This is a genomic window from Streptococcus pantholopis (assembly GCF_001642085.1).
Classification (GTDB): domain Bacteria; phylum Bacillota; class Bacilli; order Lactobacillales; family Streptococcaceae; genus Streptococcus; species Streptococcus pantholopis.
Genome location: NZ_CP014699.1, coordinates 1037841 through 1153183 on the forward strand (window position 1 = coordinate 1037841; position 115343 = coordinate 1153183).

At 41.2% G+C, this 115343-nt stretch carries 106 protein-coding genes, 3 tRNA genes, 1 other RNA gene, 1 pseudogene and 2 riboswitches (1 of these 113 only partly in view); of the genes and pseudogenes, 16 read left to right on the forward strand and 95 right to left on the reverse strand.

The window, feature by feature from the left end; genetic code table 11:
• Positions 1-279: 279 nt before the first annotated feature.
• The 18 genes from A0O21_RS04825 to pcrA form a co-directional block, all read right to left on the reverse strand.
• Positions 280-591, reverse strand: a complete 312-nt coding sequence (locus A0O21_RS04825) for a hypothetical protein (protein WP_067062127.1) — start codon at positions 589-591, stop codon at positions 280-282.
• Positions 572-964, reverse strand: coding sequence for a hypothetical protein (locus tag A0O21_RS04830; protein ID WP_067062130.1), 393 nt, complete (start codon positions 962-964; stop codon positions 572-574). The genes A0O21_RS04825 and A0O21_RS04830 overlap by 20 nt, the downstream gene beginning before the upstream one ends.
• Entirely contained in the window at positions 934-2211 is a 1278-nt protein-coding gene (locus A0O21_RS04835; RefSeq protein WP_067062132.1) for an alpha/beta hydrolase family protein, read from the reverse strand. The genes A0O21_RS04830 and A0O21_RS04835 overlap by 31 nt, the downstream gene beginning before the upstream one ends.
• A gap of 5 nt (positions 2212-2216) precedes the next feature.
• A complete protein-coding gene (locus A0O21_RS04840; protein ID WP_067062135.1) occupies positions 2217-2624 on the reverse strand; it encodes a hypothetical protein in 408 nt (135 codons plus the stop codon).
• A gap of 40 nt (positions 2625-2664) precedes the next feature.
• Complete coding sequence (locus tag A0O21_RS04845) at positions 2665-2952, reverse strand: hypothetical protein (protein ID WP_067062138.1); 288 nt, start codon at positions 2950-2952, stop codon at positions 2665-2667.
• The gene (locus A0O21_RS04850; protein ID WP_067062141.1) at positions 2946-3350 is read right to left on the reverse strand and encodes a hypothetical protein; all 405 of its coding nucleotides are present in this window, start codon (positions 3348-3350) and stop codon (positions 2946-2948) included. The genes A0O21_RS04845 and A0O21_RS04850 overlap by 7 nt, the downstream gene beginning before the upstream one ends.
• Positions 3351-3424: 74 nt before the next feature.
• On the reverse strand, positions 3425-3703 hold the full coding sequence (locus tag A0O21_RS04855) for a hypothetical protein (RefSeq protein WP_067062143.1): 279 nt from the start codon (positions 3701-3703) through the stop codon (positions 3425-3427).
• 2 nt (positions 3704-3705) lie between these two features.
• Entirely contained in the window at positions 3706-4098 is a 393-nt protein-coding gene (locus tag A0O21_RS04860) for a hypothetical protein (protein ID WP_227806889.1), read from the reverse strand.
• A 269-nt stretch (positions 4099-4367) separates the two neighbouring features.
• Positions 4368-5702, reverse strand: coding sequence for a DUF438 domain-containing protein (locus tag A0O21_RS04865; RefSeq protein WP_067062146.1), 1335 nt, complete (start codon positions 5700-5702; stop codon positions 4368-4370).
• Positions 5702-5935 (reverse strand): DUF1858 domain-containing protein, encoded by a 234-nt coding sequence (locus A0O21_RS04870; protein WP_067065145.1) that lies wholly within the window; start codon positions 5933-5935, stop codon positions 5702-5704. The genes A0O21_RS04865 and A0O21_RS04870 overlap by 1 nt, the downstream gene beginning before the upstream one ends.
• 243 nt (positions 5936-6178) lie before the next feature.
• On the reverse strand, positions 6179-6937 hold the full coding sequence (locus tag A0O21_RS04875) for an alpha/beta hydrolase (RefSeq protein WP_067062149.1): 759 nt from the start codon (positions 6935-6937) through the stop codon (positions 6179-6181).
• Positions 6938-7007: 70 nt separating this feature from the next.
• A complete protein-coding gene (locus A0O21_RS04880) occupies positions 7008-7607 on the reverse strand; it encodes an MptD family putative ECF transporter S component (RefSeq protein WP_227806890.1) in 600 nt (199 codons plus the stop codon).
• Between the two features lie 33 nt (positions 7608-7640).
• On the reverse strand, positions 7641-8591 hold the full coding sequence (locus tag A0O21_RS04885; protein WP_067062154.1) for an aromatic acid exporter family protein: 951 nt from the start codon (positions 8589-8591) through the stop codon (positions 7641-7643).
• Position 8592: 1 nt separating this feature from the next.
• Positions 8593-9186 (reverse strand): restriction endonuclease subunit S, encoded by a 594-nt coding sequence (locus A0O21_RS04890; protein WP_067062157.1) that lies wholly within the window; start codon positions 9184-9186, stop codon positions 8593-8595.
• 84 nt (positions 9187-9270) lie between these two features.
• A complete protein-coding gene (locus A0O21_RS04895; protein WP_067062160.1) occupies positions 9271-10173 on the reverse strand; it encodes a cation diffusion facilitator family transporter in 903 nt (300 codons plus the stop codon).
• Positions 10174-10889: 716 nt separating this feature from the next.
• A complete protein-coding gene (locus A0O21_RS04900) occupies positions 10890-11642 on the reverse strand; it encodes a cyclase family protein (RefSeq protein ID WP_067062162.1) in 753 nt (250 codons plus the stop codon).
• A gap of 683 nt (positions 11643-12325) precedes the next feature.
• On the reverse strand, positions 12326-13606 hold the full coding sequence (locus A0O21_RS04910) for an O-acetylhomoserine aminocarboxypropyltransferase/cysteine synthase family protein (RefSeq protein WP_067062168.1): 1281 nt from the start codon (positions 13604-13606) through the stop codon (positions 12326-12328).
• Between the two features lie 257 nt (positions 13607-13863).
• Positions 13864-16146: a DNA helicase PcrA gene (pcrA, locus tag A0O21_RS04915; protein WP_067062171.1), complete on the reverse strand. Its 2283-nt coding sequence runs from the start codon at positions 16144-16146 to the stop codon at positions 13864-13866.
• 295 nt (positions 16147-16441) lie between these two features.
• On the opposite strand from pcrA, the gene A0O21_RS04920 reads away from it, so the two are divergent.
• On the forward strand, positions 16442-17707 hold the full coding sequence (locus A0O21_RS04920) for an ISL3 family transposase (protein ID WP_067062174.1): 1266 nt from the start codon (positions 16442-16444) through the stop codon (positions 17705-17707).
• Between the two features lie 73 nt (positions 17708-17780).
• On the opposite strand, the gene A0O21_RS04925 is transcribed toward A0O21_RS04920, so the two are convergent.
• Positions 17781-19097, reverse strand: a complete 1317-nt coding sequence (locus A0O21_RS04925; protein ID WP_067062176.1) for an FAD-containing oxidoreductase — start codon at positions 19095-19097, stop codon at positions 17781-17783.
• Positions 19098-19499: 402 nt separating this feature from the next.
• Positions 19500-19578: riboswitch (glycine riboswitch) on the forward strand.
• Positions 19579-19589: 11 nt separating this feature from the next.
• Positions 19590-19677: riboswitch (glycine riboswitch) on the forward strand.
• Positions 19678-20108: 431 nt separating this feature from the next.
• On the opposite strand from A0O21_RS04925, the gene A0O21_RS04930 reads away from it, so the two are divergent.
• Both A0O21_RS04930 and A0O21_RS04935 read left to right on the forward strand, forming a co-directional pair.
• The gene (locus A0O21_RS04930; RefSeq protein ID WP_067062179.1) at positions 20109-21440 is read left to right on the forward strand and encodes an alanine/glycine:cation symporter family protein; all 1332 of its coding nucleotides are present in this window, start codon (positions 20109-20111) and stop codon (positions 21438-21440) included.
• 147 nt (positions 21441-21587) lie between these two features.
• The gene (locus A0O21_RS04935) at positions 21588-22796 is read left to right on the forward strand and encodes a cation diffusion facilitator family transporter (protein ID WP_067065146.1); all 1209 of its coding nucleotides are present in this window, start codon (positions 21588-21590) and stop codon (positions 22794-22796) included.
• Between the two features lie 141 nt (positions 22797-22937).
• Here A0O21_RS04935 and A0O21_RS04940 read toward each other — a convergent pair whose 3' ends face one another.
• The 12 genes from A0O21_RS04940 to A0O21_RS05000 all read right to left on the reverse strand — a co-directional run bounded on the left by A0O21_RS04940 (position 22938) and on the right by A0O21_RS05000 (position 40328).
• Positions 22938-23774, reverse strand: coding sequence for an amino acid ABC transporter substrate-binding protein (locus tag A0O21_RS04940; protein ID WP_067065148.1), 837 nt, complete (start codon positions 23772-23774; stop codon positions 22938-22940).
• Positions 23775-23796: 22 nt separating this feature from the next.
• Positions 23797-24426 (reverse strand): amino acid ABC transporter ATP-binding protein, encoded by a 630-nt coding sequence (locus tag A0O21_RS04945; RefSeq protein ID WP_067062182.1) that lies wholly within the window; start codon positions 24424-24426, stop codon positions 23797-23799.
• Between the two features lie 9 nt (positions 24427-24435).
• Positions 24436-25077: an amino acid ABC transporter permease gene (locus A0O21_RS04950; protein ID WP_067062185.1), complete on the reverse strand. Its 642-nt coding sequence runs from the start codon at positions 25075-25077 to the stop codon at positions 24436-24438.
• A 178-nt stretch (positions 25078-25255) separates the two neighbouring features.
• Positions 25256-26404, reverse strand: coding sequence for a mannitol-1-phosphate 5-dehydrogenase (locus A0O21_RS04955; RefSeq protein ID WP_067062188.1), 1149 nt, complete (start codon positions 26402-26404; stop codon positions 25256-25258).
• An 844-nt stretch (positions 26405-27248) separates the two neighbouring features.
• Complete coding sequence (locus A0O21_RS04960) at positions 27249-27686, reverse strand: PTS mannitol transporter subunit IIA (RefSeq protein WP_067062191.1); 438 nt, start codon at positions 27684-27686, stop codon at positions 27249-27251.
• A gap of 1 nt (position 27687) precedes the next feature.
• The gene (locus tag A0O21_RS04965) at positions 27688-29643 is read right to left on the reverse strand and encodes a BglG family transcription antiterminator (RefSeq protein WP_067062194.1); all 1956 of its coding nucleotides are present in this window, start codon (positions 29641-29643) and stop codon (positions 27688-27690) included.
• A gap of 23 nt (positions 29644-29666) precedes the next feature.
• The gene (locus A0O21_RS04970) at positions 29667-31433 is read right to left on the reverse strand and encodes a PTS mannitol transporter subunit IIBC (RefSeq protein WP_067062198.1); all 1767 of its coding nucleotides are present in this window, start codon (positions 31431-31433) and stop codon (positions 29667-29669) included.
• A gap of 429 nt (positions 31434-31862) precedes the next feature.
• Positions 31863-33677 (reverse strand): glutamine--fructose-6-phosphate transaminase (isomerizing), encoded by a 1815-nt coding sequence (gene glmS / locus A0O21_RS04980; protein WP_067062205.1) that lies wholly within the window; start codon positions 33675-33677, stop codon positions 31863-31865.
• 208 nt (positions 33678-33885) lie between these two features.
• Positions 33886-34446 carry a signal peptidase I gene (gene lepB / locus A0O21_RS04985; protein ID WP_067062207.1) on the reverse strand — a complete coding sequence of 187 codons (561 nt, stop codon included), beginning with the start codon at positions 34444-34446 and terminating at the stop codon, positions 33886-33888.
• Positions 34447-34554: 108 nt separating this feature from the next.
• Positions 34555-36057: a pyruvate kinase gene (pyk, locus tag A0O21_RS04990; protein WP_067062211.1), complete on the reverse strand. Its 1503-nt coding sequence runs from the start codon at positions 36055-36057 to the stop codon at positions 34555-34557.
• Between the two features lie 72 nt (positions 36058-36129).
• Positions 36130-37143, reverse strand: coding sequence for a 6-phosphofructokinase (pfkA, locus tag A0O21_RS04995; RefSeq protein WP_067062215.1), 1014 nt, complete (start codon positions 37141-37143; stop codon positions 36130-36132).
• Positions 37144-37223: 80 nt separating this feature from the next.
• Positions 37224-40328: a DNA polymerase III subunit alpha gene (locus tag A0O21_RS05000; protein ID WP_067062218.1), complete on the reverse strand. Its 3105-nt coding sequence runs from the start codon at positions 40326-40328 to the stop codon at positions 37224-37226.
• 396 nt (positions 40329-40724) lie between these two features.
• On the opposite strand from A0O21_RS05000, the gene A0O21_RS05005 reads away from it, so the two are divergent.
• The 3 genes from A0O21_RS05005 to A0O21_RS05015 are packed head-to-tail and all read left to right on the forward strand — an operon-like array spanning position 40725 to position 42570.
• A complete protein-coding gene (locus tag A0O21_RS05005) occupies positions 40725-41093 on the forward strand; it encodes a GntR family transcriptional regulator (protein WP_067062221.1) in 369 nt (122 codons plus the stop codon).
• A 1-nt stretch (position 41094) separates the two neighbouring features.
• Entirely contained in the window at positions 41095-41793 is a 699-nt protein-coding gene (locus tag A0O21_RS05010) for an ABC transporter ATP-binding protein (RefSeq protein ID WP_067062224.1), read from the forward strand.
• A gap of 12 nt (positions 41794-41805) precedes the next feature.
• Positions 41806-42570 (forward strand): hypothetical protein, encoded by a 765-nt coding sequence (locus A0O21_RS05015; protein ID WP_067062227.1) that lies wholly within the window; start codon positions 41806-41808, stop codon positions 42568-42570.
• A gap of 42 nt (positions 42571-42612) precedes the next feature.
• Here A0O21_RS05015 and A0O21_RS05020 read toward each other — a convergent pair whose 3' ends face one another.
• A complete protein-coding gene (locus tag A0O21_RS05020) occupies positions 42613-43224 on the reverse strand; it encodes a TVP38/TMEM64 family protein (protein ID WP_162492844.1) in 612 nt (203 codons plus the stop codon).
• Positions 43225-43311: 87 nt separating this feature from the next.
• On the opposite strand from A0O21_RS05020, the gene ssrA reads away from it, so the two are divergent.
• Positions 43312-43661, forward strand: a transfer-messenger RNA (tmRNA) gene (gene ssrA / locus A0O21_RS05025).
• 329 nt (positions 43662-43990) lie between these two features.
• Here the strand turns inward: ssrA and A0O21_RS05030 are convergent.
• From A0O21_RS05030 to parE, 10 genes are all read right to left on the reverse strand, one after another.
• On the reverse strand, positions 43991-45622 hold the full coding sequence (locus A0O21_RS05030) for a MucBP domain-containing protein (RefSeq protein WP_158511690.1): 1632 nt from the start codon (positions 45620-45622) through the stop codon (positions 43991-43993).
• Positions 45623-46082: 460 nt separating this feature from the next.
• Positions 46083-46154 (reverse strand) — tRNA-Arg (locus tag A0O21_RS05035).
• 99 nt (positions 46155-46253) lie between these two features.
• Positions 46254-47462: a 30S ribosomal protein S1 gene (gene rpsA, locus A0O21_RS05040; RefSeq protein WP_067062235.1), complete on the reverse strand. Its 1209-nt coding sequence runs from the start codon at positions 47460-47462 to the stop codon at positions 46254-46256.
• A gap of 128 nt (positions 47463-47590) precedes the next feature.
• Positions 47591-47662 (reverse strand) — tRNA-Gln (locus A0O21_RS05045).
• Positions 47663-47766: 104 nt separating this feature from the next.
• Positions 47767-47847, reverse strand: a tRNA-Tyr gene (locus A0O21_RS05050).
• Between the two features lie 231 nt (positions 47848-48078).
• Positions 48079-48309, reverse strand: coding sequence for a DUF2969 domain-containing protein (locus tag A0O21_RS05055; protein ID WP_067062248.1), 231 nt, complete (start codon positions 48307-48309; stop codon positions 48079-48081).
• A 161-nt stretch (positions 48310-48470) separates the two neighbouring features.
• On the reverse strand, positions 48471-49493 hold the full coding sequence (locus A0O21_RS05060) for a branched-chain amino acid aminotransferase (RefSeq protein WP_067062251.1): 1023 nt from the start codon (positions 49491-49493) through the stop codon (positions 48471-48473).
• A 232-nt stretch (positions 49494-49725) separates the two neighbouring features.
• Complete coding sequence (gene parC / locus A0O21_RS05065) at positions 49726-52179, reverse strand: DNA topoisomerase IV subunit A (RefSeq protein WP_067062254.1); 2454 nt, start codon at positions 52177-52179, stop codon at positions 49726-49728.
• Between the two features lie 368 nt (positions 52180-52547).
• Positions 52548-53048: a GNAT family N-acetyltransferase gene (locus A0O21_RS05070; protein ID WP_067062257.1), complete on the reverse strand. Its 501-nt coding sequence runs from the start codon at positions 53046-53048 to the stop codon at positions 52548-52550.
• 15 nt (positions 53049-53063) lie between these two features.
• Complete coding sequence (gene parE / locus A0O21_RS05075) at positions 53064-55016, reverse strand: DNA topoisomerase IV subunit B (RefSeq protein ID WP_067062259.1); 1953 nt, start codon at positions 55014-55016, stop codon at positions 53064-53066.
• A 123-nt stretch (positions 55017-55139) separates the two neighbouring features.
• Between parE and plsY the strand changes: the two genes are divergently transcribed.
• Positions 55140-55781 (forward strand): glycerol-3-phosphate 1-O-acyltransferase PlsY, encoded by a 642-nt coding sequence (gene plsY / locus A0O21_RS05080; protein WP_067062261.1) that lies wholly within the window; start codon positions 55140-55142, stop codon positions 55779-55781.
• A 121-nt stretch (positions 55782-55902) separates the two neighbouring features.
• On the opposite strand, the gene A0O21_RS05085 is transcribed toward plsY, so the two are convergent.
• The 27 genes from A0O21_RS05085 to cpsA all read right to left on the reverse strand — a co-directional run bounded on the left by A0O21_RS05085 (position 55903) and on the right by cpsA (position 84008).
• Positions 55903-58098, reverse strand: a complete 2196-nt coding sequence (locus A0O21_RS05085; RefSeq protein WP_067062264.1) for a 5'-nucleotidase C-terminal domain-containing protein — start codon at positions 58096-58098, stop codon at positions 55903-55905.
• A gap of 145 nt (positions 58099-58243) precedes the next feature.
• Positions 58244-59515, reverse strand: coding sequence for a dihydroorotase (locus A0O21_RS05090; RefSeq protein WP_067062267.1), 1272 nt, complete (start codon positions 59513-59515; stop codon positions 58244-58246).
• Positions 59516-59524: 9 nt separating this feature from the next.
• On the reverse strand, positions 59525-60178 hold the full coding sequence (locus A0O21_RS10930; protein WP_067062270.1) for a uracil-DNA glycosylase: 654 nt from the start codon (positions 60176-60178) through the stop codon (positions 59525-59527).
• Between the two features lie 20 nt (positions 60179-60198).
• Positions 60199-60597: a GNAT family N-acetyltransferase gene (locus A0O21_RS05100; protein ID WP_067062274.1), complete on the reverse strand. Its 399-nt coding sequence runs from the start codon at positions 60595-60597 to the stop codon at positions 60199-60201.
• 115 nt (positions 60598-60712) lie between these two features.
• Positions 60713-61423 (reverse strand): GNAT family N-acetyltransferase, encoded by a 711-nt coding sequence (locus A0O21_RS05105; RefSeq protein WP_158511691.1) that lies wholly within the window; start codon positions 61421-61423, stop codon positions 60713-60715.
• Between the two features lie 25 nt (positions 61424-61448).
• Entirely contained in the window at positions 61449-61949 is a 501-nt protein-coding gene (locus tag A0O21_RS05110; RefSeq protein WP_067062279.1) for a YbhB/YbcL family Raf kinase inhibitor-like protein, read from the reverse strand.
• Positions 61950-62435: 486 nt separating this feature from the next.
• On the reverse strand, positions 62436-62846 hold the full coding sequence (locus A0O21_RS05115) for a DUF3021 family protein (RefSeq protein WP_067062284.1): 411 nt from the start codon (positions 62844-62846) through the stop codon (positions 62436-62438).
• Between the two features lie 235 nt (positions 62847-63081).
• Positions 63082-63711 carry an orotate phosphoribosyltransferase gene (gene pyrE, locus A0O21_RS05120; protein ID WP_067062286.1) on the reverse strand — a complete coding sequence of 210 codons (630 nt, stop codon included), beginning with the start codon at positions 63709-63711 and terminating at the stop codon, positions 63082-63084.
• 89 nt (positions 63712-63800) lie between these two features.
• On the reverse strand, positions 63801-64493 hold the full coding sequence (pyrF, locus tag A0O21_RS05125) for an orotidine-5'-phosphate decarboxylase (protein ID WP_067062287.1): 693 nt from the start codon (positions 64491-64493) through the stop codon (positions 63801-63803).
• A gap of 258 nt (positions 64494-64751) precedes the next feature.
• On the reverse strand, positions 64752-65696 hold the full coding sequence (locus A0O21_RS05130; protein WP_067065151.1) for a dihydroorotate dehydrogenase: 945 nt from the start codon (positions 65694-65696) through the stop codon (positions 64752-64754).
• Between the two features lie 90 nt (positions 65697-65786).
• Complete coding sequence (locus tag A0O21_RS05135) at positions 65787-66587, reverse strand: dihydroorotate dehydrogenase electron transfer subunit (RefSeq protein WP_067062289.1); 801 nt, start codon at positions 66585-66587, stop codon at positions 65787-65789.
• A gap of 800 nt (positions 66588-67387) precedes the next feature.
• The gene (locus A0O21_RS05145; RefSeq protein WP_227806891.1) at positions 67388-67900 is read right to left on the reverse strand and encodes a hypothetical protein; all 513 of its coding nucleotides are present in this window, start codon (positions 67898-67900) and stop codon (positions 67388-67390) included.
• A gap of 206 nt (positions 67901-68106) precedes the next feature.
• A complete protein-coding gene (locus A0O21_RS05150) occupies positions 68107-68763 on the reverse strand; it encodes an ATP-binding cassette domain-containing protein (RefSeq protein WP_067062291.1) in 657 nt (218 codons plus the stop codon).
• Position 68764: 1 nt separating this feature from the next.
• Positions 68765-69496: a hypothetical protein gene (locus tag A0O21_RS05155; protein ID WP_067062295.1), complete on the reverse strand. Its 732-nt coding sequence runs from the start codon at positions 69494-69496 to the stop codon at positions 68765-68767.
• 349 nt (positions 69497-69845) lie between these two features.
• On the reverse strand, positions 69846-70895 hold the full coding sequence (locus A0O21_RS05160; RefSeq protein WP_067062297.1) for a glycosyltransferase: 1050 nt from the start codon (positions 70893-70895) through the stop codon (positions 69846-69848).
• Positions 70888-72024: a glycosyltransferase family 1 protein gene (locus tag A0O21_RS05165; RefSeq protein WP_067062298.1), complete on the reverse strand. Its 1137-nt coding sequence runs from the start codon at positions 72022-72024 to the stop codon at positions 70888-70890. The genes A0O21_RS05160 and A0O21_RS05165 overlap by 8 nt, the downstream gene beginning before the upstream one ends.
• A 75-nt stretch (positions 72025-72099) precedes the next feature.
• Positions 72100-73086, reverse strand: a complete 987-nt coding sequence (locus A0O21_RS05170; RefSeq protein ID WP_067062300.1) for a stealth conserved region 3 domain-containing protein — start codon at positions 73084-73086, stop codon at positions 72100-72102.
• A gap of 158 nt (positions 73087-73244) precedes the next feature.
• The gene (locus A0O21_RS10865; protein ID WP_158511692.1) at positions 73245-73409 is read right to left on the reverse strand and encodes a hypothetical protein; all 165 of its coding nucleotides are present in this window, start codon (positions 73407-73409) and stop codon (positions 73245-73247) included.
• A gap of 214 nt (positions 73410-73623) precedes the next feature.
• Entirely contained in the window at positions 73624-74652 is a 1029-nt protein-coding gene (locus A0O21_RS05175; RefSeq protein ID WP_067062302.1) for a glycosyltransferase family 2 protein, read from the reverse strand.
• Between the two features lie 13 nt (positions 74653-74665).
• Complete coding sequence (locus A0O21_RS05180; protein ID WP_067062316.1) at positions 74666-75838, reverse strand: hypothetical protein; 1173 nt, start codon at positions 75836-75838, stop codon at positions 74666-74668.
• Between the two features lie 205 nt (positions 75839-76043).
• Positions 76044-76835, reverse strand: a complete 792-nt coding sequence (locus A0O21_RS05185; protein WP_067062319.1) for a DUF4422 domain-containing protein — start codon at positions 76833-76835, stop codon at positions 76044-76046.
• An 11-nt stretch (positions 76836-76846) separates the two neighbouring features.
• Positions 76847-77956 carry a UDP-galactopyranose mutase gene (gene glf, locus A0O21_RS05190; RefSeq protein WP_067062322.1) on the reverse strand — a complete coding sequence of 370 codons (1110 nt, stop codon included), beginning with the start codon at positions 77954-77956 and terminating at the stop codon, positions 76847-76849.
• Between the two features lie 108 nt (positions 77957-78064).
• A complete protein-coding gene (locus tag A0O21_RS05195) occupies positions 78065-79513 on the reverse strand; it encodes a flippase (RefSeq protein WP_067062325.1) in 1449 nt (482 codons plus the stop codon).
• A gap of 46 nt (positions 79514-79559) precedes the next feature.
• Positions 79560-80942, reverse strand: coding sequence for a sugar transferase (locus A0O21_RS05200; RefSeq protein ID WP_067062335.1), 1383 nt, complete (start codon positions 80940-80942; stop codon positions 79560-79562).
• Between the two features lie 19 nt (positions 80943-80961).
• Entirely contained in the window at positions 80962-81678 is a 717-nt protein-coding gene (locus tag A0O21_RS05205) for a polysaccharide biosynthesis tyrosine autokinase (protein ID WP_067062341.1), read from the reverse strand.
• A 68-nt stretch (positions 81679-81746) separates the two neighbouring features.
• Positions 81747-82436 (reverse strand): Wzz/FepE/Etk N-terminal domain-containing protein, encoded by a 690-nt coding sequence (locus tag A0O21_RS05210; protein WP_067062344.1) that lies wholly within the window; start codon positions 82434-82436, stop codon positions 81747-81749.
• A 99-nt stretch (positions 82437-82535) separates the two neighbouring features.
• Complete coding sequence (gene cpsA, locus A0O21_RS05215; protein ID WP_067062347.1) at positions 82536-84008, reverse strand: LCP family glycopolymer transferase CpsA; 1473 nt, start codon at positions 84006-84008, stop codon at positions 82536-82538.
• A 235-nt stretch (positions 84009-84243) separates the two neighbouring features.
• Here cpsA and A0O21_RS05220 point away from each other — a divergent pair, with 235 nt between their 5' ends.
• Together A0O21_RS05220 and A0O21_RS10995 are read left to right on the forward strand one after the other, a co-directional pair.
• A complete protein-coding gene (locus tag A0O21_RS05220; protein ID WP_067062348.1) occupies positions 84244-85185 on the forward strand; it encodes a LysR family transcriptional regulator in 942 nt (313 codons plus the stop codon).
• A gap of 395 nt (positions 85186-85580) precedes the next feature.
• Positions 85581-85871: pseudogene (locus A0O21_RS10995) on the forward strand (transposase); the annotation flags it as partial.
• 147 nt (positions 85872-86018) lie between these two features.
• On the opposite strand, the gene deoD reads toward A0O21_RS10995, so the two are convergent.
• From deoD to rpiA, 4 genes are all read right to left on the reverse strand, one after another.
• Positions 86019-86738: a purine-nucleoside phosphorylase gene (gene deoD, locus A0O21_RS05230; protein WP_067062355.1), complete on the reverse strand. Its 720-nt coding sequence runs from the start codon at positions 86736-86738 to the stop codon at positions 86019-86021.
• Between the two features lie 14 nt (positions 86739-86752).
• Positions 86753-87562 carry a purine-nucleoside phosphorylase gene (locus tag A0O21_RS05235; RefSeq protein ID WP_067062360.1) on the reverse strand — a complete coding sequence of 270 codons (810 nt, stop codon included), beginning with the start codon at positions 87560-87562 and terminating at the stop codon, positions 86753-86755.
• 345 nt (positions 87563-87907) lie between these two features.
• Positions 87908-89119: a phosphopentomutase gene (locus tag A0O21_RS05240; protein WP_067062362.1), complete on the reverse strand. Its 1212-nt coding sequence runs from the start codon at positions 89117-89119 to the stop codon at positions 87908-87910.
• Between the two features lie 20 nt (positions 89120-89139).
• Positions 89140-89820, reverse strand: coding sequence for a ribose-5-phosphate isomerase RpiA (gene rpiA / locus A0O21_RS05245; RefSeq protein WP_067062364.1), 681 nt, complete (start codon positions 89818-89820; stop codon positions 89140-89142).
• Positions 89821-90325: 505 nt separating this feature from the next.
• Here rpiA and mnmE point away from each other — a divergent pair.
• Positions 90326-91702, forward strand: coding sequence for a tRNA uridine-5-carboxymethylaminomethyl(34) synthesis GTPase MnmE (gene mnmE / locus A0O21_RS05250; RefSeq protein ID WP_067065157.1), 1377 nt, complete (start codon positions 90326-90328; stop codon positions 91700-91702).
• A 105-nt stretch (positions 91703-91807) separates the two neighbouring features.
• On the opposite strand, the gene A0O21_RS05255 is transcribed toward mnmE, so the two are convergent.
• From A0O21_RS05255 to A0O21_RS05330, 16 genes are all read right to left on the reverse strand, one after another.
• A complete protein-coding gene (locus A0O21_RS05255) occupies positions 91808-93208 on the reverse strand; it encodes a VWA domain-containing protein (protein WP_082854415.1) in 1401 nt (466 codons plus the stop codon).
• A 347-nt stretch (positions 93209-93555) separates the two neighbouring features.
• Positions 93556-94965, reverse strand: a complete 1410-nt coding sequence (gene pepV / locus A0O21_RS05260) for a dipeptidase PepV (protein WP_067062367.1) — start codon at positions 94963-94965, stop codon at positions 93556-93558.
• A gap of 17 nt (positions 94966-94982) precedes the next feature.
• On the reverse strand, positions 94983-95585 hold the full coding sequence (locus tag A0O21_RS05265) for a nitroreductase family protein (protein WP_067062369.1): 603 nt from the start codon (positions 95583-95585) through the stop codon (positions 94983-94985).
• A gap of 183 nt (positions 95586-95768) precedes the next feature.
• Positions 95769-96080 carry a hypothetical protein gene (locus A0O21_RS05270; RefSeq protein ID WP_067062127.1) on the reverse strand — a complete coding sequence of 104 codons (312 nt, stop codon included), beginning with the start codon at positions 96078-96080 and terminating at the stop codon, positions 95769-95771.
• A complete protein-coding gene (locus tag A0O21_RS05275; RefSeq protein WP_067062130.1) occupies positions 96061-96453 on the reverse strand; it encodes a hypothetical protein in 393 nt (130 codons plus the stop codon). The genes A0O21_RS05270 and A0O21_RS05275 overlap by 20 nt, the downstream gene beginning before the upstream one ends.
• Positions 96423-97682: an alpha/beta hydrolase family protein gene (locus A0O21_RS05280; RefSeq protein ID WP_067062372.1), complete on the reverse strand. Its 1260-nt coding sequence runs from the start codon at positions 97680-97682 to the stop codon at positions 96423-96425. Before A0O21_RS05280 ends, A0O21_RS05275 begins: the two co-directional genes overlap by 31 nt.
• A gap of 1 nt (position 97683) precedes the next feature.
• Entirely contained in the window at positions 97684-98082 is a 399-nt protein-coding gene (locus A0O21_RS05285; protein ID WP_067062373.1) for a hypothetical protein, read from the reverse strand.
• A 319-nt stretch (positions 98083-98401) separates the two neighbouring features.
• Positions 98402-98797, reverse strand: a complete 396-nt coding sequence (locus A0O21_RS05290) for a hypothetical protein (RefSeq protein ID WP_158511693.1) — start codon at positions 98795-98797, stop codon at positions 98402-98404.
• A gap of 36 nt (positions 98798-98833) precedes the next feature.
• Positions 98834-99103, reverse strand: coding sequence for a hypothetical protein (locus A0O21_RS05295; RefSeq protein ID WP_067062375.1), 270 nt, complete (start codon positions 99101-99103; stop codon positions 98834-98836).
• Positions 99104-99496: a hypothetical protein gene (locus tag A0O21_RS05300; RefSeq protein ID WP_067062378.1), complete on the reverse strand. Its 393-nt coding sequence runs from the start codon at positions 99494-99496 to the stop codon at positions 99104-99106. It lies immediately after the preceding gene.
• 232 nt (positions 99497-99728) lie between these two features.
• Complete coding sequence (uvrC, locus tag A0O21_RS05305; RefSeq protein ID WP_067062385.1) at positions 99729-101513, reverse strand: excinuclease ABC subunit UvrC; 1785 nt, start codon at positions 101511-101513, stop codon at positions 99729-99731.
• A gap of 148 nt (positions 101514-101661) precedes the next feature.
• Positions 101662-103038, reverse strand: coding sequence for an NAD-dependent succinate-semialdehyde dehydrogenase (locus A0O21_RS05310; protein ID WP_067062388.1), 1377 nt, complete (start codon positions 103036-103038; stop codon positions 101662-101664).
• Between the two features lie 209 nt (positions 103039-103247).
• Positions 103248-104195, reverse strand: a complete 948-nt coding sequence (locus A0O21_RS05315) for an NAD(P)H-binding protein (RefSeq protein WP_067062392.1) — start codon at positions 104193-104195, stop codon at positions 103248-103250.
• Positions 104196-104204: 9 nt separating this feature from the next.
• Complete coding sequence (locus A0O21_RS05320) at positions 104205-105149, reverse strand: NmrA family NAD(P)-binding protein (RefSeq protein WP_067062395.1); 945 nt, start codon at positions 105147-105149, stop codon at positions 104205-104207.
• A gap of 76 nt (positions 105150-105225) precedes the next feature.
• Positions 105226-105858 (reverse strand): MBL fold metallo-hydrolase, encoded by a 633-nt coding sequence (locus A0O21_RS05325; protein ID WP_067062406.1) that lies wholly within the window; start codon positions 105856-105858, stop codon positions 105226-105228.
• 22 nt (positions 105859-105880) lie between these two features.
• Positions 105881-106582: a DsbA family oxidoreductase gene (locus A0O21_RS05330; protein WP_067062408.1), complete on the reverse strand. Its 702-nt coding sequence runs from the start codon at positions 106580-106582 to the stop codon at positions 105881-105883.
• 102 nt (positions 106583-106684) lie between these two features.
• Here A0O21_RS05330 and A0O21_RS05335 point away from each other — a divergent pair, with 102 nt between their 5' ends.
• The gene (locus A0O21_RS05335; protein ID WP_067062411.1) at positions 106685-107296 is read left to right on the forward strand and encodes a TetR/AcrR family transcriptional regulator; all 612 of its coding nucleotides are present in this window, start codon (positions 106685-106687) and stop codon (positions 107294-107296) included.
• Here the strand turns inward: A0O21_RS05335 and A0O21_RS05340 are convergent.
• Positions 107263-107619: a winged helix-turn-helix transcriptional regulator gene (locus A0O21_RS05340; RefSeq protein WP_067062415.1), complete on the reverse strand. Its 357-nt coding sequence runs from the start codon at positions 107617-107619 to the stop codon at positions 107263-107265. The two genes, A0O21_RS05335 and A0O21_RS05340, sit on opposite strands and share 34 nt — an antisense overlap.
• Positions 107620-107720: 101 nt before the next feature.
• Here A0O21_RS05340 and A0O21_RS11115 point away from each other — a divergent pair, with 101 nt between their 5' ends.
• The 3 genes from A0O21_RS11115 to A0O21_RS05350 are packed head-to-tail and all read left to right on the forward strand — an operon-like array spanning position 107721 to position 109141.
• On the forward strand, positions 107721-107894 hold the full coding sequence (locus tag A0O21_RS11115) for an oxidoreductase (RefSeq protein WP_335740063.1): 174 nt from the start codon (positions 107721-107723) through the stop codon (positions 107892-107894).
• Positions 107888-108907: an NADH-dependent flavin oxidoreductase gene (locus A0O21_RS05345; protein ID WP_335740064.1), complete on the forward strand. Its 1020-nt coding sequence runs from the start codon at positions 107888-107890 to the stop codon at positions 108905-108907. Before A0O21_RS11115 ends, A0O21_RS05345 begins: the two co-directional genes overlap by 7 nt.
• Positions 108908-108919: 12 nt before the next feature.
• A complete protein-coding gene (locus A0O21_RS05350) occupies positions 108920-109141 on the forward strand; it encodes a DUF4649 family protein (RefSeq protein WP_067062419.1) in 222 nt (73 codons plus the stop codon).
• Between the two features lie 407 nt (positions 109142-109548).
• On the opposite strand, the gene A0O21_RS11125 is transcribed toward A0O21_RS05350, so the two are convergent.
• Complete coding sequence (locus A0O21_RS11125; protein ID WP_082854418.1) at positions 109549-109908, reverse strand: ACT domain-containing protein; 360 nt, start codon at positions 109906-109908, stop codon at positions 109549-109551.
• Positions 109790-110845, reverse strand: a complete 1056-nt coding sequence (locus A0O21_RS05360; protein WP_067062425.1) for an AraC family transcriptional regulator — start codon at positions 110843-110845, stop codon at positions 109790-109792. Before A0O21_RS05360 ends, A0O21_RS11125 begins: the two co-directional genes overlap by 119 nt.
• Positions 110846-111186: 341 nt before the next feature.
• Between A0O21_RS05360 and A0O21_RS05365 the strand changes: the two genes are divergently transcribed.
• The gene (locus A0O21_RS05365) at positions 111187-114195 is read left to right on the forward strand and encodes a glycosyl hydrolase (RefSeq protein ID WP_067062427.1); all 3009 of its coding nucleotides are present in this window, start codon (positions 111187-111189) and stop codon (positions 114193-114195) included.
• Positions 114196-114335: 140 nt separating this feature from the next.
• On the opposite strand, the gene A0O21_RS10875 is transcribed toward A0O21_RS05365, so the two are convergent.
• From A0O21_RS10875 to trxB, 3 genes are all read right to left on the reverse strand, one after another.
• A complete protein-coding gene (locus A0O21_RS10875) occupies positions 114336-114473 on the reverse strand; it encodes a hypothetical protein (RefSeq protein ID WP_158511694.1) in 138 nt (45 codons plus the stop codon).
• Positions 114474-114485: 12 nt separating this feature from the next.
• Positions 114486-115133, reverse strand: coding sequence for a DsbA family oxidoreductase (locus A0O21_RS05370; protein WP_067062430.1), 648 nt, complete (start codon positions 115131-115133; stop codon positions 114486-114488).
• A gap of 119 nt (positions 115134-115252) precedes the next feature.
• Positions 115253-115343, reverse strand: the 3' end of a protein-coding gene (trxB, locus tag A0O21_RS05375) for a thioredoxin-disulfide reductase (RefSeq protein WP_067062440.1). The gene runs 830 nt beyond the window's last position; 91 of the gene's 921 nt are visible here — the last part of the coding sequence; its start codon lies off the right edge, out of view; its stop codon occupies positions 115253-115255.

The following is a 115343-nucleotide window of genomic DNA, read 5'->3' on the forward strand; positions in this document are numbered from 1 at the left end:
TTTAATTGGATTACATTATTTTGCATTTTTATTTCGCTCTAGACCTTTCGCTTTATGACATTTGAAGGCCCAATGGCTGCTCGAAAAAGAAAACAGGCGAACTTAAAATAACTATCTTATTGTTCTATTTAGCTTCATTTAGCTTCCTCCTTTATTTTGACAAAAAGAAAACAGTGAAAAAAGTTCTATTAAATCTTTCTTCACTGCTAATTCAATTAGTCTTTATATAGGGATATGCTTTATACATTTCTAAAAAGCCTGCGCAAAAAGCAGGGACTTTTACGAATCAGCTGCGAGGGCATCAAATTTGTCAGCCTCCTGACTGACCGCCTCCTTGACCTTTTTGGACCAAGCACCTGTCATAGCACTGTCCATCGTATCGATTAAACCGCTGATCGTTGACTTAGCTGCAGCCGCTGCTTCTGCTACCAAACCTTCATGGCTGCTGACCAGAGCCTCCTGCTGCTGCTTAATCGTGGGAGCCAAAAATAACTGGATATGATTCTTCTCCATCTGTTTCATCAAGGCCGCTATACCGTCTTGCTCACTCTCTTCTTTACTGGCAAAAACATTAGGCAGTGCTGTCTTCATCTAAGGCTCTCCTTATTAAAGAAATCTTCTCTTCCTGCTGGCTTTTGGCTTTCTGATAAGCCGCTCTTTCTTCCTCTGACTGTCGCTCCAGCTGTCGCATCTCCGACTTGTATTGGGCAAAGGTCTGCTGACTGTATGAAGTATAGGTCTGATTTAACTGCTGAATAAGGGTGCCATCCGCCTCAAAATGTCTCAGCAGCTGGCTCATCCTCTCATGAGAATGCAGCAGCTCTCCCTCTAAACGACGCTGTATCTGAAACAGCCTGTTCTGTGCCCTTTCTATTGCTTGCCGGCTGGACCGGTAGGCCTCCTCCAACGCCTCTAAAGACTCTTCCTGAGCCTTCAACTGCTCTGCGAAAGCTGTGTCTGCCATTGGCTGAACCTCCCTGCTAATTCACTGTCACTGGCCAACTTAGATGCGATTCCCTTATTGATCTCACTGTTAATCTGAGCAAAAGACTCTGCTAAAGTCCCCGCCTCTGTTTCGATGGCTTCAAACACTGTCTTCGTGGCTCCTACTATTGTCTCTTCTGTTACCCCGCCTAAACTCAAGGCTTCTTTAACCTCAGCCTCTGTCAGTGTGCTGCTGGCTGCCAATGCCTGCTGGACAGCGTCCTGCCAGAGCTGTTCCGCCTGACTGATGGCCTCCTGACAGGTCTTCTTGATGCTCTCTGCACAAGTCTGAGCCGCTGCGGCTATCTGACTCCCTATCAGCTGGGCCTGGCTGCTGTCCAGAAAAATCCTTTCACTGCTGGTATAACCACCGGAAGAAAAGCTATCTTTCAGCCCCCTGAGCGTGGCCATCTGCAGAGTGACGGAGGTCTTTATCTCGGCAAACTCAGACATAGCTGTTCCTGTACTGATGCGGCCGTCCGCATAAATTAAACGGCCGTCCTCTGTGAACTGCCAGACTGTCAGGCTATGATTGCTCAAAATATCCTGAACCCCCATATAGCCTTTCTTCCCAGCCGCATAGATGGCCGTCTTCGTTTTATTGCCGGTAATGCCGCCGATAATGTCACTGGAATTGCGGAAATTGCGAAACTCTTCCGGGTGGGTCTGCATATAGAGAAGCTCTTTATCACTGATGAGGTTGGCAATATCCGGACCGTTGTAGCCGACATTGCTCCAGCCGTTTTTGAGGGCCACATACATAGCAATCGCTTCCCCCAGAGAATGGCCGGTGGAGGTAATATGCGCTTCAGGATAAGCCTTAGCGATCTGATCGGCGAAATCTAAGGCGGTGACAAACTGAGAGTCAGAGAAGACAAGATTTTCAGCCGATAAGTCTGAACCATTCCCTAACTTATTGCTGCCCAAGCCCAGAGACTGGATATCGGTGCTAAGGTCCTTAGAATCAAGAGGATTAGTCCCAGCATAGGCAATGACAATCTGAGAGGTATCGGGCTCTCCGTCTACTATCGGCGCTACCGCCATAGCTTGCATACCGTTGTCAAGATTGTCCTTGGCCTTGAGAACTTGAAATTGGCCGAGAGACTCATCTTTATCGTTATAATAATAATTCTCCCCTTCTTCTGGATGATATTGAACGTCATTTCTGTTTTCTTCAATCCAGTATACCTTATCTGCTAACCATCGGTTTTGTTCTTCTGTTACCATATTTATTACTTACCTCCTAAATAATCCTTTTTTATATTACTAATATCTATTTGCTGATAATCTTCGAGTCTGTCTTCTCTTTTCATAAATTCAAATCGGCTAACAGGACTTAGTCCTAATGTTCCGTATTCTTCATCGAAATCCTTTAAATCATTAATTGCTATTGTAGTTACTAAATTATTATTATTATTTAATTTTATAGATAGTAAGTAAGTGCCTGTCTTCTTATCCTGACTAAATTTTGTAAATTCAACCTTATTAATTGGATAATAACTTCTAGCTATCCATCTCACTACATTATCCTGCTGCCTCTTCGTCAACGTTTCCTTTGTTAACATACGGTATCCTCCTATAATCCCTCCTATACAAACGATGATTCCCAACAACAGTAAGTATTTCTTTTTACCCTTCATCGCCACCTCCTTTATGTTACAGTATAAAGATTAATCCTAATTACCTTATAGTATAGCATAAACAAGTGCTGTTTAAAAGTGAATTTTTCCTATTGAAATGGAGCCCAGCATAGGCAATGACAATCTGGGAGGTATCCGGCTCTCCATCTACTATCGGAGCTACCGCCATAGCTTGCATACCGTTGTCAAAATTGTCAACAGGGTCAGTGATGACTTGATATTGTTTACCCGCAACTAAGTCACCTTTCTTGATAGGGGCATCTACCCTTTCAGAATCGACATCATATACATCATCTGCAATTTCTTTGTAATTTTTTTCAGTTACCATATAAACTCCTTATCATAGTAAATCACCTTAATATCAGACAAATACTTATTACCACCTGTATTTCCCTGTAGTTTAAATTCATTAGGAGAGTAATTGGAAGTTCTAATTTCTTCTCCTATCTTATCCTCTTTAAATGAAATCTTATATCTATTATTAATTATAGCCGTAGTACGCCAAGATCCAGTCATATTATTTTTTTGAAATTCAATAAATTCTATCTTTTCAATGGAATGGCCATCAGCCAATTCATAGTGTTCAACAAGATACTTTGCTACTCTATCCTGCTCAGCTCTATACTTTTCTTCTTTACTCTTTAATGAGTTAAACAATATAAGGCCTCCTATCACACAAACAGCTGCTATTCCTAAACAAACAAAATACTTTCTTTTACTCTTCATCGCCACCTCCTTTATGTTACAGTATAAACCAATTAATCCTAATTACCTTATAGTATAACACAAACAAGCACCGGTTAAAAGTGAATCACTCTTATTAGAAGTGTTCCAGCATAAGCAATGACAATCTGGGGGGTATCCGGCTCTCCGTCTACTATCGGCGCTACCGCCATAGCTTGCATGCCGTTGTCAGTGTCATCTTTGACTTTGAGGACTTTGAATTGACCGAGCTCTTCTTTGTCTCGGCTAAAGAAATATGTTTTGTCTTCTTTAGGATGGTAGTCAACATCATCTCTAGCTTCTTCAACCCAATACACTTTATCTACCAACCATCTGGTTTGTTCTTCTGTAATCATAACTATTCTCCTAGATATTTGATATAAATACTATCAATATTTACGTTATTATCAATTGATGATTTCTTTAATTCTGCAAAAGTTTCTACTGGATCTAATCCTATATTATCTGTTGAATTATCAAATCGACTTAATTTTGAGACAGATAAACCGGTTTGTAATTTATCATCTCCATTAATTTTAAATTTTAGATGGTAAGTTCCTGTCATTGGATCTTGTCTAAAATTTAAGAATTCAATAGACTCGATATCATAACTTTTAGCTATCCTTTTAACCACATTATCCTGCTGCCTCTTCGTCAGCGTTTCCTTTGTTAACATACGGTATCCTCCTATAATCCCTCCTATACAAACGATGATTCCCAACAACAGTAAGTATTTCTTTTTACCCTTCATCGCCACCTCCTTTATGCCACAGTATAAAGCAATTAATCTTAATTACTTTATAGTATAGCATAAACAAGTGCCGGTTAAAAGTGAATTCCCGCCACAAATAAAAAGTGTAAGTCTGTAGTAGGACTTACACTTAAAGAATAAGGGGAGATATATTTTATGTTAAAAAGCAAAAATCATATAAAAGAAATAAAAAATAATAGTAGAATGCAGCAATTCTTTGATTAAAATTTTAATCGCAGTGTAATTGTCTAATTCAATTTTTAGACTAATTAAAGATCACGGTTATAGTCGCTGTCCAGTTCAAAGAAGGGCTGGATATCCTGAACGTATTCAAGTACCCCTTGAAACTCACCGTTTTTGTCGCGGACAGCAGCGTAAGTCACATAGACAAATTTGTCCAGGCGTTCTGATTTGAACCACATCTCAACTTTATCCCGCTGACCGCTCCTCAGCAGCTTGAAAATCTGCTTTACCTTGTCTAACACTTTTGGCGGATGGCACAGTTCAACATGGCGGCCGATCTGACTTGGTGTGCGTTTAAAAATCATGTCCTCAGCCGGCACACTGTCATTGTAATACTGAAAAATATCCTCTTTATTGACAAAAGTTATTTCAAAAGGAAGATGGTTGAGCAAGAGATCAGCCTGCTCCAGAGACAGATAGCCGTTGCCGAAAGGCTGGGGCTTCGTCCGGTCAGCTGCTGCCTCTTCTTCTTTTGGTGTAAAACTGACTGTAATCTGCCCAGCTGGTGTTTCAATGACCTGAGTATTGTCAGATCCTAATTCTGTCTGCAGCTGACTGGTCATTTCACTTTGATTTTTGTCTGAAAAAGACTGGCGCTTAGGCTGCCATTTCTCAGACGGTTTAACAATAGCATAGCCGTAGGCATCGCTTTCTCTTGCAACAGCCAGCCAGTCGTCCTGAGTGAAAATTTCTAAGAGAATCATCAAAAGAATAGATTCTTCCTTAAAAATCATTTCTTCAAATTCTTTGGCAAAGGCCTCAAATTTTTCTGACAGCTCAGCTATGTCTGCCTGCGGAAGCTTCTGAACAAGGTCAGAGGCGGCAGCAAAGAGCTCCCGAATCTCGTCATCAACACCCCACATGACTTTGGGCGGAGCATCGTGGCCGTAGCTTTCCATAATCGGGAAAAACAGCTTTTCCTTACGGTCATAATGATTTTCAAACTGACCCAAAAGCTGGAACTGGTGCCGGAGGCCTTTGATAATTTCTGTCTGATAACTTTTATTTTCAGGATCAGTGTAGTTGCTTATAATACGGCGGATGCGCAGCAGAGCCGCACGCAAAGCCAGATTTTCATCCTTAAATACTTTGACCGGATGGCCTTCCTGATCACTGTCCGGGACCTCCACACCGGAAATTGCCCCTTTAAAAAGGTTGGCATGGACATTGCAAAGGCTCATAACATCTTCAAACGTAATTCCTGTATCAGATGACATCAATTCATGTTCCATCAGAGAGATTTCCAAAGCCGATACACCGGAAAAATGCTGATTAAACTGTTCCTGAACTGATTCCGGACTGGCCCCGTGATGCAAATCCAAAAGAATATCTTTTAAAATTTCAATACGTTCAGCAGCCATCAGTCATCTCCTATTACATCATAACCATGAAAGGATAAGGTCCTTTTAATCGTTTCTAAAGGAATCTTAGTCATCTTGGAGCCGTTTTTAAGGCTGGTAGCCTGACCTAATGTTTTGAGCATCAGAGGATTGCCCAAGGGTTTAAAACCCAAATCAATCAAAATCTCCTTAACTTCCGGATGTTCCCTAATCGTTTCTGCGACAGGTTTTCTTAAATCTATTGTGTTGTGCATCATATCACCTCGTTTCTATTCCTTATTATAACCTAAGAAAAGGAAGTCTGTCTAATGCCGCTGTTGGATTAATAGCAAGAGATGACCTAAGTTTTTCACTCTAAAAAAAGTCTGATTGAAATAGTTAATGTTACTGATTAAACAAACTAAAAAAGCCTGTTTCTCATAAGTATTGAAAAACAAGCCAGCATTTGAATATCGGTATACCTGCAGCCAAAAAACTCTTCTCTTTGCCGAGCTCCTTTATTTTGATTCTCTTAAAAAAGAGTCAATCAGTTCTTTTACTGTCCGGCGCTGATTATTTTCACCGGATAAATTGTGACCTGCTCCTTCAAGCAAATAGTAACGTTTGTTTTTGTAGACAGCATTGTAGCGCTCTGAGGCAAGGGGAGGAACTACCTTGTCTAGAGCTCCATGTATGAGCAGAACAGGCCCCCAATAATTTTCAGCCACCTCGTAAATCGGCAGTGTCTGAGCTGTTCTGAAATAGTCACCGCCAACCGTAAAACCATCAATTACAACAGTGTCTGGAATATGATTGGGATCATAAACGACTCCCTGACATTCACCCTTAAGGGCATCATCTTTCAGAGTCGCAGCCGGTGCCAGTAAAATCAGCTTATCAATAACATCTGGCAAATAGCCGGCCAGCATACTGGCTACTACGCCGCCTTGGGAATGGCCGATTAAATAAATTTTTTGTGCTTTTATAACATGACGGACATAGTCAATAATCTTCAGGCCATCTAAAATCTCACTTAAAACAGTCATATCCCGAAACCGTCCCCCGCTCTTGCCGCAACCGTTAAAATCAAAACGAATGGTTGCTATACCGGCAGCATTCAGCGCCTGAACAAGTTCATCAAGCAGGGCCCCTTTGCGGTAGCCTAAATCGCCTTTAAAACCATGCATTAAAACAGCAATTTCTTTATTTTCGATTCTATCGGTCCCTTCAAGTAGACCAAATAAGGTTAATCCATCTCTCTGAATTGTAATTTCCATTGTGTTCTTTCCAATTGCATTGTCTGACTAAACTGAAGCTAAATCTGAATATGACCCATAAAAACTGTTTTTACTTTTTACGGTGTTTTAAAAACCAACTGCCAATCAAACCTCCGGCTAACCCTGCAATAATGACACTGCCTAAAAGGGCCGCGCCGTTACTGATAGTGAAATCCAACATCACCCGGTTAACATAGGCCATGTCCTTCCCTTTATTTAAAAGATAGGCAATATATCCCTGTCTAGATACCCACATTGCCAGTAAGGGCGCAGTATTTCCCAAAGAAAAGATCAGATATGACAGCAGATTGAGGGGCTGTGACTGATACATTTTCGAGCGAGCAAGAAGGTCCGCCAAAAAAGCAAACAGAAGATTGGGAAAAGCAGCCAAAATATAATGTCTGGATAAGAGGAAGAAAAGTGAAATAAAAAATCCTATCAAGGTAATCGGACCAAATTTAGGCAGCTGTTCAAGCAGGTGAAAGTAAACCCAGCCGGCCAGCAAAGCAGTCATAGCCGGAGCATAGAACATATTGGGACTGCGAAAGAGCAAAATACTGATTGCAGTCCCCGCACCGACACATAAAAAATAGAGCAGCGCGTGTATCATTACAATTTTCCCGTCTTCTTTAGTTAAGTTAATCATTTTAACCCCTTTTTCATTATTCATATAAACAGTCTCAGGCAAAGACTCTGCATCAGTTTAAGATATTTCCCGATAGAAATCAACCTTGATTTGGATAAAGCGCTCCATGTCCTGCAGAAGCTGAAAAAGTGTCGCCCGCCTTTCAAACTCCTGACGTGTCTGCGGCAGTTCGGCCTGTCGAAAAATAAGCAGAAGCTTTTCAATTTCTTCTATGAGGCCAAGCCCTGTATTGTCCTCGCTCAACTGGAGAGCTGTTTCCTGAAAAAGCTGAGCCAGCTGCTGGCTTTCCCGACCTTTTAAGTGACAGTGGCTGATGTGATCTGCCATTTGTCTTAAGAGTTTAGTCTGCTGTCGGCGCATTTCAAAATAGTGGACATGGTAGTTTGTCTGCTGAAAAAGCTGATTATGGTGTTCTAGATAAACAAGACGCAAAGCTTGCTCCAGTGTTTCATCCAGCTCGTTAAGGTGCTCCGCTTTATTTTCCCAGCTGCCTTTTAGTAAAAGCTCTTCAAAACGGTAAAGGACATCCTTCATCTGTGCTTCAACACGATGGTAAAAGTCCTGAATTTCCTTCTCCTTAGTCGGCATATAGACATTGAGCAGCATGGCTAGACCTGCTCCAATGACAAATAAAGATAATTCTTTAAAAATCAAGTCAGGTTCTAAACTCTTCTCAGCTAACAAATGCATAACCAAAACGGTGCTGGGAGCGATACCGGCCTCAAGCCCAAGCCGGTAAGCGACAAAAACATAAATGAAGAGATAGACTGCCAAGGCATAGAGATGAAAACCTAAAAGAAGATAAGCACAGACAGCCAAAAGAAAAGCCAGCAAAACAGACTGCAGCCGCTGAAAAGCTATCGTCAGCGTTGATTTCCTAGTTTCTAAAACACTTAATATAGCAATAATGCCGGCAGAAGACGCATTAGGAAGTCTCAGACTATCAGCCAGCCATATGGCAAAGATTGCCGCTAAAACAGTCTTTATAGTTCTTTCAAATGGATTCATATTAAAATAGATTTTTTTCGAGATCGCTTTTTAGATAGCGCCATTCCTGAACTGCTCGGGCCAATTTTCGCTGATAAGCCTGCAGACCTTCTTCATAGCGTCGGGTTAAATACAATTGTTTAATCAAAGGTATACGAGGTATTTCAATACTAAGCAGTTTTTCGCGGCTGATATTCATGACTTGCTTGCCAGTATCAGCTTCGTCAAGCAGAGCCTGCCCGACAGCCGAATCCAAAAAGATTTTAATATACAAGCCCAAAATGTTATCTTTAGGACGCAGTACAGTAATATTAGCAGTCGCAATGACCGGCCTGTTCTGGTCAGTAAAAACTGCGGTCTTTTTTACAGTTCCCTTAGTAGCAACCAAAACATCGCCCTCTTTCAGTAAGTAACGGGAAAGTAAGTGCGGCTCTGCCTTAATTGTTTTTAAATTGTGATAGTCCAGGTCCTCTTCATTTAAATCGCGCAGATTAATCACAGCTATATTTCCATCATTTTCAGATGCTGAAACTGCCTTGCCTTTGAAGCACTCTGCTGCTTCTTTTAAAGTGATTTTACTGATTGTTTTTTGTCTGTATGCTTCAAGAATTTCCAAGCTCGTGCTCCTTTCTTTTAGTATTATAATACTAAAAGAGATAGTAGGCAATCCATATTATTATTTTCCCCCCCGCTCAGCAGCTTAAAAGCTCCTTCGGTCATATGGGCTGTGATGCAGATGCTGAAAAGTAGAATGATCACACTCAACAGCTGATTCTATGATATTGTAAGCGTGAAAAATGTGATGCACTTGATCTTTAATCAGTTGCTCATTGCAGTCTGAAGTCACTAATAAGTGAACCATAGCAATGTTTCTGCGCCCATCCAGCGACCAAACATTGAGCTGATTAATGGCCCTTACTGAGTCTAATTTAAGAATGTCTTTTTCAATTTGCCTAATATCAAAATTTGCCGGAGAACGTTCCAAAAAAACAGACAAATTTTTAATAAATTTCGGCAGGGCCTGACTTAAAATATAGCCTGAAATGATAATGGACAAGAGAGGATCGAGGAAGTACCAGTCCGTAAAGTGCAAAACAAGGGAAACAATAATAACAGCAAGCCAGCCTAAAATATCTTCCAAAAAGTGCAGGCTTAAAACTGATTCATGTTCAGAAGCATCGCTGTTTAGCACACGGCTGGCGATAACATTTACAACAATCGCTATTAGACCAAGAATGAACATGCCGCGGTAATTGACAGGTTCTGGATTAAAAAGCTTGGGAACATTCTCCACAAGAACGAATACAGAACCCAAAATCAAAATAACAGCTGTCATTAAGGCCCCCAGAAGGCTGAAACGCAAATATCCCAATGTGTATTTGTAATCGCTCCTGCGCTTAGATAGCCGTTCAAAATAATAGGAAGTCCCGATAGCCAAAGCATCACCAAAGTCATGAACAGCATCAGCCAAAATAGCGCTGGAATTAAAAAGCCTGCCAAAAACCATTTCAATAAGAGCAAAGCAAAAATTTGCTAAAAAAGCTATAAAAATCCGGCTGCTGGACTGATTACGAAAATCAAAATGATGATCATGCTCCTCCATAACAACCCCTTTCACCAAGATACAAAGCCCTTTTAAAGAGCAAAGCAAAAATAGGAGCCTGACCGATGAGTCACTAAAGACTCAAGGGAGGGCTGTCTTTTTTGCACAGCTCTTAGGGCGTGTTCAGTTCAATAAGATACAAAGCCCTTTTAAAGAGCAAAGCAAAAATAGGAGCCTGACCGATGAGTCGCTAAAGACTCAAGGGAGGGCTGTCTTTTTTGCACAGCTCTTAGGGCGTGTTCAGTTCAATAAGATACAAAGTCCGTTAAAAACGCAAAAGGAAAATGGCGGTAAGTCCGAAATCTATGATTTCGCAGACGCACCCCTGCCAGAACGACTAGAAGGGTGCGGTCGATTATTAAGGCGACAAAGCCTTCAGGCGTTTACGGCTGGCGGTAAGTCCGAAATCTATGATTTCGCAGACGCACCCCTGCCAGAACGACTAGGGAGTGTGACAGAATCCCAGACCACAAAGTTCCTTGTCCCACCCCGCAAAGCCTAGTAGGCTATTTAAAGCTTTGAAAAAGCGAATAAAGTGCCACTAGACGACTAGCGTCTTACACATAAGACTATAACAAACATTAAGGCCTTTTTTAAAATCGCCTTTCAGACATCTGCTGCTGGCGGTAAGTCTGAAGTAATTGCCCTGCGGTCAAAACACAAGGTACCATCTAAGTCAAATACAAACTTCATATATTACCTTTCCAAAATACAGCTTATTTTCGACTTGAATCAGGAACATAGGCCAGAGCACGAACAGGTGATCCAGTTGCCTCTTTCCAGTGCGGAAAGGCAATAAAGATGACACTACCTGTTGCTGGCACTTGATCGAGATGGGCCAGTACCTCCAGCTGAAAAATACCTTGCTCTAATAAATAATACTCTTGGCGCAAAACACCGCCAGCTTCTGCAGCAGCTTTGCCGCTGTCTGTATCAAGAGTCTCATGGCCTAACGCTTTAATATGGCGTTCATGAATCAAAAAATCTATAGCCTCGCGCGACCAGCCCGGAGACTGCTGGGCACCATTATCGTCAAGATTTGTCATCAATTCCTGAGATGGCCAGCGTTTCGACCAGTCACTGCGAAAAGCCACAAAACTTCCCTCTGCAATTCGCCCGTATTCTGCTTCAAAATCAAGCACATCTTGCTTGGTCAGCTCATAGTTGGGATTTTTTTCAACAGCAGCTGATTTATCAATAACATACAAGGGCAGTAAAAAATCTTCCAAAGGAATTTGCTCCAGCCACTTGCCGCCTTCAACAAAATGAATCGGCGCATCAATATGTGTTCCGTACTGACCAACAACAGAAAATTGCTGAACATGAAAACCATCTTTCAGTGTAAAAATATCCTTCTTTGCCAGCGCCGGCAGCGGCGGAAAATGCGGACTGTCCTCATCGATTTGATGGGTCAGATCCACCAGTCTTGCAGTCTTAAATACTTTAAGTGCTTCTTGCAAATTTATCATGTCCTGTACTCCTTTACCAAGATACAAAGGCCGTTTAAAAATCCGTATGAAAATAGGGGATGGCAAGTGATGCTGGCATCACGATGACAGACATCTTTTTCACTAGGATTTTAGGCCGAGTTCAGTTCAGCAAGATACCAAGCCCGTTTAAAGAGCAAAGCAAAAATGGCGGTAAGTCCGAAATCTCTGATTTCGCAGACGCACCCCTGCCAGAACGACTAGAAAGGTGCGGTCGACTGTTAAGGCGACAAAGCTTTCAGTCGTTTACGGCTGGCGGTAAGTCCGAAATCTCTGATTTCGCAGACGCACCCCTGCCAGAACGACTAGAAAGGTGCGGTCGACTGCTAAGGCGACAAAGCCTTCAGACGTCTACGGCTAGCTAACTTGAAATCAATTCTAAACTTAAGCATTTCTTTTTCCCGCAGCGTTTAGGGCGTGTTCAGTTCATCAAGATACAAAGCCCGTTTAAAGAGCAAAGCAAAAATGGCGGTAAGTCCGAAATCTCTGATTTCGCAGACGCACCCCTGCCAGAACGACTAGAAGGGTGCGATCGACTGTTAAGGCGACAAAGCCTTCAGACGGCTACGGCTAGCTAACTTGAAATCAATTCTAAACTTAAGCATTTCTTTTTCCCGCAGCGTTTAGGGCGTGTTCAGTTCTTTCTATTTCCAACATTTTTGGCTTTAAATTTTTTCAAGCGCCAGACGCAGGTCTTCAATGAGGTCGTTCACATTTTCTAAGCCGATTGACAAACGGATTTGCTCCGGCTCAATACCGCAGGCCAGCAAGTCTTCCTCAGACATCTGACCGTGTGTGGTTGTTGCAGGATGAACAACCAAAGACTTGGCATCAGCAACATTAGCAAGGTTTGAGAAAATATCCAGACTGTCAATAACTTTGCGAGCAGCTTCCGCCCCTCCTGCGACATTGAAGGTAAAGATGGAACTCGCTCCTTTTGGCAGATACTTCTGCGCTAAGTCATAATAGGGGCTGGACGGAAGACTGGCATAGTTAACCTTGGTAACCTTGGGATGTTTTTCAAGATAGTCAGCGATTTGTTTGGCGTTTTCCACATGGCGCTCGACACGAAGGGAAAGGGTCTCAAGCCCTTGCGTTAAAAGAAAAGCATTAAAAGGAGACAGACAAGCCCCGGTATCACGAAGCAATTGGGTTCGTACTGCAGTGATAAAAGCCGCTGCACCAATATCCCGTGTATAGCTGATATCATGGTAAGACGAATCTGGCTCAACAAACTGCGGAAACTTACCGGATTTTTCCCAGTCAAACTGGCCTGAATCAACGATAACACCGCCGATTGATGTCCCATGACCACCGATGAATTTAGTAGCAGAATGGATTGAAATATCAACACCATAAGAAAAAACATTAATTAAATAAGGCGTTGCAAATGTATTGTCAATCACCAGTGGGATTCGGTGGTTATGAGCGATTTCCGCTAATTTCTCTAAATCAGCTACATTCCCCAGAGGATTTCCCAAAGTTTCAGCGATGATGAACTTAGTATTTTCTTGAATGGCTCCCTCAACAGCTTCAAAATCTGCTACATCGACAAAACTTGTCGTAATCCCATAACGCGGCAGGGTTTCTTTTAGTAAGTTGAATGTCCCGCCGTAAACGGTTGTAGCAGATACAATATGATCTCCGGCATGAGCCAAGGCCAGAGCAGTATAGGTCACAGCGGCCATACCCGAAGCAGTCGCCAGAGCACCGACACCTCCTTCCAAAGCAGTCATTCTTTCTTCAAAAACTGCAGTTGTAGGATTGGTAATCCGTGTATAGATATTATCTGGCTGGCGCAGGGCAAAAATATCTTCAGCTGCCTGCGCGCTGTCAAAGACATAAGAGGTAGTCTGATAAATTGGGACCGCCCGAGATTTCGTTGCCGAATCAACAGTTTGGCCGGCATGGAGCTGTAAGGTTTCAAAACTAAGTTCTCTTGTCATAAATTACTCCAATCTTATAAATTATCCAAATGTTCCTTTATTTTACCGCATTTTACCATCTTTGCCTAATATTTATCAAAAAGAAGGGGTTATAGCCAGAAACTATAGCAACAACACTAAAAAGACAAAAAATTGAAGAAAAACACCGCCTTGAGAACGGTCTTTTCTTCAATTTAAAACATAGGTAAAATGACGGAAGTCCGGCTCTGCCTGCTACAAATCTCTGCAGGCTCTATTTTTCTTAACTGTCCTTATATCTATTTCTTCTCAATAGGTGCAACGCTTGCCAGCAGTTTTTTGAGCCCAAGATCAGGGAAATTGACTTTTAGCTCTTGACCTTGACCGCTTCCCGTAACTTCAAGAACTGTACCTTCCCCCCATTTTCTATGCTCAAGGCGGTCACCAATATGCCAGTCTGCCTGTGATTTTTCAGTCTTTGTACCGGAAACTGTTTGAGCAGAGAGCGGCTGGGCCTGAGCTTTTCGAATTTGAAGAGCCTGCTGCAGACTCATTCCCTGCCCAAATATTTTAGAAGTTCCCTGCTGCTGATTACTGTAAGTGACCGCAAAAGCGCTGTTGGCCGGACGGGCTGTCCCCCGATAATCGATTAAATCGCTCGATATTTCCCGCAAAAAACGGCTGGGCGGATTATAGTTTGTTTTACCAAACAGTGTACGTACAGAAGCATTTGTCAGATAGAGTTTTTCCTCAGCTCGTGTAATGCCGACATAAGCCAAGCGGCGTTCTTCTTCCAGCTCATCTTGCTCTTGCATAGCACGCGCCAATGGGAAAACCCCTTCTTCCATACCGATAAGAAAGACAACCGGAAACTCCAAGCCTTTAGCTGCATGCAGGGTCATTAAGGTCACTTCTGCAGTATTATTATCTGCTTCATCACTGTCAGCAATTAAAGCTAAATCATTCAGAAAACGACTGAGTCTCTCACGGCCAGATTCATCTTCTGCTACATCTTCCTGGGCCTCATCAAAATTTTTAGTAACAGTCAGAAACTCTTCAATATTTTCGATGCGGGCTTGGCTCTCGAGTGTGTTTTGCAGTTGGAGAGCCTCTAAATAACCTGTTTTATCAAGAATGCTTTCTGTCAGCTCTGTCAAAGTCAAATCATTAAGCTGCCGCTGTAAATCCAGCAGTCTATCCGCCAATGCCTTAACAGTCTGTGCTGCTTTTCCTTTTACATTACCGGAAAGAATAATTTCAGCGCTGGCATCGAGCAAACTTAAATTTTGTCCGGCTGCAAAAAGACGAAGCTTCTCCAATGTACCGGGGCCGATACCGCGTTTTGGTTCATTGATAATGCGTTCGTAGCTGATATTATCAGCCCTATTGGCAATCACATTCAGATAGGCAATGACATCGCGGATCTCTTTGCGACTGTAAAATTTTGTCCCCCCAATCATGGTATAAGGGATATTTGACTTGAGCAGAGCTTCTTCAATTGCCCGTGATTGCGCATTGGTTCTGTAAAGGACTGTAAAATCTTTAAAATTTTTCCCGTCTTCACGAACTATTTGATCAATAGCCGATGCAACAAAAACAGCTTCATCGCGTTCATCACCTGCTTGGTAATAAACAAGCTGATCCCCTTTAGGATTCTGAGTCCAGAGATTTTTTGGCCGTCTATGACGGTTATTTTGAATGACATCATTAGCAGCCTGTAAAATTGTCTGCGTTGAACGGTAATTTTCTTCTAAAAGGACAACCTTAGCTTCAGGATAATCTTTCTCAAAATCGAGAATATTCTGCATATCAGCCCCGCGCCAGCCATAAATAGACTGATCTGCATCGCCTACTACACAAATATTATGAAAGCGGCTGGCCAAAAGCTTAACCAGCTGATACTGTGCATGGTTGGTATCCTGATATTCATCCACATGAATATACTGATAGCGCTTCTGATAATAAGCCAAAACATCAGCGTTCTTTTCAAAAAGCCTTAAAGTCAGCATAATCAAATCATCAAAATCCATAGCTTCACTTTGACGCAGCTCAGCCTGATAAGCTTTATAACACTTAGCGACAATCTGCGTATAAAGGTCGCCTGCTTCACTTTCATAGGCAGCCTCATCCAGCAGTTCATTTTTCGCATTGGATATAGTGGCTAAAATAGTCCGCTCACTCCATTTTTTGGGGTCAAGATTGAGGTTTTTTAAAATCCTCTTCATCAGTGTGCGCTGTTCACCGGGATCAATAATGGTAAAATTGCGGTTATAACCGATCCGATCAGCTTCACGTCGCAAAATGCGCACACACATAGAGTGAAAAGTAGCAATTAACGTATCCTGTGTCGCAGGATTAAGCTGCATAGCCCGCTCTCTCATCTCCCGGGCCGCTTTGTTGGTAAAAGTAATAGCCAGAATATTCCAAGGATTGACAAATTTCTCATCAATCAAGTAAGCGATACGATGGGTTAAAACACGGGTCTTCCCAGATCCGGCTCCGGCCATAATTAAAAGAGGGCCTTCCGTTGTTTCAACAGCCTCTTTTTGTCTATCGTTCATTTTACTTAGCAAAGGATTCATAACTTATAAATAATCAAAGAGCAGATCAGCATGACAAAAACAGCTAAACAGTTCAAAAACTGTTTGGCCATTTGCCGCTCTCTTCATTTCCTTTCTTTGTTTTCACAACTCTTTCTTTTATTGTATCATTTTTAAGTTAAAAAGAAAAAGGGGCGCTGCCCCTAAAAAATCGGCTCTATAATATCTGTAGTGGGTAACTCCACTGCGGAAATTATGGCGCTTTTTTTGCTATACAAAAAAAGTCCCATATGACTTATAATGAAAAGCGACCAAACATCTCATTAGAAAGACTCATATGGAACATCTTAAGCATACCACAGAATTAATCGGAATGAAAGACCCAAATATCATCATAGAGAGTGCTGGTAAAGACGATAGGCATATTGTCATTAAAGCTAAGCTGGATTATCCACCAAAACCATGTCCTCTTTGTAACGAAGCCATGATCAAATATGATTTCCAAAAACCATCAACCATTCCACTCCTAGACATCCAAGAGATCCAAGGCATGCCATCCCTCCTCAAACTCAAAAAGAGACGCTTCCAATGCAAATCCTGCCGTAAAGTCAGGGTCGCTCAAACGAGTCTGGTTAAGAAGAATCACCAAATCTCGCAGCCTGTCTGGCATAAACTGACCCAGCTCTTAACCCAAAACAGATCCAACACAGACATCGCAAAAACCCTACACATCTCTGTCTCTACTGTTCAAAGAAAGCTAACACAGTTCACCTTCAGGGAGGATTATTCAAGGCTCCCAGAGGTCTTGAGTTGGGATGAATTTTCTCGAAATAAGGGGAAACTCGCCTTTATAGCACAAGACTTTCAAACCAGAAAGATTATGGCCATTCTTGAAAACAACCGGCAAACTACCATCAAAAACCACTTTTACAAGTATCCAAGAAAAGTGCGGGAAACTGTTAAAGTGGTGACTGTGGACCTGTCAGGCAGCTATATCCCTATCATCAAACAGCTTTCCCAAAATGCCAAGATTGTCCTTGACCGATTTCATATTATCCAGAACTTAGGACGCGCTATGATGACCTCTAGAATAGCCTGTATGAAGACTTTTGACAAAGCCTCTTTGCCTTACCGTGCACTCAAAAATCACTGGAGACTGTTCCAGAAAGACAGCCGAAAACTCTCTGACAAAGCCTTTTACTCCCCTACCTTTAGGCAAACCCTGACACCCAGAGAAGTTGTGGAGAAAGTCCTGTCATTCTCTGACGAGCTGCGTTATGATTATGACCTCTATCAGCTCTTGCTGTTCCATTTTCAGGAAAGGAGAGTGAACGCCTTCTTTGGACTCATTGAAGAGCACATCAAGCGAGTCAATCCTGCTTTCAGATCTGTTTTCAAGACCTTCTTGAAATACAAACCTTATATTATCAACGCGCTTGAACTTCCCTATTCCAATGCCAAACTAGAGGCTAGCAATAAGCTTATCAAGGACATTAAGCGAAATGCCTTTGGTTTTAGGAATTTCAAGAACTTTAAAAACAAAATACTCATCGCTTTGAACATTCAAAAAGAGAGAACCAACCTGATTCTCTCTCGTGCTTAAATATAAGTCACCCACTACAGTTGACAAAGAGCCAAAAAATCACTGTCAGAATAAGCTCTAAACAAGGACATTTTTAAAAATTAAAAACATCATTTAAGTTTTCTGCCATACTAGGATGAGTGAAGACTTGATTTTTGATATAAGTGTAAGGAATCTTATTGTCCATAGCCATTTTAATAAGGTTAATATTTTCATGAGAGGCCGCACCAAACAGTGTTGCACCTAGAATCTCTTTGCTCTTTGGATCAATTAAAACGCTGTAAAGTCCGCGTAAATCATTATTAACATGCCCCCGCGGCATGCTGGCAACAGGCAGTTTTTTAATTTGATAAGACAAATGAGCAGCCTGTGCTTCTTTTTCTGTCAGTCCGACTTGTGATAAAGGCGGATTGATGAACATGCTTGTAGGAACGTTGCGGCGTTCTTTAAGGCTGTAGCTGCTGTTTCCTGTTAATTTCCCAAATACTATTCTAAAATCATCTAAAGAAGTATAGGTAAACTGCAAACCGCCATTAACATCGCCGACAGCATAGATGCCCTTGACCGTAGTTTCACAGAATTCATCTACTTGTACAGCTCCACGATCGGTTAGTTGAATGGCAGTATTTTCCAGACCGAGATGAGCAACTGCTGGTTTTCGGCCAGTTGCATAAAGAAGAGCATCAAAATGATAATCTTTTCCCGCTGCTGTTACCGTTACTCCCTGGCCTTTATTAGAGACAAGCTCAACAGCGGCTGACAGTTCAAAGTGAATACCGTCTTCTTCAAGATAGGTTTTTGCCAAATCTGCAATGTCACTGTCAAAACGGCTGAGCAGCTGTGGGGAGTATTCAAAAACAGTCACTCGACTGCCAAGTCTGGCATAAAGACTGGCAAATTCAAGGCCAATATTGCCCCCACCAATGATTCCCAAGCTCTCCGGCTGTTCGGATAAGGACTGAATACCCGTGCTGTCATAGACATAGCGGCTTTCTGTCAAACCTGGTATCGGTAAAACATTAGCAACGGATCCGGTGTTAATAACAATAGTTTCAGCTGTCAGCTGGTCAACATCACTTCCAGCTGCTATCTCAACAACCTTATCAGATACAAAACGAGCTGCAGCATGATACAAGTCAACCCCCGACCCAGTTAAGGTTTGTTCATTCTTATGACGCAGACGGGCTGTCACTGTATCTTTTAAGTGCATTGCCTGAGTAAAACTCAAATTTTTCTCAGCTGCCTGAATGAGTGTTTTTGTCGGAATGCAAGCGACATTGATACAGGTACCGCCATACATTTCGCTGTCCTTTTCCACAAGAGCAACACGCTTCCCAAGGCTGCTCATCTTAGCAGCCAAAGTTTTGCCTGCTTTGCCAAAACCAATAACCAACAAGTCATATTTCATCATACGAGAATTCCTCCATAAAGATACAAAGCCCATGAAAAACGCAAAAGGAAAATAGGGGACTGACTGACGAATCGCCAGATTTTAAGTCAGGACATCTTTTTCCCGCAGCGTTTAGGGCGTGTTCAATTACACAAGATACAAAGCCCGTCAAAAGAGCAGAAGACTTAAAATATATTAGGGATATCTTCATTTTAGCAAGTAAATTATAATTTGTCAGAATTTGACTACGTATTTTAATGCTGCATAAACCTTAGTTTTAAAAACAAAGGAGAGGGTAAAAAGAATGGAGTTGAGCTCATTGATAAGCTGGCCATATCCATAACCTTATCTGATCTGATTAAATTAACCTTGACAGGACCAAACTTTTGTTATACTATTAACTTATTCATTTTTTAAACCGATTGACGTTTTTCAGGAGAGAAAAGATAGACCATCTTTCACCGAAGGAGTTGCACTCTCAGGTGTCATAAGAGAATGACAGGACTGATTAACTGACGGACTTCTGGAGAGACCTTTTTAGGCGCCGAAGGGGCAAGGCAAATGTGCTCAATCTCTCAGGCAAAAGGACAGAAAAAGCGAAGATAAAATTTAAAGATTTTTAAGCTTTTTTATCGTACTTACAGAAGTTGTTTGCAGACAGCTTCTTTTTCTTTTGGTGTGGAACAGACTCCTTGTCCGTCGTCCCACACCCACAAGACCTGGCAGTTATTCTAAAGATGTGAAAAAACAACTAAAGTGCCATGGAAGCTTAAATTTTTTGTCACTTCCTTCCAGTCGTCCTGATTGAACAGCATCAATGAATCCGAAGGCTTTGTCACCTTGACAGCCGACCGCACCCTTCTAGTCTAGTCGTTTTGGCAGAGGGCGCAGATAAAATCACAGAAGCTGACCTGCAAATGAGGTGGCTGCTCGGTGAGTATGGCCTGTCTCAGTAGAATCTGGTAATTGGTCAGTCCCTAATTTTCTTTTATGCTTTATACAGCCATTGAATCTTGCTAAGGAGACGCTTTTATGTTGGAATTTTTTACAGCTGTTGATGATATTGTGTGGGGTGCTCCCCTGCTTGTTCTTTTAGTCGGAACGGGTATTTATCTCACTATTCGTCTTGGCTTGCTGCAAGTTTTTAAACTCCCAAAAGCTTTTGCGCTTATTTTTGCTGAAGATCAGGGAGACGGTGATATTTCCAGTTTTGCTGCATTAACGACTGCCTTGGCAGCTACCGTAGGAACCGGAAACATTGTTGGAGTTGCTACTGCTATCAAGTCCGGAGGACCAGGAGCTCTGTTTTGGATGTGGGTAGCTGCTTTTTTTGGTATGGCAACCAAATATGCTGAAGGCCTTCTTGCCATCAAGTACCGGACTAAAGACGCTAATGGTGAAGTTGCCGGAGGACCGATGCACTACATTATCAATGGTATGGGAAACAGATGGAAACCTTTAGCAGTCTTTTTTGCTTTATCAGGAGTTCTTGTTGCTTGGCTGGGACTGGGAACTTTCTCACAGGTTAACTCCATCACTTCATCATTTGAAAATACCTTTTCTTTTTCCCCTCGAGTTGTCAGTATTCTTATCGCTCTTCTTGTTGCTATTGTCATTTTTGGCGGCATTCAGTCAATTTCCAAAGTCTCTGAAAAAGTTGTGCCTTTTATGGCAGGTTCATACATGTTAGCTGTTCTTGCCATTATTTTTATGAATGCCAATCAGATTATTCCTGCTTTTGCTTCGATTCTAAAAGGCGCTTTTACCGGCACAGCTGCTGTTGGAGGATTTACCGGAGCTGTTGTTAAAGAAGCCATTCAGAAGGGAATTACCCGTGGTGTTTTTTCAAATGAATCCGGCCTCGGTTCGGCTCCGATTGCAGCTGCTGCAGCAAAAACTGACGAGCCAGTGGAGCAGGGGCTTATTTCTATGACAGGAACCTTCATTGATACGCTCATTATCTGCACGCTCACTGGGTTAGCTATTATCGTAACTGATAAGTGGACTGTTCAAGGACTGGAGGGGGCACCTCTGACGCAGGCCACCTTTTCTTCTCTTTTTGGTTCTGCCGGTGCTGTTATGCTCTCCTTCTGCCTTGTTCTTTTTGCCTTTACAACCATCTTAGGCTGGAGCTATTATGGTGAACGTTGCTTTGAATTTTTGTTCGGTACGCGCTATCTCTTTCTCTACCGTCTGATTTTTATTGCTATGGTTGCTTTAGGCGGTTTTCTCAAACTCGATCTTATTTGGACTATTGCCGATATCGTTAACGGACTGATGGCCTTGCCAAACCTCATTGCCCTCTTGGCCCTTTCGCCCGTCATTATCAGTGAAACCGCACACTATTTTAACAGACAGCGGTAAGCATCCAAAATACCAGCTGTCTTTCCTAAATCACAGCTAGTATTTTGGAGTAGGGGATATTTGGAAAAACAAGCTGTTTTACCGGCAGCTTGTTTTTCATTATATTTATATGATACAATGAAAACATTGACAGTCAAGGGAGTTCTTATGACAAATCCTAGCAAAAATTTAAAATTAGCTATGCGAGGTCCTATCGTCAGCATTATTGCCTATCTGCTGCTTGCTGCAGCCAAACTTCTCAGTGGCTATATGATGGATTCCAGTGCTCTGGTTGCCGATGGTTTTAACAATCTCTCTGATATCTTGGGCAATCTTATTTTGCTCATTGGTTTATATCTTGCCAGTCAGCCTGCTGATACAAATCACAGGTTTGGACATTGGAAAATAGAAGATCTCGCAAGTCTTATTACCGCTTTTATTATGTTTACCGTCGGCTTTCGGGTCTTATTGCAGACGGTAGAGAAAATTTTCAGCAACAGTCAGGCTAAAATCGACCCTCTAGGGGCCGCTGTTGGTCTCACATCAGCACTGGTTATGTATGGCGTCCACCGGTATAATAAAGGCCTGTCTCAAAAAATTCAGTCAAGTGCTTTAGTTGCAGCTTCTAAAGATAACTTATCCGATGCCCTGACTTCTTTAGGTACAGCTGTTGCTATTATTGCTGCTTCTTTAAATCTGATAATTATCGACCGCATTGCTGCAGTAATCATCTCTTATTTTATTTTAAAGACTGCATATGATATTTTTATAAAAAGCACCTTTAGCTTATCAGACGGTTTTGATGAAAAACAGCTAAAAGAATATGAAAAAGCTATTTTAAAAATCCCTAAAATTACTGCCGTTAAATCTCAGCGCGGCCGAACTTACGGCAGTAACATATACCTGGACATAGTACTGGAGATGAATCCTGATCTTTCTGTCTACGAAAGTCATTCTATTACAGAGCAAGTCGAAAAACTGCTCAGTCAAAAATTTTCCATTTACGATATTGATATCCATGTCGAACCAGCACCGCTGCCGGAAGACGAAATCGCAGACAATGTGTTTAACAAGCTCTACAAAAATGAAAAATTAGTGCTGGCCCGCATCCCAGATTATGAACAGCTGATCGGTGAGGAGTTTCTGATGATTGACGAAAAGGGAAAAACATTGACAAAATTAGATTTTATTGCAATGGACGCCTGCTACAACAGCCAGTTTCAGCATTTCCAACTACAGTCTGTCAGCCAAAAAACAAAATTAGTGACTTATAAAACTGACCATCAGTTTCACACCAGTATCTGGCGCCGGAATGAAAAATGGTTCCTGATCTTTCACCAAGTTACTCCGCAGCAGCCTTGTGGAACTATTGATTAAAATCTTATAAAACGGTTTAAAAATGAAACTCCCAGTCTTTCTCTGCGCCAGTTGCTGCAGATTTCCCATATAGAAAAAAAGAAGACAGCTCCTGTAGGGGCTGTCCTTTTTCTCTCGACAAAATAAATCATACCTACCTAGCTACTTAATGTCTTCTGAGGCAACATCTTCGCCAAACCATGTGTCAGAAATTTCCTGAAAACGCCCGTCTTCATGAAGTTCAGCAAAGGCAGCATTAATTTTTTTAACCAGTGTTTTATCTGCTTTGCGGGCACCAACTGCAAAATTTTCTTCGGCATAATCACCGGAAATAATATTGTAATTATCCAGCTGACCTTCCTGCTGTAAATAATAATTAGCATAAACGCGGTCAATCAGCAAACCATCAATCCGATCATTTTCAAGATCAATAAAAGCTTGTGTAAAGGTCTCATACTGAGTGGCATCATCATTTTTAACAAAATCCTTAAGGATTTCGGGATAATCAGTAAATGCCTGATAGCCTGACGAACCGGCCTGAGCCCCTAAAACCTTGTCCTTCATATCAGAGAAGCTGGTTATATTTGAACTTTTCTTCGTAACAAGAACTTGTTCATTCTCCATATACGAATCAGTAAAGAGAACTTTTTCCCTGCGCTCATCTGTCGCAGAATAGCCGTTCCAGATTAAATCAATATTGCCGTTGTTTAATTCTGTTTCCTTCATATCCCAGTTAATAGGCTGCCACTCAACTGCAATACCGTATTTTTCAAAAACAGCCTCTGCCAGCTCAATGTCAAAACCGGCATAGGAACCGTCCGTATCTTCATACCCCATCGGAACAAACGTTTTATCAAAACCGATGGTAATCTCACCGTCATCTTGATAAGTTTCCCACTGATCAGAGGAAGTCGCTGAATTGCTCCTGCTGCTGCAAGCTGCCAGAATAAAGGGTACCAGCAGACAAAAAACAAGCCTGAAAAATTTTTTTCTGTTCATCATTAATCTGTCACTTTCTTATTTATTTGGGATTGATTTTAACAATGGTATCAGAGATAGTTTCAGCAAAGGACAAATCATGCGTTACCACAATCTGTGTGATGCCTAGACTGCGATTCTGCAAGATAAGCCGTTCTACCTCCTGGCGCAGTTCCGGATCCAATGCACTGGTAGGCTCATCATAGCCAATAATCCGAGGTTCAATCATCATGGCTCTGGCAAGAGCTACACGCTGCTTCTGTCCGCCGGACAGAGCATAAGGATAAGATGCTGTTTGATCGCTGAGACCTAATTTCTCTAAAAGATCATTAGCTCTTTCAATCGCTTTATCTTTCGGGATATTCATTGTTTTTAAAGGAGATAAAATCAGATTATCCAGAACACTTAAGTGCGGAAAAAGCTGAAAGTCCTGAAAAACAAATCCCAGCAGATTTAAATTCTCCAAATGATCGATAGGGACTGACTCTCCATTGTAAATAATTTCACCGGAGTCTATTTTTTCAAGACCGGCCAGCATCCGCAGCAAAGTCGTTTTCCCGCCGCCGGACGGACCGACCAGCGATAAAATCTTCCCTTCTTCGACAAGCAGGTTAAAGTGATCGAAAATCTTTTTTTGACCAAACTGCTTAGAAATATCTTTTAATTCTAACATCCTGTCTCCTTACTTATAATAGCTGTACTTCTTCTCAACACGATGTGAGATAATCGTTACAATACCAATAAGGAGAAGGTAGATAGCACCAGCCACAAACATTGGCATTAAAGAAGCGTCCCGATTGGCAGCAGTCTTGCTGGCTAAAAGCAAATCTCCTACTCCAAGCACATAAACTAAAGAAGAATCCTTAACCAGATTAATTATTTCGTTAAACACACTTGGCAGAACAATCTTGATGACTTGCGGCAAAATGATATAGCGTATCGTCTGAAACTGAGTAAACTTCAGCACCTTAGCAGCTTCATACTGGCCGCGGGGAACTGCAGCAATACCTCCCCGAAAAATCTCTGCAAAATAAGCAGCATAGTTAAGTGTAAAGGCTAGGATAGCAGCGGGCATACGCCCAATTGTCACTCCGACACTGGGCAGAACATAATAGAAAAAAATCAGCTGCAAAAGCAAGGGTGTGCCTCGCATCACCCAAATATACAAGGTCAGCAGCCAATTCAGAGGCTTAAAAGATACCTGCATTAAAAAAGCCAAAACTGCCCCTATTGGGATTGATAAAACTAAAACAGTGATAAATACCTGTAACGTAATCAAAGCGCCGTTTAATAAATTAGGTAAAATGTCTAATAAATAAGCCATGGTCTCTCCTGTCAGCATAATCACCTAACTATTATACCAAATTTTCAGAAGATTTTGGAGATGGTTCCTAAATTATTTGCAAAAAGCTTCTCAGATAGGAGTTAACTGTACAAAAAAAGGAAAGGTAAAATCAAATGCCTGCACAGAGACTTGATTTTACTCTTTCTTCTTTAATAAACTAAGCCTTTTTTTCAATACTGCTTACAATCTCTGCAATTAAAGCGCTATCCTTCAGGCCCGTGACCTCTGCAACAACCTGATCAGCTGGTTTTTGTGCTAAACTTTCCTGAAGCTGTCTGCTCTGTTCATCATCAGGGTCATTGTACTTAAAGACAAAACTGACCGTCCGCAATAGGCTGTCATAAGGCAGATGACGCTCTTTCAGCTCACGGATTGGCCGAATAAAGCGCTCATCAAAACCAAGCTTACGAATAGGTGTCCTAGCCACTCGAGTCACCTCATCAACAATATACGGATTTTCAAAGCGAGATAGGATGACCTTATGATAGTCAGCCAAAGCGGCCTCATCAAAGCCCCATTTAGCGATTAAAAGACTGCGGATTTCTGCCAGAACTGCTTCCACATTAGTTTTAACCTTGTCATTTTGCAAAGCCTCAAGAATGGTTTTTGCTCCATAAAAAGCTCCTGTGTAAGCTGAGGTAGCATGACCAGAGTTGACAGAAAAGAGCTTGCGTTCAATAAAGGGCTCTAGGTCTTCTTCATAATGCACCCCTTTTAATTTTAGATCAGGATTTTTCATGCGGCTGGTTTCAACAACCCACTCTTTAAAGGGCTCAACAACCACAAAAAGCGGATCATCATGGGACTGAGCCGGAACAATTCGGTCAACTGCAGCATTAGGAAAACCAACATGCTGCTGAGCATAAGTCAAAGCTTCCTGTGACAGGTATTTTTTCACTTCTTCGTATAGAAACTGTGAACCACCAATCATATTTTCACAAGCCAAAACATCAATAGCTTGCTTATTATTGTCTGCACAACGTGCTTCAATCCCTTTGGCAATCAACTCGGCAATAAGCGGCAGGATATTAGGACCTATTGCAGTGGTGATCAAATCAGCTGTACGTATAGCTTCAACCACCGCTTCAGGATGCTGGCCATTGTTGATTCCATTAACATGCTGAATTGTAATATGGCGCTGACCTGCCTCTGCAATTTCAATGTCGTACGACTGTCTCTCTTGCAAAGCGGTGATAATCGCTTCGTTTACATCAACAAAATCAATAGCAAACTGATTTTCTGCTAGAATTTCACCTATAAAACCGCGGCCAATATTGCCCGCACCAAAATGCACTGCTTTCTTCATAAATACCCTCCTCACAACAAGATACAAAGCCCGTTAAAAGAGCAAAGCAAAAATAGGAGCCTGACCGCCGAGTCATTAAAGACTCAAGGGAGGGCTGTCTTTTTTGCACAGCTCTTAGGGCGTGTTCAATTAACAAGATACAAAGCCCGTTAAAAACGCAAAAGGAAAATGGCGGTAAGTCCGAAATCTATGATTTCGCAGACGCACCCCTGCCAGGACGACTAGAAAGGTGCGGTCGACTGTTAAAGCGACAAAGCTTTCAGTCGTTTACGGTTGGCGGTAAGTCCGAAATCTATGATTTCGCAGACGCACCCCTGCCAGGACGACTAGAAAGGTGCGGTCGACTGTTAAGACGACAAAGCTTTCAGACGTCTACGGTTGGCGGTAAGTCCGAAATCTATGATTTCGCAGACGCATCCCTGCCAAGACGACTAGAAGGGTGCGGTCGACTGCTAAGGCGACAAAGCCTTCAGACGTCTACGGCTGGATAGTAATAATACAGCACTCAGCTTGACTAGTTTTTCCCACAGCGTTTAGCCCGTGTTCAATTAACAAGATACAAAGGGCGTTAAAAGAGCAAAGCAAAAATAGGAAAATTGACGAAGAGTCGCTGAGACTCTAGGAGATTTTATCTTTTTTGCACAGCTCTTAGCCCGTGTTCAATTAACAAGATACAAAGGGCGTTAAAAGAGCAAAGCAAAAATAGGAAAATTGACGAAGAGTCGCTGAGACTCTAGGAGATTTTATCTTTTTTGCACAGCTCTTAGCCCGTGTTCAATTAACAAGATACAAAAGTCGTTTAAAACACATAAGTCCGAAATCTTCCATTTCGTCTGCTGCGGTTTTATTCTACATTTTCTAATAAGCGGATAATCTCTTCTTCAGTTTTAGCATCGGCTAGTTTAACCACATTATCCACATCAGCACAAAAGATAGAAATTTTTTGAATCATTTGCAGATGCTCATCGCCTATACCAGCAATACCAAATAAAACGGTAGCTATTTGCGGATTGCTCTCATCACCAAAATTAACGCCATCAGGAACCTGAATAACAGTAATTCCAGATTTTAAAACTCTTTCCTTAGCTGCATCAGTTCCGTGAGGGATTGCAATAAAATTTCCCATATAAACTGATAAATCGCGGTCCCTTTCCACCATAGCCTCAATATACTCTTCTTCTACATAACCCTCTTTATAGAGAAGATGACCACAAAAGCGGATCGCTTCTTCTTTATTCGAAAAATCTTGGTTCAGTTTAATTAAACTTTTTTGAAATTCCATCTTAGTTCTCCAATTTCTTTATTTTTTCGGTAAAAATTTGATTGAGCAGCTGATAAATGATATCTTTATTGCCGGTTTTATAAATTTCAGTATAGAGATGATTTTCAATAATGGACTGACTGATTGCTGTCATTAAGTCCCGTACCTCTGCACTTTCATGCAGGCGGGTTAACATCACCAGTATCCGGGAAATTTCCTCTTCCTGATGATTCATCGACAGAGCCTTAACAGGCTGTTTTAGTTCAAAAACCAGAAAACAGGACCTCTCAATTTTACTGGAATAGGTGTGAAGCAAGGCTAAATGTGTCTCAGGAATGGCTAGTGGACTGATTTCAAAGTGTTTCAAGAGTTTTTTTGCCAAATAATCTTTATCCGTAACATGTACTAATTCTTTGACAATCATTCTGACAGTTTCCGAAAACTGCGGAAGATTATCTATCTGCTTAAAAGAAAATTCAGATAGCAAAGCCTGACTGGCTGTTAAATAGTTTTGAAAATTATAACTTGGTTTAAGATCGATGTCCTGAGGTATTTTAACATCGCGCTTGGCTTGTACATCCTGCAGATACTCTTGAAGCTGCAGGAGTTCTTTTCCATCAGGATAAACAGATATCATCTTTACATCCTGCAAAGAGGTCAGCTGAGTTGACAGGATACTGTCATAGTTTTTTCTGTCCTGTTCTGTAAAGCTAGACATAGCTTTTACTTTGACAGTTTCTACAAATGGTGCAATCGTTTTGAGACGGGTAATCAAAAGTTCGCAGGTCAACGGACGTTCATCACTTAGCAGCAAAATTGTAATAGGATAGATATCCGGACTTCTTCTGAGACTGGAGGCAAAATGCAGTGTAATCAGCTCATATTCGGTTTCACTTTGCAAATAAACAGGGAAGATCTCTCTTACCAGCAGTGTGACCACACGATGCAAGTATTCACTGTGATTAAGCGCAGAATGTCTGATAGTCGCATTTGCTGAATCTTCAAAAATAATTGGTATAGCCAAGCTCAGCCGGATATGATTAAATAAGAATTTAAACAAGGTTCGATCCTTAGCAAAATTGATTTTGGTATACAAAGCTACTTTATCAATAAGATTGGAAACATTATAGAAAAATTCACTGTCGAAATTTTCATGAAAAAGCGGTGTCTCCTGCCTTTTAATCACTAATTCATCTAAAACAGCTGCATAATAGAGAATCTCCTGTATCGGGTAAAAAAGACCATTTTTTTCCGATAACTCTGCATAAACCGACTTAGCAAAATCAAGCGAAACCTTGCTGACGACAGGGGACACACTCTCAGGTATTGCTCCATAGCCTGTCAAAGCCAGCAAAATAATAAAAAACTGGCTCATTTTTGCATCAATATCAGGCAGTATTGACTGATGAGCCTGAAAGATAAGCGTCGCTCTTTTCAGGTAGTCCTCATTGTCTGCTTTGAAAGAACTATAGTCATACTGCCAAAAATCAGAGACAGGAATATTGTTGGTCATCAGTACAGCTAACACCCGGCGCAGAGTTGTACTGTTTGGGTCAATAGAATACCCTTTCCTGCGTATCAGCTGCAAATCAAAGTCTGAAAACCGTTTTTCAATATCGGAAATATCCTGAATAATAGTCACATTGCTCACAGCAAAAGTTTCTTGCAGCTCTTCATTTGTCACTTCAGCCTCCGCTGTCAGCAGCTTAAAAGCAATCAAATTTAAACGCTCATTGCGCGAGAAAACAGTCTGACTGGTAAATTCTCCCAAATTTTCCAATTCACCGGTTAATAAATAGTGGTTACCTTCCTTGATAATGCCAATATCCATCTGATTAAGGCTCTCTGTTAAATCAGCCAGAGTTCGGTAAACTGTCCGTCTGGAAACTTTTAAAATATCTGAAATATTATTGATTGAAAGCTTTCCAAAATCCTGGAAAGCTTTCAGCAATTGTTCTTCACGTTTGGTTAGTAGCATATACTTATTATATACTTTTACTGTTATTTATGCATGCGGGCAACCATTTTATCATATTCAGGCGTTGTCACCAAACTGTCAACCACCAAAATTTGAGCTTTAGGGGCTTCCTGCTGAACCAGTGCCTGATTAGCAATTGTTGTCACAAGCAAAATATTTTCAGCATTGAACTTCCCTAAACTGCTGTTTGCTGCCTTAGAAACAGGCACAGCAATGCCATTGTTTTTAAAGATTGCCTCAAGGGTAGACTGCCCCATAGTTGCTGAACCCCGTGCTTGATCGTAGGCAAAAACAACTTCGTCAATATAGTTCAGGTCAATTTCACTATCATCAGACTTGCCATCAGTTGGTCCAGATGAAGCTGCAGCTGTTTGAGAAGCTGTTCCGGCAAGCATAGACACAATATCATCATACTTAGGAGTAGCTAAAAAGTTATCTACAGCTACATGAACTGCGCTAGGTGTTTTCTGAGCAGCCCGGTCTGCCAATTCCTCTTGAGTGACAATTAAAGTATTAGGCGTATCAGTCAGGTTAGAGATCGACTTGTTAGAAACCGGCAAATCAAGGCCAGCTTTCTTCACCTTATCACGAAGGATCGAAGCACCCATAGCTGAACTTCCCATGCCGGCGTCACAGGCAAAAATAATTTGCTGTACTGAATCAGCTGAAATATCTTCTGTTATCGCTGGCGCTGCTTCACTCTGCCCTTTAGATTCTGCTTTAGCTGCCTGAGTAGCCGCCTGAGCTTCTGCTAACGAATCTCCATCAGACTTATCTGCTTTCAGGATAGGAGCCGCAACAAGGAAGGAAACTGCTGTAGCCACAAAGACACCGGCCAGAACAGGCAGATAGCCTCCTCGAGGGGTCATCGCTAAGATAGCAATAATGGAACCGGGTGAAGCGGCGCCCGACAGTCCTGCTCCAAGCAGCTGGAAAGTAAAGGTACCAGATACACCGCCTGCGATAACCGCTAAGAAAAGGAGCGGTTTCATCATGACATAAGGGAAATAAATTTCATGGATACCACCTAAGAAATGAATGACCATGGCTCCCCAAGAAGAAGATTTAGCTGATCCCTTGCCAAAAATAGCAAAAGCAAGCAAGACTCCAAGACCGGGACCAGGATTGGTTTCAAGCAAGAAGAGAATAGACTTGCCGGCCGCAGCCACCTGCTCAGCCCCAAGAGGTGTGAAAATACCGTGGTTAAGAGCATTATTCAAGAAGAGAATCTTAGCGGGTTCAATCAAAATATTAGCCAGCGGCAACAATCTCGCTTCAACAATCGCCTGTACTCCGACACCAATTGCGTTTGTCAGGCTGGAAACAATAGGACCAACAGCTAAGAAAGCCAAAATAATCAAAATAAAGCCAATAATACCAGCAGAGAAATTATTAACCAGCATTTCAAACCCTGCTTTTACCTTATCCTGAAAGACCTGGTCAAATTTTTTGATACACCAAGCTCCAAGCGGCCCCATAATCATTGCACCAATAAACATTGGGACATCAGAGCCTGCTACAGCACCGAACGTGGCAATCGCTCCAACCACAGCACCGCGCTGGCCGTAAACATTATAGCCGCCGGTATAGCCGATTAAGACTGGCAGCAAATAAGTTAGAATCGGACTGACCATCACATTGAGAGTTGGATTCGGCAGCCAGCCGGTATCAATAAACAGAGTGGTTAAAATTCCCCAGGCGATGAAGGCTCCAATATTGGGCATAACCATATTGGAAAGAGCCGTTCCTAGTTTTTGCACTCTGACTTTTAATGAACTTTTGTTTTCCATGTCAAAGTTCCTCCTTCTTTCTTATCTTCATTATAAGGCAATCCAGCCTGTCAAAACACTCAAATTTTGGCACAATTTTTGTGTCAGATTGATAAAGTTTGATGCAAAAGTTTCTCAAATACCTACTCTGTTTCAAAGCACTGCTGAAAATCACTTCAACTTGCAGTTACAGATGAGAAAAGATTAGCAAAAAAGCAGCTAAATACCTTTAGTCTGCTGCGCTCTGTGGAAGAGGTCAAAAACAATTTGAATAATCAAACTTTTCGCTTCACTCTTCTAGTCGTCCTGGCAGAGGAGCGTCTGCCAAATCGAAGATTTCGGACTTGCCGTCTTTTTGCTGTGAGCCTGAATAGGCCGAATAGGCCTTGCATCTTAAAAACCTTCCAGAATTCTGAAAGGTTTTATTTACTTTATAAAGACAAAGTCGGTTTATTCAACGGTAACGGCTTTAGCCAGATTACGCGGTTTATCCACATCAAGCCCACGCTGCAGAGAAGCATAGTAAGCAATCAGCTGGGTAGGAATAACCATTGCAATCGTTGTTAAATAAGGATGGACTTTATTAACAATAATATCGTCTCCTTCACGGGCTAGGTCTTCTTCAACAATGACAAGCGCATTGGCTCCGCGGGAAACCACTTCAGCAATGTTACCACGTGTATGAGCCGCAATTTTTTCACTTGTTGAAATCAATGCAATAACCGGCGTCCCTTCCTCTATTAGGGAAATCGTTCCATGTTTTAATTCGCCGGCAGCAAATCCTTCACATTGAATGTATGAAATTTCTTTTAATTTGAGGGAGGCTTCCATTGTTACATAATAATCAATTCCGCGTCCAATATAGAAAGCATTGCGGGCTGTACTGAGTAAATGCTGAACTTTTTCAGCAATCAAATCTTTCTCTGACAATGTCGCTTCAATCGCCTGAGCAACAATGGACAGTTCATGAACCAAATCAAAATCCAGAGCTTCCTGCTTGCCATTAGCTTCACCGACAGCTTTTGCCAAAAAGGCTAGAGTAGCAACCTGTGCAGTGTAGGCTTTGGTAGAAGCCACCGCAATTTCCGGACCGGCATGCAGCAGCATTGTATAAGTAGCCTCACGCGATAATGTAGAGCCCGGAACATTGGTGATAGTCAAACTAGGAATTCCCATCTCATTAGCCTTGACCAAGACCTGACGGCTGTCTGCAGTTTCACCAGATTGGGTTAAAAGGATAAATAATGGCTTCTTACTTAAAAGCGGCATATTGTAGCCCCATTCCGAAGCCACTCCCAATTCAACCGGTGTATCTGTCAGCGTTTCCAGCATTGATTTTGCAGCAAAACCAGCATTATAAGATGTCCCAGCAGCTAAAATATAAATACGGTCTGATTCCTGAACAGCTTTAACAATGTTAGAGTCGACAGTCATATTCCCATTTTCATCTGCGTAAGTATTGATGAGTTTTCTCATTACCGTAGGCTGCTCGTCAATTTCTTTAAGCATGTAGAATGGATAGGTCCCTTTGCCTATATCAGAAAGGTCCAACTCAGCAGTGTAGGTATCACGTTCAATAGCATGACCGTCATAATCTTGAACTTCAACATTATCTTTGGTTACAAGTACCAGTTCTTGATCATGAATTTCCATATACTGACTGGTTTCACGAATCATGGCCATTGCATCCGAGCAGACCATATTGTAACCTTGTCCAAGACCAATCAGCAAAGGTGATTTATTTTTGGCGACATAAATAGTATCGGGATTTTCAGCATCAATCAAGGCAAAAGCATAAGAACCTTCGATAATGTGCAGCGCTTTTTTAAAGGCTTCCAGAACCGACAAACCATCCTCTTCAACAAATTTTCCAATTAAATGAACAGCAATTTCGGTATCTGTTTGCCCTTTGAGCTGATGGTCTGCCAGATACGTTTCTTTCATTTGAAGATAGTTTTCAATAACACCATTATGCACTAGAATAAAGCGGCCTGTTTGAGAAGTGTGAGGGTGAGCATTATCTTCACTTGGTTTACCATGAGTAGCCCAGCGGGTATGCCCGATTCCTGCAGTTCCTGTCACTGTATCACCGACTTTTTCTGCTAAATCTGCAATTCGGCCAACTGCTTTAACCAGCTGCCCTTTTTCACCATCTGTCACAAAAACGCCGGCTGAATCATAGCCGCGATATTCCAACTTTTCAAGTCCTTGAATCAGGATGTCAGTTGCATTTGCATTCCCGACAACACCAACAATACCACACATAGTTTTTACCTTTAGCAGAAACACCAATTTTACATTTCTGCCTCTTCTTTCTTAAGTTTGATTTGAGAATTGGTATAGTTTTAAAAGAACACCAAAAAACTCAACAAAAACAGTATATAATTTTCTTATTTCCTTGTCAATAAGAAAATTGGTATAGTCAAATTTCAAGATTCAAAAGCAAAATTCCCCAATAAAAAAGCAGCTTTCGCTACTCTACATCAATAAAACCAAACTGATTTAGGGGAAGTACCCTGAATCTGATCACGCCTTTTATCTGAGAGGATTTGATAATGCCAAATTCTCTGCTGTCCTTAGTATTGCGCCGGTTATCATTTAAAATTAAATATTCCTTATTGGCAAGCACGGTCTTTTGATCATCTTTAGCAATCGTTGCTAAAGTAAAATCTTCAGTGAAAAGTGATCCGGCCGGAGCAGATTCCAGATAGGCGGTTTTTTCTTCTTCAATATAATTTTGCGCTGCGACAGCATTATTTAAATAAAAAATATCATCCATATAAGTCACACTGTCACCGGCTTCGGCTACAATCCGGCCGACATAATCGTTTCCGTCAACTGTATAGAGAACAAAGTCTTTATACTGAGGGGTAACATTTTTATTGATGGTGACCAAATCCCCTTGATGTAAATAAGAATTAGCAGAACTTTCTGCAATCCGAACAGTTGAAAACACAAAAATTCGTAAAAGGAGAGCTGCTAAAATAATGATTAAAGCAATAATCAAGTTACGAATAAAATCTCTTTTTACCATAATGACTCCAAGCTATCTTTCTGAATAACATTATATCATTTTCCAGCTTATAAAAAAAGAGAAGCCGCTTATATTAAAAGCGAACATCTCTCAAATAAGAAAACATGTTTATTTAACCGTACGAATACGCATTGTGTTTGTTCCGCCTGAACCAACCGGTACACCGGCTACAATCACAATATTATCGCCCGATTCTACAAGACCAGATTTCAAAGCCGCTTTTTCAGCTACATCAAACATGTCATCTGTTGAAGCAGGTTTCTTAGTCACAACAGGAATAACTCCCCAATTAATCATCAATGATTTTTGTGTTTTTTCATCAAAAGTCACAGCCAAAATATCAGCATCAGGACGGTATTTAGAAATAAGACGTGCTGTATTGCCGGATTCAGTAATAGTAACAACCAGCTTAATATCCATAGAGCGGGTCGCATCTTTGACCGCTGATGCAACAACTTCTGTTTTTGAAGTCCGTTCAAATTCATCTGAGTTCAAGCGGCCGTATTCATTGAGCAAAGTCTGAGCATTTTTATCAATTGTTGCCATAGTCCGCACTGATTCGACCGGATACTTCCCATTGGCCGATTCTCCAGACAGCATGGTCGCATCTGTTCCGTCAATAACAGCATTAAAGACGTCCGATACTTCTGAACGGGTTGCCCGCGGTTTATCAGTCATTGTTTCCAGCATATTCGTTGCTGTAATAACTGATTTGCCGGCAGCATTAACTTTAGTGATAATCATCTTTTGGTAAACAGGAACCATTTCAAACGGAACCTCGATTCCCATATCTCCGCGTGCGATCATGATACCGTCTGCAGCCTCAATGATTTCATCAATATTGTCAATCCCTTGCTGGTTCTCAATTTTAGCAAAAAGCTGAACGTGGTCATTGCCTGTTTCTTTACAGATGGCACGAACCTCTTCCACGTCTTTAGCTGTGCGGACAAATGAAATAGCAATGAAATTAAGCCCTTGGCTGAGCCCGAAACGAATATCAGCATTGTCTCGTTCTGCCAGTGCAGGGAAAGGGATTTTTGTATTAGGGATATTAACCCCTTTTTGTTTGGCAATAATACCGTCATTTTCAACTTCAACGATAAATTCCCGTTTAGCAATATCTTTTTCGATAACTCTCAGTCCCAACTTCCCGTCATCAATAAGGATAGTCTGACCAACAGCAACATCGTCGTAAATATCTAAGGCACCGGCAACATTTAAAGCAATAATATCACGCGTTGATTCAATGCCTTGTTTTGTCGCAACACGAATTCGCTCACCTGTCGTGTAAGAATATTCTTTAGCATCCTCTGCAAACAATTCCGTACGCATTTCAGGACCTTTAGTATCCAGCAGAAAAGCTACCTTTTGGCGTGCCATTTCCTCTGCCAGACGAACTGTTGCCATGCGTTCGCCCTGCTCTGAATGGTCACCGTGTGAGAAATTGAAACGAAAGACATTAGCACCTTCGGTTATGAGTTCAGCAATTTTAGCCGCCGATTTTTCAACATCCAGCTTTTCAGCCCAGTAACCATCTTCACCGAATTTCTTACCGCCGCGAATTTCAACCGCAGGGCCAAGTGTTGCAACAATTTTTACGCGTTTATTCATATAAATACGAAACTCCCTTTATTCTTTATTCATCCATAAAACATCAATAATTTTAGATTGTTATACTTAATCTTAATGTGCCAAATCACGATTTAAAGCAGCAAAGTCAAGACGTGCTTTATGCGGATTGTTAACAATAATATTGCCTTCTTCAGTCAGACTAAAGAGGGCACCTTCTTCAGCACTGCCAAGAATTGGGCTCTCAACCAAGGCTTCATTATGAATGCCGACAGCCAGTCCGCCGCGGCCTTCAAGAAGCAGCTCAACTGCGTGGGCTCCCATCCAAGAAGCAATGACCCGGTCACGAGGAGATGGTGCTCCGCCCCGCAGAATGTGCCCAAGGTTTGTGGCACGCAAATCACTTGTGTCGCCAGCTTCCTTCATAAGCGAAACAAACTTTTCGGCATGCATAACACCTTCAGCAAGAACAATAATATGGCGATGCTTGCCTTTTTTCTCATAGCCTTCCCTGACTTTAGCAACAACATCATTAATATCGTATTCTTCTTCAGGAATAATAATCTGATCGGCACCTGCAGCAATTCCGGACCAAAGTGCGATATCACCGGCATTACGCCCCATCACTTCAATAACAAATGTCCGCCCGTGGCTAAATGACGTATCGCGAATTTTATCAAGAGCTTCGGTAGCAGTATGGACAGCTGTATCAAAACCGATTGTATAATCAGTTCCGGCAATATCATTGTCGATTGTGCCAGGAATACCAATAGCCGGGAAACCGTGCTCAGTCAGGCGCATAGCGCCATGATAAGAACCATCACCGCCGATGACAACAACACCTTCTATATTTCTCTTTTTCAGCTGTTCAATCCCTGCCAGCTGTCCTTCAAGAGTTGCAAACTCAGGATAGCGGGCAGACTGCAGAAAGGTGCCGCCATGCGACAAGGTATTCGAAACAGCTTGTGCATCCAATGGAAAAATATCTCCGGCAACCATACCTGCATAGCCGCGGTTAATACCAAAGACTTCCATCCCTTCATTAATTGCTTTACGAACGACTGCACGAACAGCAGCATTCATCCCAGGAGCGTCACCGCCACTGGTCAAGACAGCAATACGTTTCATTTTGCTAAGACTCCTTTTTTACTTTTTAACGTTCTTATTATAGCATAATCCTTACCAAATTGCTCCCTTTTCGTATTTTTTTATCGAAAAACCGTTTTCAGGACATATTGTTCTAATCTTTTTGCTAATGTTTGATTTTTCTGGACATAGTAGGTCTGACTCTGAATGGTCTCCTTGCTGTCCCTGTAATGAAGGACAACAGGAATCTCTCCTTTGAACTCAGACAGAACAGCAGATATTTCTCTGTCATAGCGGTGATCCTGCAGCAAAATCCAAAAACGTTCCGAACCGGCCTCTTCTGCTCCATTTAAAATCATTTGCAGCTGCCCCTCACGCTTCTGTACTTTTCCCAGCAAATAGTAAAAACTCCCTTCCTGCAAGAGTGATTTAAATTGCTGATAGCTCTCCGGAAACACAGTAACATCCAGTGTTTTCTTAGCATCAGTAACTTTCAAAAATGCCATTTGCTGGCCTTTAGACTTGGTCCGGATCACACGTATCTTTTGAATCTGAATGAGTATGGTAGCTTCCGTATTTTCCTGCAAATCATTTATAGTTTGAAAAGTTCTTCTCGACTGCTTAGCAATTTCAAAAAGCGGATGCGGACTGAGCCCAATCCCTAAGAGCTCCTGTTCTATCTGATATTTTTCCATCCCCGAATAATCGTCTGTTTCCAGCCAATTATAAGCACTGTCAGCAAACAAACTGCCCAGTTCATTAACAAAGGTAAACAGATGGTCCAAATTAGCTTCAATTTTTTTCCGATTAGGCTCAAAAGCATCAAAAGCCCCAATACGGATCAAAGGTATGATATAGTCACGCTTTTGAAAATTAGGCGGGAGCTGTGTTAAAAAATCTTCGACACTTTGAAACGGTCTTTTGTCAATAATCCAGTAGGCCAGTTCCTGAGGAAAACCTTTTAAGTGCCGCATGCCCAAAGAAATACGATCTTGAACAATTTTATCTGTATAAGGAACAGAGTTAATCTCTACTTTCCCCACTTCAAAACCGGATTCTAAAGCATCAACAATATAATCACTGCTTGAATAATTGAGCATAATATCATAAAAAATGGCAGGATAATGCGCTTTAAAGAAAGCCAGCTGGAAAGCCAAAGCCGAATAAGCAAAAGCATGGCTGCGGTTAAAGCCATAACCAGCAAATTTAGCCATACGGGCAAAAAGATTTTGAGCTGTTTCCAAAGGATGCCCCAGCCTTTGGGCACCTGCAAGAAAATCTGCTTCCATATCCTGCATTTCTGCGTGATTTTTCTTCGACATTGCCCGGCGGAGCAAATCGGCCTTGCCTAATGTAAATCCAGCATAGACCTGAGCAATCTGCATAACCTGTTCCTGATAGAGCATGATACCGTAAGTTGGTTCTAAGATTGGAGCCAAGGTCTCATCAAATAAATCGACACGCTCTCGGCCAAAGCGCCGTCTAATATAATTTTCCGTATAGTCACTGGCCCCCGGCCGATTCAAACTGGTCGTTGCCACTATATCTTCAAACTTCTGCGGCTTAATCCTTTTTAGGAGATTAATGGCTCCGCTTTGTTCAAATTGAAATATTCCTTTAGTCTTACCGGCCGCAAAAAGCGCCAAAGTTTGCTTATCTTCTAAGTCAATGGCTTTAATATCAATTACTGTTCCCTGTGTTTCAGCCAGTTTTTCCTGCATTTTTTGAACAAAAGTCAGATTGCGCAGTCCTAAAAAATCCATCTTCAAAAGGCCGTTCGCCTCAACTGCACCGGCATCGTACTGTGTAATCATCATATCCTCTCCGGCTTTAAGAGGAATATGTTCGGTCAAATCATCATCGCTCATGACAATCCCTGCCGCATGAATAGAAGTCTGACGCGGCTGGCCTTCAATACGCTTGGCTATGCGATAGGCCTTCTGGTACTCCGCCCTGCTGTTAATCATCTGTCTGAAAGCCAAGTTAGTCTCATAAACACTGCTCAGACTATCTCTAAATCTAATTTTTTTGGTTATATCCGTTAATTCATATTCCGTCAGGCCAAAACGTTTAAAAACATCACGAACTGCCTGCTTGGCACCGAAAGTGGAAAAAGTCACAATTTGTGCGGAATGCAGTGAGCCATAGCGATTTCTGACATAATGAAGGAAATCGCTGCGGTAGATATCAGGTAAATCAATATCAATATCGGGCATGCTGTAACGCTCTTCGTTCAGGAAACGCTCAAAAAGAAGATTGTTTTCTACGGGATCAATACCGGTGATATCCAGAGCAAAAGATACCAAGCTCCCCGCAGCTGAACCGCGGCCCATCCCCATATAATAACCGCGACTCCGGCCGAAACGTAAAAGATCCCAGACAATTAAAAAATAGTCATCAAATCCCATTTTATGAATGACAGTCAGTTCTTTTTGCAAACGTTCTTGGTAAACCGGAAACCATAAGTTTTTAGCTCTCAAGCCTGACTCTGTCAGTTCAGCTAACTCTTCTGCTGCCTCTCTTTCCCTATTAAAGCGAGGCAATTTTAAATCGGTATCAAAGTGATAAGAAATTCCGGAGACAAGTTCCTCTAAATTGGACAGAGCCTGAGGGAAAATTTCTTCAAAACGCTGTGTCATCACTTCACACGATAGCAAGGCCTGATTGGCAAACCCAGCCTCAGTTTCTCGTAAGGGCTTGTTATCACGAATAGCATGCAGCATCTGAATAATCTCAATCTCTTCATCATCAAAATATCGGACAGTCTGAAGAGGGAGCAGAGGCTGGCTGTAATTTCTCTGCGGTGAGTCCTGATAAACTCCGATATAGTAATCAAAAGCTAAATCCAGTCTGTCAATTCCTTCAAAATAGGGAAGCACCAAAGCTACACCGGAAAGATATTCAGCCAGATTTTCGTAGGTCAGCTGGCTGGACATTTGCAAAGTGGAGAGTTTCAAAAGATTTTTGTAACCTTGCGTATTTTTAGCGATGAAATAAAACAGGCAGCTTTCTCCATTGACCGAAAGTTCAGCCTCTAGGCCTAAAACAGGCTGAATACCAGCTTTTTGGGCCTCCTTAATAAAATGAAAACCAGCATAGAGACTATCCTTATCCATAATACCAATCGTTTGATAACCCAAGGACTTTGCTTTTTGGATATAGCTGCCTAAATCAACCAAGCTGTCCATAAAAGAATAGACCGTCTTAGTATCCAGTTGTGCAAACATGATTCTCTCCTTCTGCATTCTTCTTAGCTTCTATTATACTATTAAAAAAAAATCCATGCTGAACTTTTCTTCTCCAGTATAAGAAAAGTTTTTTTCGGCTGTTCAAGTTTCAGCTATCTATTGTTTAACAATTCTGAGTTAAGACAGCTGGCAGTCTCAGCCTTATTTTCTTGACATTTTACCTATATTTTTGTATTATCTATATAGTACAAAGGCCAAAAATGAATAAAAGTAAGTAGAAACGAAAAGCAAGGAACCTCTTCAGACCAGCTGACAGAGAGAATACCCGAAACTGTGATGGATCATCAGAATCGTTTCCTGCTTAAACTTTCCAGTGCTTGATTTTCAGCTGTTTTCTTTCTGGACTTTCTTTGTATTTAAGGAAAGGGGTTTTTAATGTCTTGGAAATTTGATGAGAAATCGCCTATTTATTCTCAAATTGCACACTATATCAAAATGCAGATTATCAGCCAAGAAATGGTAAGTGGTGAACGTCTCCCCACTGTGAGAGAACTGGCAGAGACCGCTGGAGTCAATCCTAATACTATGCAGAGAGCTTTCACAGAATTAGAACGCGAAGGGATGGTTTATTCTCAGCGAACATCAGGCCGTTTTGTCACAAAGGACAAAGACCTGATTGCTGCTAAACGACACGAAGCGGCTCAGTCTGAAATCCACTCATTTGTTGCCAATATGAGAAAAATCGGTTTTCAAAATGAGGATATCATCTCTGTTTTAAAACTATTTATGAAGGAGAATAATTAGGATGGCACAACTCTTACAATTGCATCATGTCACCAAAACATTTAATAAAAAAGCTGTCATTGATGATTTAACTATCAGCTTGCCCGCCGGTAAAATCATCGGATTGTTAGGACCCAATGGAAGCGGTAAAACGACCCTAATTAAGCTGATAAACGGCCTTTTACAGCCTAATCGGGGAGAGGTCGTTATTGATGGCTACCACCCTTCTGCTGCAACCAAAAAAATCATCTCCTATCTGCCGGATACAACTTATCTGCGTGAAGAGATGAAAATAAAAGAAGCCATCACATTTTTTGAAGATTTTTTTGCAGATTTTAATCGAGAACAGGCAGAACATCTCTTAAACGACCTTGGACTGGATATCAATCAGCGCTTTAAAAACCTTTCAAAAGGAAACAAAGAGAAAGTACAGCTGATTTTAGTTATGAGCCGCAAAGCGAAGCTCTACTTGCTGGATGAACCAATCGGCGGAGTAGATCCGGCTGCCAGAGACTATATTTTGAAGACCATTATTAACAATTATTCTGAAGATGCATCCGTTATTATTTCAACACATCTGATTGCAGATATCGAACCGATTTTAGATGAAGTTATTTTCTTAAAAGACGGGAAAATCATCATAGAAGGCAATGCTGATGACCTGCGCTCGCAATATGCACAGTCCATTGATTCATTGTTTCGTGAGAGATTTAAAGCGTAGGGGGAGGGTATAATGTTTACAAAACTTTTAAAATACGAATTTAAATCGGTCGGTAAATGGTATTTTGCTATGAACATAGCTGTTTTGGCTGTTTCAGTGCTGTTCGGACTGACAGCAGCCAAGAAATTTGCCAATCCTGAATCCGATGCCGTTTATTTTACTGTATCAGGGACCAATGGCTTATTTATCGCCTTTTTGTTTTTAGCTTTAGGTATCCTTATTTCTGTGACCTGGATTGCGACTTTATTCATCATTATCAATCGTTTTTCAAAAAATATTTTCGGTCGTGAAGGCTATCTGACACTGACCCTACCAGTTTCAGCACATCAGCTTATTCTATCAAAACTGCTAATGTCATTTATTTGGATTGTCTTTAACAGTTTTGTCTTAGTCATCGGTGTTTTTCTCATTATTTTACCCATTACCGGTCCCAAAGAAATTTTGTCTAATCTGATACTGATTGTTCAGCAGATAACACTTAGCGAATGGCTGCTCTATTTACTTTGGCTTATTTTGGCTATTTTATCAAGCACCTTGATGATATATCTGGCTATTGCTATCGGCCAGCTGTTTTTAGACAAGCGGAAATTAATGGGATTTCTAGCCTACTTCCTTATTTTTATCATTGTTGAGTTAATCAATCAATCCTTTATTGAAACGATTTCTGCTTCCTCTTCTGCATTCTTGACTTATTACATTGTTTGTTATCTCATTCAGATTATCATTTACTATTGGGGAATTTGCTATATTTTGCAAAAGAAAATAAATATTCAATAGACAGATTGGTATTATGAAAAAGTTACCGATTTTTTCAGCCTGTCAGCTGAGAAGAGACTTCAGCAAATCACCGCCAAAAATCCACAAGTAACTGTAGCCGATGATAGAAATCGGTTTAGCCAGCATAATAATAACCAAGAAACGCCCCAGCGACATATTACTCAGACCTGTAATCATAACCATAATATCCGCTGGTGAAATCGGTGAAGCCATGCAGAGGATGAAAAAATTCTCATAGCCCTTTGTCTCCAGCTTTGCCTCATACTTATAAAAAGTAGCTTCTTTGACAAAAAGCAAAACGAACTTCCTGCCGTATATCTTAACAAGAAGAAATAAAATAAAACTGCCAACAATGATGCCAAGGTAATTATAGATAAAACCAAAGAAGGGGCCAAAGATCAGAAAACCAGCAATTGTCGTGATGCCGCCGGGAATAACAGGAAAAACAACCTGCAAAATCTGAATGATAATAAAAATAAAAGGGCCTAAAAATTGGTAACTGTGAACTAAATCTTTTATCGCATTACTGTCATTTAAAATACCCAGACGATAAAGCCAGAACATCAGAAAAAAAGAAGCAATTAAGGCGACCGTTCCAAAAATTTGAATGAATTTCTGAATCATCAGATAGCGTTTTGACATCTTCATAATTATTATCATATCATATGCAGACTTTTTTTGCTATTTGCAAGCTAATCTGTTATACTAAAAATCAGGTGAGGGTATCACCTCCTAAAGCTTGGGGTCGTTACGGATTCGACAGGCATTATGAGATCTGTTTTGCAACTCATCGGCGGATGTAAAACGACCAGTTAAATATAACTGCAAAAAATACAAATTCTTACGCAGTAGCTGCCTAAAAACCAGCCTGTGTGACTGCTGACCAATCGCTTGTGCTGGGAAGCGGTCTTCATTAATAAGCAAGCTACGTTTAGTCATTGTCTGACTGACTGAAAAGAGACCGATAGACTCGCTTAGCTGGGGTTTGAGTTATGTATCACAGCTAAGTTAAAATAAGACATAACCTATAGTTGTAGACAAATAGGTTGGCAGATGTTTGGACGTGGGTTCGACTCCCACCGGCTCCATGACAGCATAAAGCAGGGTGCAGACCCTGCTTTTTTATTATGGCTTCCAACCAGTTTTTCTCTACGAGAAAAACGAAAAAACCGCCAGCTATGCTGGTGGCTAACAAGGCTTCTAGCTTCCATTTATTTTAGCAAAAGGCACCGTCCAGAATATTTCAAATAAGCATCGTTATCAGAGTGTGCTGCTATTTTCGGCATATCATGACCCCAGCTTAATGCAAAAATAAAACAGCAGACCAAAATGGCTACTGTTTTAAAAATAATTTATCTGAACGGCAGAGAAAGACCAGACTTACACTATCAGTAATTTTTATAAAAGGATAGTCTAAAAATCAGCCTCTAAACAGCCTTTTATGAATTTTTGTAAAAAATCCTATTACTGCCAGCATCATAAATAAAAGCGACCCTACTACGCCCAGCGACTTATCCTGATCTCCAGCAGCAGGCAGTTTTTTTGCATTTTGAGGCATCGGCTGAGGGTTTTCTAATTTAGAAGAAGGCGTCTCCTGCTTGGGAGCAGATCCTTCTTTTCCTTCCGCTTTAGGTAAGACTGCTGGTGATTTTGCTGATCCAGGTGCCGAAGTTTCTTGCTTAGGAGGAGCTGCTTGTGATTTTTTTGACTCAGGTGACAGTATCTCCTGCTTTGGATCTTCTGCTTGAGGCGTTTCTGTTTTTGGTAATGGCGCCTCCTGATTTGGATCTTCTTCCTGAGGATCAGTTATTTCTCCTGCTAGCTTGTACACGAATGCCACTGTTCGATCGCCTGGGATAATTTTACCTTTAATCGGATCAACACCAATAAAATTTGGCAGATTTGATTGAATCAGATTTCCATCTTCGCTTACTGTACCAATCGGATACACTCCTTCTTTGACCAAAGTATAAACCTTGTTGCCGACAGTAATTTCAGCTTGCTTTTTATTACTAATATCATAATCGTTTTCTACAGCTTGATTTTCTATCGCCGTCTCAGTCCTCAGAATTGCACCTGTTTCATCAACATACCAAATCTTAACTGAGCCAATTTCACTATGTCTAGTATAATAATAGGCAACTTTTGGGGCTTCTTCCCCAAAAACACCTTCCTCTTGGCCTTCAGTGCTTTCTTCATTTAAAACCCATTTCACACCATTTGCATCAATGATACTTTGAGGACGAACTGCTTTAGTATCATATCTCGTGCCAATATCTCCTTGCAGGATTTCCTGACTTTCTACTGTTTTCCCCGATTCTGTTTTTCCTTGAAGCAATGCAAGCTTACCCTTTTCAAAGCTGAAATACTGAATATAAACATTGCCCATTTCTGTACTTTGTGGTGTCTCCTCCTTAGATTCTGGACTTTCCGCTTTTGGATTATCCCCTTCGGGAGCCCGCTGGATTTTTTGTGTTACAGAACCTAAAAAATCCACTCCTTCTTCCCCAGAAAAAGCTGTAGCAATAAGAATTCCTCCATTTCGAATATCACTAAGCAAAATAGTTATCTTCCCTGTTTCATAATCAACAGAGGTTTTTTCACCATCACCATGCCACTTCCATTTTCCGTTTTCGAGAGCTAGAATTAATTCTTTCATTCCCGTTCCCACCAACGATTCAGGGGTATAGGTCACTATAAATCTTGTTGTCTTTGGCGGCGGTGTTACACTAACGGAATTATTAGTCAATTCTAGTTTGGGTGTTTTGGGCTCCTCCTGATTTTGTTCAGCTACTGGAGGCAGTTCTTCATCTAAATTTGCTTCTGCATTCAGAATCTCTGCTTCCGGTGATTTTTCCTTTGGTGCTGATTGATTAACCATCTGAGACGGTATAGGTTCTAAATTTTCCCCCTCTCTGCTGGCAGTCATAATTTCTTGCTCATGACTGTCATTAAGAGAAAGTATCTGAGATTCAGCTAGATTGCCAGTATCCTCTTTTGCTCCAACTTCCTCTTCATCAGTTGCACTCGTTTCATGATTATCTACTTCCATAACTTGGGAAGTCATTTCGAATCCAGCCGGCTCAGTAATTTCGTCTGCTTTTACCGCAGCATAAGGGAACAGCACTGCTGCAGAGAAAAGCAAGCTGCTTTTTAGTAATAACTTCGACGCTCTACTCATTGCTTTCTTATCTTCATCCTTTCATTAATAAATGCCTGCCATAGGCAGAAATGTTAGATATTTTCTAGGATAAGTATAGCAAAACCGTCTACAGACTTTCTGATTATCGTCTGTTTTTTATCTGTTTTTTATAACAGATAAAAAACAGAGTGTTTTAATGGCCTGATAAATTTTTTGAATTATTCTTAGATTCTCTCGTTTTCCTGTTTGAATGAAGCTAAACGCTATCCGTTTTTTTTCAGTTGAGCCGTACTTTATTAGTCGTTTAAATAAAGCCAAAAATAAAAACTTAAAAGCAGACATCTGCTTTTAAGTTTTTAAATTAACCAAGTCCATCTTGAGGGAATCGAACCCCCATTATAAGAACCGGAATCTTATGTGATATCCATTACACTAAAGATGGATAATAAAGAGCTATTAAAAAATGCTAACTCCAAACAGTCTTGAATAAACAGGACTTAAAAAGGCCGTCGGCCTTTTTAAGTCTGATTATCAGCTTAACTTACAGTTCAATATCGCCAAACAAATCCGCCATTGAAAAACCTGTTTGTGTTTCCGGAAGCTCGTAATCACGCTTTTCCTGCCGTTTTTGGCGACGAGGACGCGATTTACGCTTATTGTCATTATTATTTTCTCCTTCAGCCGGTGCAGGTCGCTCTTCAAGCGCTTTGATAGACAATGAAACCCGTTCATCAGCAGCATTCACGTCAAGAACTTTAACTTTAACATCCTGACCAACGCTAAGAACATCTTTAGGGTCTTCAACGCGCTTGTGCGAAATTTGAGAAATGTGTACAAGGCCATCAATACCAGGCAAGACTTCAACGAAAGCACCAAAATCTGTCAGACGTTTCACTTTTCCGTCAATGACATCACCGGCAGCAAGCTTCTGTTCCACTCCATCCCATGGACCAGGTGTAGTTGCTTTAAGAGAGAGAGAAATCCGACCTTCTTCTTCGTCGATCGCAAGAACTTTAACGTTAATCTCCTCACCAACCGTAACAACTGATTTTGGTGAAACATTACGCTCATGAGACAGTTCAGTCACGTGAACAAGTCCATCAACACCGCCTAAGTCAATGAAAGCTCCAAAACTTGTCAAACGTGCAACAGTTCCAGTCACTACAGCACCAACTTCCAGTTTTGAGAATACTTCCTCACGTGCTTTGGCAGCAGCTTCTTCAACAACATCACGCCGTGACAGAATAAAACGATTTTCAGCCGGATCAATTTCTTTAATCTTCGCATCAATATCCTGTCCAACAAACTTTTCTGTGTTGCGAACAAAACGCGTATCAAGCATAGAAGCTGGAATAAATCCACGCAGACCCTCAAATTCAACTGAAAGTCCGCCTTTGACAGCACGTGTTCCTTTTACAGTGACTACTTCGCCTTCACGTCCGATCAGCTTATCCCATGCTTTACGTGCTTCTAACCGTTTTTTAGAGACCAGAAAGGTCACGGTATCAGTATCTTTTCCAACAACCTGACGCAAGACAAGTACTTCAACTCTATCTCCTTCTTTGACATAATCGTTAATATCTGCATCACGATCATTTGTCAGTTCGCGAAGAGTAAGCACGCCTTCGACTCCAGTACCGTCAATAACCACATTTGCCTGTTCACTGTCAACAGCTAAAACTTCCGCGGTAACAATATCACCAGGGTTGACTTCATTGACACTGTTTAGCAAATCTTCAAATTCATTCATTCTAACAAAATCCTCCAACAAAAGCTAGCCCAGCTAACTTTTGATAACAATATATTTTTTTCAAGGTAACCCGCAACGACAACATATTTTTATCTTTGACGGTCTCAGAAGTACTCTGATACCTTTAACTGGGGTAGCTGGATTCGAACCAACGCATGAGGGAGTCAAAGTCCCTTGCCTTACCGCTTGGCTATACCCCATTTTTAAATCCAAGACAGGTATCCGGATCAAATAGCAGCTAATCTTTGATGAAAAATTTCACTTAGCTTTCACTGCATATTTTCAACGCTTTACCATCTTGACATGGAAGGGGAGGGATTCGAACCCCCGAACCCGAAGGAGCGGATTTACAGTCCGCCGCGTTTAGCCTCTTCGCTACCCTTCCATTCCGTAACAACGAAGTCTATTCTATCATAGTTTTACCGAACTTGCAAGCCTTTTTAACATAGTAGAGCTCTTAAATTCAAAATTTCCGAACATTCCTTCTTATGCTAAAAAGACTGCATAATGCGAGGGCCTGCACCAGTCTGAATCCTGTATTGCAAAGCTTATCATTAAACTAATTGAAAAATGAAAATATGATGTCATTTTCATTTCAGTGTGATGTCTTTTCGTATCAATGATTTAAATTATAATTTTCAATAATATTTTCAACTGCTTTTTCCAGCGATTTAAAAAAAATGCTTATTTCGCCCTTTTCAATGACAGCAAATTTACCATCAATCTCTGCAATCTCGCCGATACTTTTTTTACCTATTGTCAAGCGGTAGCCAGTCACTGGACTGCCGCTGACCTGTACTTGACTGTCTGCCAATTCAACAGCAATTTTTTTATCTTTTTTACTCATAAAACTTGTCCTTTTCTATTGATAAATTTAAAAACATCAAGCATATAAGTCCTCTTTAGTATAGACCTTTTTTCAGACTCTGCCATGTTTCAAAACCATCTGTGTTTCCTTTTTTAATTTTACACAAATTTAAAAAAGCTTGCAAGAGCAAGCTTTTTCTTTTATTCCACTTTAGTAATCCAGCCTTTTGGTGCAACAATGTCACCAAACTGAATCCCGACCAGTTCATCATAAAGCCTGCGAGTAATCGGACCGACCTCTGTCTCACTGTAAAAGACATGCAGTCTGTCTTTAAACTGGATACCACCAATTGGTGAGATGACAGCAGCCGTTCCACAGGCACCGGCTTCAGTAAAGCGATCCAAATCAGCAATCGGAACATCGCCTTCTACAGCCTTTAAGCCGAGACGCTCTTCAGCCAAGTAAAGCAAAGAATACTTTGTTACAGAAGGCAGGATGGAAGGGCTTAAAGGTGTCACAAATTCATTGTCTCTGCTGATGCCAAAAAAGTTAGCTGAGCCGACTTCTTCTATTTTAGTGTGTGTGGCCGGATCAAGATAGATAACATCGGAAAATCCGGCAATATGGGCCTTGTCTCCAGGCAAAAGACTGGCGGCATAGTTGCCGCCGACTTTTGCTGCACCAGTACCGTAAGGCGCTGCTCGGTCAAAGTCTTCGGCTACGATAAAATTGGTCGGTGTTAAGCCTCCTTTGAAATAGTTGCCCACAGGCATAGCAAAGACTGTGAAAATATATTCTTCTGCTGGTTTAACACTGATACTGTCTCCTACACCGATCAACAAGGGTCTCAGATATAAAGTTGCCCCTGTTCCGTAAGGAGGTACATATTCAGCATTTGCTTTGACAACTGCTTTACAGGCTTCGATAAATTTTTCAGTTGGAACTTGAGGCATGAGCAGACGGTCAGCGGTTTTTTGCAATCGTTCAGCATTTTGGTCCGGCCTAAAGAGCTGAATGTCTCCTGCTTTGGTCCGATAGGCTTTTAAGCCTTCAAAAGCCTGCTGGCCATAGTGAAGAGCCGGTGAACTTTCCGAAATGTGCAGAGTGGCATCCTGGGTCATCTGGCCGTTGTCCCATTCTCCGTTTTTATAATAAGAAATATAGCGCTCCGGAAGTTTAAGGTAGCCAAATCCTAAATTTTCCCAGTCAAGATCTACAGTCATTTAAAAAACCTCTTTCCTCATTTTTTTCTATTTTACCCTTTTTTTGTTATTTTTCAAGTCTTTTCATAAAATTCTGAAAATTGCACATTTAAAAACCAAATAAACTCCCGCTCTTCTCCTGAAGCACAGCCATCAAACTGTCTAATTTTACTGCGGGGATTATTTAAGAAAAACAGCTTACTCTGGCTGCTTTTTCAGCAGACAAAAATAAGCTGTTTTTGCAAAAATCACTTTATTTAATTTCTGCAGAGAGCACTTCATCCGAAATGGTATCAGAAATGAAGGAGCCGTTGCTGCTGCGCTCCGAAAACGGCAGATCTTCCAGGATGACATCATAGGTTTTTCCGCTTTTTGAGATAATCTCAAGTTTTTCTGGCTCTTCTCTCTTTTCTGGCTGCACACTAAATAAATCAAGTGATGGATCGCCTGCAGAATGAATCGGCCCAGCTAAAAAGACACGGTGAGGTTTGGCTTTTAGTTCACGCAGCACTTGCAGACCGCGGTTAGCTCGGCTGGTTGAAGGAATGAGAGAGACAGCCATCCGTTTCAGACTCCCTCTTTGTGTCAGCAAAAAGATGCTTTCAGCACTAAGGATAAAGGCACTGGCTAGACTGTCGTCTTCTTTTAAGTTGATTGCCTTAACGCCAGCTGCTTTTCCGCTCAAAACGGGGACATCGCCGATATTGAAACGCAGCGCATAGCCTTTACGAGTAATCAGCATGATATCATCTAAAGCAATAGGGGCAACTGCAATAACACGATCGTCTTTATTTCTTAATTTAGCAAACTGACTGGATTTAGACCGGTAGGTCCGCCAGGGAGAAATCGCCTGACGTTCCAGCCGTTTAATCTGGCCCAGTTTTGTAACTGCAAAATAGGTAGCTGCATCAAAATCATCAATAATTTCTGCATAAACTACCTGCTCATCACTTGCAAAATTCGTAATAGTCTGTGACAGGTGCTCACCGATCTCTTTCCAGCGGATATCTGTCAGCTCGTGAACAGGCCGGTAAATCAAATTGCCGAAATTGGTGAAAATCAGCAGATGCTGAGTCGTTTTAGCTTTTTGGACTAAACTGACAGAATCATCATCACGTTTCCCCATCTCATCCAGATGAGAAGATTTAAAGGAGCGGGGGCTTGTGCGTTTGAGGTAGCCGCTTCGCGTTACGCTGACAAAGGTTTCTTCTTCAACAATCAGGCTGGCCAAATCAATTTCCAAAGCCTGTGTTTCAGCCTGCAGTTCTGTCAGACGCGGCTTGGCAAATTTTTTCTTCACTTCACGCAGTTCACTCTTCATCACACGGTAGAGAGTCGCCTCGTCCGCAATAATTGCTTTCAAAGTCGTAATACGTTCTCTGAGCTCTGCTTCTTCGTTTTCAAGAGTAACAATATCTGTATTAGTCAAGCGATAGAGCTGCAGATTGACAATAGCTTCTGCCTGCTCTTCTGAAAAATCATAACTGACTTTGAGATTTTCCTTGGCATCAGCCTTATTTTCGGATGCCCGAATAAGAGCAATAATATCATCTAAAATGGAGATGACACGAATCAGCCCTTCAACAATATGAAGACGTTTTTCGGCCTTTTCCTTATCAAATTTAGAGCGGGCTACAATGATGCTTTTGCGGTGGACGATGTAGCTGCTCAGCATCGGAATCAGACCGACCTGACGCGGTGTGTAGTGGTCAATCGCCACCATATTGAAATTGTAGTTAACCTGTAAATCCGTGTATTTGAATAAATAGTTTAAAATGGTTTGTGCATCAGCCTCTTTTTTCAGTTCAATAGCGATACGCAAACCATCCCTGTCTGATTCATCCCGAACTTCTGCAATGCCCGGAACTTTGTTATTCAGACGGATATCATCAATTCTTTTGACCAAAAAAGCTTTATTCACTTCATAGGGGATTTCTGTCGCAATGATTTGCTGCCGACCGCCGCGAAGATTTTCGATGTCAGTTTTAGAGCGCACAACAATTCGGCCCTTCCCGGTTTCATAGGCCTTGCGAATCTCATCTTTCCCTTGGATAATGGCTCCTGTGGGAAAGTCCGGTCCGGGTAAAAATTCCATCAGCTTATCTAACTTAGCTTTTGGGTGGTCGATCATATAAATCGCAGCATTAATCACTTCAGCTAAATTATGCGGCGGGATATCGGTGGCGTAGCCTGCTGAAATTCCTGTTGCACCGTTAACCAAAAGGTTGGGGAAGGCTGCTGGTAAAACCGTTGGTTCTTTTTCAGTATCATCAAAGTTCCAAGCCCAAGGCACAGTTTTCTTGTCAATATCTTGGAGCAGAAACCCTGCAATTTCAGATAAACGGGCCTCGGTATAACGCATGGCTGCAGGCGGATCACCGTCCATAGACCCGTTATTGCCGTGCATCTCTATCAGCCTTTCACCATTTTTCCAGTCCTGTGACATACGGACCATGGCATCATAAATAGAAGAATCTCCATGCGGGTGGAAATTCCCCATAACATTTCCGACTGATTTAGCCGATTTACGGAAGCCTTTGTCGTGCGTATTGCCATCTTTATTCATTGAATAGAGAATCCGGCGCTGGACAGGTTTAAGCCCATCACGAATATCAGGGAGCGCACGCTCTTGAATGATGTATTTGGAATAGCGTCCGAAGCGCTCTCCCATAATGTCTTCTAAAGACATGTTTTGTACATTGCTCATAATTTAAGATACTAAGGGCGTTATACAGACAAAGTCAAAACAAGAAACTGACCAAAGACGCTGGCGTCTAGGGAACAGTTGCTTTTCATACAGTCTGCGGCCCGCATTCAGTTCCTTTCATTAGGTTAAAAAGGTGATTTAATAGAAATTCATTTGTCATTTTGTATAAAATCAAGCGGATAAAAGTCACAGATATCCTATGCTGAAAAAACCTCTCACAGCTTATGCCAAAATCTTCGCGGTGATGACTGGAAGGGAGAACAACAAATATTCGGTAAAAGGTAGATTCTGCTAAATTAAGCACTGCAGCCAGAGAACAGGAACAATTTTAACTCTAACTATTTTCCTCCGATAGCGCAGGATCTTGCTCAATCTTCAAGCCATTTTTCATAGGATAAGGCATAGGCTGTAAATCCGTTACGCTTGTAAAGATATTTTGCACCGCCATTCCATGAATAGGCATGAAGTTTGACTCGCCGAATTCCGGAAGCTTTCAGCCAATTTATACAGGCATTCAGCAGCATTTGGCCAATCCCCTGACCTCTGGCGGATTCAACAACAAACAGTTCATCAATTAAGCCTGTTTTGCCTGTTCCATTGTCTGCAGTAGCTTCTTCATCATATATCCTTGCCAGGCCGTAGCCCACAACTGTTTGATGGTATTCGGCCAAAATAATATATGTAAAGCCATCATCTTTATTTTCAAAAGTCTCAAGCGCCCGTCTTTTAATATTTTCAAGAACGCGCCCGTAGTCATCATACTTTGATTTTTCCTCATGTCTCTGTCTATTAAACTGACTTAAGTCAGAGGTTAATTCAAGAAAAATTTCTTTATCATTTTCACAAATTTCACGAATTTTAACTGACATACTATTTCCTTTTTATTAAAAGACAGTTGATTCTTCCAGCGTGAACTTCACATTGTCTTCAATCCATTTGCGGCGCGGTTCGACCTTGTCACCCATCAAAACAGAAACGCGGCGTTCGGCACGGGCTAAATCATCAATAGTCACCTTAATAAGTGTTCGGCTGTCAGGATTCATAGTCGTTTCCCAAAGTTGGTCAGCATTCATTTCCCCAAGACCTTTGTAACGCTGGAGCTGAGCACCTTTACCGAATTTTTGGCGGAGTTCTTCCAGTTCTTGGTCAGTCCAGGCATACTCAACAATTTCTTTTTTTCCTTTACCCTTGCTCATCTTATAAAGTGGCGGAAGAGCAATATAAACATGGCCAGTTTCAACCAAAGGGCGCATGTAGCGATAAAAGAAGGTCAACAGAAGAGTTTGAATATGAGCTCCGTCAGTGTCAGCGTCGGTCATGATGATGATTTTATCGTAATTGGATTCTTCCACTTTGAAATCGGGGCCAACGCCGGCGCCAATCGTGTAAATCATCGTGTTGATTTCTTCATTTTTGATGATATCGGCCATTTTAGCCTTGGCTGTATTAAGAACTTTGCCGCGCAGAGGCAGAATGGCCTGAAATTTACGATCCCGTCCCTGTTTAGCAGAACCGCCGGCTGAGTCACCCTCAACCAGATATAATTCATTTTTCTTGGGGTTTTTGGACTGAGCTGGTGTCAGTTTCCCAGAAAGCAAGCCCTTATCTTTTTTACTTTTACGGCCGTTCCGCGATTCATCACGGGCTTTTCGAGCCGCTTCACGGGCATCACGGGCTTTGATTGCCTTTCGAATGAGGTTTGACGCAGTTTCTCCATTTTCCAAAAGAAAATAGGTTAATTTTTCAGAAACAATACTCTCAACCAAGGGGCGGGCTAAAGGGCTGCCAAGTTTATCTTTGGTCTGCCCTTCAAACTGGAGGTGTTCTTCCGGAACCAGAATTGATAAGACAGCTGACAAGCCTTCACGGTAGTCCGCTCCATCAAGATTTTTGTCCTTTTCTTTAAGCAAACCAGTCTTTCGCGCATAGTCATTCATCGCCTTTGTAATCGCCGATTTCAGGCCTGTTTCATGCGTTCCGCCGTCCTTAGTCCGGACATTATTGACAAAGGACAAGATATTATCCGAAAAACCATCATTATACTGAAGTGCGACTTCAACCTGAAACCCCTGCTCCTCGCCCGAAAAGAAAATAACCGGTGTCAGTGTTTCCTTATCTTCGTTCAGATAGGCGACAAAGTCCTGAACGCCGTTTTCATAGTGAAAAGCAAGGTGCTCATCAGCTTCCCCTGAACGCTTATCAGTCAGGGTCAGAGTCACATTTTTTAAAAGAAAAGCCGATTCATTAAGACGCTCAGCAATGGTATTAAATTTAAAATCAACGGTAGAAAAGATGCCTTCATCAGGCATAAAGGTCACCTTAGTTCCAGATCGTGATTTTGGGGCTGTTCCGACTTTCTTTAAACCGCTGACTGCCCGGCCGCCATTTTCAAACCGTTGGCGGTAAACAGCACCGCCCCTGGTAATCTCAACTTCAAGCCAGCTGGATAAGGCATTGACAACCGATGAACCAACACCGTGCAGACCGCCTGAGGTTTTATAGCCTCCTTGGCCAAATTTGCCTCCAGCATGAAGGACAGTGAAAATAACTTCCACAGTCGGAATACCCATAGCATGCTTACCGACCGGCATTCCTCTCCCCCGATCTGCTACAGTCACGCTTCCATCCTGATTAATGGTCACGTCAATTCTATCACCAAAACCGGAGAGTGCTTCATCAACAGCATTATCGACAATTTCCCAGACAAGGTGGTGAAGGCCGGTGGTATCCGTTGAGCCGATGTACATCCCCGGACGCTTGCGAACAGCGTCCAGACCTTCCAGAACCTGAATGGCATCATCATTATAATTATTAATAGTTATTTTTGTCTTAGCCATTATGACCTCCGAATTTATTCATCTTTTTTATCTTACAAGTTTTTTTAAAAATTTGCAAAATAATTTTTCAGAATGAACAAAAGATTTCTATTGCTCCTCTTTTTCTATGCTATAATAGAAAATATGAATGTATTGTTTTTTATGATAATCGCTTATTTGCTGGGGTCGATTCCCAGCGGTCTTTGGATCGGGAAAATTTTTTACGGTAAAAATCTGCGTGATTACGGCAGCGGCAATACCGGAACAACCAATACCTTTCGCGTGCTCGGCGTGAAAGCAGGCAGCATCACCTTTGCTGCAGACTGTCTGAAAGGGACTGTAGCAACTGTTCTGCCGATAATGTTTGGTGTCACACAGTTTTCACCCATTGTGATTGGAGCTTGCGCTATCCTTGGCCATACCTTTCCAGTTTTTGCAGGATTTAAAGGCGGAAAGGCTGTTGCGACCAGTGCCGGAGTGCTCTTAGGATTTGCGCCACTTTACCTGCTCTTTTTACTGGCTGTTTTTTTGATTGTCCTTTACCTTTCAAGTATGATTTCACTGGCCAGCATCATCAGTGCCTTAGTCGGTATTGTAACCACCCTTGTCTTTCCGGCCTTTCATTTTTTACTGTCCGGCTATGATTTCTTTTTTACTGTTATCATTATTGCAGTGGCCAGCCTGATTATTGTTCGTCATAGAGAAAATATCAGCCGTATCAGACAGCATAAAGAAAATCTCGTCCCCTGGGGACTTAATATAACCAAACAAGAGCCAAGAGCCTAATGAAAATAGGTGAGCAATGCTCATTTAAGAAAAAAGCGGAAGAGATGGTTTAATACCTGACCTTTTCCGCTTTTTATTTGGTTAACAATTTTTTAAGAAAAACCTTCCAGTCGTCTTTTTACTACTGCTGCCTTTTTCGGTATGAGTCGCGCCTGCTGCCATAAAGACCGGAAAAAATGAGAAGAACACCTACAACAATAATAACAGTAGACCTCCTATCGCCACTATTTGGCAGAAGACCGTCCTTATATTCTGCTGCAGGTAAGGTGCATTTCACAGGGGAAGAAGGTCTTATTTCAGGAGCGACTAGGTCCGAGGAATCTGCTGAAGCTAGAAAAACTGATGCCTCTGCAAATCCCTGCAGCTGTTCTGCTGCTACAGCAGAAGGCTGGGCCAAAACATTTCTCGGATAGAAAGGTCTCTCTGCCTCTTCAGCTTCATCCTGGCTGATATTCTGGGCTATATACTGAGCTCTGGACAGGGAAATCAAACGGGAATTAGGGTTAATATCAGTATACTGAGTCAAATCAGCCTGAGCTAAATAAGCGGCAAACACTTCATCGAGACTCGGGCCTTCTTCGCGTGCGCCACCAAGCATGGTATAGCCATCTCCGCCGGCAGCCAGAAAGTCATTAGTTGCTAAGTAATACCTTGCCATCAAATCGAGCGGCTTATAGCTGTTGCTTAAAGGATCCCAAACGCTGATAGCCAAAATCCGATTGGCAGGCTCTAAGTTAGTGTCATAATAAACCGTCACACCGGCAGCCTGCAGGAAACCGCCGCTGGGCTCAAGTAAGGGCTGGCCGTTTTCGTCAAAAACAGGGCTGCCATCAGGAGAGGTCTGTAAAATCGAACCAAGCGACTGCACAAACATATCGTAAATATCCTGTCCGCTAACCTCAATTTGAGAAATAATATTGCCAAAAGGCAAAACAGCAATAGTATCCCCCTTAGTTACCGGCTCTCCTGCTTTGATGGTCTCTCTTAAACCGCCGCCATTCATCACCGCTAAGTTGGACTGGTGAGTAAAGCCGGTCTGTCCGTAATCTAAGAGAGCATCAGCAACTGCATTCCCTAAGTTAGTCTCGCGGACACGAACGTTCATGCGATCTCCGTTTAACTCTACCGGACTTTCTGAGATGATGACTGCTGATGTTTCAGCTTCATATTTAGCTTCAATCTCCGAGATTAAAGCAGCAATGTCAGGGTCCGGAGAAACAGACTCTGCTTCTGCTGCACTGATAACCCCCGCTGACAGCACTCGGTCTGCATTCAAAGTCACAAGACCGACATTATTGAGGTAACTACCAGTCTGATTGTAAGTAACATTACCGTAACTTGCTGTTAAGACCGTGTGGGAATGGCCATCAAGTACCAAGACGGTTTTCCCCTGCAAGAGCTCATTATCGGCAAGAGCCTGAGCCAAAGCTGTTCCCTGCCAATGAACAGGGGTAGTCGTATCAATCCCCAGATGAGCCAAAATGACATAATGGCTGTAGGTCTTGCCTTCTGCCCGTGCATTAGCTTCAAGCTGAGCAATGACCTGATTGACCTCAGTAATAGGATCAGTAAATGTGATACCCACTACATTATTGGGATGGGTTTTGGTAGCTGTTTCCGGCGTTGTGACACCGATAACAACGAATTCATCCCCTGAAACAGTATCATCCATATCAATAACAGTGGCTGCTTCAAACAGACGAACGCCATCGATATAAACATTAGAACTGATAATAGGGAAGGTCAGTTTTTCACTTAAATTCAGCAGCTGATCGAGTCCAAAATCAAATTCATGGTTGCCTAAGGTCATAGCGTCAAATCCGATAGCATTGAGAATATCCGCCATATCCTCTCCTTGGGAGCTGTTAGAAATCGGAAGGCCTTGAAACACATCTCCCGAATCAAAAACCAATGTTTTTCCTTGACTGCGGGCCTGATTGACAATCGCAGCCAGCTTAGCATCTCCAATGACACCGTCAGCCTCCTGCATACGCCCATGGACATCATTCGTATGGATAATAGTCACTTGACTATTGTCAGCCTGAGCAGCAGCCGGCAAAGGGGAGTCGTTTCCATCAGACTGGCTGCCCGCTTCAGGATTATCTGTTATGAGCTGATTAGCTTGAACTTCCGGACCTTTCGTCTCAGCTGCAGGGCTTTCAGTATTTTCTGCAGAGATAGCTGCCGGAAGACTGTCTGTATTGGCTATTTCTGTTGCTCCAGTATCAAAATCGGCCCAGACAGGCTGCACCTGTAGGACAGGCAGCAACAGAAATAAACTCACAAAGACAGAAATAACTAAATGTTTCTTTTTCATTACCTCTCCTTCCTAAAATCTTTCGTTTATTATACTATTTTTCTGAGCTTTTGAAAACGTTTTTAAAGATATTGTTTCGTTACAAATTCATTAAAAATCTTCTTAGCTTAAAGCAAAAGCGCGGTCATAAAACCGCGCTTTTGCTTCAGGCCTGCTTATAAACAAGCTGCCCCTCACAAATAGTATATTTTACAGTTCCTATCAGCTTTTCGCCAATAAAAGGAGAGTTGGAGGCTTTGGAAGCAAATTTGTCAGTAACCGTCCGTTCTTCTTGGTCAGAGAAAATAACGATATCTGCAGGACCATCTTCAGCAAGATAGCCCGCATCGAAATGATAAAGCGAAGAAGGATTAACAGTCATCTTAGCTAGCAGATCAGGCAAGCTCAGCTCACCACTGGCGACTAGGTAGGTCAAACCGAGCGATAGTGAGGTTTCAAGACCAGTCATACCAGAAGGCGCTTTTCTTATATCAGTCACATTTTTCTCATCACTATGATGGGGAGCATGGTCAGTTGCGATAATTGAAATAACACCGGACTTAAGTCCCTCAATAACAGCCTGACGGTCGCTCTCCCTGCGCAGCGGAGGATTCATTTTAGCCGCGGCACCTTTTGTCAGCAGCAGGTCTTCTGTTTTAGAAAAATGCTGAGGTGCAGCCTCTGCAGTGATTTCAGCTCCCAACTGCTGAGCAAATTCCACTACCTTTACAGACTCTGCCTTTGATAAATGCTGAATATGCAGATGAGCTCGGCGATCATAAGCAATCATAGTATCACGGGCAATCATACTGTATTCAGCAAGACCTGTTGCCCCACAAAAATGAAACTGATCTCGGGCGATGTCTTCATTAAAACCAAGAATACCATTAAGCTCCGGATCTTCTTCATGCAGAGCGATAAAAGTGCCGTTTGCTTTGGCTAAATCTAGAGCATCCTTAACAACTTTAGCGCTTTGAAGGGGAATACCATCATCTGAAAAAGAGACTGCTCCAGCGTCTAAAAGGGCTTTGAAATCTGTCAGATGCTGGCCGTCAAAGTTCTTAGTAACTGTTGCATTTGTGTAGATATGAATATTTTCTTTAGCAGCACTGGCCAAAACATCTTTTAGTGTTTCAACATCAGAGATGGTGGGATGAGTATTTGCCATCATGACAACAGTTGTAAAGCCGCCAGCAGCAGCGGCTAAAGCACCTGTATGGATATCTTCCTTATGAACTTGCCCGGGTTCACGGAAATGGACATGAATATCGACTAGGCCCGGTGCCACTACCAGCCCTGCTGCATCAATAACATCGGCACCTTCGATTTCAATATGCTTAGCAATCTTTACGATTTTTGGGCCATCAATCAGCACATCGCAAACCTGATCAAATTGCGATTTAGGATCAATCACACGGCCGTTTTTAATGACTAACATCTTTTCTCCTTACTTCAGCCAATCAATTGGCTCTAAGCCATCTTGTAGTAAATAGGTATTGGTTTTTGAAAAGGGACGGCTACCGAAAAAACCCCTGTGAGCAGCTAAAGGACTCGGATGAGGCGATTCGATAACATGGTGAATTGGATTAGTCACCAAGGCTTTCTTCTTACGGGCATAACCTCCCCAAAGAATAAAGACCACCGGACTTTCCTTTTGATTGACCACTTTAATCACCGCATCTGTAAAGGGTTCCCAAATTTGCCCGGCATGCCCGTTTGCCCTGCCTTCAGGAACGGTCAGGCAAGCATTTAATAAAAGCACACCCTGCTCAGCCCAGGCAGTTAAATCGTGGTGGCTGCGCTCTCCGATATCTGCCTGCAGCTCCTGCAGGATATTCTGCAGGGACGGCGGGGCCGAAACAGTATTCGGCACTGAAAAAGACAGCCCTTGAGCCTGACCAGGACCATGGTAAGGATCCTGACCGATTATCACAACTTTCACATCTGCCAGAGGAGTTGTTTGGATAGCGTTGAAGACTTTTTCGCGCGGCGGATAAACCGTCCCTTCAGCATAGACCTTGTCCATAAAATGATTGATCTGCGCAAAATAGTGCTCCGGCAGTTCTTTTTTGATTAAATCATGCCATTGAGAATGTTCCATAAGTCACCCTTTCTTATCTTTTAAAATGGCTTACGCGGAATGATATAGGCACTTTGATGTTTTTGAAAACCAATTTTGGGATAATAATCCACGGCATCCGGTGCAGCTAAAAGAATGAGAGCAACATCATCCCCTATATCTTCACGCAGATGAGCTATCAATGCTTTCCCGACCCCTGTTTTTTGATAGGCTTTATCCACTGCTAAATCAGACAGATAACAGGCATAGGCATAATCTGTCAGAGCTCTGGCAATTCCAATTAATTTTTCCCCATCCCATGCTGTCCATACGCAATTGGCACCTGTCAGCATTTTTTCTAAACGTTTTAAGTCCTCATAAGGTCTGTGAATACCGGAAGCTTTAAAAACTTGTGCAAGTTCAGCTGCTGTAACTGAACGTTTATTTGAATAAGTAACCATATCATTTCCTTCAAATTGCAGATACTAAATATCAAATCGAAAAGCCATACTAAATAGTTTTATGAGATTTGTAGAACATCATTTTAATCAATTTTAAAATTTTCAGCTCTTGCCTTTAGGATTTAAAAGCCGACCAATAGAAAGCGGCTTCCTGATAGCCTTGGTGCTCATACATTGCACGGTTATCTTCCTCAGTGACAAGAATCACAGAATCCGCTGTTTTGACCGCTCTATCCTGCAGGTGTTTGCCAATGCCCTGACCTCGCAGATCTTCATCTACTATAAAATTATCAATTTCAACAAAATGCTGCGAGTACCAAGCTGTTAATTCACCAACAATCTGTCCCTTCTTAATAGCCAGAAAAATCTTTCCGCCAGAAGTGTTACTGGCCAATTCACGATTAAATAAGGACATCTGCTGATAGTAAGTATCACCATACTGACGATATTCTTCTTCATGCTTATCCATATAATCTTGATAAGACGTCTCGGACAACTCTTCAATCCTTACAGCCCCTGAATCGGATAAATTCAAAGATGCTGCCGGAGCAGTAAAAACAAGGAAACGTTTTAATTCAAACCCTTCTCCATAAAGCTGTGCCTGCCAAGGCTCAGGAAGCTCAATCTTCTCTGGAAAAGCGATGTTAACATAGCTTAAGGGATAACCTTTCTGCTGGAGGGCAATAAAGTCAAGGTCTTCTTTAAAACTGTCTCTGTCAGGCATTATTTGGTAATCCAAAAGATTATTATCATAGCGTAAGGCTAAGTCCGATCTGCTATAATAAATATAGCGCTCTGTAACAAGCTTTTTTTGCAGATGGGCCATTAAAATCTCTTTATACATCTACCAACTAGTACCTTCCGATAAGATTAAGTTTCGTTTCAGCCAAGACATGGCCCTCAAGAGCGTGAAGAAGCTCATTCATAAAAAAGCCCTGCTCCAAATTAAGTGCACTATCCAAGGCATAAACAGTCAAAGTATAGAGGTGATCCTTATCCGGCGGGTAAGGTCCGATATAGCCATTTTCGATAGTTGAAAAATCTGTTGACAGAAACTTGCTGACTAAGCTGTTCTTCCCTCGCACATGCTGACTGTTCAATCGTGAAAAATCCGCTTCAATACGGGTCTTATCGGCTGGAATATTGGCCACACACCAGTGAATATAAGCAAAACCGCAGACAGGGATTGAATCATAATCTACAAATGTCCAAGCTAAGGTTTTAGCCTCTTTCGGAACCTCTGTCAACTCAAAAGGAAATGATACGATAGCATTACCCAGCACAAGCTCATCTGTCTGCTTGCTATAGCGGTCCGGTAAAACCTGCCTATCAAATTCAGTCACAATTTTCATCTTTCCCTCCCCTAAACTAAGATACAAAGCCCGTGAAAAGCTCACAGCAAAAATGACGGTAAGTCCGAAATCTTCGATTTCGCAGACGCACCTCTGCCAGAACGACTAGAAGGGTGCGGTCGGCTGTTAAGACGACAAAGCCTTCAGACGTCTACGGCTAGCTAACTTGAAATCAATTCTAAACTTAGCCTTATCTTTTTTGCAAAGAGCTTAGGGCGTGTTCAATTCATAAGACACAAAGGCCGTTAAAAAATCCGTATGAAAATGACGGTAAGTCCGAAATCTTTGATTTCGCAGACGCACCTCTGCCAAGACGACTAGAAAGCTGCTGTCGGCCACCAGGACGGCAAAGCTTTCAGACGTCTACGGCTTTTCTAATCAATTGCTATTACAAAGCATGGTTATACCATCTTTTTCACTAGGATTTTAGGGCGTGTTCAATTCATAAGACACAAAGCCCGTTTAGAAACCGGTTCAGCTCTAGTTCTACTGCTGCTTTTCTTTTGTCTCTTCAGGAATATTTTTTAAGATATATTTACTGATAAAGTAACCTAGACTGCACAGCACGACGCCCCACAGAGCAAAACTGAGCAGAGCAAAAATATAACCACTAGGTTTGCTGATATCATACCATCCGCTAATCAGCAATGCCGGATAAACCGTTGCTAACATCAGTAAAGTATGTACAATTATTTTTTTCTTGACCGTCCAAACATCGTAGTCATAAATAGCTGACGCTGCTGAAACAGCGGTTGAAATAATCGTTACAGCCACCATACTCCAAAATGCCTGTTGATTATCCTCTTGAGCAAGAAAATAGGTTATCGTTCCCATAATAATTAAAGGAATAATACCCCTAATAAAAGCCTGTTTAATACATTTTTCTTTTAAATTCATAGCACCCCCCTTAGAACAAGATACAAAGGCCGTGAAAAGAGCAAAGCAAAAATAGGAGACTGGACGAAAAGCCGCAAGGCTCTAGGACAGGCTATACTCACAGAGCAGCCACATTCCTACGTCAGCTTGCGCTTCCTACAACTGCGTCTCTTTTTTGCACAGCTCTTAGGCCGTGTTCAATTGCAACAAGATACAAAGGCCCTTTGAAACTCGCAGTCTATCTCAGATAGAGCTGTCAGTCCTGCCAGTTTTCTTGATTTTCTTTAAACCTCTTTAAAAGCTGTAAGCCTCTAGCATCGATATAGCCCTGAACTTTGGCAACCTTAATCAGTTCGGTATAATTTGAAAGCGTCCGGAGTTTAATGCCCGCTTCCGCAAAATTCTGCTCAGCCTGCGGCAGCTGATAGGTGAAAATTGCAACAACACCGAGGACATCTGCTCCTTCCTTCTTAGCCGCTGCTGCAGCCTCAAGAACTGAACCGCCTGTGGAGATTAAATCTTCGATAATGACCATCTTCTGTCCTTTGGTCACTCGGCCTTCAATTTGATTGCCAGCTCCATGATCTTTTGGTTTTGAACGAATATAAGCAAAAGGCAAATTCATCTTGTCAGCAATGATTGCCCCGTGTGGGATACCGGCAGTCGCAGTTCCGGCAATGACATCAACTTCCGGAAAGTGTTGTTTGATAACATCGACGAAACCATTTTCAATTAAAGTACGCGTTTCCGGGTAAGACAGAGTAATGCGATTATCTGTGTAAATAGGTGATTTTATTCCTGATGCCCATGTAAAGGGGGGTTCCGGCTGTAGATAAACCGCCTTAATATCAAGCAAGTCTGATGCAATCTGTGTTGCTAATGTCATAATCATTACCTCTTTTCTTATAACTGTTTACTGCAAAAACTTTTTTGGCAAAATCTTAATACCATATTGACAAAACAACCGGTATTAATTTACCCCTGCCACTGCTCAAAGATAGTCCGGTAGGCTTCAGCCGGATTATCTGCCTGTGTGATAGGACGTCCTACCACAATATAATCAGAACCAATCTGCCTAGCGTCCTTTGGTGTCATCACCCGCTTTTGATCGCCTGCAGCACTGCCTGCGGGGCGAATCCCAGGTGTCAGGCAAATAAAGTCACTTGCGATTGCTCCTTTGATTAGCTTCACTTCCTGCGCAGAACATACAACTCCGTCAAGCCCAGCTTCAGCTGTTTTCTTAGCATAATGGACCACAGACTCCTCTAAACTCGTTTGGATATTTTGAAAATGCTGCATCTGCTTTTCAGACGTTGAGGTCAGCTGAGTTACAGCTATTAACCGAGGTCCTTCCCCCAGCCCTTCACGTGCTGCCTTCATCATCTCAACGCCGCCTGCCGCATGAACGTTAGTCATATCTACTTCCAGCTCTGCTAACACTTTCATAGCAGACTGAACTGTATTTGGGATATCATGAAGTTTTAGGTCTAAAAAAACAGAGTGCCCCAGCCCTTTAACATAGCGAACAACTTCCGGACCTACTGCATAATAGAGCTCCATACCGATTTTAACATAGAGCTGTTCTTTTTTAGGAAATCGGGCAAGAAAAGATTTCACATCACTTAGTGATGGAAAATCAAGAGCAATGATTGGACGGCTTTCACGCATAACGACTACACCTCTAGCTTGACTTCAGTTTTGAAAATGAGACTATGATTGATTACTAATTGACAAAATAAAGAAAACCTTACCCAGAAAAGGGCAAGGTTAGCAAAGTGCAAAGGGAAAATCTGTTCTTCTGTATGAAGACTGAACCTTGCATGTCTCTCCGGACATAGATTAAAGGCTATTCAATTTTCCCTATTATACCGTTTTTCTGCCATAATGTCAAAACATGCCGGCAGCATTTAAGAAGAAAGGAAACTCTTATGAAGCGTTTAACTGCTGACGGATTTCAGCACGAAAAGATTCAAGAGAACGGATTTCATATTTATCCATAACTTCAGGCAAACGCTCAATGATATTAAGACAAGCAAAAGGATCTGTAAAATTGGCTGTCCCCACTGCAACAGCTGATGCTCCTGCAATCATCATTTCAATGGCTGCTTCTGCCGAATCAACACCTCCCATACCAATAATCGGCAAGTCAGTTGTTTGAGCGACCTGGCGAATCAGTTTGAGAGCTACAGGAAAGACAGCAGGCCCGCTCATTCCACCCTGACCATTGGCGATGATTGGTTTTTTACTTGCTAAATCAAAACGTGTTCCAACCAGCGTATTGATCATGGTAAAGCCTGCTGCACCAGCTGCAGCAACCGCTTGGGAAACCGTTGTAATATCTGCGACACTAGGCGTTAACTTGACATAGACAGGCACTTCCGAACGGACAACACTTGCCTTTACGGCCTTATAAGCCAACTCAGGGACCTGACCGATAAGAAGCCCGGCATTGCCATGATCTACATTTGGGCAGGAAATATTCAGTTCAACGGCTTTGACATTGACTGCTTTAGAAATTTTTTCAGTCACATAGGCGTATTCATCATCAGAAAAGCCGGCAACATTAGCAATAATCGGTAAGTCAGGAAAATGCTGAGCTAACCAAGGAAGCTTTTCAGCAAGAACCACATCAACTCCTGGATTCTGCAGCCCGATAGCATTAAGCATCCCAGATGGTGTTTCTGCCACACGAGGTGTGGGATTGCCGAAACGAGGATAGCGGGTAGTGGCTTTAATCATAATAGAACCCAATCTATCCAACTCGTAATATTTTGCGTACTCCTGCCCAAATCCAAAACAACCGGAAGCGGGCATAACAGGATTCTTCAAGTCAAGCCCAGGAAGGCTGACTGCCAAACGATTTTCTGACATGTAGCAACATATATCCGTCCAGACAGTTTTTAAACGATTAAGATGACTAACTTTCACAAAAGCTGTTTTTCAGACGGATCTCCTTCCTTTTTAGAATTCAATCTGACCAGTCGCAAAGACAGGTCCATCCTCACAGACCCGTTTATTTGCTGCTTCTGTCTGATTTTTCAAATGTACAACACAGGCATAGCAGGCTCCCATGCCGCAAGCCATTCGTGCTTCCAATGACAAATAAGCATGTGGGTGCTGAGCAAATTTTTGATCAACATATTTAAGCATTCCCGGAGCACCGCAAGCATAAACAGCATCAAAGGTTTCTGACATACTGTCAATTACTGTCGATACATAGCCCTCAATGCCATAAGAGCCATCATCTGTTGTGACATAGACCTTGCCGTAGCGGTTCAGCTCCCGCTCTAAAATAACCGCTTTTTGACTGGAAAAACCAAGAACAGAAACTACCTCTGCCCCCTTTGATGCCAGCTGTTTTGCTGTTTCAACCAAGGGCGGGACACCAATACCACCGCCAATTAAAAGGACCTTTTGACCGGCAGCAACCACTGACAAATCAAAACCATTCCCCTGCGGTCCCATAACATCAAGTGTATCGCCTGCAGACAGCTGAGATAAAATTGCCGTCCCTTCGCGCTCCACACGATAGACAATCGTTGCGGTTTTCGATTTTTTATCGATCTGTGAAATGGAAATAGGACGACGGAGTAGCTTACTGGAATCCGGTATACGCAAATGCAAAAACTGACCTGCTTTCATGTCATCAACCATATCACCGGAAAGTTTCATCTCGAAAATTCCCCAAGCAATTTCCCGCTGACTGATAACTGCCATATCTTCTTTTAAAATTAAAGTTCTCTTCTGAACGTCTGTACTCACTGCAAACCTCCTCCATCAAGATACAAAGACCGATTAAAAATCCGTATGAAAATGACGGTAAGCCAGAAATCTTCGATTTCGTGTGCGCACCTCTGCCAGAACGACTAGAAAGGTGCGGTCGACTGTTAAGGCGACAAAGCTTTCAGACGTTTACGGCTGACGGTAAGCCAGAAATCTCTGATTTCGTCTACGCACCTCTGCCAGAACGGCTAGAAAGGTGCGGTCGACTGTTAAGGCGACAAAGCTTTCAGACGTTTACGGCTGACGGTAAGCCAGAAATCTTCGATTTCGTCTGCGCACCTCTGCCAGAACGACTAGAAGGGTGCGGTCGACTGTTAAGGCGACAAAGCCTTCAGACGTTTACAGCTGACGGTAAGCCAGAAATCTTCGATTTCGTCTACGCACCTCTGCCAGAACGACTAGAAGGGTGCGGCAGGCTGTTAAGACGACAAAGCCTTCAGACGTTTACGGCTGACGGTAAGCCAGAAATCTCTGATTTCGTCTACGCACCTCTGCCAGAACGACTAGAAGGGTGCGGTCGACTGTTAAGGCGACAAAGCCTTCAGACGTTTACGGCTGACTGACAAATAAGCTACACTTTTTATACGGCATGACATAGTTATAAAAAAACCTTACTCCAAAAAGAGCAAGATAAAACACAGTACAATGGACAGAAATGGCAGTGCACTGCTATTTCTCCTGATTGGGCTAACCTTACAAGTCTCTCTGGATTTGATTAAAGGCTTCAAATTTTTTATATTATAGCGTGAATCTTCAGTACTGTCAACCAGCAAAACTTCTTACTGATCCTGCTGCGCTTCTTCTTCTAACTTCATCAGACGAATCTGCTCAAAAAGTACCGGATGGACATAATCTTCCTTTAACGACAGATTGATGACCTTGAGAGAAGAGAAGACATCTGCAAGCACACCAAAAACACGCGCCCTGCTTTCACCAAGAATTGTGTGAAAAATGGACTGCTCTTCGCACACCTGAACCAGTCGGTCAATCCCCTCAATCCAGTTATCAACAATACTGAGTGATTGGTTCAATAAATTAAAGGCATGCTCATCATACCAAAAGGTCGATTTTATCAGACGTTCCTGTTTATCTAACGTTTCGATACTTTTTAAAATATCACCCAGTTCAGCCTGAACAAGGGAAGGAGCAAAAGAGCCTCCCAACAGGGATGGCGTCTTTTCTACTAAAATTAATTCATCTTTAAAAAGTGTTAAATAATGTGTACTTACTAATAATTTTTGAATGAGCAACTGGTGGCTGTTCTGTCTCATATCTTCTAATTTTTTCTTCATTCTCTTCTTGACCATTTATATTACTTTTTTGTTACATTTTCGTTACTATTACTATACCACATGGAAAATAAAAGAGCAATGGGCAGAGAAGAAATTTTAAAAAATTTTCAGCGAATATCAAAAAGTCCTGACGTTCTGCAGCAGAACAGAGATAGCCATTAAAACTTCAGGACAGTTAAAATTTATTTTCAGTATAAAGGAACAGCTTATCGCTCTTCGCCAAAGGCCTGGCCAAATGAATGATAACGGTCTAAAAAAGCAATAAGATTATCATTAAAGGCTATAGTCTGATTTTCAATAAAAGCAACATGTGTTTTTTCAGGGATTAAAAAATCAAACTGATGCGATGTCATAATCAGCTTCTTCCCTTGATCAAGCTTATCATAAAAGAGAGATAGAATGTCTGCGACAACACCTAAATCTAAATTAGCAAAGGGCTCATCAAAAATGTACAACTCCCTTTCAATCTGCAAAAACAGCCAAATAGTTAAATATCTTCTTTCTCCCATAGACAGGGCCCCAAAAGGTTTAGCGAGATTACTTTTAATCCGTCCGGGAAGATCCTCAAAAACAAGAGGACTATCCTTAGACAAATCACCTATTAAGGCAATCGTATCTTTCACTGTTGCCTCAGCAATAAAGGGCAGTCCCTGACTGTGATATATAATCTGCCTGCTGTCAGGAAAGTCATAAAAGTTTGAAGGTCTGTTATTGTCTAAATTTGAAATCAAATCCAGCAGCATTGTTTTGCCGACACCATTTCTGCCCAAAATCAAATTTAATTTTTCATCTTCAAAGAAAATACTGACATTGTCCAATAGCAAGTCCTGATTGATAGTTAAGTTAAAATTTTCTATTTTCATGTTAATTCCTATCTTTTTTTGAAAATACCGATGACGCTTTTAAGCAGTAACTGCCAACAAAAAGCCAGGCCAGGACAGAAAGACCGAGCGGAAGACTGTCCGCCAGATTGCTGCCGATGCTCAAAGCAATATCATTAAGCAATGAAAAAACATTCAGAAAATGAAAAAGGGTATTTAAAATAATATTCTCGGGAACATAATCTAATGATACAAGAGATAAAAGCAGATAAGATGTCAGCACAGCCTGTAAGGTCAGCGTATTTACAGACAATCGTAAGAAAACAGCAAAAGCAAAAAAACAAATACCAACTCCCAGAATAGTTAAAGCATTAAAAATCAAAAAAAGCTGGGCATCAAAACTTCTGCTTATGAATTCAAAAATAAGCAGAAGAATATTGACCTGTACTGCTGTTAAGAGAAAATTAACGAATAGGTTAACAGCAAAAATATAATACTTTGACCCTGCCAAACTGGAAAAAACTTTAAGATAGTTGTTTTCTCTGAGAGAAACAATATTTCCTGCCCAACCAAACAGCATACCGATTACCACAATATAGACCACATAAGGGACTAAAAAGACATATTTCTCCTGAGCACTCAATTCTGCTCCTCTTCTGCTTAAGGCAAGTAAGAGATTAACAGCAGGTAAAAAAAGAGTATAAACTAAAAAAAATTTATTGGATAGTGTAATGTTGAGCTGAAATTTAAACAGTGCCAGCAGTTTCTTTAGCATTGCTGATTATAACCTCCGTTTTATGCGCTAATTCTAAGGAAAAGGCAGATACTTCCCTTTAAAAAATCCCTTTACATCTACTGATTAAATAAGCCGTAATCAGAGGCTTAGCATCAGTCCTCTTATTATTCGTTTTTTAAAAGGATATTCTGTTCATTGGCAATCTTAAAAATCGAAGCTATTTTTAAAACGTATAATAAAAGAATGGCTCTATTATAATCAGATTTAAGACATAAGTCAAGGGATTTTACAGAAAATTCTAAACGTAATACAAACGTAAAAAACTGCCGCTTTTCTATAAAGTTGAAAAGCGGCAGCAAGGTCTGTCTTATATTATAAGTTCATAAATTTATTTCAAGGGAAGCATGCTTTGATCGATGGCTTTTTTTAAGTAGTCTCCATTTTGCATGGCTTTCATTACTTTTTTGACATTGCTGCAGAAAGTTAGGTAATCTTCTTGACTGATTTTACTTAAAATAGCCTGTAGTTCATAGAGTGAATCCACTGTAATCCCAAGCTGATTCTTCTTTACAAAATCAGCCAGAGCTGCCTGAGACCAAATGATGACCGGAAGACCAGAGGATAAATACAAAGACAGTTTATGCGGATTATTGTATCTCAGATATTCGCCAGTGGGGCCTGAACAGGTTGACAAGTCGCCGCCGTCCCAAACAAGGCCAAAACCATGGTTCAGCTCAGTAGGAACAGCATCTGCAGGGAAGGAGCCTTTATAATGGATATTGGCAGCCTTGTCTTTAGGCTGATAATTGATTCCCAGCAGCTCAATAGACAATGGGGCTAAGTCTCCAAGTTTATAAATATAGGGACTCTTCTCATGACTCAAATTTCCGGCAATAACGATACTTGGAGCAAAGTCAATCTTTTTATTCAGAGGTTCCTGATTGAGATAATCGAAAACTTCTAGATCGACTAAACGTTCTTCTTCTACTCCATAATTGATAAACCACTCTTTCATTTTAGCATTGTGCACAATGATTTTATCAGCATAGATTAGCATCTGCTTAAGCTCTTTCTCATAAAAAGAGAGCTCATAAATATTTCTAATCAACTCTACATCATGAACCAGGGAAAAAATCTGAACTCTTTTCTCATGTTTAAGCTTGGTTAAGAAATGATAACGTCCCAGCTGCTTTCTTCTAAAAGGGTGCTGGAGGATTAAAACAGAATCCTGCTCAATGGTTTGATAGATTTTTCTCCAATCTTTATAATAGTGTCCTTGTCGATAAAGTTTGGCTAGTAAACCTTTTTTATCGATGATTCCAGTAACAACTAGAGGCTTAAAACCAGCCTCGTTCAGTATTGATACACAATCATTGGTTGCCTTACTGCCGGCATGCATAAATGCGCCATAAGCTTCAACTATCTGGTATTTATTCAAATTTTTCTCCTAATAAAATAGACTCCACATCCTTTACCTGCTTTGTAATATCAAAGCGCTTTTCAGCGAAGCAGTGGGTAATCGTTTCCTGCTGGCTGCGTTCCATTGTCAGCATAGAAATAATTTTCTGTGCCCAAACTCTGATACCCGCATCCAGCGATAAATAAGCAGTGCTGTCTAAAATTTTCAGCTCCTTAGTGACAGTATCGCTGACCAGAACCGGTAAACCATTTGCCTGTGCTTCAACCGCAGAAAGTGGAAGTCCTTCAGAAAGAGAGGGTAAGATAAAGAGGTCAAAAGCACTCAGCCACTTTTTCATATCAGTTTGACTGCCTGCTAAAAGCACTCTATCTTCAATGCCATAGTCGCTAATTTTTTTCTTTATTTTTTCTACTGTACTGTGTGCACCTGCAACCTGACCGATAATAACTAATCTTAAACTGTCATCCAGTTGTAAAGCCGCGTGAAATACATCAATCAAAAAGGGTTGATTTTTTTGAATGTCTAAACGGCCGACATTTCCAATAATCTTTTTATGGGACCAGCCCAGCTGAGCCCTCAGTTCGTCACGTTCAGGAGCAGAAAAAGCAAAATTGTCCTTATCAATAGCATTCTGGATAATGCGGACTTTCTCTGAAAAATCCGAGCCGTACATATATTGAGCAGCTAAGTCAGAACAGGCAAAAAACTGAGTAGCAACTTTTTTAATTCGCCGCTTGTTTCTCTGATGTAGCACAAACCTGGCAGCATTGCCTCGCCATTGCGAATTATGACTGTGTATAATACGTTCCTTAATACCGTATTTTTTAGCATAATTTAGCAAGTCAATATTAGGAATACTCATAGCATTATGCCAAATCGCATCATAGTCCCTGCCATGTTCTTCAAAAAAAAACCGGACTGCTTTTTTGTACTTTTGATATGTATACGGCGTTTTTCCTTTTCGGGGAAGATAGTATATATTAGAACCCTTTTGTAAAATCTCATCCTCAAAAACAATCGGTTCTTTTGTTCTCTTGATAAAGTCAACATGAAATTTTTGGGTGTCCAGATGTCGGTAATAGTTCATAATAAACGTTTCTGTTCCGGCAAGTACCGGTGACATACCGATAATTAATATTTTATACATAGTTAAAATCCTGAAAATAGCGGGTTTAATATATTAAGGTCATAGAGTCAGCTAAGCATATTTTAATACATACCATTACTGCTCAAACTGCGATTGATGGGGATAATGCTGCTTAAGAACATCATTTAGCTGCTTAAAATGCTTTGGTTCAGCATCAGGAACATCATTGATGCAAACCATCTTAATTTTGACATTAGCAAGTAAATCAGGCAGCTTATCAACTTTGTCTATAGTCAAAAAAATTCCTTTGCCTTTTTCTAAGGGAACAAACTGGCCTGTTTCAATCTGCCAATAAGCGCATAGATAATGGTTAATATCCTGCCAGTAATCTCTTATCCTATGCCGAGAGGTTCTGATAAAAGCTTCGGGCTCTTTTTGCCAAAGAAGAGCCAAAGTTGACTTTCTCATCGGGTGAGGGAGGTGCAGGTTGTGGTAACCTGTAATCTGCCAAGGCAGCATTAGCAGATTTTTCAGCAAAAGTGGTCCATACTTAGGAGAAAGAAACTTAAAAGGGCTCTGTCTAAAGGCCAGTTTTTTGGGAAAATATTTGCAAATAATTTCAGTATTATTAAATAAAACATGACTGAATGCTTCATTAGGGACAATAGGATTATAGACTGCAAATAATTTAGGCAAACCTTGGACAAAAAAATCTTCTGGCTGTGAATCCTCAACTAAAAACATATCATCATTAAAAAGGACAAAGTGCTCTGCCAAATCCGGTATACGGTGTAAATTGAGTTCAATCGCAGCAGAATTAAAAGTCGGAAGGTATTCCGAAGGTATAAAATTATCGTGCTTAACCAAATTTAATTTAGGGTGAGCAGTATTTAACCATTCAGGAATCTGACCATTAGTGACAAGGTGAATTTTATTAACCCACGGAGCATGCTGCTCTACCATGCGGAACCAATAATAAAAAGTCCCATAATCTCTGTAAAGCTTTGGGTTTTCAGCTTCAGAATCAGCTTGCTGAACCCATCTCGCTTTTTCTTTTAACCAATTATCATCACTGTCGTCAACCCATAAAACAACAAAATCAATCTTTTCGATGGCTCCCATACCTCCATTCAGATACAAAGACCGTAAAAACAACAAAGCAAAGAGACGATAAGTCAGAAATCTTCGATTTCGCAGACGCACCTCTGCCAAGGACGGCTAGAAAGGTGCGGTCGGCTGTTAAGACGACAAAGCTTTCAGTCGTTTACGGCTGAGGGTAGCTAGGTAACGATACAGATTTCCGGCCCCTCACTCTCCCATTTCTGGGTTCGGGCTGAAATCATCCACTGGATGATTTCACTGCACAGCTCTAAGGCCGTGTTAGTTTCATTAAGATACAAAAAATTGGGGATGAGGTGGCATAGAGGCGCTATTAAAGTTAACATTTTCCACTCTCCAAGTAAAATTCCTTCATCAGACAGGATAGAATTAAAGATACTTACTGCTTATTCTTAAGAAGCTTAAGTTACACTCATCTTTAAAATCTTCAAAAGTTTTTAAGCTGTCTTTATGAGTAGCTACAAACGCCAGTTTTTGCACAGTTCTTTATGAAGCTAAACTATATTTATCATAGCACAAATGAATAAATTCATAAGAGCCTTATCTAATAATCTGTAAAACTTTATAAAACTTTTTTAAGTGCTCTTTTAGTTTAACACATAAGTTAACAAAATGTGCGAAAAATGTATAATTCCAGCTATAGAGTCTGATGAGGAGTTTTCGGCTGATAGGGAGAGGCGCACTTAGTAAATTAGACTTATTCTGCCTTAAACGCTGTGATAAGAGCTTTATCTCCTGCTCAAATTCATTTTTAAGAACATCGAATCTGGGGGACAAAGACAGCTCTGTCAGAAGAGCGAAGTCAGCTCGCTGGCGGTTTAGCTCTGCCCAGGTCACGTAGTCAGCATGTCCTGAATGATTAGCAGCTTCTACTACCATATCCCAAGCCTGTAAAACATCAAATTTTTTTGCTGTAAACGCTGCCGTTAAACCATGGTTGTTGATAAAATAATTGTAAATAATTTTATCGCTCACAACAATTTTTTGAGCGTTTAAAATATAGCGAAAAGTTGCTGGAACATCTTCAGCATAGAGGCCTTCAGGAAAAACAACTCCTTCTACAACCTGACGCTTATAAAGTTTATTCCAGACATAATACTCAATAGACTGACTATTTATTTTAAAATACTTTTTAGCGTAAGCTTCCTGTGTCAGCAGTATTTCTTTAGGAGGAGCATCTTGAGACTGAGAACTTTTTTGAGCTGTCCGTCTGATTGCTCCAACGCAAATATCAGCGTCTTTTTCCATTAAAAGCTGCAGCATATAAGCATAGGCATCTTTTTCCAGCCAGTCATCCGAGTCTAAAAAAGCAACGTAATCACCGGTAATATGCCGTAAGGCCGTATTTCTGGCAGCACTAAGACCGGCATTTTCTTGGTTAATAATGCTGATTCGCTTATCTTTTCGAGCAAAACTTTCCGCTATAGCTAATGAGTGATCTTGGCTGCCATCATTAACAATAATAATTTCTAAATGTTCATAAGTCTGATTGACCAATGAATCCAAACAGCGTTTGAGATACTCTTCAACATTATAAACAGGAACAATAACACTAATCTTGTGGTTCATTGTCTGCCTTTCCTTATGTTACATCAGTTAAATAAACTGACTTTATCCTTCTATCTCTGTCTTGCACAAAATCAGCCAGCAGCAAGATTGAAAAAACATTATAATAAGGCTCAATTAAGTGGTGAGCGACCATACTGTTAATGGCAACAGCAATGAGAACAGCTAAAGTATAGTAGTCGTTGCTGGTTACACTTTGAATAGAACGAACAGTTGTCAAAGCAACAAAAAGAATAATGAAAACTGAGCCATACAGCAACATTACTTTTAGGTAGGAACTGTCCACAAAATTATAATTTGATACAGTCTCTGTGCTGCCGCCATTGCCAATAAACTCTATGACTTGACCAAAGGGCTTAATCCCATATAAATCCAGTGCACTTTTTCCTAAGGACAAGCGCCCGGAAGTCAGGCCATTTATTCGAGCATAAAGCCCTTGTCTGGCATTAAAATGAGCTGTCAGATAGTAAGAAAGATAAGCAAGAAAGACTGTCGTTAATGCAGAAAGCGATAAAATCTTATGAAACCGCCCTTTTTGCAAATAACGAATCACTACAAAGATGACAGCCGTAATTAAGATTGTCAGAGCATCCAGACGTGCATCCGAAAATCGAATCAGAAATAAAGCTGTGAGAACACCTATCACAGACAGCAGCCAAGGCCTCTTCCATAAGAACAGGTATGCTGAAAACAGGTAAAGATAAAAGATATGGGCCGCGAAATCCGTCGGATAAATGATACCAAAAGAATTGCGAACTGCACCGGTATCTGGCCTGATATACTGTAAATTGGGAATAAGATCAAGTAAAGAAAAGGCAAAAGCCAGAGCAGTGATAAACCCAGCAATAATCAAATAAACTGTTATGATTTTTCTAACATCAATCTTGTAAGCGCCCATCATTAAAATAGTTAGCGCTAAGACACCTGTATCACTGGTTGCATTCCAAACCAATATTCCCGTCAGAGAAAAGATAGCCGACACAAGAAAAAAGTAAACAGACCAAGTCTTCTTAAAGAAGATACTGATAACTGCAAAAATCAAAACAGCCTTTGCGACAGAGTGCAAGAAATAAGGCATTGGAAACATTGTCGTTCCAAACATTTCAATAATCAGATAAGGAACAAATGACATAAAAAACAAAAGTTCATCTGTCCTTAAAAAATCCAGACGTGTTTGTGCATTAACCATTTAACACTTCCTTAACACAAGATACAAAGGCCGTTAAAAGAGCAAAGCAAAAATAGGAAAATTGACGAAGAGTTACTAAGACTCTAGGAAATTTTATCTTTTTTGCACAGCTCTTAGGCCGTGTTCAGTTCACAAGATACAAAGCCATTAAGGTAAGGCTAAAAAACTGTAAGTGAAGTCAGGATACTTTTGATAGCTTCAGCAGCTAAAAGCTTTTTCCGTATTTTTCTCCGAAAAATTTAGCCTTCAGGAAAGCTTTTCCTTTTTGAAAGTGATTGATTTTTTCCAAATAGATAAAAGGGACTTCTCTAGGAGTCAGCTGTCTTTTTGCCAGCCAGACATTGAACAGCAACTCGCTGACACGGCCAAACAATCTCGCTTCAAAAGCTGACAGCTGGCTGATATCAATTTTTTGATACAGCTCATCAAGAATAAGAAACAGCCAAGAGAGATAATCATCTACAAATTCCTTCTTCATAATAAACATATTGAACATATAGCCGCTTCTTTGCTGCATCACCTGATCAAAAGCTAAAAGGTATTCTGGCGACAGATGAGAGATGATTTGTCTCGTCAGATCTAAGTGACTGCCGTCTAAAGTATGGTCATAATGAGAATACAGCGTCTCAATATAGTATCGGCGTTTTTTAGGAACAATAATCTCACTTTCATCAAGTAGATAATCAACTTCCTCCTGTGACAGAACGACCTCATCAATTTTCAAACCTTCATGATACCGCCGAGTTCTGGCAGTGAAATAGCGCCGATAATGAACGAGGCCCAAATAATCATAGCTGAGGTTTTTCCAAGCCCAGTAAAGCCCTGTCAGCTCAGAATAGTAGGGATTCAAATGTGAAATATTGTCACCCGTATCATCCCCCTGATAACCTAAGTCTTCCTTGTCTGCCCGGCCGACATGAAGTGGGAGATAAAGCTCTCTATCAGCAGGCATCTGAAAAGATTTATGGGTCGCCACAAGAATCTTTATCTGTTTCACAGGTTTCCTCTCTATCTTACTTCTTTTTTCACACACTGTAAGGCAGCAGCAATGACTTGGTGCATGTCATAATAGCGGTACTGCCCTAAACGGCCGCCAAAGATAACCTGCTGCTCTTTATCCGCTAAAGCTTTATAAGCCTTGTACAGCCTGTTGTTACGCTCGTTGTTAACAGGATAATAAGGCTCATCTCCCTGCTTCCAAGTTTTTGGAAATTCTTTAGTAATAACGGTTTTTGGCTGAGTGCCGAATTCAAAGTGCTTGTGCTCAATAATACGTGTATAGGGTGTTTCAGCATCAGTATAATTGACGACTGCATTTCCCTGATAATTTTCCTTATCCACAACCTCTGTTTCAAACTGCAGACTGCGATATTCCAGTTCACCCAATTGATAATCAAAAAACTGGTCAATCATCCCGGTGAAAATGATTTTAGGAAAATCTTTAAGGTAAGCGGCCTTTTCTGCAAAGAAATCAACATTAACTTCAAGGTCTATATTTTGATGTGCCAGCAGCTTTTCGACAATTTGTGTATAGCCACCGATTGGAATTCCCTGATAGGTATCATTAAAATAATTATTATCGTAAGTCAGACGAACAGGTAAGCGGCGAATGATGAAAGCTGGAAGGTCACGGCAGGCTTTTCCCCACTGTTTTTCTGTATAATCTTTAATCAGCTTCTCGTAAATATCAGTTCCGACAAGAGAAATCGCCTGTTCTTCCAGATTCTCCGGTTTTTTGCCATCAAGCACTGCCCGCTGCTCTTCAATCTTGGCCATCGCCTGCTCGGGAGTTACTACTCCCCACAATCGATTAAACGTATTCATATTGAAAGGAAGATTGTAAATCTCTCCCTTATAGTTGGCAATAGGGGAGTTAGTATAGCGGTTGAACTCAGCAAATTGGTTAACATAATCCCAAATGGCTTTATCCGAAGTATGAAAAATGTGGGCGCCGTATGTATGGACATGAATATCTTCTACTTTTTTGGTATAGATATTACCCGCAAGGTGGCTGCGCTTTTCAATAACCTTAATTTTTTTACCCTTAAGGGCTGCCTCATGAGCAAAAACAGCTCCAAAAAGACCTGCACCGACAACTAAATAATCATATTGGGACATTTATTCACTAACTCCTTTAAACAAGTGACCAAGACCGATTCAAATCCATATAAAAAGAGGAAGGGCGATGCCTGACACCGCAACGGATATATCTTTTCATCTAAGATTTTAGGTTAATTTTTCCAACAAAGAGGCTACCATTTCTGTTGTAAAGGCTTCTTTCATCAGCAGCAAGAGAACACCATAGACTGCAAAGAAAGCAAAAGCTGTACAGACAAGCATTAAAAAGGTTCCGACACTAAGCAGTCCTTTTAAAATTAAGGTAAATAGCAGGGCAGTTCCTGCACTGATAGCAATTTTAGCTAAACTAATATTTTTAAACATGGGCAAGACTAATTCCCGCAAAAAATAGAGCTGCACTAAAGCAACAGAGAGCTCAGCAGCCGTACTGGCTATCGCTGCTCCGCTGGCTCCCAGCAAAGGAATCAAAAATATATTTAGCAAAATATCTAGAACCGCACCTATAACTGTTGAGAGAACAACTAATTTTTCTCTATTAGTCGGTACCAATATCTGCATACCCATCAGATTAGAAAGACCAATGAATAAGACAGTCGGCAGAATAAGCTGCATCGGCAGCACTGCCGGCAAAAAAGCATCACCTGATAAAAAGAGAATACTTTCTTTAGAAGTGATAATAAAATAAACAACTAAAGGCACTGCGACGACAAATACAAAGTTCAAAGCTTTTTGCACTAGGTATTTAAAATCTTCATGACGTTTTTTTTCGAAATAAAAAGATAAGCGGGGCAAAAGAACGGCTCCTAAAGATGTTACGATACTGACAAGAATTTGTTTGACCTTAACTGCCGCAGAATAATAACCAACCTCTGTGTCTCCTTTGACAAAACCCAAAATAGTGGTATCAACATTTAAATAGATTGTTGAAGAGACTGTGAGCAAAAAGAAAGATAAAGTTGGCTTAAGATGCTGTTTCAAATCAAGATTCTTCATCGGCTTTAAATGAACAATTCGACGAAGATTCAGAAAGTTTAAGAGGTTAGACCCTACCGCAGCAAACACAGTCAATCCACCGTAAATGACATAATTCCCAGAATTTTTCACTAATAAAAACATAAGTATCAGCGAAAGCAACTTAAAAACAATTGAACGAACAGTAATATAAGAGTAACGTTCTAAAGCTTTATAAAGCCAATCAACTCCAAGAACATTAAAAACCAAAGTTGATGACATCAGCAGATAAAGCAGCTTCTCCTGAGACAATTTTGGGACCGTTGCTACAGCGATAGTTAAGGCAACTAAGGCTAAAAGCATAACAAGAGCATTTAACAGCATAATCTCTTGTACTGTTTTATCCAGCTTTTCTTCATTATCCCGAACCTTAGCGCAGGCCCTGATTCCGTAAGTAGGAATACCAAGCATACCAACCATTGAGAAATACGAGATAATCGATGTAGCAAAGGTGACTGTCCCTACACCGCTGGCTCCGAGTACTCTGGAAACATATGGGAAGGTGAGCAGGGGAAAAATAAAGTTGGATATTGTTAAAATAAAATTCATCAGAAAATTAAATCTAACAGAATGATAGCGGTTCATTTCACCTCCATTTATGCACCTAAGACCTAAGAAAGATGAAAGCATTTTATTTACTCCCATCTCTCATTAACACGACTTTGAATGTTTTCAAAATTATCTTTATATCCAGCCAAACTGACCAGTGCTCGATATAAGCCAAATCTAAAGCAACCACCTTTTCAAAATCTTTTATATTACTGCGGCCGGATACTTGCCACATACCGGTAATACCAGGCTTCATCGCTAAACGTTTAAAATGGTGAAGTTCGTACTTTTGGTATTCATCAACTGTCGGCGGCCGTGTTCCCACCAAAGACATTTCACCCTTTAACACATTGATAAACTGCGGCAGTTCATCAATTGACCAGTTCCTAAGTTTACGGCCGAAAGGAAAGACTCTGGGGTCATTATCCATTTTAAACATATGTGCCGTAGTCACATTATTAACAGCCAGCAAATCTTTTTTGCGCTCCTCAGCATCCATATACATGCTGCGAAATTTGTAAATCTCAAATATTTTGCCATTCTGCCCAACACGCTTTTGTTTAAAAAACAAGGGACCTTTAGACTGCTTCTGCACAATCGGATAAATGCACAGAGCTACTGCAGCAGTAAAAACAAGACCAAATAAGGACAAAACGATATCCAGTAGCCTTTTTAAGCATAAAAAACGGTAGTCGGCAGAGGTAAACGAATAGGTTAAAATCTTGGGCCAGCCGTAAGAACTAGTGGAAACTTTCCCAAAACCATTTTTTTGCTGTTCCAAGGCCTCTATAGAAACCGGCAGACCTAAAATCGTAAAGTATTCCTGCCATAGTAAATAATCCTGTTTGGCGTCACTATCAACATAAACAGCGTTTACTTCATGATGCCGTAAAAAGGTTTCAACAGCTGCAAAATCCTGTAATAGAGGCAAATCAGCTTGAGCAGATCTTTGCTGAGGGCTCATATAGGCTGCAATTTGACAATTTTGGCTTTTCAGCAGAGCTTCAGTTTTAGCCAGATTAGTAAAACGAGTTAGTAAAATAATCTTCTTTTCCGGCTGACTGATGCTTTTTATCAGATAATGCACAGCAAAACGAAAAAAACTTGTCAGCAGAAAAACCAAAAGCAGTAATTTTAAAAGCCAAAAAGGGGAGAGTGTGAATGACCGGCCGTCAGGAAGATAAGCCGCTGTAAGAACCATTATAAAAGCGAGCAAAAACTCCCCAGTAAACTTAAAAATATAAGGAATTTCCCGAATGCTGCTTCTCTGATGGATATAAGTATAATCATTTGCTAACAGGGAAAATAAAACAGTTACAAAAGCAGCGGCAAAAGGCAGCAGGCCTTTTATATTAAAAACCGAGACAAAAGAAAAGGGCCACGACAGCAAATAAAATGAACCAAGGATACTGACAATATCTGAAATAAGAAACAGAATCTTCGAACCTGATGATTCACTGTACATTAGCCATTCTCCCAATCTTTTACTTTTTTCCCTTTTTAGCCGGCTGTTTCTTGATAGGCTTGCCGTAAGCCCCATATGGACCGTAGCTATCCGAATCTATCTCCGCTCGATTCAAGACAACACCAAGAAATGCTGAACCGCTTTGCTGCAGCTGATTTTTAGCTTTAATTAGAAAACGTCGTTTAGTGCTGCCTGCTTCTGCAACAAGAATACTGGCATCAGCATTTTGGGCAACAACCGCAGCGTCAAGCCCTAAACCGATGGAGGGGGTGTCAATGATAACATAGTCATATAAATCACTCACCGCTTCTATCAGCTGACTGAAATCCGCACTTTGCAATAAATCTAAATCTGCCTGATCGGCATTTGAACTGCCTGCCGGAAGAACCACCAAATGCTCAGCATCCGTTTCACAAATAATATCTGACAATTCAGATTTACCTGCAAAAAAATCAACTAGCCCTTTATTATCTTCTGCCGGGGAAGAAAAAAAGTTGCTAAAAGCAGAATTTCCTGCATCAGCATCCAGTAAAAGCGTTTGAAAACCTGCTCTGGCAAAAGACAAGGCCAGATTAAGCGAAACTGTTGTTTTCCCTTCGCCCGGTGAAACAGAGGTTACCACAATGGTTTTGCAGTTTCGCCCCTTAAACTGAACAGCCTTGCGAACCCTGTTATAATAATCTTTAGTCAGCTGAACAGCTTTGGCTTGTGATTTTACCAATTCTAATTGTGCCATTTTAAACTCCTTATATAAGTTATAAAGCCAGTATAGAATCCGATTTCAATAGAATTTCGACATCTACTCTATGACATCTTGTCTGTATCAGGAATTACTCCAAGCAAAGGCATTCCGAGAGCTTCTTCAATATCTTCAGGGCCTTTGACACGATCGCTTAAGAGTTCAAACAAGAGTACACCGACAACTGCCAGAAAGGCGCCGCCAGCAAAACCTAAAACAAGATTACGCTTGACACTTGGTGAAGACGGTCTTGCCGGTTTCTCTGCTTCTTCTAGTACCGTCACTTTCTCTATCTTAGTTACAGTTTCAATTCTTTCTGCTGCCGCTTTACGGACTGCGTTGGCCAAATCAGCCGTTTCTTTGGCATTATGCCCTTCGACTGAAATAGAAATAACCCGTGTATCGGTAGGAACAGAGACAGAAACCATCCCGGACAGTTCTCCAGGTGTCAACGAACTGTCTCCTTTTTCAATAGCATCTGCTAAAACATCACGCGATACAATGATTTCTTTGTAATCATTAACAAGATAACCAACTGCCTGAAGGTCGTCCGGAGTTAAACTTTCGCTGCTTTTATTGACGATATAAAAGCGGGTTGTCGCAGTATAGGTCGGTTCGATTAAGAAAAGTGTCCCCAAAAAAGCAAGTGCCGCACAAAAAAGTGAGACAAAGGTGATAAGGAACTTTCTGCTCCAGAGTTTTTTAAGGAGATAAAAAACATTAATTTCAAAGCCAGTATTTTTATTCGTATCCATTCTCTCTCCTAAGTATAATGTTTTTCAGTCATTGTCTGAGCCAAAATTTCTGCAAGTCAGGGAAATAGATTTAAGCTGCGGAGCTGTTGTTTAAAACGATCAGGGCTTGTCAGACATGATGTCTTTAATAGCCTGCGAAGCCTTTTCCACACTGGACTGATCTAATTCCAACATATAAAGATTTGCTGTCGGCATCGCATAAGAAGTCAGCTGACCGGTGGACCCTTCTCCTGTCACTTCTTGCTGAGTAACCGTAAATCGGCTTCCTGAATCCAACTGAGTGTTAGCCAAATCCATCATTGTATTTAAGGACATATTAGTCTGCACAGAATCCTGCAGACTGGAAATAACAGCTGAATAAGCTGACAAAGAGTTTAGACTGGTCAGTTTATTTAAGATAGCTGAAAGGACTTTCATTTGATTCTTGCCGCGGTCATTGTCGCCGCCATCTAGAGCATAACGTTCCCGTACAAAAGCAAGGGCTTTCTCCGAATCTAAAGTCACATTGCCGACTTCAAATGTATAGTTACTGTCTGTATAGCTTGTAAAAGCCTGATCATTATACACTGTGATACCACCGACAGCATCCACAAGGTTCATAAAAGAAGTGAAATTAATTCTGGCGTAGTAATCAATATCAATGTCATAAAGATTTTCAAGAGTCTGCATCGAGGTCTCAACACCGTATATTCCAGCGTGAGTCAGCTTGTCATATTGATTGGCGCCGCCATTAGGAATTTGAACATAAGCATCCCTAGGTGTTGTTGTCATCAACACTTTATGGGTTTTCATATTGACAGTCAAAATGATATTTACATCTGAACGGGATACAGTTGAGATCGAGCCATAGGTATCAATACCACTGACGTAGATATTGAAAACATCTGAGTCTGCCGACTGGGCTCTGGAATCTTTAATCTTTGTCTTTATAGTGTAACTGTAGACCTCTTTGAGCTTTTCCTGATAGTTTTCATCAGACAACTCTAGCAGGCTTGAATAACTGCTGTTCATCACCATAGCTTGGCTGCTGCCGTCACGTAAATGTTCATAAGCTTCTTGATAAGAAGCCACATTGACAGTGTTTAGGGCAACTCCTTTATCGGACTGGATGTGCGCAAGCAAATCAGCAATATTTGTCCCATCGCTTTCAGTAGGTGCTTCAACATCAGACAGCTCGCTGATATCCGAAACAGAACTTTCAGCTGGTACAACGACACTCATCTTAATTTCCGAATAAGCCGCTGAGTTATTTAAATCATCCGCAATATTAATTGCCGACCTGAATCCGTAAAGAATGCCGGCTGACAGAAGCGAAAACAGCACCAGGCCCAAACTGGTCAAGATCTTACCTTTTTTTAGAATAATCAATATTAGGCCGATAGCAAAGACCAAAAGCAGGACCGCTGTCAGGATAAGATTAATATGGCGAAAAGCTAAAAAATTATGGGAAAACATGGTAAAAATAACCATGCCCGCAAGCAAAGCATACAGGACTAATAAAGTAAGATTAACAACCGTCCAAGTACTGTTGTTTGACTTTGAATTTTTTCTTTTACTAGAGCGTGTCGCCATTAAGATTTCTCCTGCTTTTCCAAAAAATCATTTATCTTATATAATATATCATTATTTTAGCGTCTTTGCAATTTTTCCTGAAAAGAATCCTAGCTAGTTATAGGGATTCTGCTAGGTTTTGCAATACAATGTCGTCAGACAGTAACTCTATTAAAAAAACAGCAATAAATCACATTTTGGATTAAGGTGCACTGGTTTGCTTGCCCGACGGGCTTTTTTAAGCTAAAATAAGGTTATGCGAATTCAACAGTTACATTATATTATCAAAATCGTAGAAACAGGAAGTATGAATGAGGCTGCCAAACAGCTTTTCATCACCCAACCCAGTCTTTCCAACGCTGTCCGGGACTTGGAACGCGAGATGGGAATTGAGATTTTTATCCGCAATCCTAAAGGGATTACTTTAACCAAAGACGGCGTTGAATTTCTCTCCTATGCCCGTCAAGTCGTCGAACAGACGGCTCTTCTTGAGGAACGTTATAAAAATAAAGAGACATCGCGGGAACTTTTCAGTGTATCGGCACAGCATTATGCCTTTGTGGTAAATGCTTTTGTTTCTTTGCTTAAAGGAACCGATATGACTCAGTACGAACTCTTCCTTCGGGAGACCAGAACCTGGGAAATTATTGATGATGTTAAGAATTTTCGCTCAGAAATCGGCGTCCTCTTTTTGAATAACTATAACCGTGATGTCCTGACAAAATTGCTGGATGACAGTCATTTGCAGTATACTACTCTTTTTAAAACCCGCCCCCATATCTTTGTCAGCAAAACCAATCCGCTGGCCGGCAGAGAAAAAGTAACAATCGAAGATTTGGAAGACTTTCCCTATCTCAGCTACGATCAAGGGATTCATAATTCCTTTTATTATTCCGAAGAAATTATGTCACAAATTCCCCATTCAAAATCTATTGTGGTTAGTGACCGGGCAACCCTTTTTAATCTTCTAATCGGACTTGATGGCTATACTGTTGCTACCGGTATCTTAAACAGTAATTTAAATGGTGATAATATCCTTTCTATTCCTTTGGATGTAGATGATGAAATTGAGATCGTCTATATCAAGCACGAGAAAGCCAACCTATCTAAAATGGGTGAAAAATTTATTGATTATCTTTTAGAAGAAGTTCAGTTTGATAATGTTTCACTGGAAGATGATGAGAGACAGCTTAAGTAATTTTTGGAGATTAGGTATCTGTACTGCCTTGTCTCCTTTTATTGGCTCTATAATATCTGTAGTGGGTAACTCCACTGCGGAAATTATGGCGCTTTTTTTGCTATACAAAAAAAGTCCCATATGACTTATAATGAAAAGCGACCAAACATCTCATTAGAAAGACTCATATGGAACATCTTAAGCATACCACAGAATTAATCGGAATGAAAGACCCAAATATCATCATAGAGAGTGCTGGTAAAGACGATAGGCATATTGTCATTAAAGCTAAGCTGGATTATCCACCAAAACCATGTCCTCTTTGTAACGAAGCCATGATCAAATATGATTTCCAAAAACCATCAACCATTCCACTCCTAGACATCCAAGAGATCCAAGGCATGCCATCCCTCCTCTTTCAGGAAAGGAGAGTGAACGCCTTCTTTGGACTCATTGAAGAGCACATCAAGCGAGTCACTCCTGCTTTCAGGTCTGTTTTCAAGACCTTCTTGAAATACAAACCTTATATTATCAACGCGCTTGAACTTCCCTATTCCAATGCCAAACTAGAGGCTAGCAATAAGCTTATCAAGGACATTAAGCGAAATGCCTTTGGTTTTAGGAATTTCAAGAACTTTAAAAACAAAATACTCATCGCTTTGAACATTCAAAAAGAGAGAACCAACCTGATTCTCTCTCGTGCTTAGATATAAGTCACCCACTACAGTTGACAAAGAGCCCTTTTATTAAAATAGTCGAAACGCCCTTAGTCTGTCAAGGCTAAGGGCGTTTCAGTATTAAAAAGGTTTGGTTTATGAGGGCTTTTGAGTATAGACCGCAGTCATAGCGCAATATCAGCCTTTATTGTCAGCAAGCAAGGTTTCCAGGCCTACTGTCATCATGTCAGTAAAAGTTGTCTCACGTTCCTCTGCTGTTGTGTCTTCCTCAGGGTGAATCAAACTGTCAGATATCGTCATAACTGCCAGTGCCTGAACATGGTAACGAGCCGCTAAATAATAGAGAGCAGCTGCTTCCATCTCAATGGCCTTTACCCCGTATTCACCTAACTGTATATTGCGCTCAGGCATGCTCGAATAAAAAACATCTGATGATAAAACAGTCCCCACATGGCTTACCAGCCCTAGATTTTCGGCAATATGGTAAGCCTTATCCAAGAGTGTAAAATCAGCAATTTGCGGAAAATCATATTCAGGCCAGTCATTGCTTATTATGCGAGAATTAGTTGCCGCGGCCTGGGCTAAAACCAATTCCCGTACATGGACATTCGGATCGATAGAGCCTGCAGTTCCCACACGGATAAGTTTTTTGACCCCATAATCGCGGATAAGCTCATTAACATAAATAGAAATAGAAGGCATCCCCATCCCTGTCCCCATTACAGAGACAGCCTGTCCTTTATAGAAGCCTGTATAACCCAGCATGCCCCGGATAGTATTAAAACAAGCTGCTTTTTCTAAAAAGTTTTCGGCAATAAATTTAGCCCTTAATGGATCCCCAGGAAGAAGGATTTTATCTGCAATCTCACCTGATTTTGCTCCAATATGAATTGACATCTGCTTCTCCTAAATTATAATTCTACCAAGATTGTTTTAATCAAGTTTTTAAAATCGTGTTTAATCTGATCAGTCACTGCAACCACTTCTTCATGATTAAGCTCAGACTGAAAGCCGGCCGCAAAGTTAGTGATAGCTGAAATTCCTAACACTTTCAGACCAGAATGGGCGGCTACAATCACTTCCGGTACAGTGGACATACCAACTGCCCCAGCACCTAATGTTTTAAAAGCCAAAATTTCAGCCGGAGTTTCATAAGAAGGGCCGGTAACACCAAGATAAACCCCTTCAGACAAATTAAGACCCAGTTTTGCGGCTGCAGCCTGAGCTGTCTGGCGGTATGTCTTGGTATAGGCATTAGACATGTCCGGAAAACGCGGACCAAACGAATCAAGATTAGCACCAATCAGTGGATTATTCCCAGTCATATTAATGTGATCGGTAATCAGCATCAGAGTTCCCGGGCCATAGCCAATCCCCCCTGCTGCATTAGTCACTACAATACCTTGACAGCCGAGAGCTTTCATCACCCGAACCGGAAAAGTTACGACTTCTAAACTGTTGCCTTCATAAAAATGAAAACGTCCCTGAAGAGCTAAAACCTTGCGGCCAGACAGATTGCCATAAACCAACTTCCCAGCGTGCCCAGCTACAGTAGACTGTCCCCAATTAGGAATATCAGAATAATCCAGTACAATCTTCTGCTCTATTTCTTCTGCTAAACTTCCCAAGCCAGACCCCAGAATCAATCCAAACTCAGGATTGAGCATCCCTTTGGCTTCAAGAAAAGCTTGAGTTTCTTTAATCTTTACCAATAATGACATAACCCCTCCATAAGATACAAAGACCGTAAAAAAGCAAAGCAAAAAGACGGTAAGTCCGAAATCTTTGATTTCGCAGACGCCCCTCTGCCAGAACGACTAGAAAGATGCGACAGGCTGTTAAGGCGACAAAGCCTTCAGACGGCTACGGCTGATGGTAACTAAGTAACGACACAAATTTCCGGCCCCTTACTCTCCCGTTTCTAGGTTTGGGCTGAAATCATCCACTGGATGATTTCACTGCACAGCTCTTAGGCCATGTTCAGTTACAACAAGCTACAAAAGCCATTAAGTGATGAAAAAACACTGCCGCTAATTTCTTATTCTCGACTGAACCTGCTGTAAAAACTAGATTAAGTTTTTCAAAAACGACTCCCCAATCATCGCCTTCTCAACGCTAAAATTATCAGCAATTGTCGCTGAAATATCTGCAAAATGCCCAATCGGAAGCACTCCGCTTCCTGTTAAAGAAGGACTGTAGGCTAATAGCGGAACGTATTCACGTGTATGATCTGTGCCGGCATATGTTGGATCATTACCGTGATCAGCCGTAATAAGGAGCAAATCCTCCTCTTTCATTTGAGCCATGATTTCAGGAAGACGCTGGTCAAATTCTTGCAAACAGTCGCGATAGCCTTCTGGATCACGTCGGTGCCCATAAACCGCATCAAAATCCACCAAATTTGTAAACGAAAAACCTTGTTGGAACTCGGGTAGGTCCATGGTCTTCAGCAGCGTATCAATCCCATGACTGTTTGATTTATTATGTCCCATGTCATAAACAATGCCTGAGCCGTTAAAAATATCATTGATCTTACCCACACCGTAAGTCGCTATACCAGCATCAGCCAAGTGGTTAAGAACCGTAGGTGCAAAAGGTGAGACAGCATAATCACGGCGATTAGCAGTACGGGTAAAATAGCCTGGTTCTCCAATATATGGACGTGCAATAATCCTTCCCAGAAGAGCAGGGCGGGTAAGCGTAATAGACCGTGCATACTCACAAATCTTATAGAGCTCTTCCAGAGGGATAAGGTCTTCATGAGCCGCAATTTGCAGAACAGGGTCTGCCGATGTATAAATTATAAGTTCACCGGTTTTTAACTGCCGCTCGCCAAAATCAGCAATAACTTGTGTTCCAGAATAAGGTTTATTAGCCTCACGGATAACTTTTCGCCCAGAAAAAGCTTCAATCTTAGTCAAAATCTCTTCTGGGAATCCATCCCAAAACGTATCGAACGGTTCAGTAATATTGAGTCCCATAATTTCCCAATGGCCTGTCATTGTATCCTTTCCCAATGATACTTCTTCCAGCTTGCCGACATAGCCGGATGGCTCCTTCTCAGCCGGGACTGTCTTTAAATGCGAAGCACGCGGAATAAGGCCCAAGCCAAGCTTAGCCATGTGCGGAACCTCAAGCCCTGCATTTTCAGAAATATGGCCCAATGTATCTGACTGGCTGTCCGGTGTCCCTGCATTAAAAAAATTGCCTGAGTCCGGAGCTGCACCTATCCCAACAGAATCCAAAACAATAAGATGAATACGCTTAAATTTTGACATTTGATATTTTCTTTCTAATTTTATTTTTTAGGAGTATTTAAATGCTTAATCCCATCTTTACCGGCAACAATGACTTGATCAACCATACCATTAAACAGTCCGTGTTCGACAACACCGACTGTGTGATCAAGACTGTCAGCCAAAGCCTGAGGATTTTCGATCCTTTTTAAATCGAGATCGATAATATAATTTTGCATATCTGTGACAAAACGCTCGCCCTTATACTCTCGAAAGGCAGGTTGGTAACCTTGATCCTGAAAATGTCGAAAAAGACACTCAGCACCATACTGAACAACTTCAATCGGTAATTTAAAGGAACCGAGCTTTGTAACAAGCTTTGTCTCGTCCACTACCCAAATATATCTTTTTGTGAGTGTAGCAACGATTTTTTCCATAAGTAAGGCACCGCCTCCGCCTTTAATGCCATTGAAATCAGGATCGACCTCGTCTGCTCCGTCAACAGTCAAATCAATCGCCCTTACAGCATTGATATCCTGTAAGGGAATCCCTAAGCTCTCAGCCTGGGCTGTCGTCTGACTGGATGTCGTCACACCAGTAATTTGAAGACCATCTTCCTGTACACGCCGACCGACTTCATCGACAAAATGACGGGCTGTTGAGCCAGTACCAAGACCAATAATCATCCCATCCGAAACATATTGAGCAGCAGCAATGCCTGCTTGTTTCTTAAGTTCCTCCATATACCCTCCTTCACCAAGATACAAAGGCCGTTAAAAGAGCAAAGCAAAAATGGCGGTAAGTCCGAAATCTTTGATTTCGCAGACGCACCTCTGCCAGAACGACTAGAAAGGTGCGGTCGACTGTTAAGGCGACAAAGCTTTCAGACGTTTACGGCTGACGGTAACTAAGTAACGACACAAATTTCCGGCCCCTCACTCTCCCTTTTCTGGGTTCGGGCTGAAATCATCCACTGGATGATTTCACTGCACAGCTCTTAGGCCGTGTTCAATTACACCAAGATACAAAGGCCGGCTAAAACACCGAATTTGCACTGAACCATGTGTTTTCAAATGACTCTTTCCCAATAAACTATTATAGCAGGTTATAGTGAAATTGAAAACATTTTCTTATGTGAAAGAATCAAACAATCACCCTGTGATTCACTGCTTCATCGGGTTTACACCTGCTTGTTCAGAATCATTGCAAATAATTGCGCCTAAATTCAGTTTGCGTTACAATAAACCTATGACTATCACTAATGATTTTGATACAATTGCTGCAATTGCAACTCCTCTAGGGGAGGGAGCTATCTCTATCGTAAGACTTTCTGGCAGTGAAGCACTGCCTGTTGCCAGAAAGATATTTAAAGGAAAAGATTTAGCTGCCAGTCCTTCTCACACCATCCATTACGGCCATATCGTTGATCCGCAGAATGGTGCTATATTAGATGAGGTTATGGTCACTGTTATGCTGGCGCCAAAGACTTTTACACGTGAAGACGTTATTGAGATCAATACGCATGGCGGTATCGCAGTTACTAATGAAATTTTACAGCTTATTTTGAGGCAAGGCGCTCGACTGGCTGAGCCGGGCGAGTTTACAAAACGCGCTTTTCTGAATGGCCGTGTTGATTTAGCTCAGGCAGAGGCTGTGATGGATTTGATCCGCGCTAAGACAGATAAAGCTATGCATGTAGCAGTAAAACAGCTCGATGGCTCCTTATCCCAGCTTATCAATGACACCCGTCAGGAAATTTTGAATACATTGGCTCAGGTTGAAGTTAATATTGATTATCCAGAATACGATGATGTTGAAGAAGTCACAACTACCTTGATTCGAGAAAAAACACAAGAATTTCAGCATCTTTTGGAAAATCTGCTGCGGACAGCCCGTCAAGGGAAAATTTTGCGGGAAGGTCTAGCAACGGTCATTATTGGGCGTCCTAATGTTGGCAAATCCAGTCTCTTAAATCAGCTTTTGCGGGAAGATAAGGCTATTGTAACAGATATTGCTGGAACAACCCGCGATGTCATTGAAGAGTATGTCAATATCAAAGGTGTTCCGCTTAAACTGATTGATACTGCAGGTATTCGGGAAACCGATGACTTGGTCGAAAAAATCGGCGTTGAACGTTCGAAGAAAGCTTTGAAAGAAGCTGATTTGGTCCTTCTTGTTCTTAATGCATCGGCAAAACTGACCGACCAGGATCGTATGCTGCTGGATTTGAGCCGGGACAGCAAGCGGATTGTTCTGCTCAATAAAACTGACCTCCCTCAGACTATTGAAATAGAGGAACTGCCGGCTGATTACCTGCCTATTTCGGTCCTGAAAAACCAAAATACAGAGCAAATTGAAGAGCAAATCAGTCAGCTCTTCTTCGATAAAGCTGGAATTGCCGAACAAGATGCCACTTACCTCTCCAATACTCGCCACATTGCCTTAATTGAAAAAGCACTGGAAAGCCTACAAGCTGTCAATGAGGGATTAGAGATGGAAATGCCGGTTGATTTGCTGCAGGTGGATCTGACACGGACCTGGGAAATTTTAGGTGAGATTACAGGAGATGCAGCTCCTGATGAGCTTATCACGCAGCTTTTCAGCCAATTCTGTTTAGGCAAATAAGCTAAATCTATACTAAAAAAGCGAGAGGTCTGCCTCTCGCTTTTACATTACAATGCTTTACACTTTTTATCCGGCTGAAAAAATACGGACTGGCCGGACAGCTCATTAATCATTTTTAGATTTTCCGACACGGTTTCTTTTAGATTTTAAGGCCATGCCTAGAGCAAGGCTGACAGCTGCAGTGCCAAAACCAACCAAATAAGCCTGATTCTTTTCTCCTGTTTGAGGCAGAGCTGCCTCCTGCTGAGCAAAGGCTTCTGTCTGGTAATGTACGGGAACAAAACTATTACTTTCCGCCTTGACAGTCAAAGCAGCTTTTGAAGGATCTATGTTTGTAGCTGTTGCAGCTCCGCTATCTTTTGGAATAGCGACGATTTCAACATAAAAGTCATACTGATCTGTAACCACTTTCAACAGACGACCTTTACTTGCTTCAACAACCCAAGTAGAAATATCATCTGACAGAGCCGTACTAAAGTCAGAAGATATATCAATAAAGATACCCCCAGTAGCATTAACTAATGGCATATAAACATCTTGATTATAATTACTGGCAATAACTGTAGTGCTGATATTAGCGGCATTTAAAGCTTGGATTGTCGATTCCAGACTCGGTGAATCGTTCAAATAATCGATATCTTCATCAGTAATCAATATAGCAAAACGTCTGGCATTAGGATCCACAGACCAGTCATAATTTCCCGGTGTTGCAATATAAGTTAGAGGAACAGTCGCTTCCTCAAAACTGCCAGCAGTTGTAATTGCATCTAAAGCAGCAATAAACTGTGCAACATCATTTGTGAAATATGAACCAGTGAATCCAGCATAGTTGGTATCTCTATGGTCCTCATAATCAACTAAGCCTAATCTGACAGAAATATTTCTATCCTGCAAACCGTTTACAAAATTCCGGATATTTGTCTTGACCTGATTGATGTAAACGTCCATAGAGATAGAATGGTCGATGACAAAAACAATATCAGCATTGGTTGTTTCAGTCTGTCTGATTTGATCAGCCTCTTGAATAAACTCTTCTGTGCTTGTCTTAGTTACTCGTTCATATATGGTATAGCTGTAATTGTCATCTTCACTGCCCGAAGTTGACTCCGTTACCGTCACACTTGGATTAGGGTCTGCAGGCGTTTCGGCAGGGTCAGCAATGCTGGTTGTACGAACAGTAATCGTGTTTTCAGCTTTACTGACATTACCTTCTTCACTGGCAGTCACACCGCTCTCTGTGACAGAAACATCAATAACATCTCCAGCAGCAGCGTTTTCTTCTGCCACAACAGGGACTGCTGCTTTTTCAGCAATTTCTGCTGCTGCAGCTTCAACAGCTCCGGTATTAGTTTCTGAAACTACAGATGGAGCCGTTTCAGAAACCGCTGTTTCCTCTGCAGCAACCTGCCCCGCTGCTCCAAAAACAAAAGCAACCGCAACTGAAACCAAGCCAATTTTCAGCTTTCTAAAAGCAAAACGATTTTGTTTATCCAAAACTTTTTTCATTTTCAACTCCTCTAATCTGTTTTATATAATTTTTATATAAAAATAAGGAAGGAAAACAGCTGAAGTATTCAGCTGCAACCTGCATAAGAAAGATAGACTGCTTAAAAAATCACATCTGCAAAGGTAAAGAGAGATGTCACCATTTACATTTTGCCAATTATGATTTAACAGACTATATAAAAACTATGCCCTCATTCTAGCACTTAAAAATCAGAAATTCAAGGGCATTTGCGGAATTATTTCAGAAAATACACAAAATTAATAATAATCTTATTTCTCTGAATATTTCCTTTTGAGCGGTCTTCGTGTAAAATAAAAAGAAGGCAACAAGCCTCCTTTTATACTTCTTATTTTATCAATTCATAAATGGCTTCAGCATAAATAGCTGCCGCTCTGTACAGATCATCTACATCAGCAAATTCATTGGCCTGATGCATGGTATTCTCATAATCAGGAAACATAGCACCATAAGCTACGCCGCACTCCAAGAGACGTCCGAAAGTTCCGCCACCGATAATCTGCTCATGTCCCTTGAGACCGGTCTGTTTTTCATAAACCCTAAGCAGCGTCTCTACTAAGGGATCTGAAGGCGGCAGGTAGTGAGGTTCATGCAGATGTTCACTGACTGTCACAGCATTCGGACCATCTAGCTTAGTCAGCTGCTGATAAATACCTTCTGAACTGACCCCCTGCGGAAAACGGAAATTAAGAGCAATCATATTGTCATCAGCTGTTTCAGCAAAGCGAAAAACTCCGGGATTCATGGTCAAGGCTCCCATTTTGCTATCTTCATAAGCAAGACCAATCTTTTCACCATAATAATCTAAATGCAAAACCTGACCGGCTATTTTTAGAAAATCACCAGCCGCTCCGCCAAAGGAATAACGTGATAGAAAACAAGCCAGATAAGTCGCTCCGTTAACCCCGGCCTGCGGAGACATTCCGTGTGCAGATTTTCCAATTAGAGTTACCGTAATCTGATCACCATCTTGACTAAGGTCTGTCTGCAGATTATTTTCGGCAGCAAATTGCTGTAGTTCGGACTGAATCTCGGTAAAACTAAGACTTTCTGAAGAAAAAACAGCTCGGGCCGACTCAGGAACCATATTTTCCCGCAGCCCTCCCTCAAAAGAGTGCAGAACAAAATCACTGCCGTTACTGCCGGAAAAATGCAGATACTGTGTGATATTGCCTTTTTCACCATTGATAATTGGAAACTCTGCATCTGGTGAAAAACCAAAGTCCGGCTTTTTCACACCGCTGTGTTTAAAATAATAATCCATATCGGCCCAGCCGGATTCCTCGTCTGTCCCTACAATAAAACGGACTTTTTTCGAAACCGGCAGCCCTAATTCTTTAATTACTTTTAATGCATAATAACAAGCCACAGTCGGCCCTTTATCATCAGAAGCGCCGCGAGCGTAAAGTTTGCCGTCTTTGATTACCGGTTCATATGGATCCGTTTCCCAGCCGCTGCCAGCAGGAACAACATCTAAATGGGCAAAAATTCCTAAGACTTCTTCACCCTGACCGTACTCGAAATGACCGGCATAGTTATCAATGTTGCGACTTGTATAGCCATCGCGCTCCGCCATAGCCAAGAAAGTCTCCAAAGCCCGAACAGGCCCGGGACCAAATGGATGCTGCGCATCAGCCAAACTGTCATCACGTTCGGAATTAATCCGCAGCAAGCTAAATAAGTCTGCCAGCATATCATCGCGCCGCTTTGCTATTTCCGCCTGAAAATCAACTGCCATATCCTTTTTGCCTCTTTCTAACGTTTTTCAATGATTTCATCAACCGGCAAGCGATAGCTGGGCTCCGGCTTAAAGTCACTGTAACCGGCTGTAATCAAAAGTTCAGGGCGAAAGCGCTGATCAATTTCCAAAACAGCCTGAACCTCTTTTTTATCAAAACCAAGAATAATGTTTGATGCAATGCCCTGATCAGTGAGCGCCAGCACCAAATTCATAGCCACAATACCGGCATTGACTGCCAAAAACTCTCCCTTAGTTGCTTGGTCAAACTGAGCATAACGGGCAGGCAGAGATTCCATATAATAGCTGATCATATCATCAGATAAGTTCTTACTGCCGATCCGGGCAATTTTGCGGGCTCGTTGCTGCAAATCGGTATCTGTGAAAAGAGCAATAACACACTGGGCCTCTTCTACTTGTTTTTTATTCAGAGCAGGCAGCTTTTCAGCCAGCTTCTCTTTTTTCTCCTGTACCAAAACAAACTTCCAAGGCTGAATGTTATGGGCACTGGGTGCTAAGGCAGCAATTTCGATGGCTGTCCGCACGTCTTTGATATTGAGTTCCTTGTCATTAAAGGTTTTAATAGCATGACGTTTCTTGTTCAATTCTAAAAATTTCATAAACCGATTTCCTATTCTAAATAATTTACTCTCTTATTTTACCATAAATAGAGAGAAATCAGCTGATTTATACTTGCCGTAATAAAACCGAAAATACCAAGCAATATAAATCAATGAAGTTGAATAATGTGTAAAAGCCGTTTGTCCTTATTCACAGTATCAGATGAACTTAGGATAAAGCTTTTACGAATCAGCTGCGAGCGCATCAAATTTGTCAGCCTCCTGACTGACCGCCTCCTTGACCTTTTTGGACCAAGCACCTGTCATAGCACTGTCCATCGTATCGATTAAACCGCTGATCGTTGACTTAGCTGCAGCCGCTGCTTCTGCTACCAAACCTTCATGGCTGCTGACCAGAGCCTCCTGCTGCTGCTTAATCGTGGGAGCCAAAAATAACTGGATATGATTCTTCTCCATCTGTTTCATCAAGGCCGCTATACCGTCTTGCTCACTCTCTTCTTTACTGGCAAAAACATTAGGCAGTGCTGTCTTCATCTAAGGCTCTCCTTATTAAAGAAATCTTCTCTTCCTGCTGGCTTTTGGCTTTCTGATAAGCCGCTCTTTCTTCCTCTGACTGTCGCTCCAGCTGTCGCATCTCCGACTTGTATTGGGCAAAGGTCTGCTGACTGTATGAAGTATAGGTCTGATTTAACTGCTGAATAAGGGTGCCATCCGCCTCAAAATGTCTCAGCAGCTGGCTCATCCTCTCATGAGAATGCAGCAGCTCTCCCTCTAAACGACGCTGTATCTGAAACAGCCTGTTCTGTGCCCTTTCTATTGCTTGCCGGCTGGACCGGTAGGCCTCCTCCAACGCCTCTAAAGACTCTTCCTGAGCCTTCAACTGCTCTGCGAAAGCTGTGTCTGCCATTGGCTGAACCTCCCTGCTAATTCACTGTCACTGGCCAACTTAGATGCGATTCCCTTATTGATCTCACTGTTAATCTGAGCAAAAGACTCTGCTAAAGTCCCCGCCTCTGTTTCGATGGCTTCAAACACTGTCTTCGTGGCTCCTACTATTGTCTCTTCTGTTACCCCGCCTAAACTCAAGGCTTCTTTAACCTCAGCCTCTGTCAGTGTGCTGCTGGCTGCCAATGCCTGCTGGACAGCGTCCTGCCAGAGCTGTTCCGCCTGACTGATGGCCTCCTGACAGGTCTTCTTGATGCTCTCTGCACAAGTCTGAGCCGCTGCGGCTATCTGACTCCCTATCAGCTGGGCCTGGCTGCTGTCCAGAAAAATCCTTTCACTGCTGGTATAACCACCGGAAGAAAAGCTATCTTTCAGCCCCCTGAGCGTGGCCATCTGCAGAGTGACGGAGGTCTTTATCTCGGCAAACTCAGACATAGCTGTTCCTGTACTGATGCGGCCGTCCGCATAAATTAAACGGCCGTCCTCTGTGAACTGCCAGACTGTCAGGCTATGATTGCTCAAAATATCCTGAACCCCCATATAGCCTTTCTTCCCAGCCGCATAGATGGCCGTCTTCGTTTTATTGCCGGTAATGCCGCCGATAATGTCACTGGAATTGCGGAAATTGCGAAACTCTTCCGGGTGGGTCTGCATATAGAGAAGCTCTTTATCACTGATGAGGTTGGCAATATCCGGACCGTTGTAGCCGACATTGCTCCAGCCGTTTTTGAGGGCCACATACATAGCAATCGCTTCCCCCAGAGAATGGCCGGTGGAGGTAATATGCGCTTCAGGATAAGCCTTAGCGATCTGATCGGCGAAATCTAAGGCGGTGACAAACTGAGAGTCAGAGAAGACAAGATTTTCAGCCGATAAGTCTGAACCATTCCCTAACTTATTGCTGCCCAAGCCCAGAGACTGGATATCGGTGCTAAGGTCCTTAGAATCAAGAGGATTAGTCCCAGCATAGGCAATGACAATCTGAGAGGTATCGGGCTCTCCGTCTACTATCGGCGCTACCGCCATAGCTTGCATACCGTTGTCAAGGTTGTCAACAGGGTCAGTGATGACTTGGAATTCTTGGTTCCCAGATGGAATATTATCCCCTATCTTAATAGTGTCACTAGTTTTCTTAGGATCTACTTTATACACCTCTCCAGAAATGATGTTATAGTCTTTTTCGGTTATCATATTAATCCTCTTTGTAAATTATTTCTAGGTTATCTGCATTATCATTTGTATTGGGGACTGACTTCTCGCGAATTTTAAATTCAGCTGGTGAATAGTGAGAAACTTGGACATCTTCTCCAAAATTTCTTTCAGACAAAGAAATTGTATACTTATTATTAATTGTAGTAGTAATCCACCAAAATCCTGTCATATTGTCTTTTTTAAATTCAATAAATTCTATCTTTTCAATGGGATAATCATCAACTAGTTCAATATGATTTACAAGATACTTAGCTACTCTATCCTGCTCAGCTCTGTACTTTTCCTCCTTACTCTTTAATGAGTTAAACAATATAAGACCTCCTATCACACAAACAGCTACTATTCCTAAACAAACAAAATACTTTCTTTTGTTCTTCATCGCCACCTCCTTTATGCCACAGTATAAACCAATTAATCCTAATTACCTTATAGTATAGCATAAACAAGTACTGTTTAAAAGTGAATTTTTCCTACTGAAATAGGGCCCAGCATAAGCAATGACAATCTGAGAGGTATCCGGCTCTCCGTCTACTATCGGCGCTACCGCCATAGCTTGCATACCGTTGTCAAGATTGTCCTTGGCCTTGAGAACTTTAAATTGGCCATCTAAAATATTCTTTCCTTCAGATATAGGGATTCGGTTTGTTTTATTTGAATCTACATGGTATACCCTATCGGCTAATTAATTATAATTTTTCTCACTTATCATCTGCACTCTCCAAATAGTAAATTATATGTATATCTTTTAAACTATCAATACTATTAGTAACTTTACGGTGATTTACTTTAAAATCATCATAATAGTCTACCGAAATTTCTTCATCTGAACCTTGTATAAAAAAAGTAATATTGTATTTATCGTTAATTTTTGCCTCACTGCTTATATAACCTGTAACCTTGTCAACATAATAATCTTGAAATTCTATTTTCTTAATCCCTTCATAGTGTGATGCTAAGTATTCTACCATTCTATCCTGTTCTGCTTTATATTTTATATTCTCTTTATCTATCAGCCAATTTCTCACACAAAGCCCTCCTCCTATTAAGCTAGTTACTATTAAAATCAACACAATACGTTTTTTTATGATATCCACCTCCTTTATGCCACAGTATAAACCAATTAATCCTAATTACCTTATAGTATAGCATAAACGAGTAGCGCTTAAAAAATAGACTCTAGCATAAGCAATAACAATCTGAGAGGTATCCGGCTCTCCATCTACTATCGGAGCTACCGCCATAGCTTGCATACCGTTATCAAGATTGTCAACAGGGTCAGTGATGACTTGGAATTGATTATTCGCAACTTTATCACCTTTTTGATATGGATTTTTTGTCTTACCAGAATCGACAGCGTACACATCATTAGCTATATCATTATAATTTTTTTCTGTTATCATCTAATCTCCTTTCCAATAAATAATCTTGATATCTTGTAAATTCACATCACCATTTTTACTATCTCTTGGTTTTAAAGAGACTTCGCTATTTTTAGAAGAAAGATAATTTATTGTTATTTCGCCATTTAATCCTCTTAAATTAAATGCTACCCAAATATCTTCATTTACAATGGACACAATTCTGTAAAATCCACTTATATCATTTTTTTCGAATTCTATAAATTCAACTTTTCTAATATCCTCATAATTTTTCACCAGATATTTTACCACTCTATCCTGCTCATCTCTGTACTTTTCTTCTTTACTCTTTAATGAGTTAAACAATATAAGGCCTCCTATCACACAAATAGCTGCTATTCCTAAACAAACAAAATACTTTCTTTTACTCTTCATCGCCACCTCCTTTATGTTACAGTATAAAACAATTAATCCTAATTACCTTATAGTATAGCATAAGATGAAACTGTTTAAAAATGAATTCTCGTCACAAAAAAAATGTAAGTCCTACTACAGACTTACATTTTTTGTTTGTGGTTATTTGATTCCTTAAACGAAATGACAATTCATATTTTCTTTTAAGCCCTTACTTGCATTTCTGCCTAAAAAATCAGAATTGATGCTGGTGCTATTTTTCATTTGTGGCTAAATATTTTTTTACTGTCTCTGCAACATTTCTTGGAACACCGCAGTTGACAATATCATCAAGACTGGCCTGCTGAATATTATGCAGATTTTTAAAATGTTTCAGCAGGAGCTGCTTGCGCTTAGGTCCGAGACCTGGAATGCCATCCAGTTTTGATGAAAAAGAATTTTTTGATCGGAGCTGTCTGTGAAAAGTAATGGCAAAACGGTGAACTTCATCCTGGATACGCTGCAGCAAAAAAAATTCTTCAGAATTTCTCGGCAGTTCTACCACAGCCAAAGGTTCACCAAAAAGCAGTTCGTGTGTTTGATGTCTGTCATTTTTCTGCAGACCGGCAATCGGTATATCCAATCCCAGCTGATTGGTAATAACATCGCGGGCAACATTAACCTGCCCTTGGCCGCCGTCAACAATAATAAGATCCGGAGGTGTCAGCCCTTCCTTCATAACACGGCTGTACCTGCGATAGACAACCTCCCGCATACTGGCATAATCATCCGGGCCAACAACCGTTTTTATCTTAAACTTACGGTAGTCTTTTTTACTTGGTTTCCCATCTACAAAAACGACCATGGCGGCAACCGGATTGGTCCCCTGAATATTAGAATTATCAAAGGCCTCAATTCGAACAGGTTTAGGAATATTCAGTAAATCCCCAATGTTTTCAACGGCCCCGTGTGTTTTCTTCAAATCTTTTTCCAGCAAATCAAATTTTTGCTGTAGACTGACTCGTGCATTTTTTACAGCTAGATTAACCAAATGCTTTTTTTCTCCCCGCTGAGGTTTGATGACCTTGCTGTCCACAACTGCTTTCACCAGTTCTGAATCAATGTCTGAAGGAATAAAAATTTCTTTGGGAATGAAATGTTTTTTGTCTTGGTAAAACTGCCCTATGTAGGTTAAAAAGTCTTCTTCGGCTTCATTGTAATAAGGAAACATGTTAACATCCCGCTGGATCAGCTTCCCTTGGCGGACAAAGAACACCTGAACACACATCCAGCCCTTGTCCACTGCATAGCCGAATATATCGCGGTCTACCATATCCTGACTCATAACACGCTGTTTAGTCCGCAGTGTGGCGACAGCCTGCAATAAGTCCCGGTACTCAGCCGCCCGTTCAAACTCCATAGCTTCTGCTGCTTTTTGCATCTTATCTTTAAGATTATCAACAATCTGGTTGTTATGGCCGTTAAGAAAACCTTTAACATCCTGAGCCATATCGACAAAATACTGCTGGCTTCTGTGACAGACCGTATGCGCCTGACATTGCCCCAAATGGTAATAAAAACAGACCTTCTCAGGCGGATTCTTGCATTTTTTAAAAGGAAAAATCCTATCCAGCAGACGCTTAATTTCCGTTGCCGCTCCTGAATCGGGATAAGGGCCGAAATAGAGCCCGCCGTCTTTTTTAACCTGACGGGTAATCAGCAAACGCGGATAGCGCTCATTGACGGTAATTTTGATAAAAGGGTAGGATTTATCATCTTTCAGTCTGATATTGTACTTAGGCTTATTTTTCTGAATCAGATTGATTTCAAGCAAAAGCGCTTCGGTATTAGAACCTGTTACAATATACTCAAAATCAGCGATTTCAGAGATCAGAAGTTCGGTCTTTGTGTTGTGACTGCCGTGAAAATAGCTGCGTACACGGTTTTTAAGATTTTTAGCCTTTCCCACATAGATAATCGTGCCGTCTTTATCCTTATGAATATAGCAGCCGGGACTGTCGGGCAAGAGCTCTAATTTATGCTTTATCAGTTCATTCATAGCTTTATTATAACAAAAAGCTGCATGCTTTTCTGAAATTTAAAATAGGTCAATCTTATGGTTTCAGCAGTAAAAAAACTGAGAATGCAGAACATTTACTGCAATTCTCAGTTCAAGGCCTGTAAAATGCTGATGTTGCTTGTGCTAGTCAGTTTTTTGGCACAAAAACTAAGTGTTCGTTGACGAAGGCGTTAAAGCCAAGGTGACTCAATTCACGTCCATAACCGGAATTTTTAATACCGCCAAACGGCACTTCAGGGTGAGTAGTCCAGCCAGAATTGATAAAGCTCATACCGGTTTCAATCTTAGCAGCAACGTCTCTTGCATGATCAATATCTTTACTGAAAACTGTTCCGCCCAGACCGTAGTTGGAATCATTAGCAAGCTCAATCGCCTCTTCTTCAGAAGCCACTTTATAGATGGAGGCAACCGGACCAAAGATTTCTTGATGGTAAATCGGATTATCTTTGGTGATATCGGTTAGAACCGTTGGCATGACAAAATTACCTGGGTGATCGATAGCTTCATTGCCATACGCAACATGGGCACCGTTATCCACGGCCAATTTGATTTGTTCCAGCACTTCTTCTTTGGCATCGGCTGATGAAAGCGGAGCCAGTGTTGTCTCTGGATTCATAGGATCGCCCCACTTAGCCGTTTTAAAGGTATCAACAACCATATTGACAAATTTTTCATAGTTATCGTCACCTACTACGATAAAGCGTTTAGAAGAGGTGCAGACTTGTCCGGCATTATAGAGACGGGCAAAAAAGATTGTATCGTTTAGAAGATCAAAATCAGCATCCTCCAAAATAATGAAGGCATCATTGCCGCCAAGCTCAAGTGCTGATTTTTTCAGATTTTTACCGGCTTCTTCAGCAATTGATGCCCCGCCGCGTTCAGAGCCGGTCAGGGCAACTCCCTGTACACGCGGATCAGCAATAGCCTTGCTGACTTGGCCATAAGAAAGGAATAGATTTTTGAAGGAACCAGCAGGTGCACCAGCTTCCAGGACCAAATCTTCAAAAGCCTGAGCAGAACCAGGACAAATCGAGGCATGTTTCAGTACCATTGGATTGCCAATCATGAAATTAGGGGCAAATACCCGCATAATTTGATAGAAAGGAAAGTTCCAAGGTTCAACCATAAACAGCACACCGACAGCCTGTTTGAGATAATAAGCCTCCCCATGTGTATCTTCCAGCGGTTCAGGCTTTAAAAACTCCTCTGCCTTGTCGGCAAAATAATCTGCAATCTCAGCACATAATTCGACCTCGCCTTTAGCTTCTGTAAAGAGTTTACCCATGTCCTTCGTCATTACTTCAGCATACTTATCTGCATCGCGGCGTAAAATAGCTGCAACATTATGGAGCTGTTCTTTGCGTTCTGCTAAACCTCCTTCGCTGCGCCATTTCTTATACAGAGCATGGCCGTCTGCCAGTGCTTTTTCCAAATCAGCATCTGAGGCATTTGGAAATTCTTGTAAAACTTCATTAGTATAAGGGTAGGTTGTTTTATAGGCCATAATTTCCTCCTTTTTTGATTAAGCTGTCCGAAAAGCACTCATAAACTCGCTTCAGGGCAGCAATTATGGTGTCTATACACATTATAGCATTTTTGAAATCGATTTCAAAAAGAAAATTTGTCTCTAAAAATAAGCATATGGAAAATTGGGCCCTGATATCCTTGGCTAAAATGGCCTCTAACAGTTAAGTAAAGACTATGGCTCTCCTGCTAAAAGTCCCCTTCTGCCGTGTGCCGCTCTCCTAAAAGGTAGTCGTCAGCATTTTCAAACATTTGACCAAGTGATAAAGGCTGCCGTCCTGTCAGTTTGACAAAATCACTGACCGCTACATCAAGAAAACCTTCTGTAACTGCGGTTCCAAAGCTTACCATACCTTCCGACGTTGCTTGGATAGGGCTCTTGCTGAAATCACCGTCTGTGTCTCTGGGCACACCGATAGAATCAAAATAAGCATACAATTCATCATCAGTAAGCTTGGTGTAGGTGATAGTATTTCCGGTCGCTGCATTAGCAATATCTAAAAATTTTTGATAAGAAATCGGCTCAAGACCATTGATATTAAGCACTGCACGGTGCAGTAAGTCGTTGGCTAAAGCGCAACTGGCAGCAAAAGCTGCGTCACGTCTTGAAATGAACCAAACACGGCCATCGCCCATATTTTTTGAAATGGCCGCTTCTTTTGCTTCTGCGGCTCTCAAATAGTCGCTGATAAAGGCTTCAGCAAACAGCGAATGGCGCAGAAAAATATAATCGAGCGGTGTGTTTTGGATAATAGCTTCTGTGAAAGCGTGATCCCTGTTTTCAATACTGGGATTAAAAGGATGGGCGGCAGAAAGGACAGAAGTATAAATAACTTGTCTGACATTGGCTTTGACGCAGGCCTCAACCACATTTTGGTGAGCCTTCCGCCGCCTTTCTCCAACAAAGGGCATCGATATTAAAAGCACCTTATCCGCATTTTCAAATACCTTCACAAGATTATCCTGAGTATTAAAATTAAGGACAGCCGTCGCAATTCCAGCATCCTGATAGGCTTTTAGTGCTTCTTCTGCCGGAGCAGTAAAAAGCAGATCTTCCTTTGGAAGTAAATCTTGAACAAAGGCAGCTACCTGCGATCCAAAATTCCCATCAACACCATTAACAACAATCTTTGCCATGAGGACCTCCTAATTATCTTCCGAGTGGCGCTGACCAACCTGAAAATCTGCTTCATGTTCAAACATGTAACGAACAGTTAAAGCTCTGTCTCCCGTTAGTTTTTCAAAATCATCAGTAAAAACAGCCATCTTGCCTTCACGGATTGCCTGAGCAAAGGTTACCATGCCTTCTGAAGAAAAAGGAGCTTCGGAATCTTCCTTGAATTCCCCATCTGTAGTGCGGGGAACTCCCATGGCATCAAAAACAGCATAATTTTCTTCATCAGTAATCGCCTGATAAGAAAGGCTATTGCCCGTCACTTCGTTGCCGATTTGCACAAACTCCGCCATGGTCAGAAGTTCCGGTCCATTGATATTCTGAATAGAGAAATGCAGGTGGTCTGCTAAAAGGGCATGGGCAACTGCTTTTGCACAGTCTTTTCTCGAAATATAAGCCATTTTACCGCTGCCTTGACTGTTAGCCAGAGGTGTTCCGGCGCGGACAAAGGTAAAATAGTTGGTAATCATGGCTTCAGCGTACTGAGAATTTCGCAAAAAGATATAATCCAGACCAGAATCTTTGATATAGTTTTCAGTATAGGCATGATCAATTTTCTCAACGCTGGGGTTTGTCGGATCAGAAGCATTAACTAAAGAAGTGTAAATAATTTTTTTGACTCCTGCTGCTTTAGCCGCATCAATAACATTTTTATGCGCAGCCTGACGTTTGACACCGACAAAAGGCATTGAAATCAGGGCCAGCCTGTCTGCACCGGCAAATTTTTCAGCTAAACCTTCAACATGATTAAAATTCATCTGACGTGTTTCTACACCGGTCTGCCTATATTTATTCAATGCTTTCTGACTGTAGCCGCCAAAAATAAGGCTGTCTTTATCCTCAGTCAGCTCCAGCAGATAGTCTGCTGCAAGCCCGCCCAAATTACCATCGACACCGGTTAATAAAAGTTTTGTCATCGCTTTTTCCTCGCTTTATATATGATAAGACTATTATAATGCAAACGCTGACAAAAATACAGTTCTTCCCTGCGCTTTATTTTGCAAAGAAAATATTTTTGCTTTTTAAAGCAGCAACTGTCAGTGGCTCAGAATGACCTGAATAGATGAGCACAGACCCGCCATAAGAAAAAATAACATTCTGTATACTCTTCTTTAATTCTAATAGGTCCCCTCCTGGGAAATGCGTCAATCCTAGCCCTCCTTGATAGATGGTATCACCTGCAATCAGTGCTTTATCCCTAGCAGCATAAAAACTAACTGAATCTGGTGAATGGCCTGGTGTATGTCTAATATCAAGATAAAACTGCGGATTGTTTTTTAATAGTATACGGTCAGAACCAAAAGGAAGGACATTTTGAACGACTCTGTCTCCAACACATTGACGGGATAGATTAAAATAAGGATCCAGAAGATAGCTCTGTGCTTTTGGATCTGCATAGGCATTAATCCCCAGTTTTTCTCTTAAAAAATCTACAGCTCCAGTATGATCAAAGTGCCCATGTGTCAGCAGTATCTTTTCAATCTGCCACTGCTGCTGCTCAATGACCTGCAGAAGCAGTTCGCCTTGTGCTCCCGGATCAATGATAAAACCTGACTGACTGATTTCATCAATAACAAAATAGGTATTGACGGTGAAAAAATCAGAGACGGAAATTTTTTGAATCATAAGACTAACTCTCTTTTAAGCACTAAATACGGCAACCTTCTGGTCCGCATGATAAGTTGTCATCAGATTCGGATTCTGAAAGCTCTTCGAGATAAGCTTGACGCAGAGCTGTTTCAAAACTTTCCTGCGATTGTGCTCCGGCAACAGCATAACGATCATCAATGACAAAATAAGGTACTCCAGAGATTCCCAATTGTCTCGCCTCTTCTTGGTCAGCAAGAACTTGCTCCTTAAAACGCTCCCCTTCTAAAAATGTTTCTACAGTTTCCTGATCGAGACCAACTTGCACAGCAGCTGCTAAAAGAACTTCATGATCAGCTAGTTCTTTATTATCAGCAAAATAGGCTTGGAAAAGTGCTGACTTCAGTTCCTCTACCTGCTCTTTGCTGCCAGTTTCCTGAACAAGCTTTGTTAAACGGTGAGCATCCATTGTATTTGTAAATAAAGTAGAGAGATAATTAAAGCTCAAGCCTTCCTGTCTGCCTAAGGCAGAAATCTGCTCGATTCGCTGACTTGCTTGCTCATAAGAAATACCATATTTTTGAGCAAAACGCTTTTGAGTAGGTCCAACTGATTGCACAGGTGCATAAGGATCCAGCTGGAATGCTTTCATCTCAAAGCTCACAATATTCTCCAGTCCCAGCTTGTTAATCGCTTTTTTTAAGCGTGTTTCGCCGATATAGCAATACGGGCAAGCATAATCAGACCAATACGTAATTTTCATAAGAATCAATCCTCCCAGTAATAGAACGTGTTCTATTTCTTTTTCTTGCTATTATAGAACATGTTCGATATAATGTCAATAAAAAATATCAAGGAGAAAATAATGCCTGCTGGACGACCTTCGAAGCAAACAAACAAGAAAAATAAGGACAGCCGTTCACATCTGGTTGCAGCTGCTTTAGAACTGATTAAAAAGGGAGAACCCCTTAATGTTCGTACTGTCTGCAGTCGATCCGGCTTGTCAACTGGAACTTTCTACTATTATTTTCAGGACAAAGATGACTTACTGGGCTACTGTCTTACCCAGTCTCTTACCAGCAGACCAGTCGAATTCCGTAATGATCACCCTCTAAGTCAACAAATTTTCACTGTTTATTTGCCCTTACTGCAGCAATATCAAGATTTAGGCAAACCAGTTATGCGGCAGTTTTATACAGGGAGCAACAGTTCATTGGCGCGCTATATGGGAGAAACAAAGGGACAGTTTTTAGAAGGGACAGTCATGTTTGATTCTCAAGAGCTCATAAAAAAAGCAATCCAAACCGGAATGCTGAGCGAAACAACAGATAGCTATAAATTAAGTGCAGACATCTGTATTTTAATCAAAGGCAGCGTTTTCGACTGGTGCTTGTCTGATTATAAAGATACGATTATCCCCACAGCTAAACGTTTACTGAAAAACTATTTAACCGCTTTTTCTTCCCAATCGGTATAAGTACGCCCCCATTGACAAATTTGCCGAAGTAAGGGAATGAGTTCTTCTCCTACCTCCGACAGACTGTATTCAACTTTTGGGGGAACCTGAGCATACTCTTGACGGATAATCAATCCGTCTTTTTCTAATTCTTTCAGCCGGCTTGAAAGCATCTTATGGGTAACTGTCCCAAGTGCTTTTTTTATTTCGCCGTAGCGCATGACGCCATATTCTGACAGCCAAAAAAGGATATGCATTTTCCATCTGCCGCTAATAAGTGATAAAGCACGGTTAAAAGGGCCCATATTGATATTTTTTTCAATAGCTTCATTGTTTTTTAACATAACACTCTCCTTTATGATAGTATCTACCTTTTTTGTGCGTTCTTGTCAAAAAGATAGGTATGCTTTAAAATTAAGATATCAAAAATAGAAGGAGAAAGCAAATGCCTCAATATGATTTTTTACAGACCTATACTTTAAAAAACGGAGCAACCCTCAAAAACCGTGTAGCTATGGCACCTATGACAACAAAGTCCAGTTATTATAATGGTGCACTCACTGACGATGAGATTCGCTATTATAGCATGCGCAGCGGCGCGGCGGGGTCGGCATGCTGATTACGGGAGCCTTCAGTGTTCATCCTTTAGGAAAGGGTTTTGAAGGCGGTCCGGCAGTTTGGAATGATGCATACCTTTCTCAGCTACAGCGTCTGGCCAGTGCGATTAAAATCAATGGCACTAAAGCCATTATACAGCTCTTTCATGCCGGACGAAAATCTACTACAGCCATCTTAAGAGGGGAGCAGCCGGTTTCTGCTTCTGCTGTTGCTGCTGAATGGCCTCCAAATTCTGAAGAACCTCGGCCGCTATCTGAAAATGAAATTGACGAAATTATTCAGGATTTTGCTAAAGCAACAAGACGAGCCATCCAAGCTGGTTTTGACGGTGTGGAAATCCACGGGGCCAATACTTATCTTATTCAGCAATTCTTTTCTCCGCACTCCAACCGCCGGACAGACAGCTGGGGCGGCAGCCGCAGAGAGCGGATGCGCTTTGCTAAAGAAATATTAAAGGCAGTTAAAACTGTTATTTCAGAATATGCAAAAACAGATTTTATTCTTGGCTACCGTTTGTCTCCAGAAGAACTGGAAACTCCAGGAATTCGTTTAGAAGACAGTCTTGATTTTGTGGAACACATTCAAAAGGATATCGATTATCTTCACCTCTCCATCGGAAGCTATAACCGTACCAGTTTAAATAATAAGAACGATACTGTACCCTTAGTCAGCCATTTTAAAAAAGTGCTTAATCCGTCTGTGCCTCTCATTACAGTTGGCACAATCAAATCCCCTGCAGATGCCCAAGCCGCTATGGCATTAGGAGCAGATTTTATTGCACTAGGCCGTTCTTTAATCAATGAACCCAAATGGGTGCAAAAAGTTGAAACAAACAGTGAAAAATCAATCCGTTATCAATTAAACCCTGTAGATATGGACGATTTAGCTATCCCTGCCGGAATGCAGGACTACCTTCTAACGACCTATAAAGACGCCATTGACTTTACCACTAATACTGTTAAACAGGAATTCGGTCAACAAATGGCTCCCATGGAAGGCTATAAAAAACAGTAAAAGAGGGTAATTATGATTGATATTTATTATTTAGATGACTATAAGTTAAAACACCATCTGCATTATAATAGTGAAGATTTATTTGTACAAGAGATGGTTGCCATGTGGCCGCCCTTTCAGGATCATTTCAAAGTGACCAAAGTTCTTTATCAAAATCAAGAAATCTCCTATCACGGACAGTTAGGCAATTTGTATCATTTTATGCTGCCGTTTTTAAAAAATAAGCAAGGCTAAAACTTTTTAAGGCTAATTCTTAATACTTGAGGCAGCATATAAATTCAAAGAAAAAGATGCAATACTTGCTGCTGTTTAAACCGTTTTTGTGAAGATGCAGTCCGCGCAAAAATTGATGCCAAATTCTGTCAGCCAGATCAGGACGTGTCCTTTTTATGAAAGACGGCCGTCTGCAAGATGAACTGCAGTTAAGTAAAAATGACAGCAATAAGCTTCTTAAAATTCAAACAGCTATCAATAGATTGTAACTTCAGAAATGTAATCTCATTTTTTAAAAAAGTGACGATCGTCTTTCAAGAGCCTTTCACTTAACCATTCTGTAAAAAGAAGGGGCAGGACAACAATCAACAGACCGTAAGAAATCTGACTTGCCCTGCTCCTCTTTTTTTCATTGACAGGTCTCTAGCTTACACAAGATTATAACCTGCTTCTTTTAAAATCTTTTGGGCGTTTTCTGCCTCATCTGATTTAATAAGTATATAATCGGTCTTAAAAGTCGACAGCGCAGAAATACTGATGCCCTCATCTGCTAACAGTCCGGAAAGCCGTGATAAGACCTCAATCCTTTTTAGCAAAAGGAATGATAAAAAACACAGACAGTAAACCAAACCAAATATAACGACACAGACTGAACAAGATAAATGCCTTTTATTTAAAACGATTGCGGTAGTCTTTCGGTGTCTGCCGGAAAACTGACTTAAACACCTTGTCAAAATAGCTGCGGCTGCTAAATCCGGTTTTTCTAGCGATATCATCAATGCTGTCATCGCTTCCTCTGAGAAAATAACAGGCCTGATTAAGGCGGAATTCTTTGACAATATCAGTAAAACGATGATGGACATACTGTTTCAGAAAACGCATCATAGAACGTTCCGTATAGCCAAAGTGGGAAGCAAGATCCGACAAACTGATACGGTGGCTGTAATTCTCTTGAATAAAGCGCAAAATTTCCGATATATTGGGGGCACCAGCTGATTTTGACTTTATTTTAGCGTCCAGTTTATCTTGGTAAAGTCTAGTGAGATGCAATAACAGTGAAGTCATATAGGACACCATTATCATATCATAGTAGGGTTCTTTCAAGATGAACTCCTCAATAATACGGTAAAGACAGGCTATAACATTTTTATCTTTTAAGTGAAAAATTTCAAAATGGCTTTTAGAGGTGTTTGCATAGAGGGAATTCGTATAAAAGAAAGCCATAAAGTCTGTTTCCTTAAACAGATCCATGAAGTTTCCCATAATAAGCTCCCGTCTGATGAGGAGGTTAAAAATAATGCTCTTTTCATCGGGGATAATGAGCTTATGAACAGACTGAAGATTTAACAGACACAAATCACCAGCTTGAAGTGTGACTACTGTGCCGTTAATATCTGTTACTGCCGATCCTTGATAAACATAAACCATCTCAAAAAAATCATGACTATGATAAAGACTTTCCCGATAGTGTATTCCTTGCTTTTGATCTTCTTGATTAATCATTTCAAGTTTGATAGCTATATGAGTTCCGGATGTGAATTCAATGTCCTGATAAAGGGGAAGATAGACATCTGATGTATTAAAATACTTTAAAATAGCCTGTAGTTCTTTATTATCAGGATGAATTTCAAGATTAGTCAGGTAAGAATTAACATTATGCTTAGAAAGATAGGTGTTTGTTTTCTCAGCAACAACCATCTCATCAATAATCTGCGAATGAATCATATAGCCACAACTCCTTTATAAAAATTATAAAGCTTTTATGAGAAGCTGTCATTTTTTTACATAAATCTTGTCTGTTTTTTAGATAGCTTTTTAGGACGTATTCTTTTAAAATTGTAAGCGAATACAACTGTAGCAAACACGCCATAAAAGAGGAAATAAATATACCGTGTTTGCTTTGCTCTTTTGACGGGCTTTGTATCTTGTGAATTGAACACGCCCTAAGAGCTGTGCAAAAAAGATAGTCCTCCCTTGAGTCTTTAGTGACTCAGCAGTCAGGCTCCTATTTTTGCTTTGCTCTTTTGACGGGCTTTGTATCTTGTGATGTGATAAAGGAGATTATAATGAATTGGAAAAAAATACCTCAACTGTGGCTAATTGGTTTTACACTTCTCTTGTCTTTTCATATTGGGACGATTGAGACTGCAAACGCACAAAGCAAAGAGGAACTGACAGAAAACTTTCAAACACCGAGTGCAGACAACAAACCTTTAACGCGCTGGTGGGTTCCTGGGACACAGTTAACAAAGGAGGAAATAAAAAAAGAAATCGAATCTATGGCTAAAGCAGGCTATGGCGGTGCTGAGGTTGTCCCTGTCTCTACAGAAGGCGGAGATGGTGAAGGCAGTATTGACTGGGGTGATGATGCTTGGAAAGATTTAACATCATATATGTTAAAGATAGCTGGAGAAAACAATTTTACCATAGACTTTACAATGACGCCTGCTTGGCCGCTGGCTTTGCCAACAGTCACCGATATCAATGATCCTTCACAGGGAGCTCAGATGGAGCTGGATGGAGCGCATACTGATGGGATTACAAAGAAAAAACCTTTCAAAGGAGAACTTCCAACCTCAAAAGAGGTCAAAGAAGACCTAAAAGGAACTGACATCAAACCGACTCTAGTAGCTGTAACTGTTGCTAAATACTCAGATAAAAAGAAAAAAATACTTGATTTTGATTCTGTAGAAACACTGGATTTATCGAAGGATATTACACAGACCGATAAAGGTTACACCGCTTCTTTTACACCCAAGGATGATGGCGAATATGTCCTCTTTGCATGGTATCAGCACCCTTCAGCCAACACAAAATACGGTAACAACCAAATCGATCATTTCAGTAAAAGCGGGACGCAGCAAATTATTGATTATTGGGAAAATAATCTACTGCCTGCTTACGGTGAAGACACTGAAAACATTCGCTCACTCTTTATCGACTCTCTGGAGTTTGAAACGCATTTAGACTGGACTTACGGCGTTCTTGAGGGTTTTCAGGCAAAAAAGAACTATAATCTGGCTGCTTACCTTCCTGCGCTATACGATACAGATGCTGTTGGCAATTACATGGGAGAGCCTGAACCTGACTTCACTTTTAACAAAAATACTGAGGCAGTCAAAAATGATTTTAAAGCATACATGACAGAACTCTACATTACTAACCATATCCAGCCTTTAAAGGATTTTGCCCAAAAATACGGTTTAAGCCTGCGTTACCAAACATCTTATGGCAAAAATTTGGAGACGGCACAAACAGCCCTTTATCCGGATATTCCAGAAACAGAGACACTTTACGGCAGTGATTTTCTTGATTTTTATCGGCTGCAGGCGGGCGCTGTACATATTACTGGTAAAACAATTTATTCGATAGAATCAGCAGCTGAATGGACCGAGCAGTGGAATGACAAAGATTCTAAGACCGGAGAGTATAATACACGCGGAAACGGCCTGAAAAACTCCGGTAATTATGAGCAGACTTTCCAAAACCATATCTGGCATGATCAACGTGCTTTTGCTGCAGGGGTTAATCAAGTTGTTTTTCATGGCTACGCCTATAATGGTCAATACGATGGAGACGGCAGTGAAAACGGCTATAACAAAGATGTACAGTGGCCGGGATTTGATGGTTTTGGTCCTTCAAGCTGGTCTAATTCCTGGGGAGAACGGCAGCCGAATTGGATATATGCTGGGACTTACTTAGATTTTATTACACGCAATCAGTATGTCCTGCGTCAAGGTCAAGCTAAGGTAGACTTAGCTATCTATGACCACAGCTACTATGAAACAATCGATTTTATTGGTTCTAAAAAGATTTTTAACAGTAAGAAATTAGAACAAAATGGCTATAGCTACGATTTCTTGAGTCCTTCAGCCTTTGAACTTGACAATATGACTGTCAGCAACAAGCGTTTGGATGCCAGCGGAGCCTCCTACAAGGCTCTTATTCTTAACAATCAGAAAGAATTGACAAAAGCTGCAGCAGAAAAAATCTTAGCTTACGCCCGCGATGGTCTGCCAATTATCATTATTGGCGAAAAGGCCAATCGTTCAGCTTATTATAAGGACGGCAGCGTCAAGAAATTGATGGCAGATCTTCAAAAAGAAAAGAGTGTTGTTTCAGTTGATAAGATCGGCGATCTTGTATCCAGTCTTAAGGAAAACGATATTATAGCAGATGCCAGCTACTCAGCTAAATTATTAGCCAAGCACCGCAGCGAAGATAATATTGAATACTATTATCTTTATAATTACGGCGATAACGACAGCTTTCGCGATGTCGCTGAAACCAAACGGCTTCAAACTAAAGTAACTTTGCAAGGGCAAGGCCGTCCCTACCTTTTAAACGCTTGGACTGGACAAATTACTCCGATTGCCGAGTACAGCAAAAAAGAATCTTCCGTAACAGTCAGTGTTGATATAGCAGCTAATGATTCGATTATTATAGCTTTGCTTAAGGATGAAACTGCTAACCCAATCAGCAGTAAGAATGTAGAAGAGGTTGCTTACAACAGTAGCAACCAGCTGATTGTTAAGGGCAGCAAATCAGGTGAAGTCACTATAGATGGTCAAACCCAGACAGTCGAATTAGAAAAAGCCGAAAAATCTCAGAATCTGACTAAATGGGATTTGACTGTTGAGAGCTGGACAAAAGGAAAAACACCTTCAGAATCAGCTCTTACAACTATTAAAGTCGGAGAATTGGATAAACTTCAGTCTTGGGATAAGATCAAAAAACTCAAAGATGTATCGGGCGTTGGAACTTATAAAACGACGGTGACTTTGAATAAGGGCTGGGCCGAACATCAAGGAGCCGTCCTTGAATACGGACATATCAGAGATGCTTTTGAAATAAAGGTCAACGGCCAGACTGTGCAAACCAGTCAGACCGAAACTCAAGTTGATGTCGGTCCTTACTTAAAGTCTGGAGAAAATACAATTGAAATTACTGTAGCAACTTCTCTGCTTAACGCTATTTTAAAAGAAAATACAGATGATTTAAGAGATAGAGCTTCATATGGCTTGACAGAAACCATCACTCTTTCTCCTTACAGTTATCAGATAATCACGGAATAAAGAACTCAGGCCTGATTGGTGCTGCTAACCACAGACAGTGTTTTCCAAAGGATTTTTTGAGAACAGTTAAAAACCCCCTTATACTTTGAATATCATCATCAAAGTATAAGGGGGTTAACTATTTAAATAAGAAAAGACAGTTAGTTTTTCGATTCTTTATTGTCTTGTTCTTCTGTTAGTTTTGGCCCTGTTTCGATAAAACAGCCTTCTAATCCGCAGGTTAGACTGGCATCTTGCTGGCCGTACGATTCAAAAAGGTTTGGTTTTTTCTCTGTCATATATCAGTCTCCTTATTGCTTTTCTTCAGTCTGAATATGTTTCAAAGCAGCGAGCAGATAGTCAAAAGGCTGGGCGCCTGAAACAGCATACTGCTGATTAATAACAAAGAACGGTGCTCCTTGTACACCGGACTGCTGCGCTTGCAGAATATCTGCCATAACAGCCTTTTCGTAATCATTGCTGTTCAAAACGGCCTGCACTTCTTTAGTCGGTAAGCCTGTTTCAGCAACTGCATTTAGTAAAACTTCATAGTCTGCAATTGACCTTCCATCCTCAAAGTAAACTTTATAAAGACGGTTAATCAGCTGGCTGACAGCAGCTTTGTCTTTTTTGTCCTGAGTCCATTTAATCAAGCGGTGAGCAGCCATTGTATTTGTTGGCACCGCATTAGCTGTATCCATACTAAGCTTTTCTTCTGCAGCCATAGCTTCTATCTGCGACAGTTGCTGTTTAGCCTGCTCCTGGCTCATCCCATGGCTGGCAGCAAACTGTGTCAGCATTGTTTCATCTGTTTCTTGCGGTGCATAAGGATTAAGCTGGTAAGCTTTCATTTCTAAATTTTCGGGATCTAAACCAAGCTCTGCCATCGCCCGTTTCATACGTACTGACCCGATATAGCAAAATGGGCAGGCGATATCTGACCAATAAAAGATTTCCATATGTTTTCCTTTTTCTTTATAGTCCTTTTTTACAGCTCCTCAGCTGCTCTTAAAAATGGTACTTGCTGGATTTGCGTTTGGTATTAAATAGGCAGCAAGCGTCAAGCAGGCGGACACCATCAAAACTGGTAGATAAATTCTGCAGCATCAAGCGCTGCAACAGCCCCGCTGCCTGCTGACGTAACAGCTTGCTGATATTTGGGATCTTGC

Bases quoted from the DNA above. Each gene is read 5' to 3' on its own strand.
- A0O21_RS04825 (WP_067062127.1), bottom strand. From the start codon at position 591: ATGAAGACAGCACTGCCTAATGTTTTTGCCAGTAAAGAAGAGAGTGAG.
- A0O21_RS04830 (WP_067062130.1), bottom strand. From the start codon at position 964: ATGGCAGACACAGCTTTCGCAGAGCAGTTGAAGGCTCAGGAAGAGTCT.
- A0O21_RS04835 (WP_067062132.1), bottom strand. From the start codon at position 2,211: ATGGTAACAGAAGAACAAAACCGATGGTTAGCAGATAAGGTATACTGG.
- A0O21_RS04840 (WP_067062135.1), bottom strand. From the start codon at position 2,624: ATGAAGGGTAAAAAGAAATACTTACTGTTGTTGGGAATCATCGTTTGT.
- A0O21_RS04845 (WP_067062138.1), bottom strand. From the start codon at position 2,952: ATGGTAACTGAAAAAAATTACAAAGAAATTGCAGATGATGTATATGAT.
- A0O21_RS04850 (WP_067062141.1), bottom strand. From the start codon at position 3,350: ATGAAGAGTAAAAGAAAGTATTTTGTTTGTTTAGGAATAGCAGCTGTT.
- A0O21_RS04855 (WP_067062143.1), bottom strand. From the start codon at position 3,703: ATGATTACAGAAGAACAAACCAGATGGTTGGTAGATAAAGTGTATTGG.
- A0O21_RS04860 (WP_227806889.1), bottom strand. From the start codon at position 4,098: ATGAAGGGTAAAAAGAAATACTTACTGTTGTTGGGAATCATCGTTTGT.
- A0O21_RS04865 (WP_067062146.1), bottom strand. From the start codon at position 5,702: ATGGCTGCTGAACGTATTGAAATTTTAAAAGATATTCTTTTGGATTTG.
- A0O21_RS04870 (WP_067065145.1), bottom strand. From the start codon at position 5,935: ATGCACAACACAATAGATTTAAGAAAACCTGTCGCAGAAACGATTAGG.
- A0O21_RS04875 (WP_067062149.1), bottom strand. From the start codon at position 6,937: ATGGAAATTACAATTCAGAGAGATGGATTAACCTTATTTGGTCTACTT.
- A0O21_RS04880 (WP_227806890.1), bottom strand. From the start codon at position 7,607: ATGAATAATGAAAAAGGGGTTAAAATGATTAACTTAACTAAAGAAGAC.
- A0O21_RS04885 (WP_067062154.1), bottom strand. From the start codon at position 8,591: ATGAATCCATTTGAAAGAACTATAAAGACTGTTTTAGCGGCAATCTTT.
- A0O21_RS04895 (WP_067062160.1), bottom strand. From the start codon at position 10,173: ATGGAGGAGCATGATCATCATTTTGATTTTCGTAATCAGTCCAGCAGC.
- A0O21_RS04900 (WP_067062162.1), bottom strand. From the start codon at position 11,642: ATGATAAATTTGCAAGAAGCACTTAAAGTATTTAAGACTGCAAGACTG.
- A0O21_RS04910 (WP_067062168.1), bottom strand. From the start codon at position 13,606: ATGACAAGAGAACTTAGTTTTGAAACCTTACAGCTCCATGCCGGCCAA.
- pcrA (WP_067062171.1), bottom strand. From the start codon at position 16,146: ATGAATCCTTTGCTAAGTAAAATGAACGATAGACAAAAAGAGGCTGTT.
- A0O21_RS04920 (WP_067062174.1), top strand. From the start codon at position 16,442: ATGGAACATCTTAAGCATACCACAGAATTAATCGGAATGAAAGACCCA.
- A0O21_RS04925 (WP_067062176.1), bottom strand. From the start codon at position 19,097: ATGATGAAATATGACTTGTTGGTTATTGGTTTTGGCAAAGCAGGCAAA.
- A0O21_RS04930 (WP_067062179.1), top strand. From the start codon at position 20,109: ATGTTGGAATTTTTTACAGCTGTTGATGATATTGTGTGGGGTGCTCCC.
- A0O21_RS04935 (WP_067065146.1), top strand. From the start codon at position 21,588: ATGACAAATCCTAGCAAAAATTTAAAATTAGCTATGCGAGGTCCTATC.
- A0O21_RS04940 (WP_067065148.1), bottom strand. From the start codon at position 23,774: ATGAACAGAAAAAAATTTTTCAGGCTTGTTTTTTGTCTGCTGGTACCC.
- A0O21_RS04945 (WP_067062182.1), bottom strand. From the start codon at position 24,426: ATGTTAGAATTAAAAGATATTTCTAAGCAGTTTGGTCAAAAAAAGATT.
- A0O21_RS04950 (WP_067062185.1), bottom strand. From the start codon at position 25,077: ATGGCTTATTTATTAGACATTTTACCTAATTTATTAAACGGCGCTTTG.
- A0O21_RS04955 (WP_067062188.1), bottom strand. From the start codon at position 26,404: ATGAAGAAAGCAGTGCATTTTGGTGCGGGCAATATTGGCCGCGGTTTT.
- A0O21_RS04960 (WP_067062191.1), bottom strand. From the start codon at position 27,686: ATGGAATTTCAAAAAAGTTTAATTAAACTGAACCAAGATTTTTCGAAT.
- A0O21_RS04965 (WP_067062194.1), bottom strand. From the start codon at position 29,643: ATGCTACTAACCAAACGTGAAGAACAATTGCTGAAAGCTTTCCAGGAT.
- A0O21_RS04970 (WP_067062198.1), bottom strand. From the start codon at position 31,433: ATGGAAAACAAAAGTTCATTAAAAGTCAGAGTGCAAAAACTAGGAACG.
- glmS (WP_067062205.1), bottom strand. From the start codon at position 33,677: ATGTGTGGTATTGTTGGTGTTGTCGGGAATGCAAATGCAACTGACATC.
- lepB (WP_067062207.1), bottom strand. From the start codon at position 34,446: ATGGTAAAAAGAGATTTTATTCGTAACTTGATTATTGCTTTAATCATT.
- pyk (WP_067062211.1), bottom strand. From the start codon at position 36,057: ATGAATAAACGCGTAAAAATTGTTGCAACACTTGGCCCTGCGGTTGAA.
- pfkA (WP_067062215.1), bottom strand. From the start codon at position 37,143: ATGAAACGTATTGCTGTCTTGACCAGTGGCGGTGACGCTCCTGGGATG.
- A0O21_RS05000 (WP_067062218.1), bottom strand. From the start codon at position 40,328: ATGTTTGCACAACTGGATACTAAGACGGTCTATTCTTTTATGGACAGC.
- A0O21_RS05005 (WP_067062221.1), top strand. From the start codon at position 40,725: ATGTCTTGGAAATTTGATGAGAAATCGCCTATTTATTCTCAAATTGCA.
- A0O21_RS05010 (WP_067062224.1), top strand. From the start codon at position 41,095: ATGGCACAACTCTTACAATTGCATCATGTCACCAAAACATTTAATAAA.
- A0O21_RS05015 (WP_067062227.1), top strand. From the start codon at position 41,806: ATGTTTACAAAACTTTTAAAATACGAATTTAAATCGGTCGGTAAATGG.
- A0O21_RS05030 (WP_158511690.1), bottom strand. From the start codon at position 45,622: ATGGAAGTAGATAATCATGAAACGAGTGCAACTGATGAAGAGGAAGTT.
- rpsA (WP_067062235.1), bottom strand. From the start codon at position 47,462: ATGAATGAATTTGAAGATTTGCTAAACAGTGTCAATGAAGTCAACCCT.
- A0O21_RS05055 (WP_067062248.1), bottom strand. From the start codon at position 48,309: ATGAGTAAAAAAGATAAAAAAATTGCTGTTGAATTGGCAGACAGTCAA.
- A0O21_RS05060 (WP_067062251.1), bottom strand. From the start codon at position 49,493: ATGACTGTAGATCTTGACTGGGAAAATTTAGGATTTGGCTACCTTAAA.
- parC (WP_067062254.1), bottom strand. From the start codon at position 52,179: ATGAGCAATGTACAAAACATGTCTTTAGAAGACATTATGGGAGAGCGC.
- A0O21_RS05070 (WP_067062257.1), bottom strand. From the start codon at position 53,048: ATGTCAGTTAAAATTCGTGAAATTTGTGAAAATGATAAAGAAATTTTT.
- parE (WP_067062259.1), bottom strand. From the start codon at position 55,016: ATGGCTAAGACAAAAATAACTATTAATAATTATAATGATGATGCCATT.
- plsY (WP_067062261.1), top strand. From the start codon at position 55,140: ATGAATGTATTGTTTTTTATGATAATCGCTTATTTGCTGGGGTCGATT.
- A0O21_RS05085 (WP_067062264.1), bottom strand. From the start codon at position 58,098: ATGAAAAAGAAACATTTAGTTATTTCTGTCTTTGTGAGTTTATTTCTG.
- A0O21_RS05090 (WP_067062267.1), bottom strand. From the start codon at position 59,515: ATGTTAGTCATTAAAAACGGCCGTGTGATTGATCCTAAATCGCAATTT.
- A0O21_RS10930 (WP_067062270.1), bottom strand. From the start codon at position 60,178: ATGGAACATTCTCAATGGCATGATTTAATCAAAAAAGAACTGCCGGAG.
- A0O21_RS05100 (WP_067062274.1), bottom strand. From the start codon at position 60,597: ATGGTTACTTATTCAAATAAACGTTCAGTTACAGCAGCTGAACTTGCA.
- A0O21_RS05105 (WP_158511691.1), bottom strand. From the start codon at position 61,423: ATGGCCCATCTGCAAAAAAAGCTTGTTACAGAGCGCTATATTTATTAT.
- A0O21_RS05110 (WP_067062279.1), bottom strand. From the start codon at position 61,949: ATGAAAATTGTGACTGAATTTGATAGGCAGGTTTTACCGGACCGCTAT.
- A0O21_RS05115 (WP_067062284.1), bottom strand. From the start codon at position 62,846: ATGAATTTAAAAGAAAAATGTATTAAACAGGCTTTTATTAGGGGTATT.
- pyrE (WP_067062286.1), bottom strand. From the start codon at position 63,711: ATGACATTAGCAACACAGATTGCATCAGACTTGCTTGATATTAAGGCG.
- pyrF (WP_067062287.1), bottom strand. From the start codon at position 64,493: ATGCGTGAAAGCCGTCCAATCATTGCTCTTGATTTTCCATCACTAAGT.
- A0O21_RS05130 (WP_067065151.1), bottom strand. From the start codon at position 65,696: ATGTCAGAAAATCGTTTGGCAGTCAGCCTTCCTGGGCTTGACTTGAAG.
- A0O21_RS05145 (WP_227806891.1), bottom strand. From the start codon at position 67,900: ATGAAGAAAAAATTAGAAGATATGAGACAGAACAGCCACCAGTTGCTC.
- A0O21_RS05150 (WP_067062291.1), bottom strand. From the start codon at position 68,763: ATGAAAATAGAAAATTTTAACTTAACTATCAATCAGGACTTGCTATTG.
- A0O21_RS05155 (WP_067062295.1), bottom strand. From the start codon at position 69,496: ATGCTAAAGAAACTGCTGGCACTGTTTAAATTTCAGCTCAACATTACA.
- A0O21_RS05165 (WP_067062298.1), bottom strand. From the start codon at position 72,024: ATGTATAAAATATTAATTATCGGTATGTCACCGGTACTTGCCGGAACA.
- A0O21_RS05170 (WP_067062300.1), bottom strand. From the start codon at position 73,086: ATGGGAGCCATCGAAAAGATTGATTTTGTTGTTTTATGGGTTGACGAC.
- A0O21_RS10865 (WP_158511692.1), bottom strand. From the start codon at position 73,409: ATGTTAACTTTAATAGCGCCTCTATGCCACCTCATCCCCAATTTTTTG.
- A0O21_RS05175 (WP_067062302.1), bottom strand. From the start codon at position 74,652: ATGAACCACAAGATTAGTGTTATTGTTCCTGTTTATAATGTTGAAGAG.
- A0O21_RS05180 (WP_067062316.1), bottom strand. From the start codon at position 75,838: ATGGTTAATGCACAAACACGTCTGGATTTTTTAAGGACAGATGAACTT.
- glf (WP_067062322.1), bottom strand. From the start codon at position 77,956: ATGTCCCAATATGATTATTTAGTTGTCGGTGCAGGTCTTTTTGGAGCT.
- A0O21_RS05195 (WP_067062325.1), bottom strand. From the start codon at position 79,513: ATGAACCGCTATCATTCTGTTAGATTTAATTTTCTGATGAATTTTATT.
- A0O21_RS05200 (WP_067062335.1), bottom strand. From the start codon at position 80,942: ATGTACAGTGAATCATCAGGTTCGAAGATTCTGTTTCTTATTTCAGAT.
- A0O21_RS05205 (WP_067062341.1), bottom strand. From the start codon at position 81,678: ATGGCACAATTAGAATTGGTAAAATCACAAGCCAAAGCTGTTCAGCTG.
- A0O21_RS05210 (WP_067062344.1), bottom strand. From the start codon at position 82,436: ATGGATACGAATAAAAATACTGGCTTTGAAATTAATGTTTTTTATCTC.
- cpsA (WP_067062347.1), bottom strand. From the start codon at position 84,008: ATGGCGACACGCTCTAGTAAAAGAAAAAATTCAAAGTCAAACAACAGT.
- A0O21_RS05220 (WP_067062348.1), top strand. From the start codon at position 84,244: ATGCGAATTCAACAGTTACATTATATTATCAAAATCGTAGAAACAGGA.
- deoD (WP_067062355.1), bottom strand. From the start codon at position 86,738: ATGTCAATTCATATTGGAGCAAAATCAGGTGAGATTGCAGATAAAATC.
- A0O21_RS05235 (WP_067062360.1), bottom strand. From the start codon at position 87,562: ATGTCATTATTGGTAAAGATTAAAGAAACTCAAGCTTTTCTTGAAGCC.
- A0O21_RS05240 (WP_067062362.1), bottom strand. From the start codon at position 89,119: ATGTCAAAATTTAAGCGTATTCATCTTATTGTTTTGGATTCTGTTGGG.
- rpiA (WP_067062364.1), bottom strand. From the start codon at position 89,820: ATGGAGGAACTTAAGAAACAAGCAGGCATTGCTGCTGCTCAATATGTT.
- mnmE (WP_067065157.1), top strand. From the start codon at position 90,326: ATGACTATCACTAATGATTTTGATACAATTGCTGCAATTGCAACTCCT.
- A0O21_RS05255 (WP_082854415.1), bottom strand. From the start codon at position 93,208: ATGAAAAAAGTTTTGGATAAACAAAATCGTTTTGCTTTTAGAAAGCTG.
- pepV (WP_067062367.1), bottom strand. From the start codon at position 94,965: ATGGCAGTTGATTTTCAGGCGGAAATAGCAAAGCGGCGCGATGATATG.
- A0O21_RS05265 (WP_067062369.1), bottom strand. From the start codon at position 95,585: ATGAAATTTTTAGAATTGAACAAGAAACGTCATGCTATTAAAACCTTT.
- A0O21_RS05270 (WP_067062127.1), bottom strand. From the start codon at position 96,080: ATGAAGACAGCACTGCCTAATGTTTTTGCCAGTAAAGAAGAGAGTGAG.
- A0O21_RS05275 (WP_067062130.1), bottom strand. From the start codon at position 96,453: ATGGCAGACACAGCTTTCGCAGAGCAGTTGAAGGCTCAGGAAGAGTCT.
- A0O21_RS05280 (WP_067062372.1), bottom strand. From the start codon at position 97,682: ATGATAACCGAAAAAGACTATAACATCATTTCTGGAGAGGTGTATAAA.
- A0O21_RS05285 (WP_067062373.1), bottom strand. From the start codon at position 98,082: ATGAAGAACAAAAGAAAGTATTTTGTTTGTTTAGGAATAGTAGCTGTT.
- A0O21_RS05295 (WP_067062375.1), bottom strand. From the start codon at position 99,103: ATGATAACAGAAAAAAATTATAATGATATAGCTAATGATGTGTACGCT.
- A0O21_RS05300 (WP_067062378.1), bottom strand. From the start codon at position 99,496: ATGAAGAGTAAAAGAAAGTATTTTGTTTGTTTAGGAATAGCAGCTATT.
- uvrC (WP_067062385.1), bottom strand. From the start codon at position 101,513: ATGAATGAACTGATAAAGCATAAATTAGAGCTCTTGCCCGACAGTCCC.
- A0O21_RS05310 (WP_067062388.1), bottom strand. From the start codon at position 103,038: ATGGCCTATAAAACAACCTACCCTTATACTAATGAAGTTTTACAAGAA.
- A0O21_RS05315 (WP_067062392.1), bottom strand. From the start codon at position 104,195: ATGGCAAAGATTGTTGTTAATGGTGTTGATGGGAATTTTGGATCGCAG.
- A0O21_RS05320 (WP_067062395.1), bottom strand. From the start codon at position 105,149: ATGACAAAACTTTTATTAACCGGTGTCGATGGTAATTTGGGCGGGCTT.
- A0O21_RS05325 (WP_067062406.1), bottom strand. From the start codon at position 105,858: ATGATTCAAAAAATTTCCGTCTCTGATTTTTTCACCGTCAATACCTAT.
- A0O21_RS05330 (WP_067062408.1), bottom strand. From the start codon at position 106,582: ATGAAAATTACGTATTGGTCTGATTATGCTTGCCCGTATTGCTATATC.
- A0O21_RS05335 (WP_067062411.1), top strand. From the start codon at position 106,685: ATGCCTGCTGGACGACCTTCGAAGCAAACAAACAAGAAAAATAAGGAC.
- A0O21_RS05340 (WP_067062415.1), bottom strand. From the start codon at position 107,619: ATGTTAAAAAACAATGAAGCTATTGAAAAAAATATCAATATGGGCCCT.
- A0O21_RS11115 (WP_335740063.1), top strand. From the start codon at position 107,721: ATGCCTCAATATGATTTTTTACAGACCTATACTTTAAAAAACGGAGCA.
- A0O21_RS05345 (WP_335740064.1), top strand. From the start codon at position 107,888: ATGCTGATTACGGGAGCCTTCAGTGTTCATCCTTTAGGAAAGGGTTTT.
- A0O21_RS05350 (WP_067062419.1), top strand. From the start codon at position 108,920: ATGATTGATATTTATTATTTAGATGACTATAAGTTAAAACACCATCTG.
- A0O21_RS11125 (WP_082854418.1), bottom strand. From the start codon at position 109,908: ATGACAGCATTGATGATATCGCTAGAAAAACCGGATTTAGCAGCCGCA.
- A0O21_RS05360 (WP_067062425.1), bottom strand. From the start codon at position 110,845: ATGATTCATTCGCAGATTATTGATGAGATGGTTGTTGCTGAGAAAACA.
- A0O21_RS05365 (WP_067062427.1), top strand. From the start codon at position 111,187: ATGAATTGGAAAAAAATACCTCAACTGTGGCTAATTGGTTTTACACTT.
- A0O21_RS10875 (WP_158511694.1), bottom strand. From the start codon at position 114,473: ATGACAGAGAAAAAACCAAACCTTTTTGAATCGTACGGCCAGCAAGAT.
- A0O21_RS05370 (WP_067062430.1), bottom strand. From the start codon at position 115,133: ATGGAAATCTTTTATTGGTCAGATATCGCCTGCCCATTTTGCTATATC.